Consider the following 111,771-nt stretch of genomic DNA (forward strand, 5'->3'; position numbering starts at 1 on the left):
GCCCAGGTGCGAGCAAATGCCCACCACCACCAGCGTTTCGGGCTTGATGGAGCGGTTTTCGTTGCGGGCGTATTCGGGGGTCAGTTCGTCGGGCTTGCGCTCGGATTTGGGGTCGGCCAGGAGGGCATCGACCTTGGGCAGCTCGGCGAGCTGCTCGGGCGTGCGTTTGATGATCCAGACGGGCTTGCCGCGCCATTCCACCGTGATCTTTTCGCCGGGTTTCACGCCGGAGATATCGACCTCGACGGCCGCACCGGCAGCCTTGGCTTTTTCGGAGGGCTGGAAAGTGCTGACAAAGGGGATTGCGGTGGCTGCAACGCCTGCGCCGCCTACAGCGCAGGTGGCCACGAGCCAGTTTCTTTTATCTTTATCGACGGGGGCGCCGTGGGGCACACCGTTCGCGCTTGCTTCGCTTGCTTGGGTCATGAGAGTCCTTCAAGAACTGGCTTGAAATAGGCTTGGTGGGAGGCTTAGTGGGGTCAACCCGCAATTGTAGCGGAGCGCGATGTCGTTTTTCAAGGCGGAGGGCCCGGCCCGGGCGGCGGCAGCCCGCATGGCTGGGCCGGAAGTGCCCGTTTTTAAGGCAGCCGGCCGCCTTCGCATACTTTGTTGCAAGCCGCGCCTTTCGCACCGCCCGAAAACACGGCCAGCCTTCATAATCATTTTTTGCAGAACGCCGGTACGGCCGGCAACCGCTACCAATAACAGGAGAGACTCATGGGAATGATGCAGGAATTCAAGGAATTTGCCGTCAAGGGCAATGTGATCGATCTGGCCGTAGGCGTGATCATTGGCGCCGCTTTCGGCAAGATCGTCGACGCCGTGGTGAGCGACCTGATCATGCCGCTGGTGGGCCTGGTCTTCGGCAAGCTGGACTTTTCCAGCATGTACGTATTGCTGGGCACTGTGCCGCCGGGCACCGACATGTCGCTTGAAGCCCTCAAAAAGGCTGGGGTCCCGGTCTTTGCCTATGGCCACTTCCTGACGGTGAGCGTCAACTTCGTCATCCTGGCTTTCATCATTTTCCTGATGGTCAAGCAGATCAACCGGCTCAAGCGTCACCACGAAGCCGCACCACCGCCCGCCGCGCCACCTGAAGACATCGTGCTGCTGCGCGAAATCCGCGACAGTCTAAAAAAGTAACCCCCCTGTTGCCCGCTCACTTCGTGTAGCGGGCCTCTCCCCTACAGGGGACGGCGCCTTGCGGCTGGCAAAGCCAGACCGCGGCCCCCGCTTGCGAAGGCATGGCTATGCTATTGATTTAATAGCTGCTTGCGCAGGCTCCTATTGGGCCAGGGCCCGATTTCGCTTGAATTTTCAGCCGGCAACAAGCTGGCGCGCCATGCGAACAGCCGCCAGCAAGCTGGATGCGTCCGCGCGCCCCGTGCCGGCGATGTCAAACGCCGTGCCGTGGTCGGGGCTCGTGCGCACCAGCGGCAGCCCCAGCGTCACGTTAACGCCCTGCTCCACGCCCAGGTATTTGACCGGGATCAACCCCTGGTCGTGGTACATCGCCACCACCACGTCAAACTCGCCGGGTTTGCCGACAGCATGGCGTGCACGCATGAACACCGTGTCGGGTGCGAAGGGACCGCTCACATCCAGCCCTTGCGCGCGGGCGGCAGCGATGGCCGGCGCGATGATGGCCTGCTCTTCGCTGCCGAACAGTCCGCCTTCACCGGCGTGCGGATTCAGCCCCGCCACCGCGATGCGCGGTGCCCGGCCCAGGCTGGCAGCCACCGCGCTGTGCGTGATGCGCAAGGTCTGCAACACGTTGTCAAAGGTGACGGCCTCAATGGCGCGCCGCAGTGACATGTGAATGCTTACCAACACGGTCTTGAGTTCATCGTTGGCCAGCATCATGCGCACCGGCACGTCCGCCGCCGATTTACCCAGAAAAGCGGCCGCCTCGGCCTGAAGCATTTCGGTGTGGCCCGGAAAAGCGGCCACCCAGCCACCGGCCGCCGCCAGTGCCTCCTTGTGGATGGGCGCCGTCACCATGGCGCATGCCTCGCCACCCAGCACGCTGCGCGCCGCCCAGACGATGCAGTCAGCCGCAGCCTGGCCCGCCCGCGCATTGACCTGGCCGTAAGGCACGGTCTCCAACTCGCATTTTTGCAACACCCCGATGCAATGGGGCGGCACCCCCGCCGCATCGGCCAGGGCGTCCAGCCGGGCCACCGGCAGCGCCAGCGGGGACGCTGTCAGCGCGGCAGCGCGGCGCATCGTGGCGACATCGCCTACCACGGCGCAGCCCGCCATTTCAACGGGCGCGTCGCGAAAAGCCCTGGCGATGATCTCCGGGCCGATGCCGGCGGCGTCACCCATGGTGATGAGCAGCGGCTTGTTCACAAGCCGGGCGCCGCCGCGGTGAATTGCGGCCACAGGGTGCATTTGGTTACAGGAAACCCCATAATCACAAAGAAACAGGTCAACACACCGGCTGCACAGCGCAGCGCCGGATCAATGAATTCAGGGGGGTCGGTCAGATGCATGCTGGGGGTATTTTGGCGCAAACCACATCGCAGCGGCAGCTCGCCGGCGCACAGGACATCAGCCTGCCATGAATGCTGCCATGCCCGTCCTGATGTCCGACGGTGAAATGATGCTGTGGAGTGCTGCGGCCGGCGCACTTGGCCTGGTGCTGCTGCTGGCCCTGGCCGATGCCCTTTACAGCCGCACCCGCGCTGCCTGGCAGACCCTGGCTTACCTCGCGCTTTGCTGGCTGGTGGTGATGCTGCTGAGCGGCCTGCCCATGGAGCTCTGGCCGGACGGCAAGGAGTCGCTGGGCATTGCGCAACTGCTTGTCGGGCCGGCTTGCGCGTCGATGGGCAGCTTCGGCGCCAGCAAATGGCTGTCGGCCCACCAGCGCGACCACCTGATGAAGGTCAGCCTGCTAACCATCACGCTGGTCTGCATCGCCGGCGGGCCGCTCTGCCTGCTGCTGGAGCCGCAGTGGGCCCTGCCCGCCTCGGCAACACTCGCCGTCGTCAATCTTTCCGTAGTGCTGTGGCTGTCGGTTCGCGCCACGCAACTCGGTGACCGGCTGGCCTGGGGCCTGGCGCTGGGCTGCCTGCTGACGCTGCCCGCGCAGATCGGTCTGTACGGCCTGGCGCTGAGCCCCACCCGGTTTTCACTGCCGCTGCAGGCCGGCGTGGCTATGGCAGCCTTGCTCAGTGTGGTCATCACGGCCGCCATGCTGTGGCTGCGCAACCGGCAGACCCGGCAGTTGAAGCACGGCGAAGCGTCGGGGCATGACCCGATCACCCAGCTCTATGACGGCGTGGCGATGGTGCAGAAAATCATCCGTGCGCAGCGCCGGCGTCTGCGCACGCGGCGCGACGGCGCGCTGATGGCCGTGCTGCTGTTCGAGCCCGAAGGCCTGCTGCCCCAGATTGGCCAGGCCGGCCTGAACGAAATCTACATCCAGATGGCGCGCCGCATTCAGCGCCACACCGGCGCCGTCAACCCGGCCGGCCGCTACTATGACCGCTGCTTTGTCGTGCTGCTGGAAACCATGCATTCGCCGCGCTGGATACGCACACTGGGCCTGCGCGTGGCCTCCGACCTGCGCCGGCCGATGGACGTGACGGCCCTGGGCGGGGGGCGCGCCCGGATCAAGCCGGACATTGCCGTCGGCATCGTTCATCTGTCGGTCGCCGGCAAGGACGTCGCCCAGCTGCTGCACGAAGCGCAGTCTGTGGCGCAGGCTGCCCGCGCCATGCGCTCCCGCGCCGCCCTGCTGGACCCGGAAACCCGCACCGCCGTGCCGGTGGAGCATGCCGAGCTGGGCTCCAGCTGGCATGCGCTGCGAAACGCCGCGCCGCAAACCCCGCTGCGGGCCAAACCCGCCGGCCCTAACGCCAGCCCCAACGCCAGCCGAACCGGGCGGCAGCGCCACAAGCCGGCCTGATCCCCGCAAGAAACGCTTCAGGCCGGGTTGTCGATGTCGATGAACTGGTGGGCCAGGCCGAGCTGCGTGGCAACCTGCGCCGCCACGGCCGGCGCGCCGTAGCGCTCGGAGGCGTGGTGCCCGCAGGCAATAAAGACCACGCCCATCTCGCGCGCGTAGTGCGCCTGGGGTTCGGAAATCTCGCCGGTGATGAAGGCGTCGGCGCCTGCGGCAATCGCCGCCTCAAAATACCCCTGCGCGCCGCCTGTGCACCATGCTATGTTTTTGATAGCTGCTTGCGCTGGTCCTGCTTTGGTTACAGCCCGATCAAGCACTTTTTCCACATGTGTTGCCAGTGCGCCGGCATCTGAAAACTGCCCTCCGTCGACACGCCCACCGATAAAACCCAGGTCCTGTTCGCCGAATCGCCCCGTCGCCGTGAGGCCCAGTTGCAAGCCCAGCTGGGCGTTGTTGCCGAGCTCGGGATGCGCGTCCAGTGGCAGGTGGTAGGCATAGAGGTTGATGTCGTGCGCCAGCAACATGGCCAGGCGCTGCTTCATCCAGCCCGTGACGCGGCCGTCCTGGCCGCGCCAGAACAGGCCGTGGTGCACAAAGACGGCGTCAGCCTGCGCCGCAATCGCCGCTTCGATCAGCGCCAGGCTGGCGGTAACGCCGGAGACGATCTTGCCGACCAAGGGTTTGCCTTCGACCTGCAGGCCGTTGGGGCCGTAGTCCTTGAAACGCGCGGGCTGCAAAAGCGTGTCAAAGGCCTGCAGCAAGTCCTGTCGTGTGGTGCTCATGGCCCCATTGTCTCAGGGCGCTGCCTCAGGACGATCAGCTTTTCTCGAGGCCCAGCAAGGCGTCCTTGAGCATGAAGTCGGCCGGAACGGACCCCAGCCAGATGCCCAGCACCATGCGAAAGAACTCCGCATCACCGACCGCTGCGCCCTGCGGCTGCTCGGCGATGAAAAAGCTGGTGCCCTTGCCCGGCATGAACTCCATCGCGAACGAATCGCCGGGCATCAGCTTGCTGCGGCCCGAGAAGATATCGATCAAACGGTTGCTCGACACCGAGTGGCGGCTGACAGCGTCGCGGCTTGAATTGTCGGCCATGCCTCGCAGGAAGAGCCGGCCCAGGTCGGTGCCGGAGACTTCGCGCAGCGCCACAAAAGCCAGGCGGATGGGCGTGCCCAGCTTCATCGCCTCGTCGGCCGACGAGACCTTGCGGCTCGTGTACAGGGCCATGTCATAGACCTTGAAAATGGCCTTGAAGCGGGTGCCGGCGCCATTGAGCTGCAGTGTGGTGCCCTGCGCCACCACACTGGCCGGAAATTTCGTCGCCGTGGGTGCGGCCAGAACCGGCAATGCCAGTCCCGCCGAACCCGCTGTCAATGCGGCCGCGCCACGCGCGAGCCAGGTCCGCCTTGAACACTGATGCATGTTGTCACCTCCGTTATGGTTGTTGACCGCGGGCAGCGGTTCAGGCTGCCCGCGGCTGCGGCCTTGCGGCAGCCGGGAACATGGTACCGGAGCCAGCCGGCGTGCTTCCTTACAGCGAGCGGGAACCCGAAGCGATAAACTCCATCAGTTGGCGCCGCGCCCCTTCCGGCCCTGTGCCGCCCCGGATTCCCGCCCCATTTCGTCTTCCGCACCTTCGTACCGGCACGCCGACCTTCACGCCTCATGAAACGCACCTGGCTTCTTTTTTCCCAAACCGTCACCGTCCTGCTGGCGGCCTACTTCGTGGTGGCCACGCTCAAGCCGCAGTGGCTGGACCGCGGCAATATGCCGGGCGTGTCCGTCATCGAGGCCCCGGCCGGCAGCGCGCCGCGCAGCGGCGGCGCCGGAAGCGGCTTCGCGTCGGCGGCCAAAATTGCCTCGGCGGCTGTGGTCAGCATCAACACCAGCAAGGCCGCTGCCAAAAACCCGCATGCCGAAGACCCGTGGTTCAAGTTTTTCTTCGGCGACCAGAGCCCCAATGAACCGCAGGGCGGACTGGGCAGCGGCGTCATCATCAGCGCCAGCGGCTACATCCTGACCAACAACCACGTGGTGGAAGGCGCCGACGAGATCGAAGTCATCCTCAACGACACGCGCAAGGCAAAAGCACAGGTCATAGGCACCGACCCGGACACCGACCTGGCCATCCTCAAGATCGACCTGGACAAGCTGCCCGTCATCGTGCTGGGCAACTCCGACGCCTTGCAGGTGGGCGACGCCGTGCTGGCCATCGGCAACCCGTTTGGCGTGGGCCAGACGGTCACCGGCGGTATCGTGAGCGCACTGGGGCGCAACCAGCTGGGCATCAACACCTTTGAAAATTTCATCCAGACCGACGCCGCCATCAACCCCGGCAACTCGGGCGGCGCGCTGGTCGACGTGAACGGCAACCTGATGGGCATCAACACCGCGATTTATTCGCGCTCGGGCGGCTCCATGGGCATTGGTTTTGCCATCCCGGTGTCGACCGCCAAGCTGGTGCTCGACGGCATCGTGAAGGACGGCCAGGTCACACGGGGCTGGATCGGTGTGGAGCCGCAGGACCTCAACCCCGAACTCGCTGAAACATTCGGCCTTCCGGCGGCTGCGGCCAAAGAGGGTGGTGTCATCATCACCGGCGTGCTGCAGAACGGCCCGGCCGCGCAGGCCGGCCTTCTGCCCGGCGACGTGATCACCGCCGTGAACGGCAAGGGCGTGCGCAACGTGAGCCAGTTGTTGACCGCTGTGGCAGCCCTCAAGCCCGGTACGCCGGCGCCGTTGACGGTGCTGCGCAAGGACAAGCAGACCGAGATCCCGGTGACGCCCGGCAAGCGCCAGCGGCCCAAGGTTCAGCAGCGCTGACCGGCCGGGGCGGCGGGGAGCCCGCAGCCATCAATGCGAAGGTGCTATTGAGTTAATAGCTGCTTGCGCCCGGCCATATTGGGCTGCAGCCATTTTTATCCAAGGTTTTTTGAACAGCCCCGGCGGAAAATCAGGGCTTGGCCGCTTCGGTGTCACTGTCGGTCTCTGGCACCTTGGTGTGCTTGACGAACAACAGGGCCGCCAGGATGCCGACCTCATACAGCCCGCCCACCACCATCAGCAGCATGATCATGGAACCGGCGTCGGGCGGCGTGACCAGGGCGGTGCCGATGGCGGCAATCACCCAGAAATAGCCGCGGTATTGGCGCAGCTGGGCCACGGTGAGTATGCCCATGCGCACCAGCAAAATGACCGCAATCGGCACTTCAAAGGCCAGCCCGAACGCCAGGAACATGCCCAGCACGAAGCTCAGGTATTCCTCGATGTCCGGCGTAGCCGTGATGGACTTGGGCGCAAAGCTCTGGATGAAGGCAAACACCTGGCCAAACACGAAGTAATAACAAAACGCCACGCCGATGAAAAACAGCAGGGTGCTGGAAACCACCAGCGGCATGACCAGTTTTTTCTCATGCGAATACAGGCCCGGCGCGACGAAGGCCCACACCTGGTACAGCACCACCGGCAGTGCGATCATGAAGGCGGCCATGAAGAGTATCTTGATGGGTACCACGAACGGCGTGATCACGCTGATGGCGATCAGCGTGGCGCCCTTGGGAAGCGTAGCCACCAGCGGTGCGGCCATCAGGTCATAGAGGGCGCTGGCGCCGGGGTACACCGCCAGCACGGCGGCCGCAATGCCGATGGCAATCACCGCCTTGATCATCCGGTCGCGCAGCTCCACGAGGTGCTGCACAAAAGGCTGTTCGGTGCCCGCGAGTTCGTCGGGCTTGTCGGTGTGGGGATCGCTCATGAGGGGAATTTGCGCTGGTGGGGCTGCGCGGGGAGGCACGCAAACAGGAAGGAATCAGCAGAAAAGCAGCTCAAGGCATGCGGCCCGGCTGCGGACGGAAGCGCGCCACGCGGGCCGCGCCGGACTGGGCCTTGGTACGCACGCCCGAACGGGCCTTGTACCACTGCGGTGTCGCGCCCTGCTTGAGCCGCCACTTCTTTTTCGGGTGCCTGTACTCGGGGAAGATTTCCATGCCCGGCAAAGCGCCGGAGGACGACTCTCCCGTGGCCTCGGCCCAGGATTTTTCGAAATCGCTGGCGTTGGTCTGGATGGAGTTCTCGACGTCGCGGGCGGCTCCCTCGACGGTTTCTTTCATTTTCTTGAGCTCGTCCAGCTCCATGGAGCGGTTGACCTCGTTTTTGACGTCGGCCACATAACGCTGCGCCTTACCAAGCAACGTACCCACGGTGCGCGCCACGCGCGGCAGTTTCTCCGGGCCGATAACGATCAGCGCCACGGCGCCGATGAGCGCCATTTTGGAGATGCCTAGATCAATCACTGCAGAAGGTGTCGCTGGAAGGTTGCGTCAGATGATTGCGCTCAAGACTTCTGCTTGGCTTCGACGTCGATTGTCGTTTTGTCAGCGGCCTGAGCGTTGGTCACGCTGGCGGGCGGCACGGGCACGTCGGCGGGCGTCTGGCTGCCGTCCTTCATGCCGTCTTTAAAACCCTTGACGGCGCCGCCGAGATCGCTGCCCATGTTTTTCAGCTTTTTGGTGCCGAAAACCATCACCACGATCAACAGCACGATCAGCCAGTGCCAGATGGAAAATGAACCCATGATTTGCTCCTAATCTGTAAATACAGGTGTAAATGCAACATTGCCGGTTTGGGGCGGTTTGCACGTAATTGCGTTGATTCTAAAGGCCCTGTCTGCCGGAAAACCGATTACACACATTGGCCTACCGGTTTAGTGTGGTTGTGGGCACCGGGGTTCCCTTTGGCTTGTAACCCTTCTAGCCCTTCAGCCATGGACGAGGGCCGCCGATCACGTGAAAGTGCAGGTGATGCACTTCTTGTCCGCCTTCGGCGCCGGTATTGGTCACGATCCGGTAGCCGCCCTCCGGATAAGGGTTACAGCCCTGCTCTATCGCCAGCTTGGGGGCCAGCACCATCATGCGCCCCAGCAGGGCGGCGTGTTCGGGGCCAACCTGGGCCATGGACGGAATGTGGTCCTTGGGAATGATCAGGAAATGCACGGGCGCCCACGGGTTGATGTCGTGAAAAGCGTACAGCTCGTCATCTTCGTACACCTTCCGGCTTGGAATGGTGCCCGCAGCGATCTTGCAGAAAATGCAGGTGTCGGAATGGTTCATGGCTGGGTCGTGACTCAAGGAAATTACGCAGGACGGTGGCTGCTAAAACGCATCCAGCCACGCACGCAGCGGTACAGGTACCAGAGGCAGACAATGCCATAGGCCACCCACCCCGGCACAATCAACAGCCACAGCGGCGACAGCAGCACCAGCCACGCAAGCGTCCACCAGAAGGTGCGAATCATGTAGTTGTGGTGGTCGATGTAGAGCGCATCGGTTTCATCCGCGCGGCGAATGTAGTTGATGATGACGGCGATCACCGCAAACACACCGCCGCTGAACCAGGCCAGCGTGTGCAGGCCGTACAGCACATGCATGATGGTGCGGTCGGCGGGATTCTTGCCTTCGAATTCGGCCAGGTCGGTTTCCATGCGTTCAGGTTCCAGTCAAAGCGATATCAGGGAGAAGAAAAATCAGCCACGGTGATGGGGGCCATGAAACGCCCGTCTCAGGGCTTTTCGGCCGCATCACGGTGCTGGGCCTTGCGCAAGGCTTTTTCCTCGATGCCGCTGGTGCCTTCGCGGCGCTCCAGCTCGGCGATCACGTCCAGTGGGCTGAGGCCATAGTGCGCCAGCGCGATGAGGCTGTGAAACCACAGGTCGGCCACTTCGCCGACCAGCTTGCCCTTCAGCTCCGCCGTGGGGCCCCCGCGGTCGATGTCCTTGGCGGCCATCACGGTTTCGGTGGCTTCTTCACCGATTTTTTTCAGGAAGGCGTCGGGGCCTTTGTGCAGCAGGCGAGCCACATAGCTGGTGTCCGGGTCACCGCCGTTGGCCGCCTTGCGGCTTTCAATGATCTGCGCCAGGCGCTGGAGGGAGTCATTCGTGGTCATGTTTGCCGGAGTCTGTTGATGCTTTTTTATACATGGTTGTCGGGTCTTTCAGGACCGGCTCGGTCACCACCCACTGGCCGTCTTTATACACACTGAAAAAGCAGCTGTGGCGGCCCGTGTGGCAGGCGATGCCCGGCGTGTGGCCCAGCTGCGTCACCTTGAGCAGGATCACGTCGTTGTCGCAATCCAGGCGAATTTCATGCACTGTTTGCTGGTTGCCGGATTCTTCACCCTTGTGCCAGAGGCGCCCGCGTGAGCGGCTGTAGTACACCGCCTGGCCCAGCTCGGCGGTTTTTTGCAGCGCCTCGCGGTTCATCCAGGCGAACATGAGCACATCGCCGCTGGAAGCTTCCTGCGCAATGACAGGGATCAGGCCTTTGTCATCCCAGCTGACTTCATCTAACCAGTTCATAAAAGTATTATCGCCCCCACGGTCGCTCACTGCGTTTAGCTCCCTGCCCCCCGAGGGGGCCGCCCGCCTGCGGTCTGGCAAAGCCAGTCCCGCGGCTCATGCTGGTTTGGGGGAGCAGGGGCGGCTTGCAAGTAGTCACTATCAAATCGATAGCTGCTTGCGCATGCGGGGTAAGGGCTGGATGCCGAAACTCTAAAAACTACAACCTCACAGGAATACCGCGCGCTGCCATGTGCTGCTTGGCCTGCTGAACGGTGTATTCGCCGTAATGAAAGATGCTGGCAGCCAGCACCGCGTCGGCGCCGCCGTTTTGTATGCCGTCGGCCAGGTGCTCCAGGTTGCCGACGCCGCCCGAGGCGATCACCGGCACGCTGATGGCGTCGCTCACCGCGCGGGTCAGCGCCAGGTCAAAGCCCGACTTGGTGCCGTCGCGGTCCATGCTGGTCAGCAAAATCTCGCCGGCGCCGCGGCGCGCCATCTCGGTGGCCCAAGCCACGGCGTCCAGGCCGGTGTTCTTGCGCCCGCCGTGGCTGTAGACATCCCAGCCCGGGCCGACCGGTTCGCCGGTGGGTGTGAGGCGCTTTTCGTCTTCCGCGCCGCGGCGCTTGGCGTCGATCGCCACCACGATGCACTGCGAGCCGTATTTGGCGGAAGCGTCGGCGATCACCTGCGGGTTGGCGATGGCGGCCGAGTTGAAGCTGGTCTTGTCGGCGCCGGAGTTGAGCAGGCGGCGCACGTCCTCAACGGTGCGAACACCGCCGCCCACGGTAAGAGGGATAAAGACCTGGGATGCAACCGCCTCGATGATCGGCAGGATCAGGTCACGCCCATCGCTGGTGGCCGTGATGTCGAGGAAGGTGAGCTCATCCGCGCCCTGCTCGTTGTAGCGCGCGGCGATTTCCACCGGGTCGCCTGCGTCACGCAGCTGGGTGAAGTTGACGCCCTTCACGACGCGGCCGCCGGTGACGTCGAGGCAGGGAATGATTCGTTTAGCGAGCATGGAAATCTATGAAGAAGGCGTTGGAACGCCACAGAAGGTGAATGAGAAGTGTGGCCGGCTACAAGGCGGAATCCAGAACAAGGTAAATCACGGCAGGAAGAGTCAGTACGGTGAAAACAGCATATCTGTAAGCCTCGTTCTTTTGCCAGTAGTCGTCAATGTGCTGATGAATATGCCAGTAAACAAAAATCGAGACTGCCAACGCGGCTAATGCGCACAATCCCACAAGACAAGACGCGGTATCAAGCCCGAACCAGATGACGAAACCGGCCACAAACATGAGAGGAGCGGCAGCCAATAGTGAGACTCCCCAAATAGCCCAAAACCAGTTGGGAGTAACAGGCTTCTCCAATGAAGAAAGTCCTGTCTCAGCCGTTCAGTTCATCGGCCCTGGCCTGGGCTTTCTCAAAATCGAGATCACCGCTGTAGATAGAGCGGCCGCAAATCACGCCCTCCACGCCCTCTTCCTCGACTTCGCAGAGTTTTTCGATGTCAGCCATGTTCGAAAGGCCGCCCGAAGCGATCACGGGAATCGTCAGCGCCTGGGCGAGCTTGACGGTGGCGTCGATGTTGATGCCGGTCAGCATGCCGTCGCGGCCGATATCGGTGTAGATGATGGATTCGACGCCGTAGTCCTGGAATTTCTTGCCGAGATCGATGACCTCGTGGCCGGTCATCTTGCTCCAGCCGTCGGTGGCTACTTTGCCGTCCTTGGCGTCGAGGCCAACGATGATGTGGCCGCCGAACGCGGTGCAGGCGTCCTGCAGGAAGCCGGGGTTCTTTACAGCGGCCGTGCCGATGATGACGTAGCGCAGGCCAGCATCGAGGTAGCGCTCGATGGTGTCCAGGTCACGGATGCCGCCACCCAGCTGCACATCGATCTCGCTGCCGACTTCCGCCAGGATCTGCTTGATGGCTGCCTCGTTGCGGGGCTTGCCTGCGAACGCACCATTCAGGTCCACCAGGTGCAGGCGCCGCGCGCCCTTGTCGACCCAGCTGCGCGCCATGGCGGCCGGGTCTTCGCTGAAGATGGTGGATTGATCCATGTCGCCCTGTTTGAGGCGGACGCAGTGACCGTCTTTCAGGTCAATCGCGGGGATAAGTAGCATGTGCGGTTAAAGACGGTAAAACGGTAAAGTACAAAACGGACGCTCAGGGTAACAAAAAGCCGGACGCCCCGGTACCGGGTCTGACCCAAGGTATTCAGGGATTCCAGTGCAGGAAATTGCGGTACAGGGCCAGCCCATGGTCGGCACTCTTTTCGGGGTGGAACTGGGTGGCAAAAATATTATCGCGTGCAATCGCCGCCGTAAAGCGCGCGCCGTAGTCGGCCTCCCCCGCGATGTGGTGTGCATCCGACGGCCGGGCATAAAAGCTGTGTACAAAATAAAAGTACGCGCCGTCGGGCACGCCAGCCCAGACCGGGTGGGCCCTGGCCGTGCCCGCACCATTTTGGTAAACCTGGTTCCAGCCCATCTGCGGCACCTTGTAACGGCTGCCGTCGGGCTGGATTTTGCCGGCCAGCTCGAATTTGGTGACCTCCCCAGGGATTAATCCGAGGCCGGTGGTACCCACGCCGCCGTCGCCGGGCTGGCCTTCGTCGCTGTGGCTCAGCAGCATCTGCATGCCAACACAAACACCGAACAGCGGCTTGTTGGCCGCAGCGTGCAGCACCGACTCCAGCATGCCGGAATCTGCGAGCTCGCGCATGCAGTCGGCAATGGCGCCCTGGCCAGGCAGCACGATGCGTTCGGCCGACATCACATCTTCGGCCCGGGAGGTGACCAGCACGTCAAAGCCGCTGCCGCCCGCCACATGGCGAACAGCCTGTGACACGGAGTGCAGGTTGCCCATGCCGTAGTCGACCACGGCGACTGTTTTGGGTTTTGCCATTGAAAGTCGAAAGGTAGTTTGCTACGAATTTAATAGCTGCTTGCGCCCGTCACCATTGGTCTGGAGGCAAAAACAGGCATTAAAACAAGGATTGGACGTGTTCCCGGCGTTGAGTGCGAAGGGGTTACAGCGAACCCTTGGTCGATGGAATCACGCCTGCGGCGCGCGGATCGATCTCCAGCGCCATGCGCAGCGCGCGGGCAAATGCCTTGAACACGGTTTCGGCCTGGTGGTGGGCGTTCTCGCCCTTGAGGTTGTCGATGTGCAAGGTCACAAAGGCGTGGTTCACAAAGCCCTGGAAGAATTCGTAGGCGAGCTGGCTGTCGAAGGTGCCGATCATGCCGCTCTTGAAAGGAACATGCATCTCGAGGCCCGGACGGCCCGAAAAATCGACCACCACGCGCGACAGCGCCTCGTCGAGCGGCACATAGGCGTGGCCGTAGCGGCGCAGGCCTTTTTTGTCTCCCACAGCCTTGGCCACGGCCTGGCCCAGCGTAATGCCCACGTCTTCCACCGTGTGGTGGCCGTCAATGTGCAAATCGCCCTTGGCCTGGATGTCGAGGTCGATCAGGCCGTGGCGGGCGATCTGGTCCAGCATGTGGTCGAAAAAGCCTATGCCCGTGGAAAGGCTGGCTTTACCGGTGCCGTCCAGGTTGAGCTTGACGATGATCTGGGTTTCGGCGGTGTTGCGTGAAACCTCGGCAATGCGGGGAGCGTGGGTAGGGGTGGTCATAGGGATTTTTCAAGCGCCGCCAGCATTTGCACGTTCTCGTCCGCGGTGCCGACCGTCAGGCGCAAACAATTGGCCAGCAATGGGTGCATTTTAGAAACGTTTTTGACCAGGACCTTGCGCGATTTCATGCCCTCAAAGGTTTTGGCCGCATCGGGCACCCGCACCAGGATCATGTTGGCGTCGCTTTTCCAGGCTTTGACGCCCTTTGCCTCCATGCCGGCCAGGGCCTCCAGCAACACAGCACGTTGGGCCACCAGCTCCGCGGCCTGCGCGGCGAATTCACCCTGGTGCTCCAGCGCGAACAGCGCGCATTCGTAGTTGAGCACGCTGATGTTGTAGGGCGGGCGCACCTTGTCGATCTCGGCAATCAGCGCTTTCGGGCCCATCATGTAGCCGATGCGCACGCCGGCGAGGCCGAGCTTGCTCAGGGTGCGCATCAGCAGCACATGGCCGTGCCTGGCGATGCGGTCGATGTAGCTTTTGCTGGCAAAGGGCTGGTAGGCCTCGTCCATCACGACCAGGCCACCTTGCTCGCCTACGGCTTCGATGATCTTTTCAATCACCGCGTCGTCCCACAGGTTGGCCGTCGGGTTGTTCGGGTAGGCCAGGTAAATGATCGACGGCTGGTGCTCGGCAATGGCGGCCAGCATGGCGGCTTCGTCGAGCTCGAAGTCGGCCGTCAGCGGCACGTCGATGAATTTGAGGCCCTGCAGCTGCGCGCTCATGGCGTACATCACAAAGCCCGGCAGCGGCGCCAATATGGAGCCCCCTTCCACATCGCAGGCCATGGCCAGCAGCGAGATCAACTCGTCCGAGCCATTGCCCAGCATGATGTCGAAGCCCTCAGGCATCTGCGCATAGTCAGCCAGGGCCTTGCGCAGATCATTCACGCGGCCATCCGGGTAGCGGTTCAACGCCAGCGCGCCCAGTCGCTGGCCCAGATGGGCCTGCAGCGATGCCGGCAGGCGGTGCGGATTTTCCATCGCATCGAGCTTGACCATGCCGGCCGATTCCTGAATCGCATAGGCGTGCATGGACTGCACGTCCTGGCGGATCAGTTTTTTGAGCTTGGGAGCCAGTGAGGCGTCTGACTGTTTCATGATGGGTGAATTGACTCTGTCTGGCGGTATTGTGAGTGCCGGTTCGCTCAGCAGCTGCTTTTCTGCACGAAAGCGGAGCCCGTGGGCATGCTCCTGTTGGCCACGTCTTTGCGGTTCAGCAGCTCCCTGAACATGGGATCTACAAAAAGCTTCACGCATTCGCCGGACCGGAAAGTACCACTCACAGGAAGCGTCAGCGACAAGATGTTTGAAACGGTCACCACGATGGAGCTGACGTCGCGATTGCCCTGCTGCGCACCAATGGCGTTGGCCAGCATGACGCCAGCAGAGCCCCCTGCAAGCGTCGCGCTACTTTGCTGAACCGAACTCAAACCATAGTAGGGCGAGGCAGACACTTCGGAGACCACTCCTGAAAGCTCAATCGCATTGGGAGGTTTCTCTGAGGGTTGCACCACGGACGCGCAGCCCTGCAATCCTGCCAGCGCAATGCAAGCAGCAACGACAAGATTCAGCGATCTGAAAATGCGGGTCATTTACGATTCAATCGGGTTTGGAAAGCCGCATTTCGGCGGCGCGGGCATGCGCCTGCAGGCCCTCGCCATAAGCAAGTTCTGCGGCGATCTTGCCGAGGACCTGCGCACCGGCTTCGCTGACCTCAATAAGGCTGGAGCGTTTCTGGAAGTCGTAGACACCCAGTGGCGAACTGAAGCGCGCCGTGCCGCTGGTGGGCAGCACGTGGTTGGGGCCGGCGCAGTAGTCGCCCAGCGATTCGCTGGTGTAGGCGCCCAGGAAGATGGCGCCGGCGTGCTTGAGCAAGGGCTCCCACTTGTGCGGGTCGCGGCTGGAGACTTCGAGGTGTTCGGGTGCGATGCGGTTGCTGATCTCGCAGGCCTCTTCCATGCTGCGGGTGTGGATCAGTGCACCGCGGCCGGTGAGGGACTTGGCGATGATTTCGGCGCGCGGCATTTCGGACAAAAGGCGGTCGATAGCGGCCTGCACTTCATCGATATACGCGGCGTCGGGGCACAGCAGGATGCTTTGCGCGAGTTCGTCGTGCTCGGCCTGGCTGAACAAGTCCATGGCCACCCAGTCGGCCGACGTGCTGCCGTCAGCCAGCACCAGGATTTCAGACGGGCCGGCAATCATGTCGATGCCCACCGTGCCAAAAACGCGCTTTTTGGCGCTGGCAACATAGGCGTTGCCGGGGCCGGTGATCTTGTCGACCTTGGGCACGGTCTGCGTGCCGTAGGCCAGCGCAGCCACGGCCTGCGCGCCGCCGATGGTGAAGGCGCGGGTGACGCCGGCCACGTAGGCGGCGGCCAGCACGAGCTCATTGCGCTCGCCTTTGCTCGACGCCGCCTGGTCGCCCGAGCCGCCCGTGGCCACGCTGCCGCGCACGGGCGTTGGCACCACCATGATGATCTCTTGCACACCAGCCACGTGGGCGGGGATGGCGTTCATGAGCAAGCTGGAGGGGTAGGCAGCCTTGCCGCCCGGAACGTAAATGCCCACCCGGTCCAGCGGCGTGACCTTCTGGCCCAGCAGCGTGCCGTCTTCGTCGCGATAACTCCAGCTCTCTCCCGATGCCTTCTTCTGTGCCTCGTGGTACTTGCGCACCCGGGCGGCTGCGGCCTGCAGGGCCTCGCGCTGGGCAGCGGGAATGGCATCAAATGCGGCCTTGAAATCCGCCTGCGTCAGTTCCAGCCCAGCCATCGACGCAGCTGACAGGCCATCAAACCGCGCGGTGTATTCCAGCACCGCCGCATCGCCGCGCTGTTGCACATCGGCCAGGATGTCGGCCACGCGCTGCTCGATGGCCGCGTCAGTGTCGGCGGACCAATGCAGCCGCGCCTTGAAATCAGCATCAAAAGTTGCCGAGACCGTTGACAGTCGTGCGGGAGAAGCTATTAATTTCATAGCATCAAGACTCAAGGTGTGGCCGTGGCGGCGGCGAAGGCATCGATCAGCTTGCGGATGGGCTCTTGCTTGAGCTTGAGCGCGGTCTGGTTCACGACGAGGTGCGAGCTGATGTCCATGATGCGTTCGACCTCGACCAGGTGGTTGGCCTTGAGCGTGCTGCCGGTGGAGACCAGATCGACGATCGCGTCGGCCAGGCCTGTAAGCGGTGCGAGCTCCATGCTGCCATAGAGCTTGATCAGGTCGACGTGCACCCCCTTGGTGGCGAAAAAGTCGCGGGCAATCGCCACGTACTTGGTGGCCACTTTCAGGCGCGAGCCCTGGCGCACGGCGGCGGCGTAGTCAAAACCTTCGCGCACCGCCACGCTGATGCGGCATTTGGCGATTTGCAGGTCGAGCGGCTGGTACAGGCCCTGGCTGCCGGATTCGAGCAAAGTGTCTTTGCCGACCACGCCGAGGTCGGCGCCGCCGTACTGCACATAGGTGGGCACGTCGGTGGCACGCACCAGCACCACACGCAGGCCGGGTTGGTTGGTGTCCAGAATCAGCTTGCGGGATTTTTCCGGGTCGTCGAGTACCTCGATGCCGGCGCTTCGCAGCAGCGGCAGGATGTCGTCGAAGATGCGGCCTTTGGATAACGCCAGGGTGATCATGCTTTGACTCGTTCTATGTCGGCACCGATTCCGCGCAGCTTGGCTTCCATCTGGTCATAGCCGCGGTCCAGGTGGTAAATGCGGTCCACCATGGTTTCGCCCTCGGCCACCAGGCCGGCAATTACCAGGCTGGCGGAGGCGCGCAAATCAGTGGCCATCACGGTGGCGCCCGACAGCTTTTCAACACCCTCCATGACCGCGACCTTGCCTTCGATCTGGATCTTGGCGCCCAGGCGCACCATCTCGTTGACGTGCATGAAACGGTTTTCAAAGATTGTCTCCGTCACCGTGCTGCTGCCCTGTGCAATGGCGTTCAGCGCCATGAACTGGGCCTGCATGTCGGTCGGGAAGCCGGGGTATTCAGTCGTGCGGAAGGATTGCGCCTTCATTCGGCCGCTGGCCTGGATGCGGATAAAACCCTCACCCGCAGTCACCACGGCACCGGCTTCACGCAGCTTGTCGATCACGGCATCGAGGTGGTCGGCTCGGCCATGCTTCAAGACAACGTCGCCGCCGGCAGCGGCCACCGCGCACAAAAAGGTCCCGGTTTCAATGCGGTCGGCCACCACCTGGTGGGTGCAGCCATGCAGGCGCTCCACGCCCTGGATACGGATACGGCGCGTGCCGTGACCTTCAATCTTCGCGCCCATCTTGATGAGCATTTCAGCCAGGTCGCCAATCTCGGGCTCCTGTGCGGCGTTCTCCAGGATGGTTTCACCTTCTGCCAGGCTGGCGGCCATCAGGAAGTTTTCAGTGCCGGTCACCGTCACCATGTCGGTGGTGATGCTGGTGCCCTTGAGCCGCTTCTGACCAGCCGGCAGCTTGGCGATCATGTAGCCATGCTCCACGGCGATTTCAGCGCCCATGGCCTGCATGCCCTTGATGTGCTGGTCGACCGGCCGCGAACCAATGGCGCAGCCGCCGGGCAGTGACACAGTCGCTTCGCCAAAGCGCGCCAGCAGCGGGCCGAGGGCCAGCACGGAAGCGCGCATGGTCTTGACGAGCTCATAAGGGGCTTCCGGTGAGCTCAGGCCGCCGGCATTGAGCACCACGGTGCTGGGCACGTCCTGGCTGCGTTCGGCCTGCACGCCCATGTTGCGCACCAGCTTGAGCATGGTGGCCACGTCCTGCAGGCGCGGCACGTTCTGCAGCGTCACCGTGTCGGCCGTCAGCAGGGCTGCACAAAGCTCCGGGAGCGCGGCATTCTTGGCGCCGGAAATTTCGACCGTGCCGGCGAGTGATTTGCCGCCCCTGATGAGTAATTTGTCCATGTTCTTTTATTGCGTGTTGTTGTTGGCCCATTCGGTGGGCGTATACGTTTTCATCGACAGCGCATGCACTTCGTCGGTCTGCATGCGGCCACCCAGCGTGGCGTACACCTTCTGGTGGCGCTGGATCAAGCGCAGGCCCTCAAAGGTGCTGGAGATGATTGTCGCGTACCAATGGCGCCCGTCGCCCGACAGCTCGATATGTTCGCACGGCAGGCCTGCGGTGATGATGGATTGAAGTTCTTCGCTGGTCATATGTTTTGGTTTCAGTCAGTGTCTTATTTTGTAGCCGGTGCGCAGCATGTTCACGGCAACGGAGCTAACGACAAGCAAGGCCGTCAAAACAATCCCCAGGCTCAGCCAGGGCGAAACATCGCTGACGCCAAAGAATCCGTAGCGAAAACCGTCGATCATGTAGAAAAACGGGTTCAGGTGGCTGACCTTTTGCCAAAACGGCGGCAGCGAGTGGATCGAATAAAACACGCCGCTCAGGAAGGTCATGGGCATGATGACGAAATTCTGGAAGGCTGCCATCTGGTCGAACTTTTCAGACCACAGCCCGGCGATGACGCCCAGTGCGCCCAGCATGGCGGCGCCCAGCACCGCAAACAGCACAATCCACAGCGGCGCCACAAAGGCGGGTTGGCCAAAGAACACGGTGACGGCAAATACGCCCGCTCCCACCAGCAGGCCACGTGCGACGGACGAGCCGACGTACGCAAAAAACCAGTGCCAGTGCGACAGCGGCGTGAGCAGCACAAACACCAGGCTGCCCATGATCTTGCTCTGGATCAGCGAGGAAGAGCTGTTGGCGAACGCGTTCTGCAACACGCTCATCATCACGAGGCCCGGCACCAGGAAGGCGGTGTAGCTGACCTGGTCGTAGACCTTCACTTGATCCTGCAGCACGTGACCAAAGATCAGCATGTAGAGCACGGCGGTCAACACCGGGGCTCCGACCGTCTGGAAACCCACTTTCCAGAAGCGCAAGGTTTCTTTATAAAGCAGTGTTTGCCAGCCAGTCATTCAAAAGCCCCCACGCTTGTCGCTTCGCGTACTACGCAGCCCCCCGAGGGGGCTGTGCTTGCTTGGGGCGGCCCGGCGCGGCGCACGGCCCTTCCCCGGATGAACGCGATCATGTTGCCACTCCCATTAAATTCAGTTCGGTGGCTTCTCGGGCCGGCTTTTTGTTCATGACATCCAGGAACACATCTTCCAGGTCGGCCTTGCGGATTTCAACGTCTTCCGCAACCAGCCCCGCTTCGCGGATGGCCGCCAGGTATTGTTCGATTTCATGGGCGTTGTGCGCCGGAAACTGCACGATGCGCCCGGTGATACGGGCCTGCGCGGCCAGGTGCACCGGCAATTCGCTGTCGATCTTGAAGCGCAGCACATTGGAGGACGCCGCCTTGAGCAGCTCGGAAGTCTGGGCCAACGCCACCACCCGCCCCTGCTTGAGCATGGCGATGCGGCTGCACAGGGCCTCAGCTTCTTCGAGGTAGTGCGTGGTGAGCAGCACCGTGCTGCCCTGCTTGTTGAGTTTGGCGATGAACTGCCACAGCGTCTGGCGCAGTTCGACATCAACGCCAGCAGTGGGCTCGTCCAGCACGATGACCTGCGGCTTGTGCACCAGCGCCTGCGCCACCAGCACGCGGCGCTTCATGCCGCCGGAGAGCTGGCGCATGTTGGCATTGGCTTTGTCGGCCAGCCCCAGGCTGACGAGCAGCTCGTCGATCCAGTCGTCGTTGCGTTTGATGCCGAAATAGCCGGACTGGATGCGCAGCGCCTCGCGCACGGAGAAAAAGGGGTCGAACACCAGTTCCTGGGGTACGACGCCGAGCTTTCGCCTTGCATTGGCATAGTCGGTGAGCACGTCGCTGCCATGCACCAGGACCTGGCCGCTGCTGGCGCGCGAAAGGCCGGCGAGTATGCTGATGAGAGAGGTTTTGCCGGCGCCGTTAGGGCCCAGCAAGCCAAAAAATTCACCTTGCCGGATATCAAAACTGACGTCGTCCAGCGCCTTGACAGCAGGCCCCGTCTGATTTCGCGTGGATGAGTAGGTTTTGGAGACGGACTGAAATGAGATCGCTGGCATGAGCCCGCCATTTTAAGGGCGGATGCTGTTTTTATCCGGGTCGGCGGCTGAATGCCCTGCGTCAGGACCCCGATGGGCGAAGAAACCCGAAAGCGGCGTCTCAGGCCGCCGGGGCGGCAGCGGCGGGAATCAGCTCTGCCACGCCATACAGGCCTGCCAACTGACGCAGGCGAGCCGGCAAGCCGGCCACCGAAAACGCCTTGCCGGCAGCCAGCGCTTCACGCCGGCATTCCAGCAGCACCGCCAGCGCGGAGGAGTCAAACTCCTTCAGCGCGCCTGCATCGGCCACCACGCCGGCCGGCTGGGACAGCACGGCCTGCTTGAGGCCGAGAGCAAACCCGGCAGCCTCGGCATGCGTGAGGACAGAAGGAAGCGTCAGCACTGGCGATGCCTGCTCAGGGCTTCTTGGCAACAGCTGCGCCTGCGCCGGTGTTGGACTGGTTGCGCTGAACCAGGGAAGCGATCAGGCCATCGACGCCCTTGGCGCTGATTTCCTGGGCGAACTGGGTACGGTAGGTTTCCACCAGCCAGACGCCCAGCACGTTGAGGTCATAGATCTTCCAGCCCGTAGCGGTTTTTTCCATGCGGTAATCCAGCTGGATTGGATCGCCCCGGCCCAGAACTTCGGTGCGTACGACGACTTCAGTGTCTTCCGGAGCCGCACGCAGCGGTTTGACATTGACGCTCTGGTCGCTGACCTGTGCCAATGCGCCGGAATAGGTGCGGATCAGCAGGGTCTTGAACTCGTCCTGAAGCTTCTTTTGCTGCTCAGGCGTGGCCTGGCGCCAGTTGCGGCCCACGGCAGAGGCCGTCATGCGTGTGAAGTTCACGTTAGGCATGATCTTGCTGTCGACGAGCGCGAGCACCCGGGTGAGGTCACCGGCTTTTACAGCCTTGTCCGTCTTGATGTTGTCCAGCACATCGGCCGAGACGCGCTTGATCAGGGCATCGGGTGCCTCATCGGCTGCGCGAACGAACGGCGCAGACCCCATCAGGGCCAGGCTGAGGGCGGCGGTGAATAAATGGCCAAGTGTTCTGCGTTTCATGATTTTCCTTCTATGACGAAGCATGCGGCTGCGAAAATTGCAGTACCCCTATGGATACGTCGCTGCTGCAACCGATGGTTCGATGGTTATTCTGCGGGATGGTTTCCGGGCTGTGAATGAAGTTTTACGGCAGTCTTGTAAATATTGTTTGCAATCAACAGCCTTTTGACCCCTGTTCAAACCCGGGATGACACTATTTGGCGGCGGAGGCTGGTGCCGCCGGGGCGGCCGATGTGCCTTCCGGCAAATCGTAACGTTCCTCTTTTTCCACCGAAGTCCCGCCTATCAGGCTACGGCGGCGCTGCAGGTAGATTTCGCGGGTGAAGCTGTATTTGTCGAGTGCGGCCTGGTCCAGGACATCACCGGCCCCGAGCACGTTGGCCCTGGCGTTCACCAGGCGCAAAGTCGTCAGGGAATTGCGGGCACGGACATTGTCGATCCGGCTTACCAGGTCGCCCTGGTAATCAACCAGCGAACCTACCGAATCACGCGCGGAAGAAGGGCCCAGCAAAGGCAGCACGAGGTAGGGGCCCGAGCCCACACCCCAAACGCCGAGCGTCTGGCCAAAATCTTCCGAGTGTTTGGGAATCTTCAGATCGCTGGCAACGTCAAAAATGCCACCCACGCCCCAGAGGGTATTGGTCGTGACACGGAAAAAACTTTCGATAGAAGCCTGGCCTTTACCCTGGAGCAGGTTGTTGACGGTGGACCACACGTCGGAAATGTTGCCGAAGAAATTGGTGACACCGGTGCGCACAGGCGCAGGCGTGATATCCCGGTACGCGGTTGCCACGGGTTTGACGACGGCGCGGTCCACGCCGTCATTGAAACTGAACATGGTCCGGTTGAACGGCTCCAGCGGATCGGATGGGCTCGCATTGGGACCGGTAGCACACCCCTGGAGAAGTGCCAGTGCAAGCACTGCCGCAGCCCAGCCGGCCGGTTTTTTCATCGTGATTTCTGCTGTCATTTTTTTTCTGGCGTCCCTGATGGCGGCGCAGACCCTGATCCGGAACTGCTGTCTGCCGCCTTGCTGTATAAAAACTGGCTGATCAGATTCTCAAGCACCACGGCGGACTGCGTGTTTTTGACCACGTCCCCTGCGGCAAGATTTTTCTCGTCCCCACCGGCCTCCACGCCGATGTACTGCTCGCCCAGCAATCCGCTGGTCAAAATCTTCAGCGAGCTGTCTTTCGGGAACACGTAACGGCTTTCCATCGCCAGATTGACGCTGGCCTGGTAGGACTTGTCGTCGAAAGTGATATTTTCAACCCTGCCCACTACCACGCCAGCGCTTTTGACAGCGGCTCGCGGCTTGAGGCCACCAATGTTGTCGAATTTCGCCGTCACCTTGTAGGAGGTATCGAAATTCAGGCTGAGCAAATTCGCGGACTTGAGCGCCAGAAACAGGATGGCGGCGCCGCCAATCAACACGAACAAACCCACCCACAAATCATTTTTGGAACGTTGCATCGTTTTCTTTCAGTGGCCTGGTCCGGCGTTTTCGCCATTCCGGGCTGTTTTGTCCTTGCGGGGTTCACCCAAGGCAAACACTGGGAAGCAGGATTTTCTCATGGGCGAATTAAAAATGTATGAAGACGGTTTTAAAGGCTGAACATCGAGGCGGTCAGCAGGAAATCCAGCCCCAGCACGGCCAGCGACGCAACCACCACGGTCCGCGTGGTCGCGCGCGACACGCCCTCAGGCGTCGGCTGGGCCTCGAAACCCTGGTGCAAGGCCACAAAAGTGACCGTGACGCCAAACACAAAACTCTTGATGATGCCGTTGCCTACGTCGCGCCAGACATCGACACCGGACTGCATCTGGCTCCAGAAGGAGCCCGCATCAATACCGATCATGACCACACCCACCAGCCAGCCACCCATGATGCCCACAGCGCTGAACACGGCAGCCAGCAGGGGCATGGCGATGATGCCGCCCCAGAAGCGGGGCGCCAGGATGCGCCGCACCGGGTCTACCGCCATCATTTCCATGGCTGAGAGCTGTTCGCCGGCTTTCATCAGGCCGATTTCGGCCGTCAACGCCGTGCCGGCGCGGCCGGCAAACAGCAAAGCAGTGACCACCGGCCCGAGTTCGCGCACGAGGCTGAGCGCCACCAGCAAGCCCAGCGCTTCTGCCGAGCCATAGCGCTGCAGCGTGTAGTAGCCCTGCAGGCCCAGCACAAAGCCGACAAACAGACCCGACACGGCAATGATGGCCAGCGAGTAGTTGCCCAAAAAGAAAATCTGGTCGCGCACCAGGCCAAAGCGGGCCAGGGCCGGGCCGGTGAGGGCCACCAGCCGGGACATCAACCGCGCGGCGTAGCCCAGCTCGGCCAGCTGGCTGCGCACGGAAAAACCGAGGCCGGAAATCAGCGCGACAGGGCTATAGCGGCTCATGCGCGCTTCCCTGATTTGGCCGCCGGGTCGCCGAAATCGGCATCCACAGTGGGGCCCGGATAGTGGAATTTCACGGGGCCTTCGCTTTCGGCATTGACGAACTGGTGCACCAGCGGATCGGTGGAGCGACGCACCTCGTCAGGTGTGCCCTGCGCCGCAATGCCACCATTGGCCAGGATGATGACCTTGTCGGCAATGCGGAAGGTTTCTTCCAGATCATGCGACACCACCACGCTGGTAATGCCCAGCGTATCGTTGAGCTGGCGTATGAGCTGCGCGGCGGTACCGAGCGAGATCGGATCGAGCCCGGAGAACGGTTCGTCGTACATGATGAGTTCCGGGTCCAGCACAATGGCCCGCGCCAGCGCAACCCGGCGGGCCATGCCGCCCGAAATCTCGCTGGGCAGCAGGTCCCGCGCGCCGCGCAGGCCCACCGCATTGAGTTTCATCAGCACGATATCGCGGATCAGGGCTTCACCCAATTCGGTGTGCTCGCGCAAGGGAAACGCCACATTGTCGAAAACACTCAGATCGGTGAACAACGCACCGAACTGGAACAGCATGCCCATGCGACGGCGCGCGGCATAGAGTTCCGCCTGGGCCAGCTTGCCGACGTCCTTGCCGTCGAACAGCACAGCGCCGCTGACAGCCTTTTGCTGCCCGCCGATGAGGCGCAGCACGGTGGTTTTGCCGCCTCCCGAAGCGCCCATCAGCGCGGTAACCTTGCCGCGAGGCACGGACAGCGTGACCTTGTCCAGGATGACGCGATCACCGGCGGAGCCGGGGTAGGAAAACGTCACATCCTTGAACTCAACCAATGATGAAGCGGAAATGTCGGGCATTGAAGGAGAAAAGACAGGCCAGCAGGTGTGTTGGCTTGGGTAAGTAATACCGAATGATACGGGGTTTGCCCTTATACAGCCCCTGACCGGAAACCAAAAACCTTGGGCTGAGCGGCCTAAAGCAGCGAGGGTGGCCCAAAAAAGCGGCCGCCTTATCGGGCCGATAGTGGCCGCAAGCCACAACTATCCGGCGCAAGCAGCTATTTTTTTGATAGCACCCGGGGTTTTCGGTGTTATTTGCCAACCAGGCAGGTGTGCGCAAAGCGCAACGGACCGTCACGCCAATTGGGTGATTTCTGGAGGTTTGGCACCATTTCACGCAACCCGGGCACCAGCTTGGGCCTCACAATCGCCCCTTTTTGGCGATTTGAGAAGGCCGGCGCGGCGCTTAGCGAGGCAGGTCGCTAAAGCCCATCAGAAACTCGTCGACCRCGCGCGCGGCCTGGCGGCCTACGCGCACCCCAAGCGCRAGCTTGGGGTTTATTTAACCGCCCCTTGGGGCGATTTGMGAAGGCCGGGCGCGGCGCTTAGCGAGGCAGGTCGCTAAAGCCCATCAGAAACTCGTCGACSGCGCGCGCGGCCTGGCGGCCTTCGCGAATCGCCCATACCACCAGGCTCTGGCCGCGGCGGATGTCGCCGGCGGCAAACACCTTGGGCACGTTGGTGGCGTAGCCACCGGTGAAGTCAGTATGGGCCTTGGCATTGCCACGGTTGTCTTTTTCGATGCCGAACGCGTCCAGAACCGACGCCACCGGTGAAACAAATCCCATGGCCAGCAGCACCAGGTCGGCCTTGAGGGTTTGCTCGGAGCCAGGCACTTCCACCATCTTGCCGTCTTTCCATTCGACACGAACGGTCTTCAGGCCGGTGACCTTGCCTTTTTCGCCAATCAGTTCCTTGGTGGAGATGGCGAACTCGCGCTCGCAGCCTTCTTCGTGGCTGGAAGAGGTGCGCAGCTTGATCGGCCAGTAAGGCCAGGTCATGGGGCGGTTTTCTTCCTCGGGCGGCTGGGGCATCAGTTCAAACTGGGTGACGCTGACCGCGCCGTGGCGGTTGCTGGTGCCCACGCAGTCGGAGCCGGTGTCGCCGCCGCCAATCACGATGACGTGCTTGCCGTCGGCGCGCAGCTGGCCTTTGACCTTGTCACCGGCATTGATCTTGTTTTGCTGGGGCAAAAACTCCATCGCGAAGTGAACGCCGTCCAGGTCGCGGCCGGGGACGGGCAGGTCGCGCGATTGTTCGGCGCCGCCGGTCAGGATGACGGCATCGAAGTCTTTCTGGAGTTGCTCAGGGGTAATGCTTTCTTTCGCCCAGTTGGTGACTTTGGAGTCCTTAGGCAGGCTGCCCACCATCACGCCGGTGCGGAAGTTCACGCCTTCGGCCTTCATTTGCTCGACGCGGCGGTCGATATGGACCTTTTCCATCTTGAAGTCAGGGATGCCGTAGCGCAGCAGGCCGCCGACGCGGTCGTTCTTCTCGAACAGCGTCACCTCATGGCCGGCGCGCGCCAACTGCTGCGCGGCGGCCATGCCGGCGGGACCGGAGCCGACCACGGCAACCTTCTTGCCGGTCTTGTGCTTGGGCATCACAGGCTTGACCCAGCCTTCGGACCAGGCGCGGTCGATGATGGCGTGCTCGATGGACTTGATGCCGACGGCGTCGTCGTTCACGTTCAGCGTGCAGGCGGCTTCGCAGGGTGCCGGGCAGATGCGGCCGGTGAACTCGGGGAAGTTGTTGGTGCTGTGCAGCGTGTCGATCGCGTTTTTCCAGTCGGCGCGAAACACCATGTCGTTGAAGTCAGGAATGATGTTGTTGACCGGGCAGCCGCTGTTGCAAAACGGCGTGCCGCAGTCCATGCAGCGCGCGGCCTGCTTGTTGGCCTGCGCGTCGTCCAGCCCGATGACAAATTCCTTGTAGTTCTTCAGGCGCTCCGGCACGGGCTTGTAGCCCTCTTCGATGCGCTCGTATTCCATGAAGCCGGTGATTTTTCCCATGATGCGTCCTGTGCAATTCTTTTAAGCGTTTTATGCCGCCAGCCCTTTAAGGATGAGCGCAAGCAGCTATAAATTTAATAGCAAACGTAAGGTGGCGTGAGAGCTTCAGCAGCCTTACTTGGCCGCCACCGCTTCCTGGTTGGTGGCGACCTGAGCCCTTGTGGTCTCGGTCGCGGCTTCCAGGCGGCGTTCCTTGCGCTCAATCAGCGCCTTCTTGTATTCGTTCGGGAAGACCTTCACAAACTTCAGGCGTGACTCGCTCCAGTTGTCGAGCAGCTCGCGCGCGCGCTTGCTGCCGGTCCAGCGGTTGTGGTCTTGCAAGAGGCGCTTGAGCAATTCCTCATCGCTTTGTTCGGCATGCCAGTCGGCCTTGTCATGGGTGTGCTGCTCGGCCGTGGTGACGATGCGGTCCATCGACACCATCGACGTGTTGCAGCGCGTGGCAAACAAACCGTCTTCGTCATACACATAAGCCACCCCACCACTCATGCCGGCGGCGAAGTTGCGGCCGGTCTTGCCCAGCACCGCGACGGTGCCGCCCGTCATGTATTCGCAGCCGTGGTCGCCCGTGCCTTCAACGACCGCCGTGGCGCCCGAGAGCCGCACGGCAAAACGTTCGCCGGCCACGCCGCTGAAGAAGGCTTCGCCGGTGGTTGCGCCGTAGAGCACGGTGTTGCCGACGATGGTGTTCTTCACCGCATCACCGCGGAAGTCGATACTCGGGCGCACGACGATACGGCCGCCCGACAGGCCCTTGCCGGTGTAGTCGTTGGCGTCACCGATCAGGTACATGGTGATGCCCTTGGCCAGGAAGGCGCCGAAAGATTGGCCGCCCGTGCCTTCGAGTTGGATGCGCAGCGTGTCGTCGGGCAGGCCTTGCGGGTGGTGGCGTGTCAGCTCGCCCGACAGCATCGCGCCGACGGTGCGGTTGACGTTGCGCGCCACTTCGATGAACTGGACTTTTTCGCCCTTTTCAATTGCGGCTTTCGATTTTTCGATCAGACGCACGTCCAGCGCTTTTTCGAGCGCGTGGTCTTGTTCCATCACGTGCATGCGCGGCACGTCGGCCGGCACATTCGGCTGGTAGAAAAGGCGGGCGAAATCGAGGCCGCTGGCTTTCCAGTGCTCGATGCCTTTTTGCGTGTCGAGCAGGTCGGCGCGGCCGATCAGGTCGTCAAACTTGCGCACGCCGAGCTGCGCCATCAGCTGGCGCGCCTCTTCGGCGACGAAGAAGAAGTAATTGACCACATGCTCGGGCTTGCCGCTGAATTTCTGGCGCAGCACAGGGTCTTGTGTGGCCACACCAACAGGGCAGGTGTTGAGGTGGCACTTGCGCATCATGATGCAGCCCTCAACGACCAGCGGCGCGGTGGCAAAACCGAATTCATCAGCGCCCAACAGCGCGCCGATGATGACGTCTCGGCCGGTTTTCATCTGGCCGTCAGCCTGCACGCGGATGCGGCCGCGCAGGCGGTTGAGCACCAGGGTCTGCTGGGTTTCGGCCAGGCCAATTTCCCAGGGCGAGCCGGCATGCTTGATGGACGACCAGGGCGAAGCACCCGTGCCGCCGTCGTGGCCGGCAATTACCACGTGGTCGGACTTGGCCTTGGCCACGCCCGCTGCAATGGTGCCAACGCCGACTTCACTCACCAGCTTGACGCTGATGCTGGCGCGCGGGTTCACGTTCTTCAGATCGTGGATCAGCTGGGCCAGATCTTCGATGGAGTAGATGTCGTGGTGCGGCGGCGGCGAGATCAAACCGACGCCGGGCACCGAGTAGCGCAGGTGGCCGATGTATTCGCTGACTTTTCCGCCGGGCAGCTGGCCGCCCTCGCCGGGCTTGGCGCCCTGGGCCATCTTGATCTGGATCTGGTCCGCCGACACCAGGTATTCGGCCGTGACACCAAAACGCCCCGACGCGACCTGCTTGATGCGCGAGCGCAGCGAATCGCCGTCCTGCAGCGGCAAATCAACCTCGACCTGTTTAGGGCCGATCACGCTTTTCAGCGTCTCGCCCTTCTTGATGGGGATGCCCTTGAGTTCTTGCCGGTAGCGGTTCGGGTCTTCACCGCCCTCGCCCGTGTTGCTCTTGCCGCCGATGCGGTTCATGGCCACAGCCAGCGTGGCGTGGGCTTCGGTGCTGATGGAGCCCAGCGACATGGCGCCGGTAGCAAAACGCTTGACAATCTCTTTGGCCGGCTCGACTTCATCGATCGGGATGGCTTTGGACGGGTCGATCTTGAACTCGAACAGGCCGCGCAGCGTCATGTGGCGGCGGTTCTGGTCGTTGATCAGCTGGGCGTATTCCTTGTAGGTGTTCCAGTTGTTGGAGCGCGTGGAATGCTGCAGCTTGGCGATTGCATCGGGCGTCCACATGTGGTCTTCGCCGCGCACGCGCCAGGCGTATTCGCCGCCGGCGTCCAGCATGTTGGCCAGCACCGGGTCGTCGCTGAAGGCGGCGCGGTGCATGCGCAGCGCTTCTTCAGCGATCTCAAACACACCCATGCCTTCAACCTGGCTGGCGGTGCCAGTGAAGAACTTGGCCACGGTGTCACGGCTCAGGCCGATGGCTTCGAACAGTTGCGCGCCGCAGTAGCTCATGTAGGTCGACACGCCCATCTTGGACATGATCTTGGACAGGCCCTTGCCGATGGCCTTGGTGTAGTTGTAGACCGCCTTGTCGGTGCTGAGGTCACCCGGCAGGCCCTTGGACAGCTCAGCCAGCGTTTCCATCGCGAGGTAGGGGTGAACGGCTTCAGCGCCGTAGCCGGCCAGCACGGCAAAGTGATGCACTTCGCGGGCAGAGCCGGTTTCAACCACCAGGCCGGCGGTCGTGCGCAAGCCTTCTTTCACCAGGTGCTGGTGAATCGCCGACAGCGCCAGCAGGGCCGGGATGGCCACCTGCGTGGCGGTGATGCCGCGGTCGCTGATGATCAGGATGTTTTTGCCGTCCTTGATCGCGTCGACCGCTTCAGCGCACAGCGAAGCCAGCTTGGCCTCGACGCCTTCGTGGCCCCAGGCCAGCGGGTAGGTGATGTCCAGGGTATAGCTCTTGAACTTGCCCTGTGTGTGCGCTTCGATGTCGCGCAGCTTTTGCATGTCGGCCACGTTGAGCACGGGCTGGCTCACTTCAAGCCGCATCGGCGGGTTGACCTGGTTGATGTCCAGCAGGTTGGGCTTGGGGCCGATGAAGGACACCAGCGACATCACGATGGCTTCGCGGATCGGGTCGATGGGTGGGTTGGTCACCTGCGCGAACAACTGCTTGAAGTAGTTGTAGAGCGGCTTGTTCTTGTTGGACAGCACAGCCAGCGGGCTGTCGTTGCCCATGGAGCCGGTGGCTTCTTCGCCGTTGGCGGCCATGGGGGACATCAGGAACTTGATGTCTTCCTGTGTGTAGCCAAAGGCCTGCTGGCGATCAAGCAATGCAATGCCCGATACAGCGGGGGTGGTGACCGGAGCCGCCTTTGCCGCCTTGCCGGCCACGTCGTCCAGCTTGATGCGCAGGTTTTCAATCCATTGCTTGTAAGGCTTGCTGTGGGCCAGCGTGGCCTTGATTTCTTCGTCGTCGACCATGCGGCCTTGTTCGAGGTCGATCAGGAACATCTTGCCGGGCTGCAGGCGCCATTTGCGCACGATCTTGTGCTCAGGAATCGGCAGCACGCCGGATTCGGAGGCCATGATGACCAGGTCGTCATCGGTCACGCAGTAGCGCGAGGGGCGCAGGCCGTTGCGGTCCAGCGTGGCGCCGATCTGGCGGCCGTCGGTGAACACGATGGAGGCCGGGCCGTCCCAGGGCTCAAGCATGGCGGCGTGGTACTCATAGAAGGCCTTGCGGCGCTCGTCCATGGTGGTGTGCTGTTCCCAAGGCTCGGGGATCATCATCATCACGGCCTGGCTGATGGGGTAGCCGGCCATGGTCAGCAACTCGAGGCAGTTGTCGAAGGTCGCGGTGTCGGACTGGCTGGCAAAGCTGATCGGGTAGAGCTTTTGCAGGTCGGCACCCAGCACCGGCGAAGACATCACGCCTTCACGTGCCTTCATCCAGTTGTAGTTGCCTTTGACGGTGTTGATTTCGCCGTTGTGCGCCACATAGCGGTACGGGTGGGCCAGCGGCCACTCCGGGAAGGTGTTGGTCGAGAAGCGCTGATGCACCAATCCGAGTGCCGAGACGCAGCGCGGGTCGGTCAAGTCACGGTAGTAGGTGCCCACCTGGTCGGCCAGCAGCAGGCCTTTGTAGACCACCGTGCGGCTGGACATGCTGGGCACGTAATATTCTTTGCTGTGCGTCAGGCGCAGGTTCTGGATGGCGGCGCTGGCGGTTTTGCGAATGACATACAGCTTGCGCTCCAGCGCGTCCTGCACGATGACGTCGTTGCCGCGACCGATGAAGATCTGGCGCAGGATGGGTTCTTTTTCGCGCACGGTGGGCGACATGGGCATGTCGCGGTTGACCGGCACGTCGCGCCAGCCCAGCAGCACCTGGCCTTCGGCCTTGACGGCGCGCTCGAGCGCCTGTTCGCAGGCCAGGCGGGAAGCGTGCTCTTTCGGCAGGAAGACCATGCCGACGCCGTATTCTCCGGGTGGCGGCAGCTGCACGCCCTGGCCGGCCATTTCTTCACGGTACAGCGCATCGGGCAGCTGGATCAGGATACCGGCGCCGTCGCCCATGAGCTTGTCAGCGCCCACTGCGCCCCGGTGGTCGAGGTTCTCGAGGATCTTCAGGCCTTGCTGGACGATGGCGTGGCTTTTGTGCCCCTTGATGTGCGCCACGAAACCGACGCCGCAGGCGTCATGTTCGTTTGCACCGGAGTACAAACCGTTTTCTTCAAAATGCTTGATTTCAGCAGCCGTGGTCATGGCAATTCCTCGTCAGTTGGGGATGACGGCGATGCCCGAACGACCGTTAAAGGCCCTGGCAACGCTTCCATCCGCAAGGTTCATAATTTTTCGCAGGGAATGGGAGCATATTGCATTGCAACAACAATGCCAAGCGCTTTAAATGGGGTCAGATTCTAATTAAATGTCGATCAATTTAATCAACAATCAATTGGGGACATATTAAACTCAAGCGCGCCAAGCCTTGATAAATATGAAGTTATTCATCATCCGGGCCCTCAGCTACGCGTAGGGGTGGGCGCCCCGCCTGGTTCCTGGTGACACGGCGCTCCGTGCGCTTTTGCAACTCCGCCAAAAAGCCATCTCCACCCAGGGCCCAGCCACTCAGGGCGGATCGGGTCAGCTGGTCTTGCTGCTCCAGCGTGATGCCGGCGCGCACCAGTTCGGCGTAGGCCACTTCACGGGCGAAGGGCGTGTTGCCCAGCGCCCAGACCAGCGGGTGCGGCGTGAGCAGGCCGTCGACCCGCAGGCCTGCGTAGTGGCCGTAGCTGGACCACGGATAGTCTTTGACCTCGGCCACCAGTCCCGCGCGGACCGGATTGAGGTCCATATAGGCCATGCAGGCCAGCAGGTAGCGCTCGGCCTCGATCACGGTGGCCCGGTAACGCCCTTCCCACAAGGTGCCGGAGCGGCCCTGGTTGTCGTTGAAGTAACGCACATAGCGCCGCCCGGCAGCCTGCATCATCTGCGGCAGGCTGTCCGCTGTGGAAGGCGTCGCCAGTAAGTGGAAATGGTTGTCCATCAGCACGTAAGCATGCAGGGCAACGCCGAACTTGCGGGCGCTTTCTTCAAGCAACGCCAAAAACACCTGGTGGTCGGCGGCCGAAGAAAAGACAGTTTGCCGGTTATTCCCCCGCTGGATGATGTGGTGCGGGTAACCGGGGAGCGTCAGCCGGGGAAGACGGGCCATGGGATGCAATGCCTGAAGTTTGCATCATGATATTTGATCTGACCCTGATTTCCTGCTCCGCACTGAGTCCATTGGGCGCCGTTGAAACGACGGGAAAGAAGACGCTTAACGGACAACTTTGCCGTCAGGCGTGATGGTGACCAGGTCAATCGCACGCACCGATTCGTATTTCTTGGGGCGCAGGTTCACACGAAAGCCGCCCACGTCGTAGTCCGTCATGGTTTCAAACGCCTTTTGCAGACCTGCCCTGTCGGGTTTGCCGCTGCCGGCCGCACTGCGGCGTACGCCTTCGGCAAAAGTACGGGCAGCAATATAACCCTCCACACTCTCGTAACTCGGCGTCTGGTCCGTCTGGTTCAGTACATCCAGGTATTCCTTGATGATGGGCGTACCCGTGCTGCGTGGCGACGGCACCACCTGCGAGATCACCACACCGCCTATCTCCTTGCCCAAGGCACTGAACAGCGGATCGATACCCACGACGGAGAAATTGAGGAACTGCCCGCCGAAGCCGGCCTGGCGCATCTTGCGGATGAACGCTGCCGATGAATTGAACAGGCTGACCTGGATCACGGCCTGAGGTTGCGCCTTCATCAGCTGCGCCACTGCGGCATCGACCTTGTCGCTGTTGACCGGCGACAGGGCGCTGCCAACGATGGCCGGGCGCTTCAGGTCGATCAGGGCCTGGTTCACCGCTGCAAGGCCGCCCCGCCCCATGGCGTCATCTTCGGCAAATACACCGATACGGTCCTGGTTGAGGGTGGCACAGTGGCGCGCAATTTTGTAGGCCTCATCGGCCAGCGCCGGACGCACATGAAATATGTTTGCCAGCGCAGGATCATGCAATGCGTCCGACGCCGCAAAAGGTGCGAAAAAGAGCGCCCCGGATGCCTTGGAAGCGGCAAACGCGGCATCACAGCTGGCTGTACCGGCAAAGCCGAACAGCGCATCGACGCCTTCGTCGATCAACTGCTTGGCATTGGCGGCAGCCTTGGCCGGGTTGTAGCCGTCGTCGAGTGTCTTGACTTCTATCTTGTGGCCGCCGGCACCGCCCTTTGCATTGATGGCATCGAAATAAATCTTTGCTCCATTCAGATACGCCAGACCGATCTGGTCGGCTGCACCTGTCAGGGGAACCGATTGGCCAAGAAGAATCTTGCGGCTGGTTTTGCTTTGAGCCCAGAGCGCAGGGCTTGCTACCGCAGCGCCCGCGGAAACCCCACGCAGAATTAGTTGACGTCGATTGAAACCCATGAGAACACCTTTTGAGAGACGAAATAGCCAAAGCAGGTTTGATGCCCGTACCTCAGCATGCGCTCAATATTCCGAAGAAATGTCACAAATTGTGCGCAGACCCTCAGCGTAATCGGTGCAACCCTCAAAAACCACCGTGGAAATGCCAACACGTCATAAGCCTATGCGCATGGGGCGCCAACATACGCCCGTTCAAGTGCGTTGGCGGGCAGATCCAGGCAGACGATCAAGCAAGATCGCCAACACGAGGGCGATGGCGCAGCCGGCCGTCGCAAGCCAACCCGTCCATTGCCATCCTCCCGCAGTGCTGGCCACCCAGGCAACCAGCGGAGGACCGGCAAATTGCCCCAGCGCCGACCACTGCTGGACCCAGCCAACGGTGGTCGACACGGCATCACGGCGGGGCGCAAGCTGGATGGCCAGGCTAAACAGCGTTGCGGGGATCAGGCCACCCACCATCGAGAAGACCAGTATGGCCACGTACTGTATTTCCGGGCGCAGTTGCACGGCAAATGCGAGCTGTGCGCCTCCAGCCATCGACAGGAAGCCTGCCCCAAGCAGAACCACCGGTCGTACACCACGCTCCAGCAGCCTGCCTGCCGCGACGTTGCCGATGATATTGACGGCAGCAGCAAGCGCCGTAAGCCATGCCACCCACACACCGCTCACGCCAGCCTGGGTGTAGATGGACGGCAGGAAACCGACCACAGCAAGCCACTGTCCCGAGTACATCGCAAAAGCAACAGCCATGTACCAGGCTGCGCGCGACCGCAGCGTCGCGCGGACAATATCTCCGCCACGGAAATGAGGAGCCGGCGATTGCCGGGGGGAGATGCCATCATGCAGATGCCCCTGTGCAGGAACTTGCCACGCGACCAGCAAAGCCAGCACTGCGGCCAGCGCGGCCAGAAGCCACCACAAGATTCGCCAACCCCAGTCAGGTGCGGCCAGGCCGATGATCATGGGGCCTCCCAGCAAGGCCAGAGAGGCGCCCAGCGGCATGTAGGCGCCCCATACTCCCAGCATGCCATTGAGCCGCTCTTGTGGCACCAGCTGGCGGATCAGGGCTGGGGCCGGTAACACCACCCAGAGGAATCCCAGCCCTTCGAATACACGTGCGGCGAGCAGCCAATGCACATCGGGAGACACGCCGCCCAACAGACCGGCACCGGACAACACCAGCAACCCGGCCACCATGCTGCGCTTGAGGCCGGCACGCTGCACAACAAGCCCGATGAGCAGCCCGAGCACCATACCCGCCAGCTGCACCAGCGACAGCAGAAATCCGGCCTGCAGCAATGTCACGCCCAATACCTTTCCCAGTACAGGCAGCGCAGGCGGTAGTTTTCCCACGTAAAGGGCGGCCACCACACCGGCAGCCATCACGTACCAGGCCGCGTTCGGGCTCGGGGTTGTTGTTGGCCGGGGCTCCGTCACGCTTGCTGCCTATGGGCCGCTACAACTCCACCTAAACCGGAAAAGCTGCGCGCCCCTTAAGGCGCTCATGCTCTTTGGCGGCGAAGCGGTCTGTCATGCCGGCAATGTAGTCGGCGACCACCCTCTCGGGTTTTGCGCCCGCCGCATGGGGGGCATCAATGCCGTCAAACCGGTCGATGTGAGCCTGCGGCATCTGGGCCGGGTCGGCCATATAGGCTTCGAACAGGTCACGGACTACCTGCTTGGCAGCCTGCGTGGTTTCCACCACTTTCGGGTGGCGGTACAGGTTTCGCAGCAAAAAACGTTTGAGGGATGCAGACTGCATCGCCATTTCTTCGGTAAAACACACCAGCGCCGGATGCCTGCGAACTTCGTCCACGCTGGCAGGTGCAACCTTGTGAATCGCAAGCGATGTCGCATCCATCACGTTATAGACCTGGGCACTGAGCATGCGCCGTATGGTCTCAAACAGCAGCCGCCGGCCTTTCAACGCCCGGTGCGCCAGTTGCGTTTCCCGGCAGTGTTGCGCGAACAGCTCGACACCCTCCAGTTGCTCCAGGGTTAACAGGCCGGAGCGCACGCCGTCGTCAATATCGTGCGCGTTGTAGGCTATTTCGTCCGCAAGATTGGCCAGTTGTGCCTCCAGACCGGGTTGCTGCCAGCGCGGCCCGTCAGCGGGCTCCACGAACCGGCGGGCAACACCGTCCGGCTCGCGGGCTTCAATATGGCGTGCATTGCGCCTGGAACAATGCTTCAGGATTCCTTCTCGCGTCTCAAAGGTCAGGTTCAGCCCGTTGTAGGCCGGATAGCGCTCCTCAAGGGAATCCACCACGCGCAGGCTTTGCAGGTTGTGCTCAAAGCCTGCGCTGTCTGGGTTACAGGCTTTCAGACACGCGTTCAAGGCATCCTGACCGGCATGACCGAACGGCGTATGGCCCAGGTCATGCGCCAGCGCAATGGCTTCCACGAGGTCTTCGTTGAGCTGAAGCGTGCGGGCGATGGACCTTCCCAGCTGGGCGACCTCCAGCGAATGAGTCAGACGGGTGCGAAACAAATCACCTTCGTGATTCAGAAACACCTGGGTTTTGTACACCAGGCGCCGAAAAGCGGTGGAGTGCACGATACGGTCGCGGTCGCGCTGAAACTCGGACCGGGTTGGCGCAGCAGGCTCGGCAAAGCGGCGGCCGCGCGAACGCGACGGGTCACAGGCGTAGGGCTGGAGATTCATGGATTAAGCATAAAAATGACCGAAATCCCATACCGTATAAGCGCAAACAGCTCCTGAATTGATAGCAATTTCAGGTACTTCTTCCATATTTTCCGCCGCTTATTCACAGCACATATCTATGACAGTGCGCACCATGGCATCCGGTGCACTGCGAACGGCTGCCTTCCCGGGGCCGTCGATCACAACAAACCTTATCTCACCCGCTTCGGATTTTTTGTCGATGCGCATCAGTTCGAGATAGCGGCCGGCATTGTCGGTGGTTGACAGCACAGGTCCTCGCACCGGCAGGCCGCATCGTCGGACAAGATTGGTCAGGCGTTCCGTAAAAGGCTTGTCAACCAGGCCCAGACGCTCTGACAGATGCGCGGCCATCACCATGCCGCAGCCCACACCTTCGCCATGCAGCCATTCCCCATAGCCCAGGCCGGATTCAATCGCGTGGCCGAAGGTGTGACCGAAATTCAGGATGGCCCGCAAGCCCGACTCCCGCTCGTCCTGGCTTACAACCCACGCCTTGATCTCACAACTGCGCCGGATGGCGTGGGCCAAGGCCACGGGCTCCCTGGCGAGCAGGTCCTGCAAGTTGGTCTCGATCCATTCAAGGAATGCCATGTCGGCAATGGGGCCGTATTTAATGATCTCGGCCAGGCCCGCACTCAGTTCGCGAAAAGGCAGCGTCGCCAGGACATCCAGGTCGCACACCACCTGCAAGGGCTGGTAGAACGCACCGATCATGTTTTTGCCCAGCGGGTGGTTGATCGCCGTCTTGCCGCCTACCGAGGAATCCACCTGGGCCAGCAATGTCGTGGGCACCTGCACAAATGGTACGCCGCGCATGTAGCTGGCCGCGGCAAAGCCGGTCATGTCGCCGACCACGCCACCGCCCAAGGCAAACAGCACCGTCTTTCGGTCGCAGCCGTTTTCCAGCAGCGCATCAAAAATCAATTGCAGGGTTGGCCAGTCCTTGTGGACTTCACCATCCGGCAAGGTGACCAGCAGCACCTTGTCATAGCGTTGCTGCAAGGCCCGGGTGAGTTGCACGGCATACAGCGGGGCCACGGTGGTGTTTGACACCACCAGCGCCGTCGCCGCTTTGGGCACGTCCTGATAGGTATTGCTGCTTCCCAGAAGCCCGCTGCCAATGACGATCGGATAGCTGCGTTCGGCCAGATCAATCCGGATTGTCGCAACGGCGGAAGAGGAATTTTCTTGCATGGAAGAAGTGTAGAGGCTTCCACCCTTTCCAAGGCTTGCCAATGGTTATGGCCGGTCGGGAGGCGGAGCCATCACGCCTGCCAGCTCCAGCTGCATCAGGATCATGTTGACCAGCGTAGAGACTGAAGGGCGGCCTGTTTCAATGACATAGTGTGCCGTTTCCCGATAGAGGGCGTCACGGGCGGCGTAAAGATCCCTGAGCCGCGCCAGCGGATCGGCCACCTGAAGCAAAGGGCGGTTCTGGTCATGCCGCAAACGGCGAAAAACCTCTTCGGGGATGGAATGCAGGTAAACCACCTGCGCCCGCTCCCTAAGATGTTGCCGGTTGGCGGGGCGCAGCACAGCCCCGCCGCCGCTGGAGAGTACGCAAACCTCACCCTGAGTCAACTCATCGATGACCAGCTGCTCGATGTCGCGAAATGCGTCTTCACCTTCGCGCTCAAAAAACTCACGGATAGAGCAACCGATACGTTGTTCTATCACCTGATCCGAGTCAATGAACCGCAACCCCATTCTTCGGGCAAGATGCCTGCCGACGGTGGATTTCCCCGACCCAGGCAAGCCCACGCAGGCGATTCTCAACGGATGTGCATTCAATTGATATGGAGGAAAGGTTGCCCAGAAGCATGCCAAGCAACTACACAGAGGACTGGCAGTCCCACGCGCAGTCCTTCAGCACGACGCCTTCTTTACCTACCGCCCTCGAACTCGCCCAAGGCGATCAGACGGGTGGTCGGAATTAACGCAGGGCAGATCCGTTAGTCAGCATTTTGGGTGTGATGAACACCAGCAATTCAGACTTCGTGGCAGATCGCGTTCTTTGTTTGAACAAATTGCCAACACCGGGGATGTCGCCCAAAAGCGGGACTTTGGTTTCATTGTCACGATCATTTTGCTCAAAAATGCCGCCAATGACCACGGTTCCACCATTTTCCACCAGTACCTGCGTTTGAATATGCTTGGTATCAATCGCGAATCCGTTCGCTGTTTCACGTCCCACGCTATCCTTGTTCACGTCCACTTGAAGGATGATGTTCCCCTCCGGCGTTATTTGCGGAGTGACTTCGAGCTTCAAGTTTGCCTTTCGAAAGGCAATAGCGGTGGCACCACTGGAAGTCGCCTGTTGATAGGGAAGCTCTGTACCCTGTTCAATCAGAGCCTTCACCTGATCAGCAGTCACGACACGTGGACTGGAAACAATTTTCGTCTTGCCATCTGCTTCAGATGCAGAAATCTCAAGATTAAGGAATCGTGTCTTTGCGGCATTGAACAAAGAAATGGCAAACGTACTTGCGTTGAATCCGTTTTGGCCTACACCAGGCAAGCTCACGAATTCACCTGCAGTAGTTCCTGCAACCGTCGCGTTATACGACCCGCCAAAAGCGGTGTTATTACCCTGGGTGAAGGGTCGACCCCCTAACCGCACGCCCAGAGATTTACCGAAGGAATCCGATGCTTCAACGATACGAGCTTCAATCAACACTTGACGGACTGCGACGTCTAATTTCGCTATCAGCGCCTGCACCTGTTCAAGTCGCGATGGTATGTCGGTAACGAACAATTGATTGGTGCGCGCCTCCGATATCACACTACCTCGCGCAGACAGTATCTTTGTAGCGCCAGCGCCGGAGCCCAACAGCCCTGCCGCAATGTCTGCAGCCTTTGCATAGTTAAGCTTGAAATCCTGGGTCCGGAGCGTTTCCAGACTTTGAATCGCATTCTTTGACTCCAGTTCCAGCTTGTCTTTGGCTGCAAGTTCGTCTTTGGGTGCGATCAACAAGACGTTGCCTGTTTTGCGCATGCCCAGTCCCTTGGCCTGAAGAATAATGTCCAGTGCCTGATCCCAGGGAACATCTTTCAGACGCAACGTTACCGCACCGGTAACCGAGTCCGACGTCACGATATTGAAGTTCGTAAAGTCTGCAATCACCTGCAGAAGGGAGCGAATTTCAATGTTCTGAAAATTCAGGGATAGCTTCTCACCGTTATAACCAGGTCCTTGCGTCAGCTTGCTTGGGTCAATTTTTTGCTGGCGCACTTCCAGAACAAACTGGTTATCACTTTGATACGCACTGTGTTCCCAGGCGCCCTTGGGCTCAACCACCATACGGACCTTATCCCCCGTTTGAAATGTGGTGACGGTTTGCACTGGTGTTCCGAAATCGCCCACATCCAGACGACGGCGAAGTCCTTCTGGCAATGCGGTTTTCAGGAACTCAACCACCAAAGTCTGGCCTTGCTGGCGTATATCCACGCCAACCTGGTTATTGGGCAGATCCACAACGATACGGCCAGAACCCTCAACGCCACGACGGAAATCGATGTCCTTCAAAGGCAATGTGTCGGTGTTGCGATTTTCGGCAAACACTGGTGGTGTAGTGGCGGAGGGCGTAGCCGCCGCCACTGAATCGAGGGTAATCAACAACGATTTCCCTTGAATCTCAGCTTTATACGCCGTTGGCACCTTTAGATTCAGTACTACACGGGTTCTTTCACCCGCCTGCACGACATTCGCCGAGCGCAGATTTCCCAAGTTGAGGTCCACTGCAGATCGTCCCATGGAGTTACCAACCCCGGGAAAATCAAGTGCTATACGCGCCGGCGTCTGGATACTAAAACCCGTCGGTACCGCAGCCAAAGGTTCCGCCAAATCGATTCGAATGACCTCTGCACCGCCCTGAACTGATCCGGAAACAGCCTGGATGGCATTCTGTGCCTGCGCCAGCAAGGGAGCGGCAGTTACAGAAAATGCCAGACTGAGCGAAGCACAACGCAACACACGCCCAAACAAAAGCTGCAGGCGGCCCTTTTTTTCCTGCGTCTCTAGTGCCGGTGTCTGCTTGTTCATTTTGATCCCTCTAATAACTGTAAAGTCGCGGTCCGCTCTATCCATTCACCCGCGGCGTCTTGCACTATCTCGCGCAAGGCGAGATCTGTTTCAGTGACCTTGGTGATCCGGCCGTAGTTTTGCCCCAGGTAATTCCCTACCCGGGCTTGATAAATCAGGTTGTCAACTCGTACCAGCGCGACTGGCTGGCCAACCTTGATCAGGCTACCCACCATGGCAATAGCGTCCAGGGGATATGCCTCCAGTGGTTCTTTTCGTCGGCTCAGTTCAGGTGCGATCAAGGCGGCGTTGGCCGTCGACTGATTGGATTCGCGTTTCAGCGCCTGTGTCAGTTTTTGAATGCTGAAAGGCTCTATTGAACCTTCCTGGCCATACAACTGAGGTGAAAATTTAGTAGGCTCTGGCAACGGCTCTACTTTCGGCTTGGTTGCGTTCCGTTGCTGGGTCATCCATTCCTGCAACTCCTCCTGTTCAGAGGAACCACAGCCGGACAGGCCCAATAAAATCCCTGCCAAACCGCAAAAAATTACCGCATATTTTCCTGCACTCATTTTTTGGCTCCAGGAGCGCTCTTGCGCTGCAAGGCTACTTCATCATTGTCCAGATAGCGGAACGTTTTGGCTGTGGTATCCATAACCAAGGTACTATCTTTGCCTGGCGTTATGCTCAGATTATTCAGAGTGACAATGCGGGAAAGATTGGCAATATCAGCTGCAAAAGCACCGATATCGTGATATCTGCCAGTGACTCGAACAGCGATCGGCAATTCCGCGTAATACTCCCTCACGCTCACCTGACCTGGACGAAACAATTCGAACTGCAGACTACGCCCCAAACCCGCCTGATTAATATCAGAAAGCAGTGCGTCCATTTCGGCCTTGCTCGGTAGTTGCTTTTCAAGCTGGGTTACATATTGTTGAACCTGTTCGCGCTGCTTCTTCAGCGCATCCAGATTGACAGCCTGTGCAAGCTTCTTTGTGTAATCTTCCTTGAGCTTGACTTCCTTGGCTTTCTCCGCCGTCAACTCTTCATCGGACGCGCTGAGCCATACAAACCAGAGAGCCACGACAACAAAAATCGTTACGGCCAAACAAAGGAGGTAACGTGGAAGTGCTGGCCATGAAGGTGGATCATTGGGATCCAGTCCCGTAAACTGGGACTTCAGACTGCTTTGAATTGCTGCAAAGTCGATGGAATTTTTAGAGATTTTTGCCATGGTCAAACTCGTTCATTCCGCCTCATACCTTGGCCGGCGCCGAGGCGGCAGAAGCTGGCTTGGCAGCCGCCCCCGACACCACCGGTACTGTCCCTGAGCTTGCTGGTGTGGCGCCAACAGTTTTCGGATCGCTGGCCCGCTTCAAACCGATCTTCATTGAAAAATTGGATACCCTGCGCTGGTCACGCGCACTGAGTGACACCGTGCCGGCGGTGATTTCTACAAGTTCCGGCCGGGTTAACCACGCACTGTTGTTAGCCAGGTTGCGCAACAATTCCGAAACACGTTCGTTTGACTGTGCGACGCCGGTGATCATCACGGCCTGGTTGTCTTGTTTCATGCTGGTGATATACACCCCATCGGGCAACTGCTTGACCAGTTCGCTCAGCAAATACACCGGCAGATTGCGGTTTCCCTGCAGATCTTCCACGGCATTCTGACGAGCCCTGAGAGCGGAAATCTCCGCCTGCAGCGTGGCGATATCCTTGATCTGCCCTTCCAACCGGGTAATTTCCGTTTTCAGAAAATTGTTCTTTCCCCGCTGGCCCTCAATCTGGGCCAGGTACCAGGAATAAACAGCACCGCAAATAAGACCGCCGACCAAGGCCGCGATACCCAGCGTGGCAAAAAATACTTCGCGCCTGCGCTTGCGCGCAGCTTCGCGGTGGGGAAGCAGATTGACGAGAATCACTGCAGAAACCTCCGCAAAGCCAGACCGCAAGAGGTCAGGTAGGACGCCGCTTCGCGCCGCATTTTCTTTTCACGTACCCCATCACCGAGTTCCATTCCTTCGAAAGGATTGGCAAGCACGCAGGCAAACGAAGTCTGCTGGGTGACGGAATCTGTCAGACCTGGCAGGGCGGACGAGCCGCCGGCCAACATCACATAGTCAACCTTGTTGTGCGGAGTGCTGGTGAAGAAGAACTGCAAGGCCCTTCCGATTTCCTGCGCCATGCTCTCGACAAAAGGCTTCAGCACGCCGGATTCATAGTCTTCCGGTAAATCGCCACTGCGCTTTTTGCTTTCTGCTTCTTCAGGGGAAAAACCGTACTGCCGAATGATGAGCTGCGTCAGCTGGGCTCCACCAAAGGCCTGATCACGCTCATAAAGTACTTCGTCGTTTTTGATGACCTGCATGCTGGTCGTCAATGCACCCACTTCAAACAGGGCCACCATGGTGTCCACGCCCTTGTTGGGAAGGCTCTCAATGAGGCGGGCGGTGGCCAGGCGGGAGGCATACGACTCCACATCTATAACAATGGGCTTGAGCCCGGCGGCTTCCGCAAGACCCTGCCTGTCCTGCACTTTTTCCTTGCGCGAAGCGGCAATCAGCACTTCGACGTCGCCACTGGAGGTAGCACTCGGGCCTACCACGCAGAAATCGAGACTGACTTCATCCAGCGAGAACGGAATGTATTGATTGGCTTCGGATTCGACCTGAATTTCCAGCTCTGCGTCGCTGAGGCCGCCCGGGAGAATGATTTTTTTGGTAATGACCGCCGAAGCCGGCAGGGCCATCGCCACATTCTTGGTGCGGGTTCCGCTTTTTTTGACGAGCCGGCGCACGGCATCGGCCACTTCGTCAAACTTTTCGACGTTACCATCGGTAATCCAGCCTCGTTCCAGCGGTTCGATCGCACAGCGATCCAACACCAGATTACCGGCCTTGTCACGGCTCAACTCCACCAGCTTGACACTGGATGAGCTGATATCTAAACCCAGCAAAGCGGGTTGTTGGCGGTTGAATAACGATCCCAGAGAGATCAAGGCGGTCCCCAAATGACGGCTAATATGTAGCCCTGCATACTTAAGAAATCACTTGAATAGTAGCAGTAAGCTCTTTGTGCAGTAAGGATTTTTCCTGTTTTGGACGTCTGGAACGTTGTCAAAAGCAGACGGTCGTATCGGACCAGGAGTTTGCAATGTTCCCTAAAACGTTGTCTGCAAACGTAAAAGTATGGCCCTTGCCCTGACACCCCGCACAACCCGCTTCCCGGGATTTTTATAATGGTGACGCGACTTTACGATTGTCTACATGCCCTCCACACCCACGTCTTCTGATTCAAACTCTGCCCCGGTCAAGCAAGGTCGCGCAAAGTCCCTTGTCCCCCGCTGGCTGGTCATGTTCTTTTTGTGGAGTGGTGGCCTGTTGCTGGCTGGTGTTGCCGCCGTCTTGCTGTTTGTGGCTGTGGCGCTGTCGGTTGCCTACCCCAACCTGCCGGATATCTCTGACTTGTCCGACTACCGGCCAAAGTTGCCATTGCGGGTTTACTCCGCCGATGGGGTGGTTATTGGAGAGTTCGGGGAAGAACGCCGCAGCCTCACCCCGATCAAGGACATCCCGCAGGTCATGAAGGACGCGGTGCTGGCCATTGAAGACGCCCGCTTTTTCTCACATGGCGGCGTGGATTACCTGGGCGTGATCCGGGCCGGCTTTGCCAATGTGGGCCGGGCCAAGAGCCAGGGCGCCTCCACCATCACCATGCAGGTGGCCCGCAATGTCTATCTGTCAGCCGAGAAAAGCTATACCCGCAAGATCTATGAAATCCTGCTGACCTTCAAGCTGGAGCACCTGCTGACCAAGGACCAGATCCTTGAGATCTATATGAACCAGATTTTTCTGGGAAACCGGGCTTATGGCTTTGCCGCGGCCTCAGAGGCCTATTTCGGCAAGCCCCTGAAGAACATCTCCATCTCCGAGGCGGCCATGCTGGCGGGCCTGCCCAAGGCACCTTCGGCCTACAACCCCATCATCAATCCCAAGCGAGCCCGGGCCCGGCAGCTCTACATCATCGAGCGCATGGAAGAAAACGGCTTCATTACCGCCGAACAGGCCAAGGCCGCAAAAGAAGAAGAACTCAAGGTCAGGACCGGGCCCGATGCAGGCCGGGTACACGCGGAATACGTCGCTGAAACCGTGCGCCAGCTGGTTTACAACCAGTACGGGGACGAAACCTACACCCGCGGGCTGAATGTCTATACCACCCTGCGTGCCACCGACCAGACCGTCGCCTACAAAGCCTTGCGCAAGGGCATCATGGATTATGAGCGCCGGCAAATTTACCGGGGCCCCGAGAAGTTCATCGATCTGCCGGCCAATGCACAGGAAACGGAAGATGCGATTGACGACGCACTGACCGACAACCCCGACAACGGAGATGTGATGTCGGCCATCGTGCTGGAAGCCAATCCCAAACGAATTCTGGCCATGCGCCAGAACAGCGAAACGGTTGAAATTACCGGCGACGGCCTGAAACCCGCCCAATCCGGGCTGACTGACAAGGCCGGGCCCAACATCAAGATTCGCCGCGGCGCCTTAATCCGCGTGGCGAAAACACCGAAAAACACCTGGGAAATTACCCAGCTGCCTGAGGTGGAAGGCGCTTTTGTGGCCCTTGATCCGCGCGACGGTTCCATCCGGGCACTGGTGGGCGGGTTCGATTTCGAAAAAAACAAGTTCAACCATGTGACCCAGGCATGGCGCCAGCCGGGTTCCAGCTTCAAGCCCTTTATTTACTCCGCCGCCCTCGAGAAGGGCTTTACCCCAGCGACCGTGGTGAATGACGCCCCGCTGTTTTTCGACGCGGGCGTCACTGGCGGCCAGCCTTGGGAGCCCAAAAACTACGACGGCACTTTCGACGGTCCCATGAGTCTGCGGACCGGCCTGAAGAAATCCAAGAACATGATTTCCATCCGCATACTGCAGGCTATCGGCGCCCCGTATGCGCAGGACTGGATCACCCACTTTGGCTTTGAGGCCGAAAAACATCCCGCCTACCTGACAATGGCGCTGGGCGCCGGATCGGTCACCCCGATACAAATGGCCACCGCTTATTCGGTATTTGCCAACGGCGGTTTCCGCGTCAATCCCTACCTGGTCACCAAAATCACCGACCAGCGCGGCAAAGTCCTGCTGGAAAGCAAGCCCCCCGTGCTGGACGAATCAGCCCGGGCCATCGATGCGCGCAATGCGTTCATCATGGACAGCCTGCTGCAGGAAGTCGCACGCTCAGGTACGGCGGCCAAAGCGCAAGCCACGCTCAAACGCCCCGACCTTTTCGGCAAGACCGGTACCACCAATGACTCGATCGACACCTGGTTCGTGGGGTTCCAGCCTACGCTGACAGCGGCGGTCTGGATGGGTTACGACACGCCGAAAAAACTCGGCGACCGTGAAACCGGTGGCGGCCTGAGCCTGCCCATCTGGATCAACTTCATGGAATACGCACTCAAGGGCGTGCCGGTCACCGAATACCCACCGCCCGAAGGTGTCGTCAACGTTGGCGGGGAGTGGTATTACAGCGAATATGCCAAAGGTTCCGGAGTCAGCACAGTCGGTATACAACAGGACCCGGCAGCCGCCGGCACCCCGGCTACGCCAGGGGCGATCCAGGTGCTGCCGCCTTCAGACGAGAAAAAGCGCATCCTGGATCTGTTCAAGAACTGAGATGAAACGCATCAAAAAAGGGCTCCACGGAGCCCTTTTTTGTTTCAACGCCCATCACCGCACACCTGCAAGCTTCGGCTGCTACGCTTTATTTGCTTCCACGGGGGCCGCGAACACCAACGTCTGGCCGGCCTGCTCACTGGCATAGCGAGACAAATTGGCAAAAAACTCGCTCGAGTCCTTGGTATCAGCCCATTGCCCGCCACTGAATTTATAGTGGAACCCGCCGGCCTTGGCCGCCATCCATATTTCCTGCAAAGGCTTCTGGAGGTTGATGATGATCTGGCTGCGGTTGGAGAAAGTCAGCGTGACCATGCCGCCGGTGCGCTGGTTATCAATGTCCGCGTCGGTCTCATCATTGATACGGTCACAGGCGGTTTCAACGGCCCTGAGTGCACTCTCGGCCAGATCCTGGTATTCAAGGTCCGTCATTACAATCCCATCATGGTTTCTTCAGCTCAAATTTTAGGCCGCATCCGCCCTTCGGCCTCCCGCTATGGCCTTGCTGCAATTGTGGTCGGCGCGGCCTTGCTGGGCGGTTGCGGACAAAAAGGCGCACTTTACCTGCCAGTTCCCCCGAAGGTGCCGGCCACGGCCACCACAGCGCCGCCGGCTGCCGCGCCTGCAACGCCGGCGTCAGCCGCTCGCTGACCAGCAACCTGGCCGATTCATTGAAGATTCAGGCCATCCGGTGGCTGGGCCTTCAATCTAAAGGCGCCCGGCCGTTCATGCCGTCAATCGATCATGGCGCGCAAGCCCTGCGCTCCTTAAGATAGTTGCCAATAACTCCAACCGCTTCAAAGCCCATTCTTCATGACCCGCCAACCTCTCCCCGGCCACCCCCATTTTGCTTACCGCGATACCGAGCTGTTTGTTGAAAATGTCCGGCTTGGCGATCTGGCCGCGGCACACGGCACGCCGCTGTTTGTGTATTCCAAGGCAGCCATGCTTTCGGCGCTGGCGGCTTACCAGCGTGGCTTTTCAGGGCGCAACGCGCAAATTTGCTATGCCATGAAGGCCAATTCGTCACTCGGCATCCTGCAGGCATTTGCCCGGGCGGGTTGCGGCTTTGACATCGTTTCGGGCGGAGAACTCACCCGCGTACTGGCCGCTGGTGGCGAGGCCCGGAAGATCATTTTTTCAGGCGTAGGCAAAACCTGCAGCGAAATGCGCCAGGCCCTGAGCGCCGGCATCGGCTGCTTCAATGTCGAAAGCGAAGCCGAGCTGGATGTGCTGTCCGGGGTAGCTCTCGCCATGGACATGCGTGCGCCCGTCAGCATTCGCGTCAATCCCGATGTCGACCCCAAGACGCACCCCTACATTTCCACGGGCCTGAAAGACAACAAGTTCGGCGTGGCACACCAAGACGCGCTGCGCATCTACCGGCACGCGGCTTCGCTGAAAGGCTTGCAGGTCGTCGGCATCGACTGCCACATCGGCTCGCAAATCACCGACACCACACCGTACCTTGACGCCATGGACCGGGTGCTCGACCTGGTGGCAGCCATTGAAGCCGCGGGCATCCCGCTGGAACATATCGATTTCGGCGGTGGCCTGGGCATCAACTACAACAACGACACCCCGCCCGAAGCCGACGCACTCTGGCAGCAGTTGCTCGCGAAGATCGACGCGCGCGGCTACGGCAGTAAAAAATTGATGATCGAGCCGGGCCGCTCACTGGTCGGCAACGCAGGGGTTTGCCTGACGGAAGTGCTCTACGTCAAGCCGGGCGAGCACAAGAACTTCTGCATCGTCGATGCGGCGATGAACGACCTGCCACGTCCTGCGATGTACCAGGCTTTCCACGCCATCGTCCCCGTATTGGCCGAAGGCAAGACCGCCGAAGCGACGTATGACGTCGTGGGCCCGGTCTGCGAGAGCGGCGACTGGATAGGCCGCGACCGCGTGTTGTCTGTCGCGGCGGGTGACCAGTTGGCTGTGATGTCGGCAGGTGCGTATTGCATGAGCATGGCCAGCAACTACAACACACGTGGCCGGGCCGCTGAACTGCTGGTTGACGGTGTCGAAGTGCACCTCATACGCCGGCGGGAAACCGCTGAAGACCAGATGCGGCAGGAACAGCTGGTAGCGGGCTAATCCGGAACCACGCCCGGGGCAAGCGCGCGCCTCATCGGATCAGTGTCGATCAGCGCACATCGCTATCATTATGATAGCTGGTTGCGCACGTCGTATATGGGTTTCAGCCTCTTTTTCCTCAAGAACTGCTGCACACGCCAGCCGAGCAGTACGGCGATGATCGCAGCGTAAACGAACACTTCGGCAAAATTGTTCTTGCCGGCGCGCATCCAGAAAAAATGCAGCAGCCCCAGCCCGGCGATCATGTAGACCAGCTTGTGCAGCCACTGCCAGCGTTTGGCACCCATGGCTTTGATGGCCGCATTGAAGGACGTTGCCGCCAGGGGCGTCAGTAACACAAAGGCCGAAAACCCCACGAGGATGAAAGGCCGCTTGGCAATGTCTTTGGCAATATCGGCAAAGTCAAAGCCCATGTCGAACCAGCTGTAGCTCAGCAGGTGGACGACGACATAAAAATACGCGAACAGCCCCAGCATGCGCCGAAAGCGCGCCAGTGCAGGCGTGCTGGTGATGACCCGAAGCGGCGTGACCGTCAGGACGATGCAGATAAAGCGTAACGTCCAGTCGCCGGTGGCGCGTATCAACGCCTCGGCCGGGTTGGCGCCCAGCTGGTTGGTGAAGGCGCCGTAGAACAGCCAGACAAAGGGCAGCAGACAGACGAGGAACAGCACCGGTTTGGCGGCAGGGTGCAGCAACCATTTTTGCGCTGTCGACATCACAGCAATCCACCGCCGGGTCGACCTACATCGAAACACAGCGCAGCGTGCGTCCCAACCCAGCAGGGGCCGCGGAACCGGCTTTGCCGGGCCGCAGGCGCAGCGGCCCCCTCGGGGGGCAGCGCAGTACGCGAAGCGACAAGCGTGGGGGCCATATCTTTTAGAAGTTCTTCTTGAGGTCCATGCCCGCGTAGAGCTGGCCCACTTGCGCTTCATAGCCATTGAACATCAGCGTTTTGCGCTTCTTGGCAAAGAGGCCGTCTTCACCGATACGCCGTTCGGTGGCCTGGCTCCAGCGAGGGTGGTCGACGTCCGGGTTCACATTGGAATAAAAGCCGTATTCCTGCGCCGCGGCCTTGTTCCAGGCGGTGCGCGGCTCCTTGTCGGTAAAGCGGATCTTGACGATGCTCTTGCCGCTCTTGAAGCCGTACTTCCAGGGCAGCACCATGCGCACCGGTGCGCCGTTCTGGTTGGGGAGCACTTCACCATACATGCCGAAAGCCAGCAGCGCCAGCGGGTGCATGGCTTCGTCCATGCGCAGGGCTTCCACATAAGGCCAGTCGAGCACGCGGGAGCCCACAAACGGCATGGTCTTGGGATCGGCCAGGGTGATGAATTCAACGTATTTCGCGCTGCCCAGCGGCTCGACCTTCTTGATGAGCTCCGACAGCGAATACCCCACCCACGGGATCACCATGGACCAGCCCTCGACACAACGCAGGCGGTAAATACGCTCTTCCTGCGGCGCCAGCTTGATCAGGTCTTCGAGCGTGAAGGTCTTGGGTTGCTTGACCAGGCCTTCGACGGCCACCGACCAGGGCTTGGTCACCAGCGTGTGGGCGTTCTTGGCCGGGTCGGCCTTGTCGGTGCCGAACTCGTAGTAATTGTTGTAGGTAGAGGCGTCTTTGTAGTCGGTGATCTTTTCCATGGTCACCGCACCGGCCACCGCCGATTTGCCGCCGGCCAGCGCCGCCAGCTTGCCGGGTTTTTGTACCGTCTGCGCCATCGCCTGGCGGCCCGCCCAGCTGGCCATGGCCACGCCCGCGGCACCTGTGGCCATCAGTTTGATCAGGTCGCGACGACCATGGTAGATGCCGCGCGGCGTAATCTCGCTGGGAACGAGGTGGTCGAAACCATCGGCATGGGTCTTGATGAGCATATGAGTCCTTGAAATCCGTTGAGGGTTAGTCTGAATACGCAGCAACTTCTTACAGGGATTCAGCCAGGGCTTCTAAAAGACTCGCAGGCAGTTACAAGGTTCCGTAACTGTGCAGCCCCGACAGGAACATGTTGACGCCCAGGAAAGCAAACGAGGTAACTGCCAGCCCGACCAGCGCCCACCAGGCGGCGACGGTGCCGCGCAGGCCCTTCATGAGCCGCATATGCAGCCAGGCCGCGTAGTTGAGCCAGACAATCAGCGCCCAGGTTTCCTTGGGGTCCCAGCTCCAGTAGCCGCCCCAGGCCTCGGCCGCCCACAAGGCGCCGAGTACGGTGGCAATGGTGAAAAAGGCAAAGCCGACGGCAATCGCCTTGTACATCACGTCGTCCAGCACTTCAAAGCTGGGCAGGCGCGCGGCAATGCGCTTGCGGCCCAGCAGGATGCCGGCGGCGATCAGCCCCGACACGGCCAGGTAACCTACCCAGTAGTAGCTGCCGCCCACTTCGGCCGGCGACTTGCTGCGAAACACGACAGGGACAAAACACAGCACCACGCCCAGCAGCCACAGCGGCGTGAGCCGGTGCCAGCGCGTCTCGTTGGCCTGCTGCTTGATGAGATAGGACAGCGACACCATGGCAGCCAGCGAGAACATGCCGTAGCCGATGAAATTGGCCGGCACATGCAGCTTCATCCACCAGCTTTTGAGGGCAGGCACCAGCGGCTGGATTTCATGGGCTTCGCGTATCACGGTGTACCAGAGCAAAAAACCGACCGCGGCACTGACCACCAGCATCACGAAAGCGCCGAGCGCGCGGGTGTTGTACTGCGATTCAAAGTAGAGGTAGAAGGCCGCCGTCATCCAGCAGAACAGCACGAACACCTCGTACAGGTTGCTGACCGGGATGTGCCCGACGTCTGCGCCAATCAGGTAGCTTTCGTACCAGCGCACCAGCGTGCCGATCAGCGCCATGCCGATCGCCACCCACGCAATTTTGGAGCCCAGCGACTCCAACGTGCTGCTCTGGCCTTTGGCAAACATGCCCAGCCAGTAAAAAATCGTGCTCATGAAGAACAGCACGCTCATCCACAAAATGGCCGACTGGCTGGAGAGAAAGTATTTGAGCCAGAACACCTGCTCGGCGCGCGCCAGGTCACCCTGGTACGACGCAATGCCCAGCAGCGCGAAGGCGCTGACCACCATCATCAGTACCCGCAGCGGCCGCCAGAACCAGCCCATGGCGATAGCCGCCGGAATGGCCGCGAACAGGATGCCTTTTTCATAGACATCCATGAAATCACTGTAGCGGGCGAAGGCATACAGAAAGCCGCCGGCGACCAGCGCAGCAAACACCCAATCCAGCACATTACGCCGGGCGAAATAGCCCTCGTTCAGGCTCAGCGTGCTGTCGCCGCCCGCCTTCAGCGTGGTGGTGTTCACCGCGGTGTTGTTGATCGTGGAGGTATTCATAAAGGCGCCTGCAACAGTTTCGTTTTCAACATCTCAAACTCCTTGTCGCCGTCCATGGTCTTGCGGTTGGTCGACAAGGCCATGGTGGCCTGACTGTGGCCTTCGGCCGATTCTGGCATTGAACCCACAACATTGCCATCTTCTGCCTGACCGCCCCCTGCGCCGCGCGGCGCCAGCCAGACCCAGACGCGGCGTTCGCGCACGTAAAGCATGGCGAACACCCCCAGGATCAGGAAGGCGCAACCCAGGTAGACGATGGTCTTGCCCGGTGCACGCGCCACCTGGAACACACTGGCCTGGACCTGGGTGAAGTCTTTCAGCTCAAACGCCATGGGCGCGGGGTAAAAATTGGCGTCCGACAGGCTCAGCACCATTTGCGACATGAAAGCCCGCGTCTTTTCATCCTGACCCAACGGCTTGAGCCCGGCCTGCTCACGCGTCATCTGCGTCAGCTCAAACAAGGCACCGTTGAGGATGCGGATCAGCACCTCGCCGGCACGGTTGCGCTCGGCTTCGGGCACATTGGCTTCCATAAAGTCAGAGATGGCCTGCAGGCCTGCAGCGGTTTTGGGCTTGCCCGTCGAACCTTGCGCGGCGCCCGCTGCGTCTGCAACGTCACCGGCAAAAAGAGCCAGCGCCCGCGATGTCGACGCGGCGAGCTGTTGCATCAGCTCCGGCCGTTCCCGGCCAATGGCCTGGCTTGCGTAGCGCCTGACCGCCAGCTCACGCTGCGCCGGATTGGCGAGCGCGGCACGCAGCCGCAAAAAGGTTTCCATGCCGCCTTCGGCGTCCACCGGAATCCGGAGGTACTGGAAGGGTGCAGACGGTGTCTCGCGAACACCCATCAGGTAGACCGCAGGGCTGTCTTCCGCCGGGTCCGTCTTGACCGGCAACATGTAGTTGTGAAATTCACGGGCCTGTCCGGACGCATCGCGCAACTTGTAGCTCACGCTGGGGCCCACGTTGCGCAGCTCTTTTTGCGTCACGGTCTTGTTCGCCGCGCCGAGCCGTGTGTCAATCGCCTGGTGCAGGTCGACCTTGCGCACATCGGCGCCGGAACCCATGCTTCCGCCCGACGCAAAATTTTCCACGTTGATGACCCGCAGCGCGGTGTATTCCAGCGTCAGCTTTTCGGCGCCATCGCCCTGCCCGTTGGTCAGGCCGCTGGAGCCGCCGATCGTGCCCTGAATTTCAAACGGCTTGCTGGCCGCGGCCATCGGAATGGCCTTGAGCGTCACGCTGGAGCCGCCGTCGTCGAAGCTCGACTGGTAAATCTCGATACCGCGGTGATTGGCCGGGTGATTGACCTCCACCCGCACCGGAATCTTTTCGCCAGTTTCCTTGTCGTGGATGATGATGTCGCTGGCAAAGAGCTTGGGCATGCCGGTCGAGTAATACTCAACGATGAATTTTTTGAGCTCAATGGAAAACGGCAGTTCCTGCAGCAATACGCCGCCCGGCTGGTTCAGGATGGCGGTGCTGGACTGCGTGCCTTCAGCCACCAGCAGGTTGGCGCGAAACGTCGGGTTTTTGTCGCTGAGCCGGTGCTGGGCCGGCACGTCGGCAATCAGTCCGCCGCCGGCATAAATCGACTTGCCGTTCAGCCACATCTGCGCGCGTACGATCATGTCGCCGTCGAGCAGGCCGCCCACGCAGACCAGCACGATGGCGCTGTGCGCTGCGATGTAGCCCAGTTTGTTGGCCGCGCCTTTTTTGGCCGCCACCATCCAGCCGTTGCCGGCGCGCTGCTGCAGCTTCACTTTCCAGCCGCTTTGCACCAGCGTCTGGCCAATGCGGCGCGCAGCCGTTTCGGGTGACTCGGCCAATGCGGCCTCGGCACGGTGGCCAAAGGCCTTGAGGCTTTGCTCCCGGACGTTTTCCTTGAGCTGGTTCAGGTCCGCGAAGATCTTGGGGGCGTTGCGCGCAATGCACAAAGAAGTAGAGACCACCAGAAAAGCCAGGATCAGCAGGAACCACCAGGCGCTGTACACGGTGTTGAGGCTGAGCAGGCTGAACACCTGCGCCCAGAACGGACCGAACTGGTTCACGTAGTTGCCCAGCGGCTCTGCCTGCTTGAGCACCGTGCCGATGATCGACGCGATGCAGATCACCGTCAGCAGCGAAATGGAAAACCGCATGGACGACAGCAGTTCCACCGCCGCCCGCCAGCTGCGGGAGCCCCAATTGACCTTCATACCCTCGGTGGAAACTGTCATGCTTGAAATGGAACCTGCGGTTGGCTCAGGAAAGCCTGCGAACCAGAAAAAGAAGGGAAAAAGAAAAAAGGCGGGCTTTCATCAGAAAGACCCGCCTTGGTGTGATTGGTTTTGGAGGCTTGGGTTCAATACTGCAGGCAGCCTGCGGGTACTTTCAGCAAAAAAACGCTCGCCTGCCAGTCCTTTGCTGTACTTTGCTTAACGCAGGCCGGCAATGTAGTCGGCCAGCGCACGGATTTCACGGTCGTTCAGCTTGGCAGCCACCTGGCTCATGGGCAGGCTGTTGCCGCGGCCGCCGTCACGGAAAGCCGTCAACTGCGTCACCGTGTACTCAGAATGCTGGCCGCTCAGGCGGGGATATTGGGAAGGAATGCCGGCGCCCGTGGGGCTGTGGCAGCCTGCGCAGGCTGCGATCTGGCGGTCCTGCACGCCGCCGCGGTAGATACGCTCGCCGAGTGCAACCAGTTCCTTGTCTTTGGCAAAGCCGGTTTTGGCTTTCTTGGACGTCGCCCAGTAAGCGATGTTTTTCATGTCGTCTTCAGACAGCGCGGACGCAAAGCCTTGCATGATGGGGTTCTTGCGCTTGCCGGCCTTGAACTCCTGCAGCTGCTTGACCAGGTATTCGGGGTGCTGCTGCGCCAGCTTGGGGTTGGCGGGGGTGCCGGAATTTCCGTCGGCGCCGTGGCAGCTGGCGCAAACTGCGGTGAAGCTGGCCTCGCCCTTGACCAGATCAGGCTTGGCAATCTTGGCCGGGGCTGCTGCTGCTGCGGGAGCCGAAGCGGCGCCATGTGCAGGTGCGGCTTCGCCGGCAGCATAAGACGACACGGCAGGCACGGCCAGCAAGGCGGCCAGGAGAGAAGTAACGAACAGCTTCATATCGGGGGTTTTAATTGGTTGGCGCACAAAACTTATAACTTTCTGATTTTACAATGGCTTCAGGGCACCCCCGATTATTCGGGTCTTGCCGCGGCAACGGGCCAGCAGCTCCGCACCGCCTCAGCGCTTCCCGGGTTCCGTCCCCGAAGCCATTGCTCCCTCCAACGCATGCCGGTAGCGTGCAACCGATCTCCAGGGACCGCCCGATCATGACCTCACCCTCTCCGTCCAAACCACCCTTAGCCGCAACTGGCGCGCCCGATCCCAAAATCGCGATGGGCTGGCTGCACACCGCCAAATTCCTGACCACAGCGCCTGAGCTCAAGCACCTGCCCCGTGTCGACGTGCCTGAAATCGCCTTTGTCGGCCGTTCCAACGCCGGCAAATCCACCTGTATCAACACGCTGACGCAGCAACACCGGCTGGCATTTGCCTCCAAGACGCCGGGCCGCACGCAGAGCATCAACCTGTTCAGCCTGGGCAAGCAGGGCGTGACGGACGCCGTACTGGCCGACCTGCCGGGCTACGGCTATGCGGCCGTGCCCAAGGAAGCCAAGTACCGCTGGCAGCAGGTGATGGGCAACTATTTGCAGACGCGCGACAACCTCAAGGCCGTGGTGCTGCTGTGCGACCCGCGCCTGGGCCTGACCGAGCTCGACGAGATCCTGCTGGACGTGATCCGGCCGCGGGTGGAAGACGGCCTCAAGTTCCTGGTGCTGCTGACCAAGTCCGACAAGCTCAACAAGACCGAAGCGGCCAAGGCGCTGTCCATTGTGCGACTGCAGGCCGGCGGCGGAGACGTCAAACTCTTTTCTTCGCTGAAGCGCCGCGGTGTCGAGGAAGTAGCCCAGCATTTGTGGGACTGGGCCCATCCGGCCGAAAAACCGGCAAAGCCTGCCAAAGCGGCGCCTGAAGAGCTGCCCGAGATCAATGACTGAGGCAGCTCTCCAGCGCTGAAATTTCAGGCAAATACCGGCTCCAACCCAACTGGGACAAGCGCAAACAGCTATAAAAAGTGTAGCAACATGATCGCCACCCGCTTGTATGCATTGCCCCACGGCATCACCCTGTCCTGCCGGATTGCGGGCGAAACGGGCCGCCCTGTCCTGATGTTCCTGCACGGCTTTCCGGAAGCCGCTTTTGTCTGGGACGGCTTGCTGGAACACTTCGCGCGGCCTGAAAACGGCGGCTTTCGCTGTGTGGCGCCCAACCTGCGCGGCTTTGAACATTCCAGCGCGCCGCTGGAGGCAACCGCCTACCGGCCCAAACACCTGGTGCAGGACATTGCAGCGCTGATTGCGCTGGAAGGTGGCCAACTGGAATGCCTTGTGGCCCATGACTGGGGCGGCGCGGTGGCCTGGAACCTGGCTGCGGGCCATCCCGCGTTGATGAAAAAGCTGGCCATCATCAACTCGCCGCACCCCGGCACTTTTCTGCGCGAACTGCAGCATTCGCCGGCGCAGCAAGCCGCCAGCGCCTACATGAACTTCCTGATTCGCCCCGACGCCGAAGCCTTGCTGGCCGAAGATGACTTTCGGCGGCTCTGGGATTTTTTTGCCAACATGGGCGCGGTCGATGGGCCGCACGCGTGGCTGACCGACGCCATCAAGGACCAATACCGCGAAATCTGGCGCAAGGGCCTGACAGGCCCCTGCAATTACTACCGGGCTTCGCCCTTGCGCCCGCCCCGGCCCGGGCCGCCGCACAACGACCCGGCCGCCGCGGCAGTGAGCATTCCACGGGACATGCTGGAAGTTCACCTGCCGACGCTGGTGCTCTGGGCACTGGACGATACGGCCTTGCCGCCCGCACTGCTGGAAGGCTTGGGCGACTACGTGCCGCAGATGGATTTACGCCGCATCGAAGGCGCAACCCACTGGATCGTGCACGAGCAGCCCGCATTGGTGGCGGCACACCTGCAGGATTTTCTGCGCTAGATTGCTATTGATTTAATAGCCGCTTGCGCTCATTCCGCCTGGCCCGGAGGACTATTCCCCTAAAATTTCGGCCCAACCCGCCCGCCGTCAATACAGGGACGGCTCGCCTTCTGGTCGGGTTTTAAAGCGCTTGTGCACCCAGTAGTACTGGGCGGGCATGGTGTTGATGTAGTCCTGCAGCTGCGCGTTCATGCGTGCGGTGTCGGCCACCGGGTCGTCGCTGGGGAAATCCGCCCAGGCCGGCAACACCTCCACCTCATAGCCCGTCGGAGTGATTCGGGGCAACAGGGGCAGCACCTTGGCGCGGCCCAGGCGTGCAAATCGAGAGAGAGACGGGACCGTTGCGGTGGGTATGCCGTAAAAAGGCACGAACACTGAATCGTCAGGGCCGAAGTCCATGTCGGGCAACAGGTAAAGCGGCTGCCCTTCCCGAAGCGCGGCCACAATGGGCTTGACGCCATCACCCCGCCCAAAAAGCCGCAGGTTGCCAAACCGCCGCCGGCCCCGCAGTATCCAGCGGTCGACCAGTTTGTTCGACTGGTCGGTGTAAATGGTGGTCGAAGGCCGCGGCATCTGCAGCGCCACACCGGCCCATGCCGCATCCAGGCCGACGAAATGCGGCAGGAATATCACCGTGGGCTCATTGCCCTCCAGTTCCTGCACAGCCCCCGTCACCTGAACGCGCCGCTGCACCCAGGCCTGGGGCGCGTGCCACAGCCAGGCGCGGTCCAGCCAGGCCTGGGCAAAAAATACAAATGTCAGCACCGTGAGGCGGCGCCGCTCTGCGGTCGGGTAACCGGGAAAGCACAACGCGAAATTGGTGGCCACCACGCGCCGGCGCGAGCCTACCATCGCATACAACATCCAGCCGAGCAGCACGCCCAGGCCACGCGTCCAGGAAAGCGGCAGCAGCGCCAGCACCCGCATAAAGAAAATGCCGCCGCGGGTCACGATTCGGCTGGCCAACTGGCGGGGAGTCTTCAAAGGGGAGTTTCCTTGCGAGGTGTCTTGTAGCGTGCATAGCCCCACAAATACTGGCCAGGCTGGCTCAGCACAATGGCTTCGATCGCCCGGTTGATCTGTGTCACCCCATGCAGCAGGTCGGCGCGCGCGCCGGAATCTGAGGCGTCCATCCCCTGCACCGGAGGCCATATCTTGAGGAAATACCCTTTGCCGCGGGCCAGGCGCTCGCAACTGACGGGCAGCAGCACCGCACCGCTTTGCAACGCCAGCCGCGCAGCCAGTGTCATCGTGTAGGCCGGCTTGCCAAAAAAAGGCGCCCACACGCCCAGGCCTTCGGGCGGCACCTGGTCCGTCAGCAAAGCCACGGCCTGATTGGCTTTGAGGGTTTTATGCATGAGGCGGATGCCGCTTAAGGAAGCGGGCACGACGGTGAGATTGGCCCGGTCACGCGCCAGGCGTTCCAGCCGGGCCAGCCAGGCCTTGCGCGCGGGCCGGTAAATCGCGGTAATGGGCCCATACAGCTCGGCCAGCGCTTGCGGGCCCAGCTCGAAGCTGCCGCAATGGGGACCAAAAAAAATCACCCCGCGGCCTTCGGCGAAGGCCTGCTCCGCATGCACCTGGCCTTCGATGCGGACATTACCCAGGCAGGACTCCGAAGCCGGCCGCATCCACAGCTTGGGTAGTTCGGCAATAAAGCGCCCAGCCTCGGCAATCGCCGGGCGGGCGACCGCGAACGGCAGTCCGGCCTGCGCCACATGTGCCCTGAACTGGGCGCGGTAGCGCGGACTCAAGCCCCACACCAGCCAGCCCAGCATGCCGCCCAGCGCATGCAGGGCGGCCAGCGGCCAGAGGGAAAAGAAGCGAAACAACCAGGGCATGAATCAGGTGAAAGGGGTATCGAAAGGTTACGCCGGCCAAAAACCAGCCGTCATATAATGCAGTCTGTCGCCGAGTTACTGAACTACTTGCAGGGCGACATTAAACCAAACTGCTAAAGCGTTCGCCGAGGCATTCCAGCCGGCAACGCGCCGACAAACTTCATGGAGTGTACGCAATGGCGAACGATTTTCTCTTTACATCCGAATCCGTCTCTGAAGGCCATCCCGACAAGGTCGCCGACCAGATTTCCGACGCGATCCTCGACGCAATTTTCAAGCAGGACCCACGCAGCCGCGTCGCCGCCGAAACCCTGACCAACACCGGCCTCGTCGTGCTGGCCGGCGAGATCACCACCAACGCGCATGTCGACTACATCCAGGTCGCGCGCGACACCATCAAGCGCATCGGCTACGACAACACCGAGTACGGCATCGACTACAAGGGTTGCGCCGTCATGGTTTGCTATGACAAGCAGTCCAACGACATCGCCCAGGGCGTAGACCATGCCAGTGACGACCACCTGAACATCGGCGCCGGCGACCAGGGCCTCATGTTCGGCTACGCCTGCGACGAAACGCCCGATCTGATGCCCGCGCCGATTTACTACGCACACCGCCTCGTCGAGCGCCAGGCCCAGCTGCGCAAGGACGGCCGCCTGCCTTTCCTGCGCCCCGACGCCAAGAGCCAGGTCACCATGCGCTATGTGGACGGCAAGCCGCACAGCATCGACACCGTGGTGCTGTCGACCCAGCACAGCCCCGACCAGAGCGAAACTGCCCACAAGATGAAGGCCTCGTTCACCGAAGCCATCATTGAAGAGATCATCAAGCCCGTGCTGCCCAAAGAGTGGCTCAAGGACACCAAGTACCTGATCAACCCGACCGGCCGCTTCGTCATCGGCGGCCCGCAGGGCGACTGCGGCCTGACCGGCCGCAAGATCATCGTCGACACCTACGGCGGCGCCTGCCCGCACGGCGGCGGCGCGTTCAGCGGCAAAGACCCCAGCAAGGTGGACCGCTCAGCTGCCTACGCAGCCCGTTATGTGGCCAAAAATATTGTGGCCGCGGGCCTGGCACGCCAATGCCAGATCCAGGTGGCTTATGCCATCGGCGTAGCCCGCCCCATGAACGTCACGGTCTATACCGAAGGCACCGGCGTGATCTCCGACGAGAAACTCTCGGCTCTCGTCAATGAACACTTTGACTTGCGCCCCAAGGGCATCATCCAGATGCTGGACCTGCTGCGCCCCATCTACGAAAAGACGGCAGCCTATGGCCACTTCGGCCGCGACGAGCCGGAATTTACCTGGGAACGTACCGATAAAGCTGCTGCGCTGCGCGCTGCAGCCGGCCTGTAAGGCCGCCGGGCGGACAGCCCGGTATCAGTTCTTCAGCGCAGGCTCACTTCGCGCAGCGAAGTTAAGGGCCCAAGAGGTCCCTCCCCTCGCTAATCCAGAAGATCAACCCCGCGATTCAACCGCGCGTGTAGGGGCTTTTCCCGACATGCGGGGTATTGCCCAATTCTTCGGACGGCGCATTGTCGGCTTTGGGCTGCGCGATGGTCTTGTTGGTGCCCTCTCTGCCGTATTCCTCGGCAGATATGGCGTCAGGCTGTGCGGCTGACCCGTTCTTGCGGTCACGATCACTCTTTGGATCAATACGTTTTTTCAGGCCCATCTCGTGTCCTTCGTGTCGCTGAACGTCACGTAACAAAGCTGCCGGGATCCGCGGCGGGAAATGCGGATGCCGACATTGAGGGCATTCCCCCCCGGGAATCACGGGCAGCATGCGTTACACCAAAACCGTTGCCGGTGACGATGAACGGCCAGGCACTGCGGGATTTCCCCGCTTCCATGGCGACTTCGCGCACAGGCCGGGTTGCCCGGATTTCTGGTTCATGCAGGGGAAAGCTGTCTAGAAACATGGCGGCGCCAATGAAGGCTTTGAGTGGCTGGGCTTTGACTGTAGGTTCACGCCTGGCCACGATGCGTCAGCGGGATAGGAAATGCGTGTAGGACAAGCTCGAATCAGGCACCACTTCCCTGGTTGGAGCTTTAATTCCCGGAATTCCGGCCGCTGCTTTTTACCCACATCAGGCAACGAGGCAGGACATCAGGCTTTCGTAATCCACCGGTTTGACCAGGTGATGGTTAAACCCGGCCAGACTGGCAAGGGCTTTGTCTGTTGTCTGCCCCCAGCCAGTGAGCGCAATAAGGACCATATTTTCAGTGGCCGGCTGCTGGCGGATCAAGCGTGCTGCGTCGTACCCGTTCATGCCGGGCATTCCGATGTCCATGACGATAACGTCCGGCCTGTGAGCCTTGGCGGCGGCAACGGCGGCCAGACCGTCATACGCCGTTGTCACTGCAAAACCATCCATGCCAAGCAAAGCTCCCAAGGTATTGGCCGCGTCCACGTTGTCGTCCACCACCAGGATTTTTTTGGCGTTTCCGGACCAGGCGGGGCCCGCCACTTGCACAGGCGATATAGGATGCCCGCCCTCCAGAACCACCGGCAGCGCCAGGACGAACTCACTGCCATGACCAAGGCCTTCACTGCTGGCATGCAGAGTGCCGCCGTGCATCTCGGCAAACTGTCTGGCCAGGCTCAGACCGATTCCCAGACCGGTCGGCGCTTCGCCAGGCACGGGCGTCTGGGCAAACAGGTCAAAGATCTTTGCCAGAGAAGATGCCTCAAGCCCGATCCCGTTGTCGGCGACACGGAAAGTCACCACAGGCCCCTCGACTTCCGCGCGCAGCACGATATGCCCGCCTGGATGCGTGAACTTGGCGGCGTTGACAAGAAGGTTGGCGACGCTTTGCACCAGGCGCGCGTGATCGGCATCCAGCAGATACGGTGTGTCCGGCTCCTGCACGTCCAACCGGTGCTGCTTGCTTTCCATGGCGGAGCCGGAAATCTCCACCGCATGGTTGATCACTGATTGCAGTGTGATCTGCCCCCTTTTCAGGGTGACCTTGCCGCTGGTGATGCGGGCTACGTCCAACAGGTCATCCACCAATCGCGTCAGGTGAGCCACCTGGCGGTCCACGACATTGCGCAGCTGCGTGATCTGGTCCGAATCCGGGTAAAGATGCCTGAGGATTCCCATGGACGTACGGATCGGCGCCAGCGGATTGCGCAGTTCATGCGCAAGCGTAGCCAGGAACTCGTCCTTGCGCTTGTCGGCATCGCGCACCTGGTATTGCCTTTCGCGGGCCCGCACGGCCGAACGGGTGGCGGTAATCAGGGCAATGGTGCGCACGGGCCGCTCCACCAGCGTGACGTTACCCAGATGCTCGACCGCCCGCTGCACATCCAGCGAATCGGCGCCGCTGCGTGTCAAAAGCAGGATGGGGATGTCCGACCAGGTGGGCTGTGAGGCCACGTATTCGGCCAGTGGCCGCATGGCGGCACCACTGACAACCTCTTCCACCAGCAAGAGGGCGCCGGCACCCAGCGGGAGTTGCGTCATAAGCTCATCGCTGTTTGCACACACAATGCTGTGGATACCCACGGACCGGAGCACTTTGGCAGTCAGCGCCGCGTCCCGCCCTGTAGGTGCACAAATGACGATTCGCCGCTCCACCTATCTCGCTCCGCGGGCAGCACCCACTTCAGGATCATTGCCGATGTAGACAGGCACCCCCGTCAGAATGCCGCGGAAGCCGCGCAGGGGTGCGCCCACATGGATGCCCTTGCGGGACATGGAAAATTCGCGGATGGTGCGTTCGTGCAGGCTGCCTCGCTTTTTAAACACCGACACGGCCTGCTTGACCTCGCCGTCATGCTCGAAGTAGCGCAGCATGAGCACGTTGTCGGCCAGATAGCTGGCGTCCACCGTGGTGGACATCTGGCCGCCCAGCATGCCCTGCTGAACGCCCACCAGGATGGTTACCACACCGCGCTGGCCCAGGTACGTCAGCAGTTCGTGCAAATGCGTGGTAAGGAAGCGCTCATCCGGCATGGCGTTGAGATAGCCGTTGATGCTGTCGATGACGACGACTTTGCAGCCGCGGTCGGCAGCCTGGCACACCACCGACGCGAACTCCCCGGGGGACAGTTCGGCCGGGTCGATCTGCTGAATGCTCAGCACACCCACTTCGTAGGGTTCGCGGATTTTCATCCCCAGGCCGTCCGCCCGGTTCAACAGGTTGTTGGCCGCCTCTTCAAACAGGAACATCGCGCTGGTCTGCCCGCGCTGCGCCGCGGCAGTGACAAACTGGGCCGCCAGCGACGACTTGCCGGTGCCGGGAGGCCCGGCGATGAGGGTGCTCGTGCCCTCTTCCAGGCCGCCGCCAAGGAGGGTATCGAGCTCGGTAAGGCCGCTTTTGAGCTGCTCGCGCTTGCCCATCACCCGCGACTCGGCCGCCACCAGGCGCGGGTACACGCACAGGCCCCCGTACTGGATGTCGTAGTCATGCAGGCCGCCGCGAAAGGCAATGCCGCGGTACTTCACCACGCGCACGCGGCGCCGCTCGGCCCCATAGTCCTTCACGGACTGATCCAGCGTAATCACGCCATGGGCAATGGAGCGCACCTGAAGGTCTATGCCGGCGGCCGTGCGATCGTCGAGCAGCATCACGGTGCAGGACCGGCTGGCAAAGAATTGCTTGAGCGCCAGCACCTGGCGGCGATAGCGCAGCGGCGTATCGGCCAGCAATTGCAATTCGGAGAGGGAATCAATCACCACCCGGGTCGGTTTTCGCTCTTCAATCACGGACAGAATCATCTGTGTGGTGGTACCCATCTCCACCTCCGAAGGGTGGAACATGGTGTATTCGGCCTCCGGCATCAGCAGGTTTTCAGACGGCAGGACTTCATGAATGTGAATACCCTTCATGTTCCAGCCATGGGATTCGGCCACGCCGGTCAGCTCCGCGGCTGTTTCGGCCAGTGTGATGTACACAACGGACTCACACTGCCGGGCGCCTTCCACCAGAAATTGCAGGCCGGTGGTGGTCTTGCCGGTGCCAGGCTCACCTTCGATCAGGTAAATGCGGTCCTTGATGAGGCCGCCTCCAAGGATGTTGTCCAGGCCTGGGATGCCGGTTGAAAGGAACTGAAGCTCGGTTGAGGTCTTTGTGGTCATGGTTACAGGGATGCGGTTGTGAGCCAACATGGCACGGAAAGAACAATCCGCAACACCCCGTTAAAGAACGAAGCGGCTTGTAACACCTGGATAAATAGTAGCCAGCAGCCTCCAAAATCCCCGGTTTGCGGAGCCTGAGTTGAGCGTAGGACGACACGCCGTCCCTTCGTCTCCCGTCAGCGTTTCTCCACTCGCTCCCCCTCCGGGATGCCGCCGGACGGCCAGGGTGGGAACCCGAGAATCGATCCGGGTCACAGCTAAAGCACCAAAACAGCAGTTTTCAGCGGCGCCACCTTGAAAACAGGCCTGATTGCCTCTATGATTAGCACTCGATGGTATTGAGTGCTAACAAAGCCCAGTCAATCCACCAAGTTAACAGGCACTCACTTTTACGCGGGTGCTTTTTGATTCCCAAAACCATTGTTCTCAAACAAGGAGCTCTCATGAAACTTCGTCCTTTGCACGACCGCGTGATCGTCAAACGCGTGGAAAACGAAACCAAAACCGCTTCCGGCATCGTCATTCCTGACAGCGCCGCTGAAAAGCCTGATCAGGGCGAAGTGCTGGCCGTTGGCCCAGGCAAGAAGAACGACAAGGGCGAATTGAGCCCCGTGGGCGTGAAAGTTGGCGACCGCGTGCTGTTCGGCAAATACAGCGGCCAGACCGTCAAGGTCGACGGCGACGAACTGCTCGTCATGAAAGAAGAAGACCTGTTTGCAGTGGTCGAGAAGTAACCTCTCTTCTGCTATTTATTTGATAGCTGCTGGCGCATCTCCTACTTGGGCTAGCAGGCGATTTCATCCATAAACTTTAAGGAATCTGCATCATGGCAGCAAAAGACGTAATTTTCGGCGGCGAAGCCCGCGCACGCATGGTCGAGGGTGTGAACATCCTGGCCAACGCCGTCAAGGTAACCCTGGGCCCCAAAGGTCGTAACGTGGTTCTGGAGCGCTCGTTCGGCGCCCCCACGGTGACCAAGGACGGTGTGTCCGTCGCCAAGGAAATCGAACTGAAGGACAAGCTGCAGAACATGGGCGCGCAGATGGTCAAGGAAGTCGCTTCCAAGACCTCCGACAACGCCGGCGACGGCACCACCACCGCTACCGTTCTGGCCCAAGCCATCGTCCGCGAAGGCATGAAATACGTGGCCGCCGGCATGAACCCGATGGACCTCAAGCGCGGTATCGACAAGGCCGTGCTGGCCCTGACCGAAGAGCTCAAGAAGGCTTCCAAGCCCACCACGACTTCGAAAGAAATCGCCCAGGTCGGCTCCATCTCCGCCAACTCCGACGAATCCATCGGCAAGATCATTGCCGACGCAATGGACAAGGTTGGTAAAGAAGGCGTGATCACCGTAGAAGACGGCAAGTCCCTGCAAAATGAACTCGACGTCGTCGAAGGCATGCAGTTCGACCGCGGCTACCTCTCCCCTTACTTCATCAACAACCCTGAAAAGCAGTCCGCACTGCTGGACAACCCGTTTGTTCTGCTCTACGACAAGAAGATCAGCAACATCCGTGACCTGCTGCCCACCCTGGAGCAAGTCGCCAAGGCCGGTCGTCCGCTGCTGATCATTGCCGAAGAAGTCGAGGGCGAAGCCCTGGCAACTCTGGTGGTGAACACCCTGCGCGGCATCCTGAAGGTTGTGGCTGTGAAGGCCCCTGGCTTCGGCGACCGCCGCAAAGCCATGCTGGAAGACATCGCCTGCCTGACCGGCGGCAAGGTCATCGCTGAAGAAGTCGGCATGTCGCTCGAAAAAGTGACGCTGGCTGACCTCGGCCAAGCCAAGCGCATCGAAGTGGGCAAAGAAAACACCATCATCATCGACGGCTCCGGCGCCGCTGCCGACATCGAAGCACGCGTCAAGCAAGTGCGCGTCCAGATCGAAGAAGCGACCAGCGACTACGACCGTGAAAAACTGCAAGAGCGCGTGGCCAAGCTGGCCGGCGGTGTTGCCGTGATCAAGGTTGGCGCTGCCACCGAAGTCGAAATGAAGGAAAAGAAGGCCCGCGTGGAAGACGCGCTGCACGCTACCCGCGCTGCCGTGGAAGAAGGCATTGTGGCCGGCGGTGGCGTCGCCCTGCTGCGCGCCAAGCAAGCTGCTGGCAAGATCGCCGGCGACAATCCTGACCAGGATGCTGGTATCAAGCTGGTGCTGCGCGCCATCGAAGCCCCCCTGCGCGAAATCGTTTACAACGCAGGCGGCGAAGCCTCTGTGGTGGTCAACGCGGTTCTGGCCGGCAAGGGCAACTACGGCTTCAATGCAGCCAACGACACCTACGGCGACATGATCGAAATGGGTATCCTGGATCCCACGAAGGTCACCCGCACCGCACTGCAGAATGCAGCCTCCGTCGCATCCCTGATGCTGACGACCGAAGCCATGATTGCCGAAGCTCCGAAAGAAGAGTCCGGCGCCGGCGGCGGCATGCCAGGCGGCATGGGTGGAATGGGCGGCATGGGCGACATGGGCATGTAATGCCTGCCTGAGCTTTTCGCTCCATCAAAAAAGGGCCGCTTTCGCGGCCCTTTTTTTATTGCTCGTCCACTTTGTACGAAAAACGTTTTCACACAGCAAGGCCTTTCGTCTGCGGCGCCACAGTCTCTTCACAAAAACGGGGAGGAAGATGCTGCACGTTGGCGCCTGCCGCTACCATGATTTCTCATGAGCCACCGGATGACTTCCCTCGCCCCGTGCGATGGCGCGAATACCGCCGGCACAAACAATGACGCCATAGCAACCCGAACACATCCCGCATTCGCACTTGCCCATGAATCCCTCCCAGAAACTCTTCATAGCGGCCGCCCTGGCGGTTTCTTCCGTATACGGCTTTGCACAACAGGCAGGCACATGGTCCGTGTCGGCCGGCGTCACGCGGATTGCGCCTTCCGTGAACAGCGGCAGCCTTTCGGCGCCGTCCGGAACTGGCGTAATTCAGGGCGCGAAAGTCGACGTCAGCAACAGTTCCAGGTTAACGGCCGCCGTAAACTACATGGTCACCGACCACATCAGCCTGCACCTGCCGCTCGGTTTGGGCTTCAGGCATGACGTCAGCGGCGCAGGTGTGCTCGCTGGCGTTGGCACAGTGGCCGACACCCGGGCCTTGCCCATCACGCTGATCGCGCAATACCGGTTTCTTGATGCCGACGCCCGGTTTCGTCCTAACCTGGGTGCGGGCCTCTCCTACGTGAAGTTCTACAAGGAACGCGGCACAGCCCTGCTGACCGCGTTGACCAACCCAGGCGGTCCCGCCACAAGCGTATCCTTCAAGTCGAAATTTGCCCCCGCGTTGCAACTGGGCGGTATTTTCAACCTCGACAAAAAATGGTTTGTAGAAGCCAGCTATACCAAGACTTTCCTGAAAACCCGCGGCACGCTCAGTACCAACCAGACCATCGATGTGGGCCTTGACCCTGATTGCTTCACCTTGCAACTGGGGTACAAGTTTTAATTTCACGCTACAGGACCATCAGGATAATCGGCCAAAACGGTCGTCTGTCTGCCGCCTGAACTCGGTAGGCGTCATGCCCTTGATCTCCAGGAAACGCCGGTTGAAGTTTGCGACATTGTTGAAACCGACCTGATAGCAGATGTCGGTGACGTTGTGGTCGGTCTGCATCAGCAGGTGGCACGCGCTGTTGATGCGCACACGGTTGACGAAGTCGGTAAAGCTGTTGCCGGTGGAGCGCTGGAAGAAGCGGCTGAAGCGGCTCTCGCTCATGCCGAGCTCGGCCGCCACGACCGACATCGAGATCGGCTCCGCCATGTTGGCGGTAATGCGGTTGACGATGCCGTTGATCTGGTCAACCTGCGCGTCGCCATCAGCGCCCTGTGTGCCCTGCATCTGTACGCTCGACAGCAGCCGGTAGTCCGTCCATTGCGCCAGGTCGGCCATGAATTCAAAAAAGTGGCCGAGACGGCGCACTCCACGCGCGGCCTTGATGTTGTCCCAGTGCGTCTGCGCCTGCTGCGACATGCCGAAGAACTCGATGCCATGGCGTGCCCGTTCGAGCAGCTGCATCACTTCGCGCAATTCAGGAATTCCGGTTGCCGCGCGCTCGATGGGCTCGTGATGGAACTGGATCACCCGGTCGCGTCCCGCGGCACCGCCTTCGGGCACGTCAAGCGAAATCCAGTTGTGCGGCAGGCGCGGGCCGCACAACACCAGATGACCGGGCTGGAACGGTCCGATCCAGTCGCCGACAAACGCCTTGCCCGAGGTCTCGGTGATCAGGTGCAGTTCATACTCTTCATGAAAATGCCAGCGTACCAGCGGGCTCGGGAAGCCGTGTGCAAGACAGCGCACCAGACCGGTTTCAGGTGCCTCGTAACCGAGCGATGGGGAGCGCGCAATATCGCGCTCCAGCTCGGGTTGGCGCTGACGGGGGATCGAGCGTTTGGATGTGGACGTTGTCATGGCAGTCTGGGTCAGGACCGTGAAGCAACCGTCTCATTGTCCTCCCGCACGAGCGCAGCGTGAACGGCCTCCAGCGTAGGCGGATCAGCGCCTTCACGGGTGCAGTTCAGTGCGGCGGCCGTGGCGGCGAAGCGCATCACTGCGCGCCAGGCGTCGCCGCTCAGCTCGCCAAGCTGGGCCGGGTGTTCGACGCCATGCGCAAGCAGCGAGACTGAAAGCCCGGCCGTAAAAGTGTCACCCGCGCCGATGGTGTCGACCACCTTCACACGCGGTGCCGCCACAGTCAACGGCTCGTGCCCCGTGCGCCAGAGCGTGGCACCGCCGGCGCCGCGCGTGACGATGACCGCTCGCGCACCGGCGTGCAGGCAACCCGCTGCCAACGCATCGACAGGCCTGCCGGGCGCCAGCAGTCCGGCATCTTCGTCGCTGAGCTTGACCAGATCGGCCATCGCAAACCAGCTCATGACGCGCGCGCGGTAGGCTGCCATATCGGAAATCAGGCTGGGCCGCACGTTGGGATCGAACACGATCACACGGCGCCCGGCGTTGGCAGTCATCAGCCCGGTGATGCGCGTGGCCGCAGGTTCCTGCAGGAGCGCGATCGAACCGAAATGAAGAAAGCGGCATTCAGCCGGCAACTGCGGCAGCGGCTCGGGTGCCCAGGTCGCATCGGCGCTGCCGTGCGTGTAGAAGGCATAGCGGTTGGTCTGCGGTGTGCGCTCAACGAAGGCCAGGGTCGACGGCGCATGGCTGCGCAGGATAAAACGGGTGTCCACGCCGTTGCGTTCGAGAAAACGCATCAAGCGTTCGCCGAACAGGTCGGTCGACAGCTGCGTGAGGAAGCCAGTGGGCTGTCCGAGGCGCGCGCAGGCGACAGCCGTGTTGAGCGGCGAGCCGCCCTCGTGGCCCAGGAACGCCAGCGTGCCCGCCTCGTCGGCGGTGAAATCGATCAGGGCTTCGCCCGTGAGTGCAATGCGCATGGTTTCCGGATTGTCCTCTGTCAGGGCAAGGCGCGGGCGTCGGCCAGGAACCCGCGCTCGGCAGCCAGCGTGGCGGGATGATCGAGCAATTCTGCAAAGAGGCGCGGCGCAATTGTGATGGCGCCCACACCTAATCGGAGCAAGGAAAGACAGGCCTCGCGGGAGCGGATGCTCGCCACCAGAAGTCGGGTGCCGGACGAAGGCCGCTGCGCTACCAGCGCCTGCATTTGCGCGATCAGCGCCAGCCCGTCCACACCAGCGTCCTCAAGCCGTCCCAGGTAGGGTGCCGCATAAGCCGCGCCCAGTTGGGCGGCAAAGTGCGCCTGCTCAGGCGCGTAGACAGCCGTCCACGTGACCGGCACACCTTGCGCGACAAGCCGGGCGCCGGCATCGAAGCCCTGGCGCGTGGCGGGGATTTTCACGACCAGCTGACCCCGCTCGAAGTGCGGCAAAAGATCCTGCGCGTCTTCAAGCATGCCATCGACTTCGCTGGAATACACCTGCGCCTGCACCTGCCGCGCACCCAGTTCGATACAGCGCGCCAGGAGGCCGGGCACCGCGGCGCGCCCGACACCCGCTCGCCGCAGCAGCGTGGGGTTGGTGGTCACGCCGTGCACCACCGGATGCGGCAGGCACGCCTGCAGCTCAGCCAGGTCGGCACTGTCGAGGTACAGATGGAAGTCTTCATTCATCGCGCTCCACCCCTAAAAATCAGCTCATGACGTTGCCGCCATCGACATTCAGGGTCTGCGCCGTGATGTAACGCGCCTCATCGCTGGCCAGAAATACGGCCGCTCCCGCGATGTCGGCCGGTACACCCATGCGGCCGAGCGGCACTTCCAGGCCCACACGCCGCTTCTTTTCTCCCGGGGGCAACCCCTCTGCCCTGGCGAAGAGGCTGTCGACGTGGTCCCACATCGGTGTATCGACCACACCGGGTGCGATGCCGTTGACGCGAATGCCATGCGGCGCCATGGCCAATGCGGCACTCTGGGTGTAGCTGATGACCGCGGCCTTGGTGGCGCAGTAGTGCGACACCAGCGCTTCGCCACGCCGCCCGGCCTGCGAGGCCATGTTGATGACTGACGCGCCCTGCGTGCCGGCTTCGACCATGTGGCGAAGCACGGCCTGCATGACAAAGAACATGCCTTTCACATTGACGGCAAAAAGCCTGTCGAAAGAAGCCTCATCACTGTCAAGCAGGGGCGCGAGATCGAACACGGCCGCGTTGTTGAACAGAGTATGAATGGGGCCAAAAGCGGCCTGTGCCTGCGCCAGCAGGTGCGCAATCGCCCGGGCGTCCGTCACGTCCGCCGCGATGTAGACCAGGCGGCCGGGATGGCGTTTTTGCAGTGCCTGCACGACTTCAGGCGTCACCACGGCCCGGTCGACCACGCTGCAGTGCGCGCCCTCGGCGATGCAGGCTTCAGCCACCGCCAGACCGATGCCGCCACCGGCACCCGTCAGAAGCACATGACGGTCCTTCAGACGTTCGCTCATGTTCTTTTTACCCCTGAATTGACAAAGCCGGCTACCCGCCCGATCGCGCCGCGCACGGCATCCGTCAGCCGTGTATCGCCTGCGGCACTGCCCCATAGCCCCGCGTCGGAGCACAGCGCGCGCACAGGATCGACAGCGTCACAGATCGCGCGGGCCACGGCCTCGTCCATACCCTGGTCCTGGTAGACATAGGGCAGCGCTCCCCGGTGCCAGCGCCGCAGGAAAACAAGGAACAGCGCAGGCAGCATTGCGACGCTGTCGATTGGCTGTCCCGCGGCGAGCCGCTCCCGTACCGTGGGCGCGATAAACCCTGGAATCTTTGAGAAACCGTCCGCCGCCACGCGTTGGTTGGTGTCGCGGATCGCAGGATTTCCAAAGCGCTCGAGCACCACATCGCGGTACGCTGTGAGGTCGATCGGCCCGGGAGAGTCGGGAGAACTCAGGCAGGGAATCACGTCGTCGGTCACATAGTCGTAGGCCATCTTCCGGATTGCCGCGTGGTGTGTTCCTTCGTGGATGAAATCGAGCCCGACCAATGTGCCGGCCCAGGCAATGCAGCTGTGCGTGGCATTGAGGATGCGGATCTTGGCCTCCTCGTAGGGCTGCACCGACTCGACCAGTTCCACGCCCACACGGCCCCAGTCGGGGCGCCCGGCCGCGAAGTTGTCTTCGATCACCCATTGAATGAAACTCTCGCCAGTGATCGCAGCCGCATCATCCCGCCCCGTGGCGGCCTTGACGCGAGCGCGCAGCTCGGGTGGCGGACGCGGCGTGATACGGTCGACCATCGTGTTGGGGCAGCGGGTGTTCCCCGCGACCCACGAAAGCAGCCCGGTGTCGCCTGTGAGTTCAATGAATTCGCGCAGCCCGTCACGAAAGCGGTCGCCGTTGTGGCGCAGGTTGTCGCAGTTGAGCAGGGTCACGGGGCCGGCCTGCGCCGCCTTGCGCGCACGCAGGATCGCGCAGACGGCGCCGTAGATGGTCACGCCCTCCCCGCCCGCCTCGCCGCGGCGTGCGCGCTCAAGGTCTGCCGCGAGATCATTGAAAGACAAGTCCAGCTTGCCTTTCGTGTCGAGGTAGTAGCCTGCCTCGGTCACGGTGAATGAAACGATGCGCGTGGACGGCGCCGCGCCGCGAGAGATCACCGCAGCCAGCGAGTCTTCCCAGGGAAGCACTTCGCGGATGGCCTCAATCTGTTCATAGCGGTATTCGCCGGCCGGCGATACGGTTTCCAGCGTGTAACGCCCGCCCTGTGCCTGCAAGGCCGCGACGACCTCGGCCATGTCGGGCCGGATGTTGGCGCCCACGATGGACCAACGGGTGTCGCCCGCGTCGATCAACCGCTGAAGATAAACGGCCTGGTGGGCTCGATGAAATGAACCCAGTCCAAGGTGAAGCACCGTGAATTCCGAAGGCGCCAATGGCGTTTTCGCAGGAAGCGCTGTTGCGAGAGTCAAGGGGAATGTCCGAAGAAAAAAGAAAAATCAGGCCGGAACCGCACGGCCTTCACGGTTAAACAGATGAAGCACCGAGGAGTCGAGCTCGACCGCTACATCGTCACCGGCATGCAGCGGTGTCCGTTCGTTCTGGCGCGCTATCAGCGGCACGCCGCCGACGTCGACGTGAATCAGGGTGTCGGCACCGAGTGCCTCGATCAGCTCCACGCGGCCTTGCACACCCAAAGCAACGGCCTGCCTCGGATGCACGCGCAAGCCTTCCGGCCGCACACCCAGGAAACCATCGCTCGGCAGGCGCCCGCCAGTGGCCGCCGAGAAGCTCGGAATCGCGCTTGCCGCCACCATGTTCATCGACGGCATGCCGATGAACTGCGCGACAAACCGGTTCGCCGGGTGGTCGTAGAGCTCGAGCGGCGTGCCGACCTGCTCGATCAGCCCGTCCCTGAGAACCACCACGCGGTCGGCCAGCGTCATGGCCTCGACCTGGTCGTGCGTGACGTAAATGGTCGTCGCGCCGAGCGCGCGGTGCAGCTTGTGGATTTCGACGCGCGTGTTGCCGCGCAGCGCGGCATCCAGGTTGGACAAGGGCTCGTCGAACAGGAACACCTTGGGTGCACGCACGATGGCGCGGCCAATCGCCACCCGCTGCCGCTGTCCACCCGACAGGTCTTTCGGTGTGCGGCCCAGGTACTGGGTGAGGTTGAGCGTTTTGGCCGCGTACTCGACCTTGGCCTGGATCTCGTCCTTCGGCACGCCCGCAAGCTTGAGCGCAAAGGACATGTTGTCGTACACACTCATGTGCGGGTAGAGCGCGTAGCTCTGGAACACCATCGCCAGGTCACGCTTGCCCGAAGGCGTCCAGGTGATGTCCTTGCCGTCCAGCAGCAAGTTGCCTTGGGTGATGGGCTCCAGCCCCGCGATGAGGCGCAGCAGTGTCGATTTACCGCAACCCGAAGGTCCGACGAAGACGATGAACTCGCCCTTGTTGATTTCAAGATCAACACCGCGGATGATTTGGGTTTCCCCGAAACTTTTCTCGATGTTCTTGAGTTCCAGATAAGCCATGGGTCAATTCCTTTCACTTCACCGCACCGAATGTCAGGCCTTGCACCAGCTGTTTCTGGCTGAACCAGCCGAACACGACGATCGGTGCGATCGCCATCAGCGAGGCGGCTGACAATTTGGCCCAGAACAGCCCTTCGGGGCTGGAGTACGAGGCGATCAATGTCGCCAGCGTGCCGGCCTTGGCCGAACTGAGGTTGAGCGCCCAGAAGGCCTCGTTCCAGCTCAGCACCAGGCACAGCAGGCCGGTCGAAGCGAGACCGCCCACCGACAGCGGCAGCACAACATGGCGAAATTCGGTCCAGAGGCTCGCACCGTCCATGCGTGCGGCTTCCAGGATCTCGTTCGGAATGTCCTTGTAGGCGCTGTAGAGCATCCACACCATGATCGGCAGGTTCGCCAGCGTGAACACAATGGTCAGCGCGGTGAGCGAATCCAGCAGGCCCGCGGTCTGCGCGAGAACGTAGATCGGCACCAGCGCACCCACCGCCGGCATCATCTTGGTGGAAAGCATCCACATCAGGATGTCGCGCGTCCTCTTCGTACGGAAGAAGGCCATCGAGTACGCGGCAGGTGCCGCGATCAACAGGCCGATGAGGGTTGAGCCAAGGCTGGTAATGAGCGAGTTGCGCGCGTACAGCAAGTAGTCGCTGCGGCGCTGCACTTCACTGAAGTTGTCTAGCGTGGGCTCGAAAATAAAGAGCGGCGGCACATGAATCGCCTGCAGTTCAGTCTTGAAGGCCGTGAGAAACAGCCAGCCGAGCGGAAAGAACAGCAGCAGCGCCACTGCCCACGCACCCACGGTGCGCAGCAGTTGCGGAAGAAAATTGCTGGGTTGCACAGTCGTTCCCTTAGTCGAGGTTCTTGCCGACGATACGGATGAGGAACACCGCCACGATGTTGGCCACCACCACTGCAAACAAAGCACCTGCCGATGCCACACCCACGTCAAAGTTCATGAGCGACTGCTTGAAGATCATGTAAGTGAGATTGGTGCTCTCGTTGCCCGGGCCGCCATTGGTGGTGATGGCGATCTCGGCGAACACGCTGAGCAGAAAGATCATTTCGATCATGATCACCACCGCCATCGGCCGGCCAAGATGCGGAATGATGAGATAGAAGAAGCGCTGGAACGAACTTGCACCGTCCATGCGTGCCGCTTCCATCTGCTCGCGGTCGAGCGACTGCAGCGAGGTAATGAAGATCAGGCAGGCAAAGGGCAGCCATTGCCAGGCCACCATGATGATCACCGACAACAGCGGCACATCGGTGAGCCAGTCGACCGGTTGCGCACCGAAAAAACGCCAGAGATCGGCAAGCACGCCGTAGATCGGGTTCATCATCATGTGCTTCCACAGCAATGCGTTCACTGCGGGCATGACAAAAAAAGGCGAGATAAGCAGCACGCGGACGATGCCTCGCCCCGGAAAGGGCTCGTTCACCAGCAGCGCGAGCAGCACGCCGAACACCACCGTGATGACGATCACGCTGCCGATGAGCAGCAGCGTGTTCCAGGTCGCGGGCCAGAAGTCCGGATCGGTGATGAAGTACTGGAAGTTCTCGATGCCGACGAACGGATGGTCGCCGGGCTGCATGAGGTTGTAGCTCACGAACGAGAAGTACAGGGTCATCACGAGCGGCACGATCATCCAGAGGAAGAGCGTGAGCACTGCGGGCGCCATGAGCGCGCGAGGCAGGAGGCGGTTCATGTTGTGGGTCCCGGGCGTCGGGGCAGAACTGCCGCGGATCCGGCTTCACCGGTCCGCGGGCAGGGCATGCTGCCTGTGGGTTTACTTGTAATACCCGGCCTTTTTCATCTCGCGCTCGGCGGCTGTCTGTGATGTCTTCAGGGCCTGGTCCACTGTGACCTTGCCCGACAGCGCTGCGCTCATCTGCTGCCCCACCGCCACGCCGATGGCCTGGAACTCGGGAATGGCCGCGTACTGCACGCCGACGTAAGGCGACTTGGGCAGCGTGCTGTCGCTGAGGTTGGCGCTGTCGATGGCTTTCTTCTCGGCGGCAGCAAACTTCGCAACCTTCTGGAACTCTGGGTTTGCGTAGGTCGACTTGCGCGTGCCGGTGGGTACCGTCCCCCAGCCATGTTCTTTGGCGACCAGATTGATGTACTCCCTGGAGGTAGCCCACTTCACGAAGGTCTGGGCAGCCGCGCCCTTGGTCGAGCTGGCCGGAATGGCCAGGTTCCACGTCCACAGCCAGTTGGCGCCCTTGGGCGTGACGGCAACAGGGGCCTGGGCAAAGGCCACCTTGTCGGCCACCTTCGACTGCTTCGGATCACTGATAAACGAGGCGGCGATGGTTGCGTCCACCCACATGCCGCACTTTCCTTCGTTGAAGAGTGCGAGGTTCTCGTTGAAGCTGTTGGCCGAGGCGCCGGGCGGGCCGTAGGCTTTCATCAGGTCCACGTAGAAGCCGATCGCGTCCTTCCACGGCTTGGTGTCGATCTGCGGTTTCCACTGCATGTCGAACCACTGGCCGCCGTTGGTATTGACCAGCGTGGTCAGGAAGGCCATGTTGTCGCCCCAGCCCGGCTTGCCGCGCAGGCACATGCCATACACACCGGCCTTCGGATCATGGATCTTGCCGGCCAGTTCCTTCACCTGTGTCCAGGTGGGCTGCTCGGGCATCTTGAAGCCGACCTTGTCGGCGAGGTCCTTGCGGTACATGAGCATCGAGCTCTCGCCATAGAACGGCGCGGCGTAGAGCTTGCCTTCGTACGACAGGCCGGCGCGGATGGCCGGCAACAGGTCGTCGACGTCATAGGCGGCATCGGTGGCAATGGGCTGCAGCCAGCCCTTCTTCGACCAGATCGGCGCTTCGTACAGGCCGATGGTCATCACGTCGAACTGCCCGCCCTTGGTGGCGATGTCGGTGGTGACGCGCTGACGCAACGTACCTTCTTCGAGCGTGACCCACTTGAGCTTGATGTCGGGATGGGCCTTCTCGAAAACCGGCGTGAGCTTCTGCATTTCGATCATGTGGCCGTTATTCACCGTCGCCACCACCAGTTCGGTCACAGCATGGGCCATGCCGGCGCCCGAGAGTGCAAGCACCAGGCCTGCCTGGATAAAACGCTTCATAAGGTGTCTCCTTCGTTATGTCAGTCAAAACGGCCGCTTTGCCGTTCACTGCATTTTGAAGAAAGGTCCTTGCGGGTTTGATACCAGATAAGAGAACTTCAATACTTTGTTGCATTGAAGGAGTGGTAATTTCCCTAAACTTTGCATTATTAGATGCAACAAATTGTCAAGGCCAACGTGACGCGCTCTGCCAATACAGGCCGCTAGCCGGCGTTGCTTGCTCAAGAGGCAGAAAAATGAAATCTGTCGGCGTAGGCACGCCGACCGGTCGCGGCGCTATTTGCGCGCGACAGCCGAAGCCGGCACCAGCTTGAGTGGCCCGTAGAAGGCCTGCAGCTGGCCCTCGTTTTTTTCGCCTTCGGTGAAGACAGCGAAGCTCAGCAAAGCGCCCGGATCTTCGCCAAAGGCCTTGCGGTAGTCGGCGCGGATGTCACGCTCGTAGCTGCGCCATTCGTTGTAGCCGTGGTCGCCCGAGTCGACAATGATCTTGCGGATACGGTCGGTGCGGTCGTTGACGACCACTTCGCCTGGCCGGTTGACACGCGACCACGAATAAACCAGTGTCGCGAACGGCATTTCTTCGCCGGTCAGCAGCCGGCTCAACTCGGACAACAGGGAGTTCTTCATCGACAGCCGCGAGCGGTCGCCTTCGAACGCGAGCACTACCCGCACCGGCACATCCTCGAGTTGCGGCAGTGCAAGGTTGGTGCCCGCACCGGCGTACGGCACGTTCCAGGAAAAGCGCACGAGCCCAAGCTGGTCGGGCTCGATGCGGTGGCGATGGCGCAGGATGCTGCCGGACGCCTCGACCTTTGCGAGCACCGCGTCGCGGCCCTCATGACGCACATAGCTGTAGCTGGCCGGCTGCTTGCCCGGCACGCGGAAGATTTCCCACCTGAGGTCGTCTGGCTTGAGCTCACCGGCCTTGGGCGGCGCCGACATCTCGGCCCAGGCGGTGCCAGTCACCCCCTCCGCCGGCCCCAGCGTGCCGCCGCGGCTGACCGGCTCATCGACATCGGTGTCCTCGTCGGGCGCCGGGCGTGTCGCGCAGCCGGAGACCAGAGCCAGCGTGAGAAACGCTGCAGCGAACATCGAAAAACGGGGGAAAAGGCGGCGAAGCGGAAGGGAAAAAGACATGATGCGAAGCCATCGAAAAATCGGCGAAGTGGCAAGTTGACCACGGAAGCGCGCGCTCCCGCAATGGAAAAACGCACACTTTTGCGGTATTCAGCCGGCAATCTTGCGTAGCAGGCCGGCGGTCGAGCCATCAAGGCCAAAGACGTCCCCGCTGTGCAGGCGTGGCTCGATGTCTTTGGCCAGCACCTTCCCGAGCTCGACGCCCCACTGGTCAAAACTGTTGATGCCCCAGATCGCACCGCTGACAAACACACGATGCTCCTGCAGGGCAATCAGCGCGCCCAGGCTGGCTGGGGTGAGCCGCTCAAGCAACAGGAAAGTACTGGGACGATTGCCGGGAAAATGCCTGTGGCCTCCGACCTCTTCTTTGCCGGTCATCAAGGCTTGCGCCTGGGCCAGAACGTTGGCCAACAATTTGGCGTGATGCCCCGGCAGGTCGTGCGGTACGTGCGCGGCTGTTTTCACCGCCACAAACTCGACCGGCACCACCGACGTCCCCTGGTGCAGCATTTGAAAGTAGGCGTGCTGGCCGTTGGTGCCGGGTTCGCCCCACAGCACCGGGGACGTTTCAAACGGCAAAGCCTTGCCGTCCGCATCCACGCGTTTGCCGTTGCTCTCCATCTCCAGCTGCTGCAGGTAGGCCGGCAGGCGGCGCAGCGCGCTGCTGTAGGGCGCGATGCTGCGGCTGGTAAAGCCATGAAAGTTGCGGTACCAGACGTCGAGCAGACCCAGGCGCACCGGCAGGTTGCGCTCCAGGGGTGCGGTGCGAAAGTGCTCATCCATGGCGTGCGCGCCGGCCAGCAGCTCGCGAAAGCCGGCTGCGCCAATGGCGATGGCTACCGGCAAGCCGATGGCCGACCACAGCGAATAACGCCCGCCCACCCAGTCCCAGAAACCAAAGGTGGTGCTGATGCCGAATTCGTTGGCTGCCGCGACGTTGGTCGTCAGTGCGGCGAAATGCCGGCTGATGTCGCGTCCGCCTTGCGCCTCAAACCAGCGCCGGGCCGAATGCGCGTTGGTCATGGTCTCGGTGGTGGTGAAGGTTTTGGACGCGATCAGGAACAGCGTGCTTTGCGGCTTGAGCCCCTTGAGCACGGTAGCCAGCTCGTCCCCATCCACATTGGAGACAAAGTGAACGCGCTTGCCGGTGGCGGCGAATTCGCCGAGCGCCAACACCGCCATTTGGGGTCCCAGGTCGGAGCCGCCTATGCCGATATTGACAACGTCGGTGATGGCGGCATCCGCGCGCACCTGTTCGGCATACGCCAGCATCGCGTCCAGCGTGGTGTGAACCTGGGCCAACTCGGTTGCTATATTTTTAATAGCTGCTGGCGCACGTTCATATTGGGCTACGGCCGGATTTCGCAGTAAAAAATGCATCACGGCGCGCTTTTCGGTGCCGTTGATCAGTTCCCCGGCAAACATCGCGTCGCGGTGCTGCTCCAGCCCGCACGCGCGCGCAAGGTCAAATAGCAAGGCCTGGCTGGCGGCATCGATCAGGTTTTTGGAAAGATCCGCAAAAACGTGGGGAGCGTCCTGGCTGAAGCTGGCGAAGCGATCCGGATCGGCAGCAAATGCAGCCTTCAGGTCGAAATCTTTGCCGGAAGCGGCATACAGCGCCTGCAGCGCAGGCCATGCGGAAGTCTGGTCGCAACGCGGTCGGTTCATGACGTGTCCTGTGCGGGAGGTTATGCGGCCAGCATCAGCTGCTCAAGTTTCACGGCATCGGCCGCGAAAGCGCGAATGCCTTCGGCCAGCTTCTCGGTGGCCATGGCGTCTTCGTTGAGCGCGTAACGGAATCCGGCTTCGTCAAAGTTCACTGGGGGCAAATCCAGCGCCGCTGCGGCTTTGGCATCGAGTGCGCGCGGCAACGCGACATCGCTGGCGGCAAGCTGGGCCAGCAGTTCCGGGCTGATGGTCAGGAGGTCGCAGCCGGCCAGTGCAGTGATCTGGCCCACGTTGCGAAAGCTCGCGCCCATCACCTCGGTGGCAATGCCGAAGTGCTTGTAATGGTTGTAGATCTCGCGCACCGACTTCACGCCGGGATCGTTGGCGCCGGACATGGCGGCTTCGTCCCAGGCGGCGCCGGCAGATTTTTTGTACCAGTCATAGATACGGCCCACAAAAGGTGAGATCAGCTGGACCTTGGCCTGGCCGCAGGCGATGGCCTGGCAGAACGAAAACAGCAGCGTGAGGTTGGTGTGGATGCCGCGCTGCTCCAGCTTTTCAGCCGCCTGTATGCCTTCCCAGGTGGCGGCGACCTTGATCAGCACGCGGTCAATGTGAATGCCTTCGGCCTGGTAGAGCTCGATGATGCGTTCGCCGCGTGTATACGTGGCGTTGGCGTCAAAGCTCAGGCGGGCATCAACCTCCGTCGAGACCCGACCCGGAATGATGGAAAGGATTTCGCAGCCAAAACGCACCAGCAGACGGTCCATGACTTCGTCAAGCGCCCGGCCCTTGAAGCGGCTCACGGTGTCTTTCAGCAGGGGCTGGTAGTCGGCCTTCTGCACCGCCTTGAGGATGAGGGAAGGATTGGTGGTGGCGTCCTGCGGCTTGAACTGCCCCAGTTGCTTGAAGTCACCGGTGTCAGCGACTACGGTGGTGAACTGTTTCAGGGCGTCAAGTTGGGTCATGGCTAGGTGGCTGGTCAAAACGCGGAGTGGTCCGGATGAAACACCGTGCTGTGCCTGGATGCAGGCATTTCACGGGTTCGATGTCGAGTTACCATTATGCCCATAGAATATGAAACTTTATTACCAAGACAATTTTTTACCATGAGTTTTGACCTCATCCTGTTTGGCGGCACCGGCGACCTGGTGTGGCGCAAGATCATGCCGGCCCTGTTCCAGGCCTTCCGCCACGGCTCGTTGCCGGAGGGCGGGCGCATTGTGGGCGTGGCACGCGACGATTTGTCGGACGACCAGTACCGCGCGCTGATCAAGTCCCGGTTTGACAATGTCGAGCTGGCCAAGCGGCCGAGCGAAGAGGAGTTCTCGCGCTTCGCGGCGATGTTGGGCTACCTGCGCATGGACCTTTCCAACCCGGCCGACTATGCCGCGCTGGCTGCGAAACTGCAGCAGCGGCCCGCCGACGTGGTGGTGATGTACGTGGCCACCGCGCCCAGCCTCTTCACCACGGTCTGCGAGCAGATCGCCGCCGCGGGCCTCAATGGCCCGCAGACGCGCGTGGTGCTGGAAAAGCCGCTGGGCCACGACTTGGCGTCCAACCGCGCCATCAACAAGACGGTACGCAGTGTTTTGAGCGAGCAGCAGATCTTTCGCATCGACCACTACCTGGGCAAGCCGTCGGTGCAGAACCTGTTTGCGCTGCGCTTTGGCAATTCGCTCTTTGAACCGCTGTGGCGCCGCGAGACGATTGCCAACATCCAGATCACCATCGCCGAAGACCTGGGCGTGGAAAAGCGCGGTGCGTTTTACGACAGCACCGGCGCGCTGCGCGACATGGTGCAAAACCATGCGCTGCAGCTGCTGTGCGCCATCGGCATGGAACCACCCATCAACTCGCACGCCGATGCCATCCGTGACGAAAAGCTCAAGGTATTGCGATCGCTGAAGGCCTGGACGCCTGAAACGCTGAGCCAGCATGTGGTGCGCGGCCAGTACGCGGCCGGCAACATCGACGGCGAAGCCGTGCCCGGCTACCGCGACGAAAAAGGCGTGCCCCCTGACAGCAGGACCGAAACCTTTGTGGCCCTGCGCACCGAGATCGCCAACTGGCGCTGGGCCGGTGTACCGTTTTACATCCGCACCGGCAAGCGCCTGGCCGGCCGCGATGCGCACATCGAGGTGAACTTTCGCCCCGCGCCGCACGCGATTTTCAAGTCGGCGCTGGCCGGCTCCAATGTGGCCAACCGGCTGGTGATCAACCTGCAACCCAAGGACGGCCTGGAGCTGCACCTGCTTGCGCAGGGTGCCGACCAGCGCACGGGAGGCCGCGGCACGCCTTCGCTGGCGCCGGTGCAACTGGACCTGGATTTTGACAAACGCTTTGGCTCCGAGCGCGTGGGCGCTTATGAACGGCTGCTGCTGGATGTGATCGACGGGCGCTTGAATCTTTTCGTGCGCAGCGACGAGCAGGAAGAAGCCTGGCGCTGGGTCGAGCCCATCATGGACAGCTGGAGCAGCCAGGCGAGTGCGCCACGGCCTTATGCCGCCGGCACCTGGGGGCCCAGCGCTGCGAGCGCGATGATTGCCAGAGACGGCTATTGCTGGTCCGAAGAATGTTAGCCCCCACGCTCCCCACTGCGTGTGGTTCGCTGCCCCCCGAGGGGGCGCCCCGCCCGCGGCCCGGCAAAGCCGGTTCCGCGGCTCGGACTGGTATTTGGCAGACCTGTGAGATCTTGCAGCGTAGGGAGGACAGTTCCCGTGCTTGATCGAATAAAGGCTTCATTGCCGTCACTGGCGCCAGCGGAGCAACGCGTGGGCCGGTTGGTGCTGGCCGATCCGCGGGCATTTGCCAATTTGCCGATCACGGAGCTGGCGAGCCGCTCGCATGTGAGCAAGCCGACTGTGGTGCGGTTTTGCCGCAGCATGGGTTATGACGGGCTGTCGGACTTCAAGCTCAAGCTGGCGGGCAGCGTGAGTGAGGGCGTACCTTTCATCCACCGCAGCGTGGACGCGGACGACAAGACCGGCGACGTGATGGTCAAAGTGATCGACAACACGGTGGCGGCGTTTTTGAAATACCGCAACGACGCGAGTTCCGTAGCCGTTGAACGGGCCGCCGACGCGTTGCTGGCCACTTACAACACAGGCAAGCGGATTGAGTTCTTCGGCGTGGGCAATTCGGGCATCGTGGCGCAGGATGCGCAGCACAAGTTCTTTCGCCTGGGCATCACCAGCATCGCCTACAGCGACGGCCACATGCAGGTGATGAGCGCCTCGCTGCTGGGGCCGGGCGACTGCGTGGTGGTGATCTCCAACTCTGGCCGCACGCGCGATTTGATGGACGCCTGCGACATCGCCCGCAAGAACGGCGCGACCACGATCGTCATCACGGTCACCGGTTCGCCGTTGGCCGCGGCCGGCAACATCCACCTGGCAGCCGACCACCCCGAGGGCTACGACCGCTACAGCCCCATGGTGTCACGCCTGATGCACCTGATGATCATCGACATCCTGGCAACCTGTGTGGCACTGCGCATCGGCAGCAAGCTACAGCCGCTGCTCAAGGAAATGAAAAACAACCTGCGCAATAAGCGTTATGCCTGAGACGGGCACAGACAGGTGAGGCGCAGACGTAGCTTGCGTCGCCCCGCCTGTGATGGCGGCCCCCTGGAGTATCAAGAAGAATTCACCCGCAGCCCATAAGGGGTGTGCGCGAGCAGCTATTAAATTAATAGCAAATCAGCGCAACGGCAGCGAACGTTCGACAATTCCTGCAAACAGCGCGGAGCCCAGCGGCAGAACGCTGTCATTGAAGTCATAGCAGCTGTTATGCAAAAAGCGGCTGCCCACGCCGCCCATGGTTCCGCCTTTGCCATCGGGCAACTGTTCGCCCTGGCCCAGGCGCAAGTAGGCACCCGGCTTGACCCTGAGCATGAAGGAAAAGTCTTCCGAGCCCATGCTGGGCTCAAGGTTGCGCACAACGTTCTCTGCACCCACGAGTTGTTCGGCGACGCTGGTGGCCAGCTCGTATTCGACCGGTGAGTTGATGGTGGCCGGGTAGATCCGCTCGTACTTGACGGTGGCCGTGGCGCCAAAGCCCTGCGCCACTGCGGCGCACAACTCCTTGAGGCGCCGCTCGACCAGGTCCTGCACTTCCGGTTTGAAGGTACGTACCGTGCCGACCAGTGTGGCATTGCCAGGCACCACACTCATCGCGCCCAGGTCGCCTGCCTGGATGGCACAAATGCTGATCACGGCGTTGTCCATGGCCTTGACGTTGCGCGAGACGATGCCTTGCACCGCGGTGATGATGTGAGCGGCCACCAGCACCGGATCGACCGTGAGATAGGCGTGTGCCCCGTGACCGCCCTTGCCGGTAATCTCGATGGTGATGCGGTCGGCTGCGGCCATCATGGGGCCGGGATTGATCCCGATGGTGCCAGGCTGCATCGCGGGCCAGTTGTGCATGGCGTAAATGGCTTGCACGGGAAAACGCTCGAACAAGCCGTCCTTGATCATCGCATCAGCACCGCCACGGCCTTCTTCCGCGGGCTGGAAAACCAGCACGGCATCGCCGGAAAAATTGCGCGTCTCTGCGAGGTAACGGGCAGCACCCACCAACATGGTGGTGTGCCCGTCATGTCCACATCCATGCATCAACCCGGCCTTGGCGGACTTCCAGCCAAATTCGTTGTGCTCTGTCATGGGAAGCGCATCCATGTCAGCGCGCAATCCGATCATGGGCTTAAAACCGGGTTGACCGGAAGCCTTGGCTGGCTGTTGACCCTTGATGACGGCCACAACACCTGTTTTACCGACACCGGTGTGCACCTCGTCTACGCCACATAACTTGAGCGCGTGCACTACCCGGCTGGAGGTGTAAACCTCTTCAAACCCGAGTTCCGGGTGGGCATGCAGGTCGCGCCGGAAGGCGGTCAGTTCGGGGTGGTACTGCGCTATTTGCGCAAAGGCCCGGCCGGAGGCGCGAAGCGGAGAGGGGCGGTCGGGGTTTGCAATATCTCCCGCTGCAGCAGGCTGAATGGATGAAGCACTTGGAAGATTGGCCGGAGCGCGCATGTCAGTGGGGTCCCGAGTTCAGCAGGTTAAATACTAGTCCTGAAGGGATAGCGGTGCAAATCCAGGGGTTTGTGAAACCTGCAGCAATTCCGGCGCCATTGCGGGCCTGGCCACCATGCTTGCAGTTTTGCTTTTGAAGCTGACGGGGCCGTACCATGCCTTGGTGATTTGGCGCGTGTTGTCGCTGTCAGTCATGATGGCGACACCGACCAAAGCGCCGGGCGGCTCGCCGAAGGCCTTTTGGTAGTCGGCACGAATGTCACGCTGGTAATCGAGCCAGCGATCAAGGCGGCCGGGACCGGATTCGATCACCACTTTGCGGATCCGGTCGGTCCGTGTATTGATGATCACGCTTTCTGGCGCGCTGTGAGAGCCCCAGACATACATGAGAGTCGCATAAGGCAGCGGCTCGCCTGTCAGTGCCAATGCAAGCTCTGAAAGCATGGCGTTCTTGGCGGAAAACTTCGACCTGTCACCTTCAAAGGCCAGGACCACACGCACGGGTGAATCATCGCTGTCGCGTTGCGTCATGTCCGCACCCGTAATCATCTTCGGCACCTTCCAGGAAAAGCCCAGGGTTCCAAGTTCTGCGGGCTCTATACGCAGGTTTTGCCGCAGCATGCTGGCGGCGCTGTCGGATTCACCGAGGATGGCATTGCGCCCGTCCATGCGCACAGCACGGTAGCGTGTCGACTTCTTGCCCGGAAATGTGCAGTGCTGCCACTTGATGGCATCTGCGGTAGTGCTTGTGGACGACGCCGAAGTCCAGTCGACGTTCGTGCCTGCTGCAGGTGCGGAAGGTGCGAATCCCGCACAACCCGCGATAAGGAGCACGCAACCGGCAGCCAGCAAACGCAACGTGCACAGGAAAAAGTGGCGATGTAGCAATGGCATTGAGAGATTGGGGCTGACGACGATGAACCGTAGTATCTATTGCGAGTTGACTCAAATAGCAGAACCTGCGCATTTAACGCGGCAGATGCGGAAAAGTTTCACCAATTTCAACGACTCACGGCATCAAACGTGTACATGTGTCTTTCTTCACGAAAAAAGCCGCCCCGGGTTACCCCGAGACGGCTTTCAGATTCTCATCAAAAACTGGCTTAAGCCAGCTTCAGATTAGAACGTGTGGCGAACACCAGCAGCGAACAAGGTTTTCTTGTCGGTACGGGTCAGGTCCGTTGCGGACTCGCCCTTGACATTGGTGTAACCGGTGTACAGCGTGGTGCGCTTGGACAGGTCATAGGTACCCAGCAGGCTGTAGCCGGTGCCTTTGCGGCTGATACCGGCGAACTCGCTCTTGGTACGGGTATAACCAGCAGCAATGGAAGCGGCGCCAAACGGAACGCTCACGCCCACTTGGTATTCCTTGTCCTTGGCATCCACACCAGCGGCGATCAGGCCCTTGGCGGTGTTGTAGCTACCGACGAGCTTGGCAACGCCGAAGTCATACGTAGCGCCCAGCAAGTTGTACTTGCGGGTAGTCACGAGCGGAGATGGGGTACCTGCGTTGCTGGCAGCGGAAGCGATGCTGTTGGCGCCAAGGCCGTTCGCGCCGGAGAACATCGTGCTGATGCCGTTGGACTTTTCAGCCTGGTAGCCGTAACCGACCAGCAGAGGGCCATTGGCGTACTTGATGTGGGCGCTGGCGCTGCTGGAAGCAGAAACCGTTGCCGACTTGTCTTCACCAAATGCGTACATCACCGAACCGCTGAAGCCAGAGAAAACTGGGGAGTCATAACGGATGGAATTGTTGGCACGGTTGCTGTAGTCTTGCAGACCAACGCCCCACACGGTGCCGRTGGTGGCGAACGTGTTGGAGTCATACGTGTTGTTGGTAGCGCCGCGCAGCGAGTCGTAAGCGGTGTACTGGCGACCGAGGCGAACTTCACCGAAGCTGCCTTTCAGGCCCACGGAAGCGGTACGGCCAAACAGGACGCTGGCCGAAGCGGTTGCGCTGCTGCCGCCGGCATTGGCCAACGCACCGCTGTCAATGCCGAAGCCGCCTTCGAGGGTGAACACAGCAGCCATGCCGCCGCCGAGGTCTTCGCTACCGCGCATGCCCCAACGCGAGCTGCTCAAGCCGCTACCGTCGACCTTGCTGTTGCTGATGCTGGTGTTGGTGGTAGCCGATTGAACTTTAACGTTCTCTTGACCAACGAATGCATCGGCAACGCCGTACAGGGTCACAGAGGATTGGGCATGTGCGACGCCAGCGGTTGCAGCGAGTGCAGCCAGGGCGATAAGAGTCTTTTTCATTGAGAGTTTCTCCAAGGTTAAACATAGGGCTCCGGCACGGGGACCATTTCAGACTTTCGCCTTTATGGCACCACCAGAGACCCGGGCCAACCCCCGTTTCGGGAAGTTGGGTCTATTGCACCAGACTGGGCTTCAATTCGCAAAGGAATGCCCGAAAAAACAGTCAAGCCGTTGTGCTCAAGCCACAAATAGGCGGGGACCCGTGGAAAAGAAACAACGCCAGCGAAAACCCAGGATTTCTGCTTGCCAGAATCGGCTTTTTAGCCAGATTTCAATCGACCCAAAGAAAAAAGCCGTTTCACTGAAACGGCTTTTGAGAGAACCCAGGCAAGCCCGGGTTTAGATCCAACCTGGATTAGAACGTGTGGCGAACGCCAACACCGTAGGTGCTGGTCTTGCGATCGGTCACACCGGCACCGGTTTCCTTGCCGCTCTGAACACCAGCGTACAGGTTCGTACGCTTGGAGAGCGCATACAGACCAGCCAGGCTATAGCCGGTACGCTTCAGCTCGGAAGCACCAGCTGGGCGGGTGCTCTTGGAGCGGGCATAACCGCCGGACAGGGTGAACGTGCTGTTGACTGGGAAGTCAAGGCCAATTTGATACTCTGTCGCTTTGTCCTGTGCCAAACCGGTCACGGGGGTGGTGCCGTTCTTCACAGTACCGTAAGCGCCGAGCAGCTTGACCACGCCGAAGTCATACGAACCGTTCAACTGCGTGTACTTGATGGCAGTGCTGGCACCAGTGGCTTTTTCGGTCTGATAGGCCAAAGAAGCGCCGATGGGGCCGTTTGCATAAGCAACGTTAAAGCTGGCGATCTTGCCGGCGCTGACAGTAGCGGTTTTGTTTTCGCCGAAGCTGTACATCGCAGCAGCAGAGAAACCAGCCAGATCGGGGGTCTGGTAGTACACGGAATTGCCTGGACGATCCTGGTAGCTGTTGCTGGCCCACACGCTGGTGGAAGGCGCGAACAGGAGCGAGTCAAAGCCAGCGGCACCGGAGCCCTTGACCATGTCGTACGGGGTCCACATTTTGCCGAGCTTCAGCTCACCGAAGCCACCAGACAGACCAACCCAGGACTGACGGCCAAAGATTGCATTGGAAGTCGCGGCGGTATAGGGGTTGGTGTAGTTGTTTGCAGCACCGGTGCTGGGATCAAAGCCGGCTTCCAGCAGGAAGTTGGCTTTCAGGCCGCCGCCGAGGTCCTCAGAACCCTTCAGGCCGAAACGGCTGGTCTGCAGACCACCACCGCTACCGGAAAAAGGATGGGCAACGTTCACGCCGGACTGGCTGATGTTGTTGTCCTTGACGGTACCAACCCAAGCGTCCACGAGGCCATAAACGGTCACGGTGGACTGGGCAGAAGCCATGCCGGAAACTGCCAGCACAGCCAAAGCAACTAGGCTTTTCTTCATCATTAGAAAATCTCCAAAAAGGTGGAAAACAAAACACTGCTACGAAACAAACATTTATAAGGGCTCAGTGACTACCCTTAGACCGATTTAACCAAAGAGTCACAAATCACACCAAGCCTTATCTCTACTATTAGCAACGTTCATACCCGAGTTGTTGGTCCCTAACAACGCATCGCATTTTGCGCACGCTGGAGGTGCGCGCACGAATGCGCCGGCCGGGCGATGCCGTACGAGGGAAGCTTCCAGGCAGCCGAGGCAGGCCGCCCCAAAGCAGGGCACCCGCCCCCAGATGCCCTGCCTTGGTGAAAAACACAAACCCAAGTCGTTTTTTGTCTCCGGGAAGCGTTATGGCTCAAAAAAACAGGCAGGAAAGGGGACAGGCTGGCGCAATGTGGCATGAACCGTTGTAAACGCGAGTCACTCTGCTGCCGCCAACCCGCCAGACGCCCCGGATTAGAGGTCAAACCCTAGCCACCGGTTGCGCATGACTGCGTCGTTCTCCAGCCTCGCTTAAAACGATCTTCAGCATCAGAATTTGAGAGGGGAAACACAATTTCCTGGCAGCCTCCCAAGGTTTGCCGCCAACATCAACCGGGGCAGGAAAACATCGGGTTTTCCCCTGTCGCAAAAGTGATACCCCCCGTATTGCCTCTCTTTACGGGCCGCCGCATCCCCACTAATCTTTGCTCCATCGAGTCAAGCCGGTGTGTGCATTTACGGCAATGACTGCGAAGGTTTTCCCTCAATTAAAACTCTCTGGAGACTCCATGAAAAAACTGACCCTCGTTGCAACTGCGATCATGGGACTTTTGTCCACTTCCGCCGCCATGGCACAAAGCACTGTGACCGTGTATGGCATTGTTGATGGCGGCGTCAACCATGTCACCGGCCTGCGAAGCGGGGCGATCACCCACATTGCCAGTGGCATCATGGAAGGTTCACGCTTCGGCCTGCGCGGGACCGAAGACATCGGCGGCGGCTACAAGGCCATTTTTACGCTTGAGAACCGTTTTGAAGTCGACACGGGAGCCATGTCGAATTCAGCAGCCTCTGGTACTCAAATGCCGGATCGCATGTCTACCGCCGCAGGACTTGGCTTGACCACGCTTCCCATTCCGGCAGCTTCTACGGCCGCGCTGATCACTGCTGTAAATTCATCGATCGGAAGCACGATTGGCGTGAACCTGCCTGGTACCACAGGCAGCCGGCTGTTCGACCGTCAGTCATTCGTGGGCCTGATCACGCCGGTCGGCGCGTTCACACTCGGCCGCCAGTACACGCCTGGCTACCTGGTTGGCGCCACCTTTGACGCGTCCCAGACCCAGTCCAGCCTGGCAGCCGGCCAGATTGCCAGCTTCCCGCCGGCTTTCGACATTCGCCTGAGCAATACGCTGCAATACGGCATTCAGACAGGCGGCGTCACCGCAGCGTTGATGTATGGCGCTGGAGAGGCATCTACCGCGACGGTCGGCAACTCCGCCAGCCGTTTCTTCGGCGGCATGGTCATCTACAAAGGCAATGGATTCTCCCTCGGTTTTGGCCGCAACCAGCGCAACAATGAGCTCGGTCAGAAGTCACTGGAAAACAATGTACTGGGCGGAACGGTTGACGTAGGCCCCGGTACCCTGTACGGCCAGTACGCCACGATCAAGGATGACAACCCAAGCGGCCTCTCCACCATCGGCGCAACCGTTACCACCGCTAGCGGTAGCGCAGCTGTAGGCGCAGCCTTTCAAGCCGCCTACAACAATGCCTTCCGGCAGGACGCCAACCTGGCGCACATCGGTTACCGCATGACCAGCGGCCCACACACGTGGGTTGTGGCGTACAACCGCCTTGATGACAAGCGTCCAGCAGATGCCGACACAAGCTCATACGGCGTGACCTACACCTATGCGCTGTCCAAGCGCACCAACCTGAATGCCGTGCTGACCCGCTTCGACAACAAGGGCTCAGGCCAGGCAGCCCCTGGTGGCAATGGCTTCCTCGGCGGCGTGACGTCTGCTGCAGGCGTTGGCTCCACCAACATCGCCTTGGGTATTCGCCACACGTTCTAAAGATCAAGGTTGCGTCCGGATCCCGATCCGGCCTTCCTTTCATAAAAGCCCCCGCATGGGGGCTTTTTTGTGGCCGTTTCCATTCCACCGGACGAGGGATAACATGGAACCATTCCGTCCCTAAGAACCGAAGCACCATGACCACCGCACTCGATACCGCACTCAATGCCGCCGACGGCGCCCTTCGCACGCTTTTTGCCGCCCCGCGCGCCAGCCGTACCTGCCCAACCGTACCCGGTGAGAAAACCGAGCTTGCCGCGCAGGACAAGGTGCGTTCAGGCGCACTGATGCGCGTCAACCACGTGGGTGAAGTCTGTGCGCAGGCCCTTTACGCCGCGCAGGCCCTGGGTACCCGCGACCCGGCCCTGCGAGAGCACTTCCTGCAGGCCAGCCGTGAAGAGGGTGACCACCTCGCCTGGACAAAAACCCGGCTCGACGAACTCGGCGCCCGGCCTTCCCTGCTCAATCCGCTCTGGTATGCCGGCGCCTTCGGCCTGGGCCTGGTCGCGAGCCGGCTCGGTGATCGCCTGAGCCTGGGTTTTGTCGTGGAGACAGAGCGCCAGGTTGAAGCGCACCTGGCAAGCCACCTGGAGCGCCTGCCGGCAGGCGACCATGAGTCGCGCGCCATCGTGGCGCAAATGAAAGACGATGAAGCGCTGCATGCACGCGATGCCGAGCAGGCCGGCGCGCTGCAGTTACCCGAGCCGGTCAAGGCCCTGATGCGCTCTGCGGCGCGTGTCATGACAACAACGGCGCACTACATCTGAGGTTTCTGTCGCTGCAGCGCAAGCCGGCACAACCACTTGCTATAAATTTAATAGCTGCTTGCGCTTATCTACAAAGGGACAGAGGCCAAAATAATCTCAAGCTTCGATGACCTCGAAGCTGGTCGTGATCTCTGCTGTTTTCGCCAGCATGATGGTGGCCGAGCAGTATTTGTCGTGACTCATGGCGACCGCGCGTTCCACTGCGCTGGTGGCCAAGCCACGGCCTGTCACGACAAAATGCATGTGGATTTTGGTAAACACCTTGGGGTCGACAGGCGCCCTTTCGGCACTCAATTTGACCGAGCAACCCCGAACATCCTGGCGGCCACGCTTGAGGATCAGCACCACGTCGTAGGCCGTACAGCCACCGGTCCCGGCCAGCAAGGTTTCCATGGGCCGGGGTGCCAGGTTGACGCCGCCGTTTTCCGGTTTGTCGGCATCGGGCGCGCCGTCCATCACCAGGGTGTGGCCGCTGCCGGTCTCAGCCAGAAAACTCATTCCGGAGCGCGATCCTGTGACCGCCGTCGGGCCCGTCCAACTCACCGTGCATTCCATGAATCTCTCTCCTCATGCATAAAATTTATGATTAAACCGTGAAAAATGTCGAATTTACGCCACAAGATATTGTGCAGCGCAACATCGGCCCGCTATACTGAAATCATCGCATCAAGATCAGTTGTCCGGCAACTCAGGGTCTTTTTGCACCGGTTGTCTCCTCCACCTCCTCTAAGGGTGGATTTACAGGCCCAGACTGCAAAGTCTGGGCCTTTTTTCTTGCCCACTATGATGTCAGGCTGCGAGAAAAACATGCCAACCCACACCAAACAAGCCATCCGCCCTGTTCCCAAAGTCATCAAGGCAGTCAAAGCTCCGGGGAAACCTTCCGGCAAAACGTCGAAGCCCGCGCTGAAACCAGCCGACTACCTGAAAAAGATCCTGACAGCCCGGGTTTATGACGTGGCAGTGGAGTCCGCGCTGGAGCCCGCCAAAAACCTGAGCCTGCGCCTGAAAAACACCGTGCTGCTCAAACGCGAAGACCAGCAGGCGGTGTTCAGCTTCAAGCTGCGGGGCGCCTACAACAAGATGGCTCACCTGAGCCCCGAACAGCTCAAAAAAGGCGTGATTTGCGCCTCGGCCGGCAACCATGCCCAAGGCGTCGCACTCAGCGCGCAAAAGCTCGGCACACGCGCCGTCATCGTCATGCCCACCACCACACCGCAGCTCAAGGTCGACGCCGTCAGGGCCTGGGGCGGCAATGTCGTGCTGCACGGAGAAAGCTACTCCGACGCCTACGCCCACGCCGTGGTGCTCGAGAAAAAGCAGGGCCTGACTTTCGTGCATCCGTTTGACGACCCGGACGTCATCGCCGGTCAGGGCACGATCGCGATGGAAATCCTCATGCAGCTGCAAAGCCTCGGCTCCAGCCGGCTCGACGCCGTGTTTGTTGCCATCGGCGGCGGCGGGCTCATCTCCGGCGTGGCCAACTACATCAAGGCGGTGCGGCCCGAGATCAAAGTCATCGGCGTGCAGATGAACGACTCCGACGCGATGCTGCAGTCAGTCAACGCCAAAAAGCGCGTGACCCTGAGCGACGTCGGCCTCTTCGCCGACGGCACGGCCGTCAAGCTGGTGGGTGAAGAAACCTTCCGTATCAGCCGCGAACTGGTCGATGAATTCATCACCGTCGACACCGACGCCGTCTGCGCCGCTATCAAGGACGTGTTCGTCGACACCCGCAGCATCGTCGAGCCGTCCGGCGCAATGGCCGTGGCAGCTGTCAAGCAGTATGTGGCCACCCACAAGACCAAGGGTGAAACCTACGCGGCCATCTTGTGCGGTGCCAACATGAATTTCGACCGCCTGCGTTTCGTCGCCGAGCGCGCCGAAGTCGGCGAGGAGCGCGAAGCGCTGTTCGCCGTGACGATTCCCGAAGAGCGCGGCAGCTTCCGGCGCTTTTGCGAAGTGATTGGCGAGCTGCCCGGCGGGCCGCGCAGCGTAACGGAATTCAACTATCGCATCAACGACGACGCGAAAGCCCATGTCTTTGTGGGCTTGACCACGTCGGCCAAGGGCGAGAGCAGCAAGATCGCCGCCAATTTCTCGCGCCACGGCTTCAAGACGCTGGACCTCACCCACGACGAGCTCGCCAAGGAACACATCCGCCACATGGTGGGCGGGCACAGTGCGCTGTCCAAAGACGAGCGCCTGCTGCGCTTCGTCTTCCCCGAGCGGCCGGGCGCGCTGATGAAGTTCCTCTCCAGCATGCGGCCGGGCTGGAACATCAGCCTCTTTCACTACCGCAACCAGGGCGCCGACTACGGCCGCATCCTGGTCGGCCTGCAGGTGCCCAAGGCCGACAACAAGGCCTTCAAGGATTTCCTGGACACGCTGGGCTACCCTCACGTCGAGGAAACCGCCAACCCTGTTTACCGGCTGTTCTTGCAGAGCTGACCGCAAAACTGACCGTAGAGCCGACAAGCCCATCCGCCATGAGCCCACAGGCCGCACCCCCGCCAACACCCGCCGCAGCGCAGGCCGACACCTCGGTGTGCCCCCGCTGCGGCGCCGGCCTGCGCTGCGGCATGGCGGCAGGAGATGCTGAATGCTGGTGCGTGCAACTGCCGCACATCATGCCCGTACCCTCCGAACGAACTCCGCAACCGGAAGGCAGCGCATTGTCGTGCTTCTGCCCCGCCTGCCTTAAACAAATCACCGATGAACGCACCCGACTTTCCACCCCTCCTCCTGCCCGCGATTGAGCCGACTGCCGACCTCCCGCTGGAGGCCAGGCTGCGGCACAAGATCGACCACAAGACCAAGCCGCAGGGCGCGCTCGGCCTGCTCGAAAGTGTGGCGCTACAGCTGGGCCTGATCCAGCAGAGCGAGAACGTCACGCTGCAAGCTCCCCAAATGGTGGTTTTCGCGGCCGACCACGGCATCGCCGCCGAAGGCGTTTCGGCCTTTCCGCAGGATGTCACGGTGCAGATGGTCGGCAACATGCTGGCCGGCGGCGCCGCCATCAACGTCTTCGCGCGCCAGCACGGCTTTGCCCTGCACGTAGTGGATGCCGGCGTGGCGGCGGACTTGCCCGCGCACCCGCAGCTGCTGCAGTGCAAGATCGCCCACGGCACCCAAAACATCTGCAGCGGGCCCGCGATGTCGCAACTGCAAACCCACACCGCACTCACCGCGGGCATGGACATCCTGCAATCGCTGCCCGGCAACGTGGTGGCGTTTGGCGAAATGGGCATTGCCAACACCTCGCCTGCCGCCCTGCTGCTGGCACGCCTTGCCGGCATCAGCATCGACGAAGCCACCGGTCGCGGCACCGGCCTGGACGACCAGCAACTGCAACGCAAGCGCGCCGTGCTGGCGCGCGCGCTGGCAGGCCACGCCGGCGCAACGCAGCCTCTGGATGCATTGGCCGCCCTGGGCGGTTTTGAAATCGCCATGATGGCCGGCGCCATGTTGCAGGCCGCCAGCGAGCGCCGCGTGGTGCTGGTCGACGGCTTTATCGCCGGGGCGGCAGCACTGGTGGCCCGCTCGCTCGCTCCCGCGGTGCAGAACTACATGGTGTTTTGCCACCGTTCCGACGAGCACGGCCATCGCCTGCTGTTGGCGCACCTGAAAGCCCAACCGCTATTGGAGCTGGGCCTTCGCCTCGGCGAAGGTACGGGCGCGCTGTTGGCCTGGCCCCTGGTGCAATCTGCAGCCGGCTTTCTCAATGAAATGGCGAGCTTTGACTCCGCCGGCGTGAGCGGGCGGGAAGACGCATAAACCATCATGGGCCTCGCATGACATCCATCACCCTGTTTGTCCGCGAGTTCCTGCTCGCCGTCCAGTTCTTCACGCGCATCCCCATCACGGGGCGTCTGGCGGCCTGGGTGGGCTACAGCCCCGAGTTGCTGCGCGCCAGCGCCGGCCACTTCCCCGGCGTCGGCATTCTGGTGGGCCTGTTTGCCGCTGCCGTGTACGCGCTGTTTCAGGCAGTTCTGCCCGACACCACGTTCTCGCCGCTGGTGGCCGCGGCGTTTTCCACCGCCGCCACCGTGCTGCTGACGGGCGGCTTCCACGAAGACGGCCTTGCCGATGTAGCCGACGGCCTGGGCGGCAGCCACGACAAGGGCCGCGCACTCGAAATCATGAAGGATTCGCGCGTGGGTGCCTTTGGCGCCATGGCGCTGGTGCTCGCCTTGCTGTGCAAGGTCTCGCTGTTGGCCATCCTCGGCTCGGTCGAAGGCGCGCCCGCCGGCTGGGGTGACTGGGAAGAGGCGCCCTTTGGCAGCTGGTATGCCTGTGCCGCGCTATGCACAGGCCACATCATGTCGCGCGGCCTGCCGCTGCTGCTGATTTACCTGCTGCCACACGTGGGCGACACCGCCCTGTCCAAATCCAAGCCTCTGGCCGACCAGATCTCCCCCGGCAGCCTGCTGGTGGGGTTTTCCTGGTGCCTCGCCGCGCTGGCCCTGGCTACCTTCGTGCTTGACGTCATGAACCTCATCGTGGCCTGCAGCTTCGCCGTGCTGGCGTTGCTGTGGATGGGCCGCTTCTTCAAGCGCAGGCTGCAAGGATTCACCGGCGATTGCCTGGGTGCCACCCAGCAGGTTTGCGAAATCGCTTTTTACCTGGGCCTGGCCATCAGTCTATGACCATGGCTGCCGCTGTTGCCACAGCACGTCCAGGACATGCTGCGTCGCCTGCTCCACCGGGCCCATCCGGTGCGCAACCCCCAGCGACCGCCACAGCGCGGGGCGCAACGGAAGCATGCGGATGCGCGGGTCAAGCGGCGTGGTGGATGATGCCTCGTGCGGCAGCAGCGTGGCGCCGTAACCGGCGGCCACCAGACTCTTGATGGCGTCGTTGTAGTTGAGCTGGATGCGCGCCTTGGGGTGCTCCCCCGCCAGCGCGAACCACTCAGCGGTCAACCGCGACAGGCTGGTGCCCAAATCGTTAAGAATCAAGGGCTGAGCCGCCAACCACTTCGGCGTAACACGCTGGGGTACAGCCCAGGGCGACGGCACGAAGGCCATCATCGGATCCCGACGCCAGGGCTGCACCTTCACCCCTTGCACCGTCGCCTGCGGCAGCGCCACCAGGCCCACGTCGAGCGATCCATTCGCCAGGCGCGTCATGGTGTCCTGCGAAGTGAGCACTGCCACCTGCACGTCGATGCCGGGATGATTCCGGCCCAGCACCTCCAGGGCCTGCGGCAGCAAGTGGGCAATCGCGCCCGTGGAGGCGCCCAGCCGCACACGGCCCGCCAACCCCTGCACCTGCCGCTGAACTACATCCATTGCCTCGTCCGCATCGGCCAACAGGCGCCGCGCCCGTTCAATCAGTGCCTCGCCCACGCCCGAGGGACGCACTTCACCGCGCTTGCGCACCAGCAGGGGGGCGCCACACAGCGCTTCCAGGTCGGCTACGTGCAGGCTCACCGTGGGCGCCGCCAGATGCAGCACGCGCGCGGCTTCGGCGAACGAGCCCAGGTGTGCGATGGTGACCAGCGTGCGCAGCCGGTCCAGGTTGAGTTCGCGCATGACGTTCAGTAAATCTGATGCTGATGTTTATGAAATTCAACTTTTCAAATTCTAAGGTGTCGCTGAAGATTCGTCATTCTTCTTTCTTTGGCTCGAGCCATTCATCCCACCAGGAGCACCGCATGAGCGCACCCCTTGTCTTCATCGATGGCGATCAGGGCACCACCGGCCTGCAGATCCACGAACGCCTGCAGGGCCGCAACGACCTGACCCTCCTCACGCTGCCCGAGCAGGACCGTAAGGACCCGGCGCGCCGTGCAGAAGCCATTAATGCCTGCAATATCGCGCTGCTGTGCCTGCCCGACGGGCCTGCACGCGAAGCAGCGGCCTCCATCGTGAACCCGGCCGTGCGCGTGATCGATGCCAGCTCCGCGCACCGCACGGATCCGCAGTGGGTCTACGGACTCCCGGAAATGGGCTCGGAACAGTCCCGGCGCATCGCCAACGCGCGGCGCGTCACCAACCCCGGCTGCTATCCCACGGGCGCCATCGCCCTGCTGCTGCCACTCGTGAAGGCCGGCCTCGTGCCCGCCGACCACCCGCTGGCGATCCATGCGGTGTCGGGCTACTCCGGCGGCGGCCGCGCGCGGGTGGATGCGCATGAAGGTGCGGGTGCATCGCATGCGCCCATGTTCCAGGTGTACGGTCTGGGGCTGGCCCACAAGCACATCCCCGAGATCCAGAAACACGCAGGCCTGATACAGCGGCCCTTCTTCCTGCCGGCTTACGGCTCGTTCCGCCAGGGCATCGTGCTCACGATCCCGTTGCTGTTGCGGCGGTTGCCAGCGGGCGTCACTCCCGGTCGCTTGCAAGCCTGTCTACAGCAGCACTACGAAGGCGCCGTGCACGTGGAGGTGATGGCGCAAAAGGACGTTCAGGCCACGCAGCACCTGGACCCGCAGGCGCTCAACGGCACCAACCTGCTGCGGCTGGCCGTGTTCGCCAACCCGCAGCATGGGCAGGTGCTTCTGGCCGCCGTGTTCGACAACCTGGGCAAAGGCGCCTCGGGTGCGGCGGTGCAGAACCTTGACCTGATGCTGCAGCACGCCGCTTAGCGGCTTGACGGCACAGCAAGTTCGGCGAGGGGTGTCACAGATAGCCGGTTCTTGCAAGCAGTTCCAGAGATGGCCCCACGGTGGCGCAGAGGCTCGCCGCGCCGGCGCCTGTGCCGCTCTAGAATAGACCATGGGGCATGGCGGACCCTTCCTTATCGCACGGATCGCACAGCGTGCACTCCGCCATTCTCCAGCCACCGCAGCAGCCCCTCTCCATGATCACCGCATCACTTCCGTCCACCGCCACCACGGTCCCCGTGCAGGAGCAGCAGATCACCTGCACCGACCTGCAGGCGCTGCCCGACCAAGGCAGTCAGTAAGCCATGAAGCTCTGGCTGGCCCGCCACGCAACACCGCTGGTTGAAGCCGGCATTTGCTACGGCCGGCAGGACGTAGCGGCCGATGCGGCGGCCACCGCCGAATGCGCGCAAGCGCTAGCCACGCTGCTTCCCGCCGGCACACGGGTCGCCCACTCCCCTTTGCAGCGATGCGTGCAGCTGGCGCAAGCATTGCGCGAACTGCGCCCCGACCTGGCTTGCACCAGCGACCCGCGGTTGCAGGAGATGGACTTTGGTGCCTGGGAAGGCCGCGCCTGGCAGGACATCACGCCCGCCGAACTGCAGGCCTGGACGGACGGCTTTGCCCAATATGCCGTGGGCGGCAGCGGCGAAAGCACCCACCAGGTCATGGCACGCGTCGCTTCGGCCTTTGACGAGTTGCAAGGCCAGGCCGACACACTGTGGATTACCCATGCGGGCGTCATACGCGCCGTGGAACTGATTGGCCTTGGCGTGCGTCAGATCATGCACGCCAGCGACTGGCCTCTAAAAGCTCCGGCCTACGGCCAATGGTGCACACTCGAACTGCAAACCCACTCCTAAAAACCGGATAAGGTACAAAAAATGGCAGCAACTCTGGATGGTCAGCTCGTGGTGGCGATCTCGTCACGCGCGCTGTTTGACTTTGAAGAAGAAAACCAGGTTTTTGAAACCGGCATGACGGCCGAGCCCGTGCCAGGCGCCAAAAAGGATGCCGCCTATATGAAGCTGCAGCTCGAGCGGCTGGACGTGCCGGCCAAGCCTGGCGTGGCGTTTTCGCTGGTCAAAAAGCTGTTGGCCTTCAACGAGGTACCCGAAAGCGCCGGGGAAGCGGCCAGCCCGACAGCACCCACCCAGCGCGTTGAAGTCGTGATCCTCTCGCGCAATGACCCCGTCTCCGGCATGCGGGTTTTTCGCTCAGCCCAGCACTACGGCCTCAAGATAGAACGAGGCACTTTCAACCGTGGCGAGGCGCCCTGGCGTTACCTCAAGCCCCTGCACGCCAATCTTTTCCTGTCCGCCCATCTGAGCGACGTACGCGACGCCCTGCTGGCCGGCGTGCCCGCTGCGCAGGTCTATCCGCATTCAGTGCGTGCCAGCGACGCGCACCCCAACGAAGTGCGCATCGCCTTCGACGGTGACGCGGTGCTGTTTTCGGACGAAGCCGAGCGCGTCTTCCAGGCGCAGGGCCTGTCCGCCTTCCAGCAGCACGAACGCGACAAGGCCACACAGCCGCTGCTGGCCGGCCCGTTCAAACCCCTGCTTGAAGCGCTGCACCGCCTGCAGCAGGTCGGCACCTCGCACATGCGCATACGCACCGCCCTGGTCACCGCCCGCAGCGCGCCCGCGCATGAACGCGCCATCCGCACGCTGATGGACTGGAACATCGAGGTCGATGAAGCCATGTTCCTGGGGGGTCTCGCCAAAGGCGAGTTCCTGCGCGAATTCGAGCCCGACTTTTTCTTCGACGACCAGACCGGTCACGTGCACTCCGCCTCGCAACATGTGCCCTCGGGCCACGTGGCCAGCGGTGTTTCCAACCAGCTTTCCTGAGCCGCGAAAGGGCTTTCATGAATCCGTCCAGTCTTTTCGCAAAATTTACCGCATTCAGTCTTTTTGCCAGGCGGATAGCCGCACTGGCCGCCCCTTACTTCCGGTCCGAAGAAAAATGGAAGGCTCGCCTGCTGCTGGTGGCCATCGTGCTGCTCAACCTCGGCACGGTTTACATGGCAGTGCAGTTCAACGACTGGTACCGCGTGTTTTATGACGCACTTGAAAAACGCGACCAGGTCGTCTTCTGGCAGCAGATGGGCCGGTTCAGCTATCTGGCCTTTGGCGCGATCATCATCGCCGTCTACAAGTTCTACCTGACCCAGTTGCTGCAAATGCGCTGGCGCGCCTGGATGACACGCGACTACCTGCGCCGCTGGCTGTCGCACCACGCCTTCTACAAGATGGAGCTCGCGCGTTATTCGGCGACAACCGACATCAACGCCAGCCCGGACAACCCGGACCAGCGGATTCAGGAAGACGTGCAGTCTTTCACCACCTCCACGATCAAACTGAGCATGGGCCTGCTCAATGCGGTCGTGACGCTGGTCAGTTTTGTCGGCCTTCTCTGGGTTCAGTCGGGTCCGCTGGACTTCACCCTGGGCGGAAGCAGCTATTTCATACCGGGTTACATGGTCTGGGCCGCGGTGGCCTATTGCCTGGTCGGCAGCGTGCTGGCGCATTACATCGGTCGGCCACTGATCAAACTCAACTTCTTGCAGCAGCGCTACGAAGCCAATTTTCGCCACCACATGGTACGGGCGCGTGAATACAGCGAATCCATTGCGCTGGACCATGGCGAGGCGGTGGAGCGCAGCCAGCTCGATGGTCGTTTCACGACGGTGCTGGCGAACTACCTGAACCTGATACGCGCCAACAAAAAACTCATCTGGTTCCAGAGCTTCTTCGGCCAGGCTGCCTTGATTTTTCCGTTCCTTGTTGCGGCACCTCGCTTCTTCGGCGGAGCAATCCAGCTTGGCCAGCTGATTCAGATTTCCTCGACCTTCGGCAAGGTTCAGGACTCACTCAGCTGGTTTGTGGATAACTACGACAATCTCGCCAGCTGGCGCGCGACAACAGATCGCCTGACAAGCTTCGAAGACAGCATGATTGCGCAGGCAAAAGACAACGTCGGCCTGGTCACCAGTGCGTCCACATCGCTCACGTCGAGCGACCTCAATCTGGCCCTGCCGACCGGAACCGTTCTCCTGACAGGCGTCGAACTGCATGCCGACGCCGGCGACCACATTCTGCTCAGGGGTCCTTCCGGCAGCGGAAAGTCCACCCTTTTTCGCGCTTTGGCGGGTATCTGGCCGTTTGCCACCGGCCGTATCGCCCGACCTGAAAACGCCATGTTCATCCCGCAGCGCCCGTATTTCCCGAACGGCTCCCTGCGCGATGCACTGGCTTACCCCGAACTGGCGGCAAGCTACACCGACGATGCGCTGAAGCAAGCCCTGAACGAAGCCCTGCTGCCCGAACTCGCCGCGCGGCTGGACGAAGAAGACGCCTGGAGCCAAAAGCTTTCGGGAGGGGAGCAGCAGCGCCTTTCCATCGCTCGGGTATTGCTGAAGAAACCCAAATGGATTTTTGCGGACGAAGCCACCAGCGCGCTCGATGAGGCGGCTGAAAAAACGCTGTATGAACGTTTGCTGGCGCTCGTCAAAACATCGGGAGGCGCGATCATCTCGATCGCCCATCGGCCCAACGTGGCGGCCTTTCACAACAAGACCTGGGCTTTCGAAAAGCTGCCCGAAGGCTCACCCGCGCTGTTCACGCTGAACCAGCGTGCCGCACAGGAAGCGCCCTGAATGCCCGAGGAAGCCGCAAGAACCCCCGAGCCGGTAACGGCTGAATCCCTCTCCGCCTGGGCGCCCATCAAGCGCCCCGTGTTCCGCATGCTGTGGAGCACCTGGCTGGTCGCCAACATCTGCATGTGGATGAACGATGTGGCGGCCGCCTGGATGATGACCTCGATGACCACCTCGCCCCTCTGGGTGGCGCTGGTGCAGTCGGCCTCCACGCTGCCGGTGTTTTTGCTGGGGCTGCCCAGCGGCGCACTGGCCGACATCCTGGACAGGCGCCGCTACTTCATCATGACGCAGTTCTGGGTGGCGGTGGTGGCCACGCTGCTGTGCATCGCCGTGATCTCGGATGTCATGACGCCGCCCCTGCTGCTGGCGCTGACCTTTGCCAACGGCGTGGGCCTGGCCATGCGCTGGCCGGTGTTTGCCGCCATCGTGCCGGAGCTGGTTCCCCGCGTGCAGTTGCCCGCCGCGCTGGCGCTCAACGGTGTTTCGATGAACGCCTCGCGCATCGTCGGCCCGCTGGTCGCCGGCGCTTTGATTGCCGGGGCCGGCACCGAATACGTGTTTGTGCTCAACGCCGTGCTGTCGGTCATTTCGGGCTTTGTCATCATGCGCTGGCGGCGCGACCACGCGCCCAGCCCGCTGGGGCGCGAGCGCCTGGTCAGCGCCATGCGCGTCGGCCTGCAGTTTGTGAGCCAGTCGGCGCGCCTGCGTGCGGTGCTGCTGCGCGTAGCGATTTTCTTTTTTCACTCCACCGCCCTGCTGGCTTTGCTGCCGCTGGTGGCGCGCGGCCTGCACGGCGGCGACGCCGGCACCTTCACGCTGCTGCTGGCGTCCATGGGAACGGGCGCCATCATCGCGGCGCTGAACCTGGCGCGGCTGCGCCAGATGATGCCGCGCGATGTGCTGGTGATGCGCTCCACACTGCTGCAGACGGCGTCCACCGCCGCCATGGCCTTCGCGCCCAATGTGTATGTGGCCGTGCCCGCCATGCTGCTCAACGGCATGGCCTGGATCACCTGTGCCAATTCGCTCAGCGTGTCGGCCCAGCTGTCATTGCCCGACTGGGTGCGCGCGCGCGGCATGTCGATGTACCAGATGGCCATCATGGGCGCCAGCGCAGCGGGTGCGGCGCTCTGGGGCCATGTGGCGGGCCTCACCAGCGTGTCCACCGGCCTGCTGATGGCCGCCGCCAGCGGCTCGATCGTGATGATGGTGGCGCAGTACCTCGTGTCGGACCTCAGCATTGAAGAAGACCTGACCCCGTCGCGCCAGTTCAAGGCGCCGGTGGCCGAAGAGCCACCCGGTGCAGGCCGCGTGGTGGTGAGGATTCACTACCAGATAGACATGGCGCGCGCCGACGATTTTCGCGCGCTGATGCAGGAAAGCCGCCGCAGCCGCCTGCGCCAGGGTGCACTTGAGTGGGAACTGCTGCGCGACGTCAACAAGCCCGGCCATTACATCGAGCAGATCATTGACGAGTCATGGACCGAGCACCTGCGCCGCTTTGACCGCGTGACGGCCAGCGACGTGGCGCTGCGCGAACGCAAACTCGGATTTCACCTGGGTGAAGAACCCCCGCTTGTCACCCGCAGCATCGTCGAGCCACCCGGCAGAAGCTAGCGGCATTTTTTAGCCACCAACCACGGAGTATTTTTGTGATTGCAGCCACACCCCCAGCCCCTTACTACGCCGTGATCTTCACGTCATTACGAACCGAAGGCGACAAGGGCTACGGCGACATGGCCGACCGCATGGTGGCGCTGGCCACGCAGCAACCGGGCTTTCTGGGCGTCGAATCAGCCCGCGAAGGCCTGGGCATCACGGTGAGCTATTGGCAAGACCTGGCGTCCATCAAGACCTGGAAAATGAATGCCGAGCACCTGGTGGCGCAGCAAACGGGTCGCAGCGACTGGTACACGCATTACAAGACCCGAATCGCAAAGGTAGAACGCGACTACGGTTTCGAAAGCCCGTCCACATAGCCTGCGAAACCTCTGGCCCGCAATTCGCAGGCCGGGCAGGTGCCGCAGCCATAGCCCCAGGCATGCCGGTGCACACGATCACCGAGGTAGCATGTGTGCGTGTGTTCCACGATCAGGTTCACCAGCGCTTCACCGCCGTTGGGCTCGCCTGATTTTTCACCGATGTCATGCGCCAGCCGCCAGGTGTCGGCCTTGTCGATCCACATCAACGGCGTCTCGATCAGAAAGCGTTTGTCCATGCCCAGCGACAGCGCCAGCTGCATGGCCTTGATGGTGTCGTCGCGGCAATCGGGGTAGCCTGAAAAATCGGTTTCGCAAACGCCGGTGACCAGCACCTGCAAATCTCGCCGGTAAGCCAGCGCCGCTGCGAGCGTGAGGAACAGCAGGTTGCGCCCCGGCACAAAAGTGTTGGGCAGGCCCGAGCTTTCCATCTTGAAGGCCACGTCGCGCGTCAATGAGGTGTCGCTGACCTGCCCGAGCACCGCCAGGTCCAGCAGGTGGTCTTCACCGATCTTGTGGGCCCACTGTGGGAACTGCTGTTTGATTTCGCGCAGCACATTGAGCCGCGCTTCCAGCTCTACCTTGTGGCGCTGGCCGTAGTCAAAAGCCACCGTCTCGACACGTTCGTATTTCGACAACGCCTGCGCCAGGCAGGTGGTCGAATCCTGGCCGCCGGAAAACAGCACCAATGCAGAGGTATGCATCCGCCCTCTCCTTTTTTACGGCAGCTTGCGCTTGGCCAGGCTTTTCATCAGCGCCGAAATGCCGAAGGTCCACGGCGCAGCCTTGTCGGAAGTCGTGACCCGGTTCACCAGGCTGCCCAGCTGCGGCGTGGCCACCGTCACCACATCACCCACCACGTGGGTAAAGCCCTGGCCCGGGCCGTGCCGGTCTTGCGTGGGGGCAAACATGGTGCCCAGGAAGAGCATGAAACCGTCGGGGTACTGGTGGTTGGCGCCAATGGCTTGCGCCACCAGGTCCAGCGGGTCGCGGCTGATCTTCTTCAACGAGCTGCCGCCCTTCATCACAAAGCCTTCAGGCCCCGTCACGGTGATGCTCAGGTCGCTGCTGCGCACATGGTCGATGGTGAAGCGCTCGTCGAGCAGGCGGATGAAAGGGCCGATCGCGCACGATGCGTTGTTGTCTTTGGCTTTGCCCAGCAGCAGTGCGCTGCGGCCTTCAAAGTCGCGCAGGTTCACGTCGTTGCCCAACGCGGCGCCAACCGTCTCGCCGCGCGAGTTCACGGCCAGCACGACTTCAGGTTCGGGGTTGTTCCAGTCGCTGCCAGGGTGTATGCCCACTTCGGCGCCCGTGCCCACCGCGCTCATCGGCTGGCTCTTGGTAAAGATTTCCGCGTCGGGGCCGATGCCCACTTCCAGGTACTGCGACCACATGCCCTGGGCGATCAGCACATCTTTGAGCTGGGCCGCTTCGGGCGAACCGGGCTTGATGCTGCCCAGGTTCTCGCCGATCACGGCGATCACCGCCTTGCGCGCTCCATCGGCCTTGCTGGCGTCGCCGCCCGCCTGTTCTTCAATCACGCGCTCCAGCATCGATTCGACAAACGTCACACCCGAGGCTTTCAGCGCCTGCAGGTCGCATGGCGCCAACAGCCAGGGCAGCCTGGTGTCATGCGCATCCTCCGCGGAATTAGCCAGCACTTCGGCCGTGCCCGCCAGCCGCGGCAGCTTCGCCGCAGCGGCCCGCACAACCTTGGCGACACCCGGCAATTCCAGCAGTTGGCTGGCGGTCGGCGCGACGCTGGAAAGGTCGTACACGCCGTCGGGTGTGACCAAGGCCAGCACCGGGCCAGTGCCTTCTATCCAGACACGCCCCACCAGCAAGGCATCAGCGGCGTCAACAGGCAGGGTGGAAGCAGGGCTCAGGGAGTTTTTCATGATGTTGGAAGGGAAGAACGGGAAGGGCAGCACACAAAAGCGTATGAAGCTGTCAATAGTACAAGGAAGTACGAGGCGCCCAATCACCCCGCTGAGGGTTGAGGAAAAGCGCACGCACACGTCTCGGCCCCAGGCAAGCGCCGCTACACTGAAACGCACCCGCTTGCGGGACACTGCCTTCATGCCACCCGGGAGGCAGCCAAACCTTCACACCCCTGATTTTTAAGCGAAATATGCCTCTAGCCCCCGAAAAACTTGCGCAAGCAGCTATCGAATTAATAGCAAGGCGAACCACGGGAAAGGCGGGCCCACGCTTGCCCGGCAGCAGCCGCCCTGTCGACCTGGAAGACGGCTGGCTGATACAGCAGGAAGTCACCCGCCGGCTGGGCCAGCCGGTGGCTGGCTGGAAGGCCTCACCGCCCAGCCCCGGCAAGCTGGTGGCCGCGCCCATTTACCAGCCCGCCCTTTGCCGCGCAGCGATCTGCTCTGTCCCCTTTCCCCTGGGTGCCACCGCCGTGGTGGTTGAACCAGAGCTGGCTTTTGTGATGGCCAAAGACCTGCCTTCGCGCGGGCAGGCCTACACCGAGACCGAGGTGGATGCGGCGATTGGCTCGGTCCATGCCGCGCTGGAAATCTGCGCAAGCCGCTACACCGACCACAGCAGCCTGCCTTTTCCCGAACTGCTGGCTGACGGCGTGGTCAACAACGGCCTGTGGCTGGGGCCTGAATTGGGCGGGCCCGATGTCTCGGCATTTGAATTGACCTGGCAAGTCGCCGGGGAACCGGCGCAAACCGCCGAAGCCACGCACCCGAACGGCGACCCGCGCACACCGCTGTACTGGCTGGCCAATTTCCTGAGCGAACGCGGCATCGGCCTGCTGGCCGGCCAAGCGGTGATCACCGGCTCCTATGCCGGTGTACTGACGTTGCCCCTCGGAAAGCGCACGCAGTTTGACTACGCGGGCCTGGCCCGTTTTGAGGTGGAATTTCGCAACCCGTAACCTGAAGTAAATAGGGCAGGAAAGGTCCGGAAACGGCCAACCGCTTCAGCCCGGCTTGCTAAGCTGTGCGCCTCGATTCTCCAATCACACCAACAACGACGGAGCCGCCATGCAAGTCCTTCACCACCAACATTTCGCCCAACTTCACCAGGCGCCCCACGGCGTTTTGCTGCTGCCCAATGCCTGGGACGCTGCCAGCGCCAAAATCTTTGAGGGTTCCGGCGCCAAAGCCGTGGCCACCAGCAGCGCATCGCTCGCCTGGGCCTGCGGCTATGCCGACGGCGGCGCCTTGCCGCCCGACGAGTTGCTCGATGCCGTCGCCCGCATCACCCGCGTCTTGAGCCTGCCGCTGACCGTCGACATGGAAGACGGCTACAGCGAAAGCCCCGCCGAGGTGGGCCGCCTGGCCGCCGAGCTGGTCGCCGTAGGTGCGGCGGGCATCAACCTCGAAGACAGCAGCGGTGCGCCCGAGCTACTGGCGGAAAAAATCCGCGCCATCCGTGCAGCGCTCAAAGGCGCATCACTGTTTATCAACGCCCGCACCGATGTCTACCTGCGCAAGCTGAAAGTCGAAGGCACACCGGCCCAGGCCAGCATCACCCGCCTCAAGCTGTACCAGCAAGCCGGGGCAGACGGCTCCTTTGTGCCCGGCCTCACGGCCTTGCCTGACGTGCGGGAAATCTGCGAAGCCGTCAGCCTGCCGCTGAACCTGATGGCCATGCCCGGGCTGCCGGCCATTGCCGACTTGCAGGCCGCCGGTGTGCGGCGCGTCAGCGTAGGGCCGGCGCCTTTCCAGGTGGCTTATGAACACGCCCGAACCAGCGTTGAAGCCTTGCTGAAACAGGACCTGTCGCCGTTGCTCGGCCCCAAGCTGGACTATTCGGCGATGAACACCTTGTTGAACACGCCACGCTAGAGCGCACAGGCGTTTGCCCGCTATCGCCTGTATTCCTTTGGGGATCAGGCGATTTTTCATTTATTTCATCTTTTTTGTCTTTTTTGTCTTTTTTGGAAGAGGCGCGTCACAAACGGCAAAGCTCAATCGTCAATACGGTGTGACACCCAACTTTTAAACTCTTTTTTAAAGGAAACACCATGACTGCCCCTACCGCTAACACCGCCGCCAACACCGCCCCCGTCCGTATTGACCTCGCGATTCCCGACGTTTACCCCGCCTTGCTCAAGGTCAGTGAAACCATTGGCGCCCAGGGCCTGGACAAAAAACTGCACCACCTGATTCACCTGCGCGCCTCGCAGATCAACGGCTGCGCCTTCTGCGTGAAGATGCACCTGCGCGAAGCCCGTGAAGACGGTGAAACCCAGGACAGACTGGACCGCCTCGTCGTCTGGGCCCACGTCAACGACTTCAGCGAAGCCGAGAAAGCGGCACTGGCCTGGACGGAAGCACTGACCACGCTAGACCACAAGACCGACTACGCCAGCCTGCGCGGTCGCCTGCGCCAATCGTTCAGCGACAAGGAAATCGGCGCGCTGACCGCTACCATCGGCATGATCAACCTCTGGAACCGCATCCAGGTCTCGGCACACTGAGCAAAGCAAGGCAAGGCGCGCGCAATGCAAAACATCGACCCCACCGCCGTGTTTGAAGAAAGGCGCAGGCATTTGTTTGGCCTGGCCTACCGCATCCTCGGTTCACGGGCTGATGCCGAAGACGCCGTGCAGGACGTCTTCATCAAATGGCTGGCGGCCGACTACGCGAGCATCGCCACGCCGGCTGCCTGGCTCACCGCCATCTGCACGCGCCACTGCATCGACATGCTGCGCGACGCCCAGCGCAGCCGGGTCGACTATGTCGGCACCTGGCTGCCCGAACCCATCCACACGCAAACCGAAGACACGCCCGAAACACATGCCCTGCTGGCCTCATCGCTGAGCATGGCCTTTTTGCTGCTGCTCGAACGCCTCACGCCCAAAGAGCGCGCTGCCTACCTGCTGCATGAGATTTTTGAGACACCTTACGCCGAAGTGGCCGAGATGCTGGACATGGAAGAAGCTGCCTGCCGCAAGCTGGTCTCGCGCGCCAGCACCAGCATCGCCCAGGGAAAAGTCCGGCACGTAACACCGCCCAAGGTGCAGGACGACCTGCTCACCGCTTTTCGCGAAGCCATCACCGCCGGCAGCACCGAATCGCTCGCCAGCCTGCTCTCGGACGACATCGCACTGAGCACCGACAGCGGCGGCAAGGTCAGCTCGGTTGAAGGCATCTTCCAGGGCAAGGGCAGCGTGCTCACCCTGCTGACGACGCAACTGGCCCGCTACTGGGCCCACTACGAATGGGTGCCCTGCGAGATCAACGGCGGCCGCGCCATCCAGCTGCGGTCGAGCACCGGCGAGATCGCCGCCGCCATCACCTTCGCCTACAACGACGACGGCAAGGCCAACAACATCTTCATCATGCGCAACCCGGACAAGCTCGACGGGCTGGCCTTCGGGCCCGAGGCGCTGGAATGAACAGCACCTCAAGCAACACATCAGGCACCGCTCCCACAGGCTGGATGGCTCTGCTGACCGGCGTCAACGCCATCCGCACGCTGGCGCTGGTCGGCGGCGTCGCGCTGCATGCCATCAACCTCTACATCGGCACCACCATCCTGCCGTCCGTCGTGCGCGACATTGGCGGGCTGGAGTTCTACGCCTGGAACACCGCCCTCTTTGTAGTGGCCTCCATCATCAGCGCCGCCATGGCGACGCAGGTGCTGGGCAAGCTCGGGCCGCGCTTTGCCTATGTGCTCGGCGCTGCGATCTTTGCTGTGGGCTCGCTCGCCTGCTCGCTGGCGCCTTCCATGCCCGTCATGCTGGCCGGTCGTGTGGTGCAAGGCTTTGGCGGCGGGCTGTTGCTGGCCCTGCCCTACGCGATGATCCGCCTGCTGTACGACGAAGCCTTGTGGTCCAGGGCCATCGGCCTGTTGTCGGGCATGTGGGGCGTGGCCACCCTGGTCGGGCCGGCCATAGGGGGCGTGTTTGCCCAGATGGATGCCTGGCGATGGGCGTTTGGCGCGCTTATTCCCGCAGCGGCACTGTTCACCGTGCTCGCCGTCTGCGTGATTCCCCGGCACAACACGGCCAGCAGCCCGCCGACATCCGTGCCGTGGATGCAGTTGTTCCTGCTGGCCGGTGCGGTCTTCGCCGTTTCAGCTGGCAGCGTCAGCACACAAGTCATGTGGAATGCGGCCGGTGTGGGTGCAGCGGTTGCGCTCAGCGCCTTGCTGGTCATCGTCGACAAGCGCGCCGCCAACCGCCTGCTGCCGCAGGATGCGTTTCGCCCCGGAGTGCTGGGCGCCCTTTACCTCGCCATGGGGCTGCTGGGCATGACGGTCACCAGCACGGAGATTTTTTCACCCTTGTTTTTTCAGGTCCTGCATGCCCAGACACCGCTTGTCTCAGGCTACCTCGCCGCCATCATGTCGGCAGGCTGGACGCTGGGCTCACTCATCAGCTCAAGCGCCACCGGCACCCGGGCCAGCCTGGCCATCCGCGTTGCACCAGTGCTGGCACTGGCGGGCCTGGTGGGCATGGCAGTGCTGATGCCCGCACCCAGTAATGGCGGCTGGCCCGTGCTGGCGCCAATCTGCGCCGCCATGGTGGCTGTGGGTTTTGCCGTCGGTATCGCCTGGCCGCACCTGAGCACGCGTGTGCTGCAGATTGCGCCATCTGGCGAAGAAGACCTGGCTGCCTCTTCCATCATGACGGTAGAGCTGTTTGCCACCGCCATGGGCGCCGCCCTGGCCGGCATGGTCGCCAACCTCGGGGGCCTGACCAACCCCGGTGGTGTACCCGGAACGGCGGGCGCGGCTCAGTGGCTTTTCGCCGTGTTCGCCCTGGCACCCGCGCTGTGCCTGCTGACTTCACGGAAAACGGCGAAGCCAGACCCGCCTGCCCTCAGGCAGACAGCCAACAGCGCCGCATAAGGTGTGAGGCGTGAAAAAGCCGGCGCACCCGCAAAGGATGCACCGGCTTTACACCGAGGTTGGCGTCTTGCTTACTTCCGCGAACGCAGCGCGTCAACGCTCCATGCACCACCGCCGGCAGCGGCAAAGAACAAAAACACAAAGCAGAACAACACGGCCGACTCGCCGCCATTCAGCATCGGCGCCGCCACAAAGCCTTTAGACGCATGGCCAATGAAATAGGCAAATGCCAGCAAGCCCGACAACACAAACGCCACAGGCCGCGTGAACAGCCCAATCAACAGCAACGCACCGCCAAAGAGCTCCAGAATGCCGGCAAAGCCGATCAGCGACAACACCTGCAGCCCGTCGAAATAGGCCACGTGGGGAAAGCCCAGCAGCTTGGCTGTGCCATGCTGAATAAGCAAATAAGCAGAAACAATGCGAAGCACCGAGAGTGCGCGTGAAGTCAGTTGGTCGTTTTGGGCAAAGGCCATGAGATTCCCTCCGTTAAAAGGGTGTCTGACAGGCCTGTAGCAAAAAAGTTCAGTGCCGCTGCGCAAGTTTCTGCCGGGACTTGGGGCCACCCGATGCGGGGCTTGCGATGCTCGCCGAACTTTTCTCGGTCAGCAGTTGAACCAGGTGCTGCCGGATCACCGAGGTGATGTGCTCGCGCTTGCCCTGCTCCAGCATGCCGATCAGCCGTGTCGGTGGCCGGCCCGGCAGCGGCAGCACACGCAGAAGCGCATCGTTGGCCCAGTCGGCGTTCTTGACATGCGGCACGATGGTGACGCCGACGTTCTGGCGCACCAGGTCGATGATGGCCGAGAGCGAGCTGAGCTCCAGAAAGTCCTGCGGCACCAGGCCCAGCTTGCGCAAGGTCTGCTCTATGCGGATGCCGCTGGGCGTGCGCCGGTCAAAGCGCAGGAAGGGTTGCTCACGCAGCAGTTTTTTGAAGTCGGTGCCCGGCGGCGCTGCCTGGGAGCTCGCGACCACTGTCAGCGGCTCGGTGTACAGCGGCGTCCAGCGCATGCCCTTTCGCTCCTGCGGCGAGTCGTCGACGAAGACCGCCGCGTCGAGTTCACCGCTCTTGACACTGCGCGCCAGGCCGCTGGACTCCTGCATGACCAGCCGCACATTAAGACGCGGGTAGAGCGGCTTCATCCTGACGACGGTGTTTGAGAGCAGCCCCATCGCCGTGACGATGGAGCCCACCGTCACGGTGCCGGCGATCTCTCCCTCGCCGTCCAGGCCTTCGCGCATCTCGTCGTAGTACCCGACGATTTTTTCCGCATGCGCCACCAGCGCGCGGCCCCCGTCCGAAAGCACCACACCGCGCCCCGAACGCTCGAAAAGCACGGTCTTGAGCTCGGTCTCCAGCGCGCGCATCTGCAGCCCCACCGCGGCCTGTGTCAGCGCGACGCGATCGGACGCTGCGGCGAACGAGCCGCCCTGTGCGACAACCAGAAAGGTCTTCAAAAACCGGATCGTGCTCATGCGCGCACCGCCCCAATACAAAAGAATAACTTTAGCATCTCAAAACATAATATAGATATATTTTTCAAACCGGATGGAGAACAATCCGCCTTAACAGGGTTGTGTGACGGACACATGTCTCCCGCCGCAACGGCGCATCTCCCTCGAAACGCGCGGCTTTTCCGGGCTTCTGCAGCAGCAGCCCGGCCGCTTGGATGGCTTGTTTTTTGGGGCGATGATTTATGTCTGATGCACTCCTGGCGAATACCGGCACGGCTTCACCACTCTCATTTGGGGAGAAACGGGCGGCAGCCATTTACGACCTGGGCCACAGCACGATATTTGCATCGCGCACCGACCCGC

General features: G+C 61.5%; 111 protein-coding genes (2 of these 111 running past the window's edge). 34 read left to right on the top strand and 77 right to left on the bottom strand.

The window, feature by feature from the left end:
- Positions 1–426: the 5' portion of a ubiquinol-cytochrome c reductase iron-sulfur subunit gene (gene petA / locus AC1DZE_RS10660; protein ID WP_457279695.1), read on the bottom strand. 210 nt of this gene lie to the left of the window's left edge; 426 of the gene's 636 nt are visible here — the first part of the coding sequence; its start codon is at positions 424–426; its stop codon lies off the left edge, out of view.
- Between the two features lie 291 nt (positions 427–717).
- On the opposite strand from petA, the gene mscL reads away from it, so the two are divergent.
- Entirely contained in the window at positions 718–1,143 is a 426-nt protein-coding gene (mscL, locus tag AC1DZE_RS10665) for a large conductance mechanosensitive channel protein MscL (RefSeq protein ID WP_457279696.1), read from the top strand.
- 174 nt (positions 1,144–1,317) lie between these two features.
- Here mscL and pdxA read toward each other — a convergent pair whose 3' ends face one another.
- Together pdxA and AC1DZE_RS10675 are read right to left on the bottom strand one after the other, a co-directional pair.
- Positions 1,318–2,328 (bottom strand): 4-hydroxythreonine-4-phosphate dehydrogenase PdxA, encoded by a 1,011-nt coding sequence (gene pdxA, locus AC1DZE_RS10670; protein WP_477672781.1) that lies wholly within the window; start codon positions 2,326–2,328, stop codon positions 1,318–1,320.
- 20 nt (positions 2,329–2,348) lie between these two features.
- Complete coding sequence (locus AC1DZE_RS10675) at positions 2,349–2,495, bottom strand: hypothetical protein (RefSeq protein WP_477700017.1); 147 nt, start codon at positions 2,493–2,495, stop codon at positions 2,349–2,351.
- Positions 2,496–2,563: 68 nt separating this feature from the next.
- Here AC1DZE_RS10675 and AC1DZE_RS10680 point away from each other — a divergent pair, with 68 nt between their 5' ends.
- Positions 2,564–3,913, top strand: coding sequence for a hypothetical protein (locus AC1DZE_RS10680; protein WP_477672780.1), 1,350 nt, complete (start codon positions 2,564–2,566; stop codon positions 3,911–3,913).
- A 17-nt stretch (positions 3,914–3,930) separates the two neighbouring features.
- Here AC1DZE_RS10680 and AC1DZE_RS10685 read toward each other — a convergent pair whose 3' ends face one another.
- Positions 3,931–4,692 carry a Nif3-like dinuclear metal center hexameric protein gene (locus tag AC1DZE_RS10685; RefSeq protein ID WP_477672779.1) on the bottom strand — a complete coding sequence of 254 codons (762 nt, stop codon included), beginning with the start codon at positions 4,690–4,692 and terminating at the stop codon, positions 3,931–3,933.
- 34 nt (positions 4,693–4,726) lie between these two features.
- Positions 4,727–5,332, bottom strand: coding sequence for a chalcone isomerase family protein (locus AC1DZE_RS10690; RefSeq protein WP_477669855.1), 606 nt, complete (start codon positions 5,330–5,332; stop codon positions 4,727–4,729).
- Between the two features lie 243 nt (positions 5,333–5,575).
- On the opposite strand from AC1DZE_RS10690, the gene AC1DZE_RS10695 reads away from it, so the two are divergent.
- A complete protein-coding gene (locus tag AC1DZE_RS10695; RefSeq protein ID WP_477669856.1) occupies positions 5,576–6,733 on the top strand; it encodes a S1C family serine protease in 1,158 nt (385 codons plus the stop codon).
- 130 nt (positions 6,734–6,863) lie between these two features.
- Here AC1DZE_RS10695 and tatC read toward each other — a convergent pair whose 3' ends face one another.
- The 39 genes from tatC to AC1DZE_RS10890 all read right to left on the bottom strand — a co-directional run bounded on the left by tatC (position 6,864) and on the right by AC1DZE_RS10890 (position 43,937).
- The gene (gene tatC, locus AC1DZE_RS10700) at positions 6,864–7,664 is read right to left on the bottom strand and encodes a twin-arginine translocase subunit TatC (RefSeq protein ID WP_477672777.1); all 801 of its coding nucleotides are present in this window, start codon (positions 7,662–7,664) and stop codon (positions 6,864–6,866) included.
- 70 nt (positions 7,665–7,734) lie between these two features.
- Positions 7,735–8,202 carry a Sec-independent protein translocase protein TatB gene (gene tatB / locus AC1DZE_RS10705; RefSeq protein ID WP_457279703.1) on the bottom strand — a complete coding sequence of 156 codons (468 nt, stop codon included), beginning with the start codon at positions 8,200–8,202 and terminating at the stop codon, positions 7,735–7,737.
- Positions 8,203–8,243: 41 nt separating this feature from the next.
- Positions 8,244–8,483, bottom strand: coding sequence for a Sec-independent protein translocase subunit TatA (tatA, locus tag AC1DZE_RS10710; protein WP_122955331.1), 240 nt, complete (start codon positions 8,481–8,483; stop codon positions 8,244–8,246).
- A gap of 175 nt (positions 8,484–8,658) precedes the next feature.
- Positions 8,659–9,018: a histidine triad nucleotide-binding protein gene (locus AC1DZE_RS10715; protein WP_477669859.1), complete on the bottom strand. Its 360-nt coding sequence runs from the start codon at positions 9,016–9,018 to the stop codon at positions 8,659–8,661.
- 23 nt (positions 9,019–9,041) lie between these two features.
- Positions 9,042–9,389, bottom strand: a complete 348-nt coding sequence (locus AC1DZE_RS10720; protein ID WP_477669860.1) for a DUF4870 family protein — start codon at positions 9,387–9,389, stop codon at positions 9,042–9,044.
- Positions 9,390–9,466: 77 nt separating this feature from the next.
- Complete coding sequence (locus AC1DZE_RS10725) at positions 9,467–9,850, bottom strand: phosphoribosyl-ATP diphosphatase (protein ID WP_457279706.1); 384 nt, start codon at positions 9,848–9,850, stop codon at positions 9,467–9,469.
- On the bottom strand, positions 9,837–10,262 hold the full coding sequence (gene hisI, locus AC1DZE_RS10730) for a phosphoribosyl-AMP cyclohydrolase (RefSeq protein ID WP_477669861.1): 426 nt from the start codon (positions 10,260–10,262) through the stop codon (positions 9,837–9,839). Before hisI ends, AC1DZE_RS10725 begins: the two co-directional genes overlap by 14 nt.
- Positions 10,263–10,461: 199 nt before the next feature.
- Entirely contained in the window at positions 10,462–11,262 is an 801-nt protein-coding gene (hisF, locus tag AC1DZE_RS10735) for an imidazole glycerol phosphate synthase subunit HisF (RefSeq protein ID WP_477669862.1), read from the bottom strand.
- 58 nt (positions 11,263–11,320) lie between these two features.
- The gene (locus tag AC1DZE_RS10740) at positions 11,321–11,614 is read right to left on the bottom strand and encodes a hypothetical protein (RefSeq protein ID WP_477700018.1); all 294 of its coding nucleotides are present in this window, start codon (positions 11,612–11,614) and stop codon (positions 11,321–11,323) included.
- Between the two features lie 16 nt (positions 11,615–11,630).
- The gene (gene hisA, locus AC1DZE_RS10745) at positions 11,631–12,371 is read right to left on the bottom strand and encodes a 1-(5-phosphoribosyl)-5-[(5-phosphoribosylamino)methylideneamino]imidazole-4-carboxamide isomerase (RefSeq protein ID WP_477658834.1); all 741 of its coding nucleotides are present in this window, start codon (positions 12,369–12,371) and stop codon (positions 11,631–11,633) included.
- Positions 12,372–12,465: 94 nt separating this feature from the next.
- Complete coding sequence (gene hisH, locus AC1DZE_RS10750) at positions 12,466–13,155, bottom strand: imidazole glycerol phosphate synthase subunit HisH (RefSeq protein WP_477669864.1); 690 nt, start codon at positions 13,153–13,155, stop codon at positions 12,466–12,468.
- A gap of 124 nt (positions 13,156–13,279) precedes the next feature.
- Entirely contained in the window at positions 13,280–13,888 is a 609-nt protein-coding gene (gene hisB / locus AC1DZE_RS10755) for an imidazoleglycerol-phosphate dehydratase HisB (RefSeq protein WP_457279710.1), read from the bottom strand.
- Positions 13,885–14,988: a histidinol-phosphate transaminase gene (hisC, locus tag AC1DZE_RS10760; protein ID WP_477700019.1), complete on the bottom strand. Its 1,104-nt coding sequence runs from the start codon at positions 14,986–14,988 to the stop codon at positions 13,885–13,887. Before hisC ends, hisB begins: the two co-directional genes overlap by 4 nt.
- Positions 14,989–15,035: 47 nt before the next feature.
- Positions 15,036–15,482: a hypothetical protein gene (locus tag AC1DZE_RS10765; protein ID WP_477669866.1), complete on the bottom strand. Its 447-nt coding sequence runs from the start codon at positions 15,480–15,482 to the stop codon at positions 15,036–15,038.
- A 7-nt stretch (positions 15,483–15,489) separates the two neighbouring features.
- Positions 15,490–16,866, bottom strand: a complete 1,377-nt coding sequence (gene hisD / locus AC1DZE_RS10770; protein ID WP_477669867.1) for a histidinol dehydrogenase — start codon at positions 16,864–16,866, stop codon at positions 15,490–15,492.
- Positions 16,867–16,877: 11 nt separating this feature from the next.
- Positions 16,878–17,519 (bottom strand): ATP phosphoribosyltransferase, encoded by a 642-nt coding sequence (gene hisG, locus AC1DZE_RS10775; RefSeq protein ID WP_477669868.1) that lies wholly within the window; start codon positions 17,517–17,519, stop codon positions 16,878–16,880.
- A complete protein-coding gene (gene murA / locus AC1DZE_RS10780; RefSeq protein ID WP_457279714.1) occupies positions 17,516–18,790 on the bottom strand; it encodes a UDP-N-acetylglucosamine 1-carboxyvinyltransferase in 1,275 nt (424 codons plus the stop codon). The genes hisG and murA overlap by 4 nt, the downstream gene beginning before the upstream one ends.
- A gap of 6 nt (positions 18,791–18,796) precedes the next feature.
- Positions 18,797–19,042: a BolA family protein gene (locus tag AC1DZE_RS10785; RefSeq protein WP_477669869.1), complete on the bottom strand. Its 246-nt coding sequence runs from the start codon at positions 19,040–19,042 to the stop codon at positions 18,797–18,799.
- A gap of 15 nt (positions 19,043–19,057) precedes the next feature.
- Entirely contained in the window at positions 19,058–19,813 is a 756-nt protein-coding gene (locus AC1DZE_RS10790) for an ABC transporter permease (RefSeq protein ID WP_477674666.1), read from the bottom strand.
- Positions 19,814–19,922: 109 nt separating this feature from the next.
- The gene (locus AC1DZE_RS10795; RefSeq protein ID WP_477669871.1) at positions 19,923–20,882 is read right to left on the bottom strand and encodes an ABC transporter ATP-binding protein; all 960 of its coding nucleotides are present in this window, start codon (positions 20,880–20,882) and stop codon (positions 19,923–19,925) included.
- Positions 20,883–20,982: 100 nt separating this feature from the next.
- The gene (locus AC1DZE_RS10800; RefSeq protein ID WP_477669872.1) at positions 20,983–21,264 is read right to left on the bottom strand and encodes an STAS domain-containing protein; all 282 of its coding nucleotides are present in this window, start codon (positions 21,262–21,264) and stop codon (positions 20,983–20,985) included.
- A gap of 13 nt (positions 21,265–21,277) precedes the next feature.
- Positions 21,278–21,928 (bottom strand): MlaC/ttg2D family ABC transporter substrate-binding protein, encoded by a 651-nt coding sequence (locus tag AC1DZE_RS10805; RefSeq protein WP_477669873.1) that lies wholly within the window; start codon positions 21,926–21,928, stop codon positions 21,278–21,280.
- A gap of 193 nt (positions 21,929–22,121) precedes the next feature.
- Positions 22,122–22,898 (bottom strand): MlaA family lipoprotein, encoded by a 777-nt coding sequence (locus AC1DZE_RS10810; protein WP_477669874.1) that lies wholly within the window; start codon positions 22,896–22,898, stop codon positions 22,122–22,124.
- Complete coding sequence (gene mlaD / locus AC1DZE_RS10815) at positions 22,895–23,401, bottom strand: outer membrane lipid asymmetry maintenance protein MlaD (protein WP_457279721.1); 507 nt, start codon at positions 23,399–23,401, stop codon at positions 22,895–22,897. The genes AC1DZE_RS10810 and mlaD overlap by 4 nt, the downstream gene beginning before the upstream one ends.
- A 131-nt stretch (positions 23,402–23,532) precedes the next feature.
- Entirely contained in the window at positions 23,533–24,327 is a 795-nt protein-coding gene (gene mlaE / locus AC1DZE_RS10820; protein ID WP_457279722.1) for a lipid asymmetry maintenance ABC transporter permease subunit MlaE, read from the bottom strand.
- On the bottom strand, positions 24,324–25,169 hold the full coding sequence (locus tag AC1DZE_RS10825; RefSeq protein WP_477669875.1) for an ABC transporter ATP-binding protein: 846 nt from the start codon (positions 25,167–25,169) through the stop codon (positions 24,324–24,326). Before AC1DZE_RS10825 ends, mlaE begins: the two co-directional genes overlap by 4 nt.
- A gap of 527 nt (positions 25,170–25,696) precedes the next feature.
- Positions 25,697–27,163, bottom strand: coding sequence for a glutamate synthase subunit beta (locus AC1DZE_RS10830; RefSeq protein ID WP_477672593.1), 1,467 nt, complete (start codon positions 27,161–27,163; stop codon positions 25,697–25,699).
- 114 nt (positions 27,164–27,277) lie between these two features.
- Positions 27,278–32,023, bottom strand: a complete 4,746-nt coding sequence (locus tag AC1DZE_RS10835; RefSeq protein WP_477700020.1) for a glutamate synthase-related protein — start codon at positions 32,021–32,023, stop codon at positions 27,278–27,280.
- Between the two features lie 238 nt (positions 32,024–32,261).
- A complete protein-coding gene (locus AC1DZE_RS10840; protein ID WP_477700021.1) occupies positions 32,262–32,972 on the bottom strand; it encodes a transposase in 711 nt (236 codons plus the stop codon).
- 105 nt (positions 32,973–33,077) lie between these two features.
- The gene (locus AC1DZE_RS10845; protein WP_477686090.1) at positions 33,078–34,226 is read right to left on the bottom strand and encodes an ABC transporter substrate-binding protein; all 1,149 of its coding nucleotides are present in this window, start codon (positions 34,224–34,226) and stop codon (positions 33,078–33,080) included.
- Between the two features lie 192 nt (positions 34,227–34,418).
- A complete protein-coding gene (locus AC1DZE_RS10850; RefSeq protein ID WP_477670209.1) occupies positions 34,419–35,609 on the bottom strand; it encodes an MFS transporter in 1,191 nt (396 codons plus the stop codon).
- Between the two features lie 85 nt (positions 35,610–35,694).
- Entirely contained in the window at positions 35,695–36,891 is a 1,197-nt protein-coding gene (locus AC1DZE_RS10855) for a deoxyguanosinetriphosphate triphosphohydrolase (protein ID WP_477669880.1), read from the bottom strand.
- Between the two features lie 99 nt (positions 36,892–36,990).
- Positions 36,991–38,106 (bottom strand): 3-dehydroquinate synthase, encoded by a 1,116-nt coding sequence (gene aroB / locus AC1DZE_RS10860; protein WP_477700022.1) that lies wholly within the window; start codon positions 38,104–38,106, stop codon positions 36,991–36,993.
- Between the two features lie 45 nt (positions 38,107–38,151).
- The gene (locus tag AC1DZE_RS10865) at positions 38,152–38,688 is read right to left on the bottom strand and encodes a shikimate kinase (RefSeq protein ID WP_457279811.1); all 537 of its coding nucleotides are present in this window, start codon (positions 38,686–38,688) and stop codon (positions 38,152–38,154) included.
- Between the two features lie 157 nt (positions 38,689–38,845).
- Positions 38,846–40,954 carry a type IV pilus secretin PilQ gene (locus tag AC1DZE_RS10870; RefSeq protein ID WP_477669882.1) on the bottom strand — a complete coding sequence of 703 codons (2,109 nt, stop codon included), beginning with the start codon at positions 40,952–40,954 and terminating at the stop codon, positions 38,846–38,848.
- The gene (locus AC1DZE_RS10875; protein WP_477669883.1) at positions 40,951–41,505 is read right to left on the bottom strand and encodes a pilus assembly protein PilP; all 555 of its coding nucleotides are present in this window, start codon (positions 41,503–41,505) and stop codon (positions 40,951–40,953) included. Before AC1DZE_RS10875 ends, AC1DZE_RS10870 begins: the two co-directional genes overlap by 4 nt.
- Positions 41,502–42,170, bottom strand: coding sequence for a type IV pilus inner membrane component PilO (locus AC1DZE_RS10880; protein WP_477669884.1), 669 nt, complete (start codon positions 42,168–42,170; stop codon positions 41,502–41,504). Before AC1DZE_RS10880 ends, AC1DZE_RS10875 begins: the two co-directional genes overlap by 4 nt.
- Before the next feature lie 22 nt (positions 42,171–42,192).
- Positions 42,193–42,861: a PilN domain-containing protein gene (locus AC1DZE_RS10885; protein WP_477673956.1), complete on the bottom strand. Its 669-nt coding sequence runs from the start codon at positions 42,859–42,861 to the stop codon at positions 42,193–42,195.
- On the bottom strand, positions 42,858–43,937 hold the full coding sequence (locus tag AC1DZE_RS10890) for a pilus assembly protein PilM (protein WP_477686099.1): 1,080 nt from the start codon (positions 43,935–43,937) through the stop codon (positions 42,858–42,860). Before AC1DZE_RS10890 ends, AC1DZE_RS10885 begins: the two co-directional genes overlap by 4 nt.
- Positions 43,938–44,205: 268 nt before the next feature.
- Here AC1DZE_RS10890 and AC1DZE_RS10895 point away from each other — a divergent pair, with 268 nt between their 5' ends.
- Complete coding sequence (locus AC1DZE_RS10895) at positions 44,206–46,617, top strand: penicillin-binding protein 1A (RefSeq protein ID WP_477700023.1); 2,412 nt, start codon at positions 44,206–44,208, stop codon at positions 46,615–46,617.
- Between the two features lie 81 nt (positions 46,618–46,698).
- Here the strand turns inward: AC1DZE_RS10895 and cyaY are convergent, their stop codons facing one another.
- On the bottom strand, positions 46,699–47,049 hold the full coding sequence (gene cyaY / locus AC1DZE_RS10900; protein WP_477673119.1) for an iron donor protein CyaY: 351 nt from the start codon (positions 47,047–47,049) through the stop codon (positions 46,699–46,701).
- A 12-nt stretch (positions 47,050–47,061) separates the two neighbouring features.
- Here cyaY and lptM point away from each other — a divergent pair, with 12 nt between their 5' ends.
- Both lptM and lysA read left to right on the top strand, forming a co-directional pair.
- Positions 47,062–47,268, top strand: coding sequence for an LPS translocon maturation chaperone LptM (gene lptM / locus AC1DZE_RS10905; protein WP_477669889.1), 207 nt, complete (start codon positions 47,062–47,064; stop codon positions 47,266–47,268).
- Between the two features lie 162 nt (positions 47,269–47,430).
- Positions 47,431–48,714: a diaminopimelate decarboxylase gene (gene lysA / locus AC1DZE_RS10910; RefSeq protein WP_477673120.1), complete on the top strand. Its 1,284-nt coding sequence runs from the start codon at positions 47,431–47,433 to the stop codon at positions 48,712–48,714.
- Positions 48,715–48,782: 68 nt separating this feature from the next.
- On the opposite strand, the gene AC1DZE_RS10915 is transcribed toward lysA, so the two are convergent.
- The 4 genes from AC1DZE_RS10915 to AC1DZE_RS10930 all read right to left on the bottom strand — a co-directional run bounded on the left by AC1DZE_RS10915 (position 48,783) and on the right by AC1DZE_RS10930 (position 54,273).
- Positions 48,783–49,430 (bottom strand): protein-methionine-sulfoxide reductase heme-binding subunit MsrQ, encoded by a 648-nt coding sequence (locus tag AC1DZE_RS10915; RefSeq protein WP_477669891.1) that lies wholly within the window; start codon positions 49,428–49,430, stop codon positions 48,783–48,785.
- Positions 49,431–49,590: 160 nt separating this feature from the next.
- A complete protein-coding gene (gene msrP / locus AC1DZE_RS10920) occupies positions 49,591–50,589 on the bottom strand; it encodes a protein-methionine-sulfoxide reductase catalytic subunit MsrP (protein ID WP_477700024.1) in 999 nt (332 codons plus the stop codon).
- 91 nt (positions 50,590–50,680) lie between these two features.
- Positions 50,681–52,057, bottom strand: coding sequence for a c-type cytochrome biogenesis protein CcsB (ccsB, locus tag AC1DZE_RS10925; RefSeq protein WP_477673455.1), 1,377 nt, complete (start codon positions 52,055–52,057; stop codon positions 50,681–50,683).
- The gene (locus AC1DZE_RS10930; protein ID WP_477669894.1) at positions 52,054–54,273 is read right to left on the bottom strand and encodes a cytochrome c biogenesis protein ResB; all 2,220 of its coding nucleotides are present in this window, start codon (positions 54,271–54,273) and stop codon (positions 52,054–52,056) included. Before AC1DZE_RS10930 ends, ccsB begins: the two co-directional genes overlap by 4 nt.
- Here AC1DZE_RS10930 and AC1DZE_RS10935 point away from each other — a divergent pair.
- A complete protein-coding gene (locus AC1DZE_RS10935; RefSeq protein WP_477669895.1) occupies positions 54,272–54,475 on the top strand; it encodes a hypothetical protein in 204 nt (67 codons plus the stop codon). The two genes, AC1DZE_RS10930 and AC1DZE_RS10935, sit on opposite strands and share 2 nt — an antisense overlap.
- Here the strand turns inward: AC1DZE_RS10935 and AC1DZE_RS10940 are convergent.
- Complete coding sequence (locus AC1DZE_RS10940; protein ID WP_477669896.1) at positions 54,472–55,149, bottom strand: c-type cytochrome; 678 nt, start codon at positions 55,147–55,149, stop codon at positions 54,472–54,474. The two genes, AC1DZE_RS10935 and AC1DZE_RS10940, sit on opposite strands and share 4 nt — an antisense overlap.
- A gap of 209 nt (positions 55,150–55,358) precedes the next feature.
- On the opposite strand from AC1DZE_RS10940, the gene yihA reads away from it, so the two are divergent.
- On the top strand, positions 55,359–56,087 hold the full coding sequence (gene yihA / locus AC1DZE_RS10945) for a ribosome biogenesis GTP-binding protein YihA/YsxC (RefSeq protein ID WP_477669897.1): 729 nt from the start codon (positions 55,359–55,361) through the stop codon (positions 56,085–56,087).
- Positions 56,088–56,174: 87 nt separating this feature from the next.
- Positions 56,175–57,086 (top strand): alpha/beta fold hydrolase, encoded by a 912-nt coding sequence (locus AC1DZE_RS10950; RefSeq protein WP_477669898.1) that lies wholly within the window; start codon positions 56,175–56,177, stop codon positions 57,084–57,086.
- Between the two features lie 87 nt (positions 57,087–57,173).
- Here the strand turns inward: AC1DZE_RS10950 and AC1DZE_RS10955 are convergent, their stop codons facing one another.
- Positions 57,174–58,070, bottom strand: coding sequence for a lysophospholipid acyltransferase family protein (locus AC1DZE_RS10955; RefSeq protein ID WP_477669899.1), 897 nt, complete (start codon positions 58,068–58,070; stop codon positions 57,174–57,176).
- Positions 58,067–58,927: a lysophospholipid acyltransferase family protein gene (locus tag AC1DZE_RS10960; protein ID WP_477669900.1), complete on the bottom strand. Its 861-nt coding sequence runs from the start codon at positions 58,925–58,927 to the stop codon at positions 58,067–58,069. Before AC1DZE_RS10960 ends, AC1DZE_RS10955 begins: the two co-directional genes overlap by 4 nt.
- Before the next feature lie 176 nt (positions 58,928–59,103).
- On the opposite strand from AC1DZE_RS10960, the gene metK reads away from it, so the two are divergent.
- Entirely contained in the window at positions 59,104–60,285 is a 1,182-nt protein-coding gene (gene metK / locus AC1DZE_RS10965) for a methionine adenosyltransferase (RefSeq protein ID WP_457279749.1), read from the top strand.
- Positions 60,286–60,400: 115 nt separating this feature from the next.
- Here metK and AC1DZE_RS10970 read toward each other — a convergent pair whose 3' ends face one another.
- Positions 60,401–60,604 carry a hypothetical protein gene (locus AC1DZE_RS10970; protein WP_477673515.1) on the bottom strand — a complete coding sequence of 68 codons (204 nt, stop codon included), beginning with the start codon at positions 60,602–60,604 and terminating at the stop codon, positions 60,401–60,403.
- 109 nt (positions 60,605–60,713) lie between these two features.
- Between AC1DZE_RS10970 and AC1DZE_RS10975 the strand changes: the two genes are divergently transcribed.
- Entirely contained in the window at positions 60,714–60,845 is a 132-nt protein-coding gene (locus AC1DZE_RS10975) for a hypothetical protein (RefSeq protein ID WP_477700025.1), read from the top strand.
- 174 nt (positions 60,846–61,019) lie between these two features.
- On the opposite strand, the gene AC1DZE_RS10980 is transcribed toward AC1DZE_RS10975, so the two are convergent.
- The gene (locus tag AC1DZE_RS10980; protein WP_477673514.1) at positions 61,020–62,399 is read right to left on the bottom strand and encodes a hybrid sensor histidine kinase/response regulator; all 1,380 of its coding nucleotides are present in this window, start codon (positions 62,397–62,399) and stop codon (positions 61,020–61,022) included.
- A gap of 114 nt (positions 62,400–62,513) precedes the next feature.
- The gene (locus tag AC1DZE_RS10985) at positions 62,514–64,016 is read right to left on the bottom strand and encodes an ATPase domain-containing protein (RefSeq protein WP_477700026.1); all 1,503 of its coding nucleotides are present in this window, start codon (positions 64,014–64,016) and stop codon (positions 62,514–62,516) included.
- Positions 64,017–64,459: 443 nt separating this feature from the next.
- Here AC1DZE_RS10985 and AC1DZE_RS10990 point away from each other — a divergent pair, with 443 nt between their 5' ends.
- The 3 genes from AC1DZE_RS10990 (at position 64,460) to AC1DZE_RS11000 (ending at position 67,468) form a co-directional block, all read left to right on the top strand.
- Positions 64,460–64,750 (top strand): co-chaperone GroES, encoded by a 291-nt coding sequence (locus AC1DZE_RS10990; protein ID WP_007872916.1) that lies wholly within the window; start codon positions 64,460–64,462, stop codon positions 64,748–64,750.
- A gap of 92 nt (positions 64,751–64,842) precedes the next feature.
- Complete coding sequence (gene groL, locus AC1DZE_RS10995) at positions 64,843–66,495, top strand: chaperonin GroEL (RefSeq protein WP_411877453.1); 1,653 nt, start codon at positions 64,843–64,845, stop codon at positions 66,493–66,495.
- Between the two features lie 292 nt (positions 66,496–66,787).
- Positions 66,788–67,468, top strand: a complete 681-nt coding sequence (locus AC1DZE_RS11000; RefSeq protein ID WP_477672748.1) for an OmpW/AlkL family protein — start codon at positions 66,788–66,790, stop codon at positions 67,466–67,468.
- A gap of 18 nt (positions 67,469–67,486) precedes the next feature.
- Here AC1DZE_RS11000 and AC1DZE_RS11005 read toward each other — a convergent pair whose 3' ends face one another.
- The 12 genes from AC1DZE_RS11005 to tal all read right to left on the bottom strand — a co-directional run bounded on the left by AC1DZE_RS11005 (position 67,487) and on the right by tal (position 80,304).
- Positions 67,487–68,434 (bottom strand): AraC family transcriptional regulator, encoded by a 948-nt coding sequence (locus tag AC1DZE_RS11005; RefSeq protein WP_477669905.1) that lies wholly within the window; start codon positions 68,432–68,434, stop codon positions 67,487–67,489.
- A gap of 11 nt (positions 68,435–68,445) precedes the next feature.
- The gene (locus tag AC1DZE_RS11010) at positions 68,446–69,414 is read right to left on the bottom strand and encodes a carbohydrate kinase family protein (RefSeq protein ID WP_477672749.1); all 969 of its coding nucleotides are present in this window, start codon (positions 69,412–69,414) and stop codon (positions 68,446–68,448) included.
- Between the two features lie 20 nt (positions 69,415–69,434).
- Positions 69,435–70,106, bottom strand: coding sequence for a transaldolase family protein (locus tag AC1DZE_RS11015; RefSeq protein ID WP_477669907.1), 672 nt, complete (start codon positions 70,104–70,106; stop codon positions 69,435–69,437).
- 19 nt (positions 70,107–70,125) lie between these two features.
- A complete protein-coding gene (locus AC1DZE_RS11020; protein WP_477672751.1) occupies positions 70,126–70,914 on the bottom strand; it encodes an L-iditol 2-dehydrogenase in 789 nt (262 codons plus the stop codon).
- Positions 70,911–72,314 carry a D-arabinitol 4-dehydrogenase gene (gene dalD / locus AC1DZE_RS11025; RefSeq protein ID WP_477672752.1) on the bottom strand — a complete coding sequence of 468 codons (1,404 nt, stop codon included), beginning with the start codon at positions 72,312–72,314 and terminating at the stop codon, positions 70,911–70,913. The genes AC1DZE_RS11020 and dalD overlap by 4 nt, the downstream gene beginning before the upstream one ends.
- A gap of 84 nt (positions 72,315–72,398) precedes the next feature.
- On the bottom strand, positions 72,399–73,436 hold the full coding sequence (locus AC1DZE_RS11030; protein ID WP_477700027.1) for an ABC transporter ATP-binding protein: 1,038 nt from the start codon (positions 73,434–73,436) through the stop codon (positions 72,399–72,401).
- A 13-nt stretch (positions 73,437–73,449) separates the two neighbouring features.
- Positions 73,450–74,274, bottom strand: a complete 825-nt coding sequence (locus AC1DZE_RS11035) for a carbohydrate ABC transporter permease (RefSeq protein ID WP_477673960.1) — start codon at positions 74,272–74,274, stop codon at positions 73,450–73,452.
- Positions 74,275–74,284: 10 nt separating this feature from the next.
- The gene (locus AC1DZE_RS11040; RefSeq protein ID WP_477669911.1) at positions 74,285–75,142 is read right to left on the bottom strand and encodes a carbohydrate ABC transporter permease; all 858 of its coding nucleotides are present in this window, start codon (positions 75,140–75,142) and stop codon (positions 74,285–74,287) included.
- Positions 75,143–75,223: 81 nt separating this feature from the next.
- Positions 75,224–76,531 (bottom strand): ABC transporter substrate-binding protein, encoded by a 1,308-nt coding sequence (locus tag AC1DZE_RS11045; RefSeq protein ID WP_477669912.1) that lies wholly within the window; start codon positions 76,529–76,531, stop codon positions 75,224–75,226.
- Between the two features lie 276 nt (positions 76,532–76,807).
- Positions 76,808–77,668, bottom strand: coding sequence for a DUF3047 domain-containing protein (locus tag AC1DZE_RS11050; RefSeq protein WP_477669913.1), 861 nt, complete (start codon positions 77,666–77,668; stop codon positions 76,808–76,810).
- A gap of 90 nt (positions 77,669–77,758) precedes the next feature.
- Positions 77,759–79,336 carry a glucose-6-phosphate isomerase gene (gene pgi / locus AC1DZE_RS11055; protein WP_477700028.1) on the bottom strand — a complete coding sequence of 526 codons (1,578 nt, stop codon included), beginning with the start codon at positions 79,334–79,336 and terminating at the stop codon, positions 77,759–77,761.
- Between the two features lie 20 nt (positions 79,337–79,356).
- A complete protein-coding gene (tal, locus tag AC1DZE_RS11060) occupies positions 79,357–80,304 on the bottom strand; it encodes a transaldolase (RefSeq protein WP_477700029.1) in 948 nt (315 codons plus the stop codon).
- 141 nt (positions 80,305–80,445) lie between these two features.
- On the opposite strand from tal, the gene zwf reads away from it, so the two are divergent.
- Complete coding sequence (gene zwf / locus AC1DZE_RS11065) at positions 80,446–81,918, top strand: glucose-6-phosphate dehydrogenase (protein ID WP_477669916.1); 1,473 nt, start codon at positions 80,446–80,448, stop codon at positions 81,916–81,918.
- Positions 81,919–82,056: 138 nt separating this feature from the next.
- The gene (locus AC1DZE_RS11070; protein WP_457282600.1) at positions 82,057–82,902 is read left to right on the top strand and encodes a MurR/RpiR family transcriptional regulator; all 846 of its coding nucleotides are present in this window, start codon (positions 82,057–82,059) and stop codon (positions 82,900–82,902) included.
- Positions 82,903–83,037: 135 nt separating this feature from the next.
- Here the strand turns inward: AC1DZE_RS11070 and AC1DZE_RS11075 are convergent, their stop codons facing one another.
- From AC1DZE_RS11075 to AC1DZE_RS11090, 4 genes are all read right to left on the bottom strand, one after another.
- The gene (locus AC1DZE_RS11075) at positions 83,038–84,375 is read right to left on the bottom strand and encodes a M20 aminoacylase family protein (RefSeq protein WP_477672631.1); all 1,338 of its coding nucleotides are present in this window, start codon (positions 84,373–84,375) and stop codon (positions 83,038–83,040) included.
- Between the two features lie 33 nt (positions 84,376–84,408).
- Positions 84,409–85,269: a DUF3047 domain-containing protein gene (locus AC1DZE_RS11080; RefSeq protein WP_477672630.1), complete on the bottom strand. Its 861-nt coding sequence runs from the start codon at positions 85,267–85,269 to the stop codon at positions 84,409–84,411.
- 225 nt (positions 85,270–85,494) lie between these two features.
- Entirely contained in the window at positions 85,495–86,634 is a 1,140-nt protein-coding gene (locus AC1DZE_RS11085; protein WP_477700030.1) for a porin, read from the bottom strand.
- A 355-nt stretch (positions 86,635–86,989) separates the two neighbouring features.
- Positions 86,990–88,051, bottom strand: coding sequence for a porin (locus AC1DZE_RS11090; RefSeq protein WP_477669920.1), 1,062 nt, complete (start codon positions 88,049–88,051; stop codon positions 86,990–86,992).
- A 764-nt stretch (positions 88,052–88,815) separates the two neighbouring features.
- Between AC1DZE_RS11090 and AC1DZE_RS11095 the strand changes: the two genes are divergently transcribed.
- Both AC1DZE_RS11095 and coq7 read left to right on the top strand, forming a co-directional pair.
- The gene (locus AC1DZE_RS11095) at positions 88,816–90,105 is read left to right on the top strand and encodes a porin (protein ID WP_477669921.1); all 1,290 of its coding nucleotides are present in this window, start codon (positions 88,816–88,818) and stop codon (positions 90,103–90,105) included.
- 137 nt (positions 90,106–90,242) lie between these two features.
- Positions 90,243–90,872, top strand: a complete 630-nt coding sequence (gene coq7, locus AC1DZE_RS11100) for a 2-polyprenyl-3-methyl-6-methoxy-1,4-benzoquinone monooxygenase (RefSeq protein ID WP_477669922.1) — start codon at positions 90,243–90,245, stop codon at positions 90,870–90,872.
- 96 nt (positions 90,873–90,968) lie between these two features.
- Here coq7 and AC1DZE_RS11105 read toward each other — a convergent pair whose 3' ends face one another.
- The gene (locus AC1DZE_RS11105) at positions 90,969–91,427 is read right to left on the bottom strand and encodes an OsmC family protein (protein WP_477674318.1); all 459 of its coding nucleotides are present in this window, start codon (positions 91,425–91,427) and stop codon (positions 90,969–90,971) included.
- 252 nt (positions 91,428–91,679) lie between these two features.
- Here AC1DZE_RS11105 and ilvA point away from each other — a divergent pair, with 252 nt between their 5' ends.
- The 4 genes from ilvA (at position 91,680) to AC1DZE_RS11125 (ending at position 95,521) form a co-directional block, all read left to right on the top strand.
- Positions 91,680–93,323 carry a threonine ammonia-lyase, biosynthetic gene (ilvA, locus tag AC1DZE_RS11110; RefSeq protein ID WP_477700031.1) on the top strand — a complete coding sequence of 548 codons (1,644 nt, stop codon included), beginning with the start codon at positions 91,680–91,682 and terminating at the stop codon, positions 93,321–93,323.
- A 131-nt stretch (positions 93,324–93,454) separates the two neighbouring features.
- Positions 93,455–93,631, top strand: coding sequence for a cysteine-rich CWC family protein (locus tag AC1DZE_RS11115; protein ID WP_477670211.1), 177 nt, complete (start codon positions 93,455–93,457; stop codon positions 93,629–93,631).
- The gene (gene cobT / locus AC1DZE_RS11120; protein ID WP_477672293.1) at positions 93,588–94,649 is read left to right on the top strand and encodes a nicotinate-nucleotide--dimethylbenzimidazole phosphoribosyltransferase; all 1,062 of its coding nucleotides are present in this window, start codon (positions 93,588–93,590) and stop codon (positions 94,647–94,649) included. The genes AC1DZE_RS11115 and cobT overlap by 44 nt, the downstream gene beginning before the upstream one ends.
- 17 nt (positions 94,650–94,666) lie before the next feature.
- Positions 94,667–95,521, top strand: coding sequence for an adenosylcobinamide-GDP ribazoletransferase (locus tag AC1DZE_RS11125; protein ID WP_477669925.1), 855 nt, complete (start codon positions 94,667–94,669; stop codon positions 95,519–95,521).
- Here the strand turns inward: AC1DZE_RS11125 and AC1DZE_RS11130 are convergent.
- Complete coding sequence (locus AC1DZE_RS11130) at positions 95,516–96,409, bottom strand: LysR family transcriptional regulator (protein ID WP_477700032.1); 894 nt, start codon at positions 96,407–96,409, stop codon at positions 95,516–95,518. The genes AC1DZE_RS11125 and AC1DZE_RS11130 overlap by 6 nt on opposite strands.
- 122 nt (positions 96,410–96,531) lie before the next feature.
- Here AC1DZE_RS11130 and argC point away from each other — a divergent pair, with 122 nt between their 5' ends.
- The 6 genes from argC (at position 96,532) to AC1DZE_RS11160 (ending at position 103,125) form a co-directional block, all read left to right on the top strand.
- On the top strand, positions 96,532–97,464 hold the full coding sequence (argC, locus tag AC1DZE_RS11135; RefSeq protein WP_477669927.1) for an N-acetyl-gamma-glutamyl-phosphate reductase: 933 nt from the start codon (positions 96,532–96,534) through the stop codon (positions 97,462–97,464).
- Positions 97,465–97,787: 323 nt separating this feature from the next.
- Positions 97,788–98,345, top strand: a complete 558-nt coding sequence (locus tag AC1DZE_RS11140) for a histidine phosphatase family protein (protein ID WP_477669928.1) — start codon at positions 97,788–97,790, stop codon at positions 98,343–98,345.
- A gap of 21 nt (positions 98,346–98,366) precedes the next feature.
- Positions 98,367–99,335 (top strand): 5'-nucleotidase, encoded by a 969-nt coding sequence (locus tag AC1DZE_RS11145; RefSeq protein WP_457282584.1) that lies wholly within the window; start codon positions 98,367–98,369, stop codon positions 99,333–99,335.
- A gap of 17 nt (positions 99,336–99,352) precedes the next feature.
- Positions 99,353–101,143, top strand: a complete 1,791-nt coding sequence (locus tag AC1DZE_RS11150; protein ID WP_477672295.1) for an ABC transporter ATP-binding protein/permease — start codon at positions 99,353–99,355, stop codon at positions 101,141–101,143.
- Positions 101,144–102,763 carry an MFS transporter gene (locus AC1DZE_RS11155; protein ID WP_477672296.1) on the top strand — a complete coding sequence of 540 codons (1,620 nt, stop codon included), beginning with the start codon at positions 101,144–101,146 and terminating at the stop codon, positions 102,761–102,763. It abuts the gene before it with no gap.
- A gap of 35 nt (positions 102,764–102,798) precedes the next feature.
- Positions 102,799–103,125, top strand: coding sequence for an antibiotic biosynthesis monooxygenase family protein (locus AC1DZE_RS11160; protein ID WP_477669931.1), 327 nt, complete (start codon positions 102,799–102,801; stop codon positions 103,123–103,125).
- On the opposite strand, the gene queC is transcribed toward AC1DZE_RS11160, so the two are convergent.
- Both queC and AC1DZE_RS11170 read right to left on the bottom strand, forming a co-directional pair.
- Entirely contained in the window at positions 103,098–103,829 is a 732-nt protein-coding gene (gene queC, locus AC1DZE_RS11165) for a 7-cyano-7-deazaguanine synthase QueC (protein ID WP_477669932.1), read from the bottom strand. The genes AC1DZE_RS11160 and queC overlap by 28 nt on opposite strands.
- 15 nt (positions 103,830–103,844) lie before the next feature.
- Positions 103,845–105,023 carry a fumarylacetoacetate hydrolase family protein gene (locus tag AC1DZE_RS11170; RefSeq protein WP_477672297.1) on the bottom strand — a complete coding sequence of 393 codons (1,179 nt, stop codon included), beginning with the start codon at positions 105,021–105,023 and terminating at the stop codon, positions 103,845–103,847.
- 233 nt (positions 105,024–105,256) lie between these two features.
- On the opposite strand from AC1DZE_RS11170, the gene AC1DZE_RS11175 reads away from it, so the two are divergent.
- From AC1DZE_RS11175 to AC1DZE_RS11195, 5 genes are all read left to right on the top strand, one after another.
- Complete coding sequence (locus tag AC1DZE_RS11175) at positions 105,257–106,024, top strand: 2-keto-4-pentenoate hydratase (RefSeq protein ID WP_477700033.1); 768 nt, start codon at positions 105,257–105,259, stop codon at positions 106,022–106,024.
- Positions 106,025–106,133: 109 nt separating this feature from the next.
- Positions 106,134–106,940: an isocitrate lyase/PEP mutase family protein gene (locus AC1DZE_RS11180; protein ID WP_477674255.1), complete on the top strand. Its 807-nt coding sequence runs from the start codon at positions 106,134–106,136 to the stop codon at positions 106,938–106,940.
- A 179-nt stretch (positions 106,941–107,119) separates the two neighbouring features.
- The gene (locus AC1DZE_RS11185) at positions 107,120–107,575 is read left to right on the top strand and encodes a carboxymuconolactone decarboxylase family protein (protein ID WP_477674256.1); all 456 of its coding nucleotides are present in this window, start codon (positions 107,120–107,122) and stop codon (positions 107,573–107,575) included.
- Between the two features lie 24 nt (positions 107,576–107,599).
- Entirely contained in the window at positions 107,600–108,496 is an 897-nt protein-coding gene (locus AC1DZE_RS11190) for a sigma-70 family RNA polymerase sigma factor (RefSeq protein WP_477669937.1), read from the top strand.
- Positions 108,493–109,953 (top strand): MFS transporter, encoded by a 1,461-nt coding sequence (locus tag AC1DZE_RS11195; protein WP_477669938.1) that lies wholly within the window; start codon positions 108,493–108,495, stop codon positions 109,951–109,953. Before AC1DZE_RS11190 ends, AC1DZE_RS11195 begins: the two co-directional genes overlap by 4 nt.
- 71 nt (positions 109,954–110,024) lie before the next feature.
- Here the strand turns inward: AC1DZE_RS11195 and AC1DZE_RS11200 are convergent, their stop codons facing one another.
- Complete coding sequence (locus AC1DZE_RS11200; RefSeq protein WP_477669939.1) at positions 110,025–110,429, bottom strand: DoxX family protein; 405 nt, start codon at positions 110,427–110,429, stop codon at positions 110,025–110,027.
- Between the two features lie 49 nt (positions 110,430–110,478).
- Complete coding sequence (locus AC1DZE_RS11205) at positions 110,479–111,429, bottom strand: LysR substrate-binding domain-containing protein (RefSeq protein ID WP_477669940.1); 951 nt, start codon at positions 111,427–111,429, stop codon at positions 110,479–110,481.
- A 221-nt stretch (positions 111,430–111,650) separates the two neighbouring features.
- Here AC1DZE_RS11205 and AC1DZE_RS11210 point away from each other — a divergent pair, with 221 nt between their 5' ends.
- Positions 111,651–111,771: the 5' portion of an alpha/beta hydrolase gene (locus AC1DZE_RS11210; RefSeq protein WP_477700034.1), read on the top strand. 779 nt of this gene lie beyond the right edge of the window; the window shows 121 of its 900 coding nt (coding positions 1–121); its start codon is at positions 111,651–111,653; the stop codon falls past the right edge of the window.

It is taken from the genome of Polaromonas sp. P1_F1 (assembly GCF_056405795.1).

What these genes read in the sequence shown, in the direction of transcription:
- AC1DZE_RS11075 (WP_477672631.1), bottom strand. Translation starts at nt 84,375, where the DNA reads ATGCGCGCTCCGGCCAATCTTCCAAGTGCTTCATCCATTCAGCCTGCT.
- AC1DZE_RS11200 (WP_477669939.1), bottom strand. Translation starts at nt 110,429, where the DNA reads ATGGCCTTTGCCCAAAACGACCAACTGACTTCACGCGCACTCTCGGTG.
- msrP (WP_477700024.1), bottom strand. Translation starts at nt 50,589, where the DNA reads ATGCTCATCAAGACCCATGCCGATGGTTTCGACCACCTCGTTCCCAGC.
- AC1DZE_RS10975 (WP_477700025.1), top strand. Translation starts at nt 60,714, where the DNA reads ATGCGTTACACCAAAACCGTTGCCGGTGACGATGAACGGCCAGGCACT.
- AC1DZE_RS11020 (WP_477672751.1), bottom strand. Translation starts at nt 70,914, where the DNA reads ATGAGCGAACGTCTGAAGGACCGTCATGTGCTTCTGACGGGTGCCGGT.
- AC1DZE_RS11190 (WP_477669937.1), top strand. Translation starts at nt 107,600, where the DNA reads ATGCAAAACATCGACCCCACCGCCGTGTTTGAAGAAAGGCGCAGGCAT.
- AC1DZE_RS10855 (WP_477669880.1), bottom strand. Translation starts at nt 36,891, where the DNA reads ATGAATCTCCAGCCCTACGCCTGTGACCCGTCGCGTTCGCGCGGCCGC.
- AC1DZE_RS10835 (WP_477700020.1), bottom strand. Translation starts at nt 32,023, where the DNA reads ATGACCACGGCTGCTGAAATCAAGCATTTTGAAGAAAACGGTTTGTAC.
- tatC (WP_477672777.1), bottom strand. Translation starts at nt 7,664, where the DNA reads ATGAGCGATCCCCACACCGACAAGCCCGACGAACTCGCGGGCACCGAA.
- ccsB (WP_477673455.1), bottom strand. Translation starts at nt 52,057, where the DNA reads ATGAATACCTCCACGATCAACAACACCGCGGTGAACACCACCACGCTG.
- AC1DZE_RS10790 (WP_477674666.1), bottom strand. Translation starts at nt 19,813, where the DNA reads ATGACTGGCTGGCAAACACTGCTTTATAAAGAAACCTTGCGCTTCTGG.
- AC1DZE_RS11115 (WP_477670211.1), top strand. Translation starts at nt 93,455, where the DNA reads ATGGCGGCAGGAGATGCTGAATGCTGGTGCGTGCAACTGCCGCACATC.
- AC1DZE_RS11015 (WP_477669907.1), bottom strand. Translation starts at nt 70,106, where the DNA reads ATGAATGAAGACTTCCATCTGTACCTCGACAGTGCCGACCTGGCTGAG.
- AC1DZE_RS11105 (WP_477674318.1), bottom strand. Translation starts at nt 91,427, where the DNA reads ATGGAATGCACGGTGAGTTGGACGGGCCCGACGGCGGTCACAGGATCG.
- AC1DZE_RS10805 (WP_477669873.1), bottom strand. Translation starts at nt 21,928, where the DNA reads ATGAAACGCAGAACACTTGGCCATTTATTCACCGCCGCCCTCAGCCTG.
- hisG (WP_477669868.1), bottom strand. Translation starts at nt 17,519, where the DNA reads ATGATCACCCTGGCGTTATCCAAAGGCCGCATCTTCGACGACATCCTG.
- AC1DZE_RS10875 (WP_477669883.1), bottom strand. Translation starts at nt 41,505, where the DNA reads ATGAGTGCAGGAAAATATGCGGTAATTTTTTGCGGTTTGGCAGGGATT.
- AC1DZE_RS10680 (WP_477672780.1), top strand. Translation starts at nt 2,564, where the DNA reads ATGAATGCTGCCATGCCCGTCCTGATGTCCGACGGTGAAATGATGCTG.
- hisC (WP_477700019.1), bottom strand. Translation starts at nt 14,988, where the DNA reads ATGAAACAGTCAGACGCCTCACTGGCTCCCAAGCTCAAAAAACTGATC.
- hisD (WP_477669867.1), bottom strand. Translation starts at nt 16,866, where the DNA reads ATGAAATTAATAGCTTCTCCCGCACGACTGTCAACGGTCTCGGCAACT.
- AC1DZE_RS11030 (WP_477700027.1), bottom strand. Translation starts at nt 73,436, where the DNA reads ATGGCTTATCTGGAACTCAAGAACATCGAGAAAAGTTTCGGGGAAACC.
- AC1DZE_RS11040 (WP_477669911.1), bottom strand. Translation starts at nt 75,142, where the DNA reads ATGAACCGCCTCCTGCCTCGCGCGCTCATGGCGCCCGCAGTGCTCACG.
- hisA (WP_477658834.1), bottom strand. Translation starts at nt 12,371, where the DNA reads ATGCTACTTATCCCCGCGATTGACCTGAAAGACGGTCACTGCGTCCGC.
- zwf (WP_477669916.1), top strand. Translation starts at nt 80,446, where the DNA reads ATGAGTTTTGACCTCATCCTGTTTGGCGGCACCGGCGACCTGGTGTGG.
- AC1DZE_RS11155 (WP_477672296.1), top strand. Translation starts at nt 101,144, where the DNA reads ATGCCCGAGGAAGCCGCAAGAACCCCCGAGCCGGTAACGGCTGAATCC.
- AC1DZE_RS10785 (WP_477669869.1), bottom strand. Translation starts at nt 19,042, where the DNA reads ATGACCAGCGAAGAACTTCAATCCATCATCACCGCAGGCCTGCCGTGC.
- hisI (WP_477669861.1), bottom strand. Translation starts at nt 10,262, where the DNA reads ATGAACTGGTTAGATGAAGTCAGCTGGGATGACAAAGGCCTGATCCCT.
- AC1DZE_RS11180 (WP_477674255.1), top strand. Translation starts at nt 106,134, where the DNA reads ATGCAAGTCCTTCACCACCAACATTTCGCCCAACTTCACCAGGCGCCC.
- AC1DZE_RS10675 (WP_477700017.1), bottom strand. Translation starts at nt 2,495, where the DNA reads ATGCATCTGACCGACCCCCCTGAATTCATTGATCCGGCGCTGCGCTGT.
- AC1DZE_RS10950 (WP_477669898.1), top strand. Translation starts at nt 56,175, where the DNA reads ATGATCGCCACCCGCTTGTATGCATTGCCCCACGGCATCACCCTGTCC.
- AC1DZE_RS10845 (WP_477686090.1), bottom strand. Translation starts at nt 34,226, where the DNA reads ATGGGTTTCAATCGACGTCAACTAATTCTGCGTGGGGTTTCCGCGGGC.
- AC1DZE_RS11140 (WP_477669928.1), top strand. Translation starts at nt 97,788, where the DNA reads ATGAAGCTCTGGCTGGCCCGCCACGCAACACCGCTGGTTGAAGCCGGC.
- AC1DZE_RS10840 (WP_477700021.1), bottom strand. Translation starts at nt 32,972, where the DNA reads ATGGCCCGTCTTCCCCGGCTGACGCTCCCCGGTTACCCGCACCACATC.
- tatA (WP_122955331.1), bottom strand. Translation starts at nt 8,483, where the DNA reads ATGGGTTCATTTTCCATCTGGCACTGGCTGATCGTGCTGTTGATCGTG.
- pgi (WP_477700028.1), bottom strand. Translation starts at nt 79,336, where the DNA reads ATGAACCGACCGCGTTGCGACCAGACTTCCGCATGGCCTGCGCTGCAG.
- AC1DZE_RS10980 (WP_477673514.1), bottom strand. Translation starts at nt 62,399, where the DNA reads ATGACGCAACTCCCGCTGGGTGCCGGCGCCCTCTTGCTGGTGGAAGAG.
- AC1DZE_RS10930 (WP_477669894.1), bottom strand. Translation starts at nt 54,273, where the DNA reads ATGACAGTTTCCACCGAGGGTATGAAGGTCAATTGGGGCTCCCGCAGC.
- AC1DZE_RS11045 (WP_477669912.1), bottom strand. Translation starts at nt 76,531, where the DNA reads ATGAAGCGTTTTATCCAGGCAGGCCTGGTGCTTGCACTCTCGGGCGCC.
- AC1DZE_RS10985 (WP_477700026.1), bottom strand. Translation starts at nt 64,016, where the DNA reads ATGACCACAAAGACCTCAACCGAGCTTCAGTTCCTTTCAACCGGCATC.
- AC1DZE_RS11145 (WP_457282584.1), top strand. Translation starts at nt 98,367, where the DNA reads ATGGCAGCAACTCTGGATGGTCAGCTCGTGGTGGCGATCTCGTCACGC.
- hisF (WP_477669862.1), bottom strand. Translation starts at nt 11,262, where the DNA reads ATGCTCGCTAAACGAATCATTCCCTGCCTCGACGTCACCGGCGGCCGC.
- queC (WP_477669932.1), bottom strand. Translation starts at nt 103,829, where the DNA reads ATGCATACCTCTGCATTGGTGCTGTTTTCCGGCGGCCAGGATTCGACC.
- AC1DZE_RS11005 (WP_477669905.1), bottom strand. Translation starts at nt 68,434, where the DNA reads ATGACAACGTCCACATCCAAACGCTCGATCCCCCGTCAGCGCCAACCC.
- hisH (WP_477669864.1), bottom strand. Translation starts at nt 13,155, where the DNA reads ATGGCAAAACCCAAAACAGTCGCCGTGGTCGACTACGGCATGGGCAAC.
- aroB (WP_477700022.1), bottom strand. Translation starts at nt 38,106, where the DNA reads ATGCAAGAAAATTCCTCTTCCGCCGTTGCGACAATCCGGATTGATCTG.
- metK (WP_457279749.1), top strand. Translation starts at nt 59,104, where the DNA reads ATGGCGAACGATTTTCTCTTTACATCCGAATCCGTCTCTGAAGGCCAT.
- AC1DZE_RS10970 (WP_477673515.1), bottom strand. Translation starts at nt 60,604, where the DNA reads ATGGGCCTGAAAAAACGTATTGATCCAAAGAGTGATCGTGACCGCAAG.
- AC1DZE_RS10685 (WP_477672779.1), bottom strand. Translation starts at nt 4,692, where the DNA reads ATGAGCACCACACGACAGGACTTGCTGCAGGCCTTTGACACGCTTTTG.
- AC1DZE_RS10880 (WP_477669884.1), bottom strand. Translation starts at nt 42,170, where the DNA reads ATGGCAAAAATCTCTAAAAATTCCATCGACTTTGCAGCAATTCAAAGC.
- AC1DZE_RS10810 (WP_477669874.1), bottom strand. Translation starts at nt 22,898, where the DNA reads ATGACAGCAGAAATCACGATGAAAAAACCGGCCGGCTGGGCTGCGGCA.
- AC1DZE_RS11090 (WP_477669920.1), bottom strand. Translation starts at nt 88,051, where the DNA reads ATGATGAAGAAAAGCCTAGTTGCTTTGGCTGTGCTGGCAGTTTCCGGC.
- yihA (WP_477669897.1), top strand. Translation starts at nt 55,359, where the DNA reads ATGACCTCACCCTCTCCGTCCAAACCACCCTTAGCCGCAACTGGCGCG.
- pdxA (WP_477672781.1), bottom strand. Translation starts at nt 2,328, where the DNA reads ATGGGTGACGCCGCCGGCATCGGCCCGGAGATCATCGCCAGGGCTTTT.
- AC1DZE_RS11185 (WP_477674256.1), top strand. Translation starts at nt 107,120, where the DNA reads ATGACTGCCCCTACCGCTAACACCGCCGCCAACACCGCCCCCGTCCGT.
- AC1DZE_RS10960 (WP_477669900.1), bottom strand. Translation starts at nt 58,927, where the DNA reads ATGCCCTGGTTGTTTCGCTTCTTTTCCCTCTGGCCGCTGGCCGCCCTG.
- groL (WP_411877453.1), top strand. Translation starts at nt 64,843, where the DNA reads ATGGCAGCAAAAGACGTAATTTTCGGCGGCGAAGCCCGCGCACGCATG.
- AC1DZE_RS11000 (WP_477672748.1), top strand. Translation starts at nt 66,788, where the DNA reads ATGAATCCCTCCCAGAAACTCTTCATAGCGGCCGCCCTGGCGGTTTCT.
- coq7 (WP_477669922.1), top strand. Translation starts at nt 90,243, where the DNA reads ATGACCACCGCACTCGATACCGCACTCAATGCCGCCGACGGCGCCCTT.
- cobT (WP_477672293.1), top strand. Translation starts at nt 93,588, where the DNA reads ATGAACGCACCCGACTTTCCACCCCTCCTCCTGCCCGCGATTGAGCCG.
- AC1DZE_RS10715 (WP_477669859.1), bottom strand. Translation starts at nt 9,018, where the DNA reads ATGAACCATTCCGACACCTGCATTTTCTGCAAGATCGCTGCGGGCACC.
- AC1DZE_RS10870 (WP_477669882.1), bottom strand. Translation starts at nt 40,954, where the DNA reads ATGAACAAGCAGACACCGGCACTAGAGACGCAGGAAAAAAAGGGCCGC.
- AC1DZE_RS10915 (WP_477669891.1), bottom strand. Translation starts at nt 49,430, where the DNA reads ATGTCGACAGCGCAAAAATGGTTGCTGCACCCTGCCGCCAAACCGGTG.
- AC1DZE_RS10935 (WP_477669895.1), top strand. Translation starts at nt 54,272, where the DNA reads ATGCTTGAAATGGAACCTGCGGTTGGCTCAGGAAAGCCTGCGAACCAG.
- AC1DZE_RS11125 (WP_477669925.1), top strand. Translation starts at nt 94,667, where the DNA reads ATGACATCCATCACCCTGTTTGTCCGCGAGTTCCTGCTCGCCGTCCAG.
- murA (WP_457279714.1), bottom strand. Translation starts at nt 18,790, where the DNA reads ATGGACAAATTACTCATCAGGGGCGGCAAATCACTCGCCGGCACGGTC.
- AC1DZE_RS11130 (WP_477700032.1), bottom strand. Translation starts at nt 96,409, where the DNA reads ATGCGCGAACTCAACCTGGACCGGCTGCGCACGCTGGTCACCATCGCA.
- AC1DZE_RS10765 (WP_477669866.1), bottom strand. Translation starts at nt 15,482, where the DNA reads ATGACCCGCATTTTCAGATCGCTGAATCTTGTCGTTGCTGCTTGCATT.
- ilvA (WP_477700031.1), top strand. Translation starts at nt 91,680, where the DNA reads ATGCCAACCCACACCAAACAAGCCATCCGCCCTGTTCCCAAAGTCATC.
- mlaD (WP_457279721.1), bottom strand. Translation starts at nt 23,401, where the DNA reads ATGCAACGTTCCAAAAATGATTTGTGGGTGGGTTTGTTCGTGTTGATT.
- AC1DZE_RS10940 (WP_477669896.1), bottom strand. Translation starts at nt 55,149, where the DNA reads ATGAAGCTGTTCGTTACTTCTCTCCTGGCCGCCTTGCTGGCCGTGCCT.
- AC1DZE_RS11010 (WP_477672749.1), bottom strand. Translation starts at nt 69,414, where the DNA reads ATGCGCATTGCACTCACGGGCGAAGCCCTGATCGATTTCACCGCCGAC.
- argC (WP_477669927.1), top strand. Translation starts at nt 96,532, where the DNA reads ATGAGCGCACCCCTTGTCTTCATCGATGGCGATCAGGGCACCACCGGC.
- AC1DZE_RS11170 (WP_477672297.1), bottom strand. Translation starts at nt 105,023, where the DNA reads ATGAAAAACTCCCTGAGCCCTGCTTCCACCCTGCCTGTTGACGCCGCT.
- AC1DZE_RS11050 (WP_477669913.1), bottom strand. Translation starts at nt 77,668, where the DNA reads ATGTCTTTTTCCCTTCCGCTTCGCCGCCTTTTCCCCCGTTTTTCGATG.
- mscL (WP_457279696.1), top strand. Translation starts at nt 718, where the DNA reads ATGGGAATGATGCAGGAATTCAAGGAATTTGCCGTCAAGGGCAATGTG.
- mlaE (WP_457279722.1), bottom strand. Translation starts at nt 24,327, where the DNA reads ATGAGCCGCTATAGCCCTGTCGCGCTGATTTCCGGCCTCGGTTTTTCC.
- AC1DZE_RS10795 (WP_477669871.1), bottom strand. Translation starts at nt 20,882, where the DNA reads ATGCCAGCGATCTCATTTCAGTCCGTCTCCAAAACCTACTCATCCACG.
- AC1DZE_RS10720 (WP_477669860.1), bottom strand. Translation starts at nt 9,389, where the DNA reads ATGGAAACCGACCTGGCCGAATTCGAAGGCAAGAATCCCGCCGACCGC.
- AC1DZE_RS10725 (WP_457279706.1), bottom strand. Translation starts at nt 9,850, where the DNA reads ATGACCACGAATGACTCCCTCCAGCGCCTGGCGCAGATCATTGAAAGC.
- AC1DZE_RS10850 (WP_477670209.1), bottom strand. Translation starts at nt 35,609, where the DNA reads ATGGCTGCCGGTGTGGTGGCCGCCCTTTACGTGGGAAAACTACCGCCT.
- AC1DZE_RS10990 (WP_007872916.1), top strand. Translation starts at nt 64,460, where the DNA reads ATGAAACTTCGTCCTTTGCACGACCGCGTGATCGTCAAACGCGTGGAA.
- lptM (WP_477669889.1), top strand. Translation starts at nt 47,062, where the DNA reads ATGGTTTCTTCAGCTCAAATTTTAGGCCGCATCCGCCCTTCGGCCTCC.
- lysA (WP_477673120.1), top strand. Translation starts at nt 47,431, where the DNA reads ATGACCCGCCAACCTCTCCCCGGCCACCCCCATTTTGCTTACCGCGAT.
- AC1DZE_RS11150 (WP_477672295.1), top strand. Translation starts at nt 99,353, where the DNA reads ATGAATCCGTCCAGTCTTTTCGCAAAATTTACCGCATTCAGTCTTTTT.
- tal (WP_477700029.1), bottom strand. Translation starts at nt 80,304, where the DNA reads ATGACCCAACTTGACGCCCTGAAACAGTTCACCACCGTAGTCGCTGAC.
- AC1DZE_RS11195 (WP_477669938.1), top strand. Translation starts at nt 108,493, where the DNA reads ATGAACAGCACCTCAAGCAACACATCAGGCACCGCTCCCACAGGCTGG.
- AC1DZE_RS10825 (WP_477669875.1), bottom strand. Translation starts at nt 25,169, where the DNA reads ATGCCCGACATTTCCGCTTCATCATTGGTTGAGTTCAAGGATGTGACG.
- AC1DZE_RS10690 (WP_477669855.1), bottom strand. Translation starts at nt 5,332, where the DNA reads ATGCATCAGTGTTCAAGGCGGACCTGGCTCGCGCGTGGCGCGGCCGCA.
- hisB (WP_457279710.1), bottom strand. Translation starts at nt 13,888, where the DNA reads ATGACCACCCCTACCCACGCTCCCCGCATTGCCGAGGTTTCACGCAAC.
- AC1DZE_RS10695 (WP_477669856.1), top strand. Translation starts at nt 5,576, where the DNA reads ATGAAACGCACCTGGCTTCTTTTTTCCCAAACCGTCACCGTCCTGCTG.
- AC1DZE_RS10895 (WP_477700023.1), top strand. Translation starts at nt 44,206, where the DNA reads ATGCCCTCCACACCCACGTCTTCTGATTCAAACTCTGCCCCGGTCAAG.
- AC1DZE_RS11175 (WP_477700033.1), top strand. Translation starts at nt 105,257, where the DNA reads ATGCCTCTAGCCCCCGAAAAACTTGCGCAAGCAGCTATCGAATTAATA.
- AC1DZE_RS11095 (WP_477669921.1), top strand. Translation starts at nt 88,816, where the DNA reads ATGAAAAAACTGACCCTCGTTGCAACTGCGATCATGGGACTTTTGTCC.
- cyaY (WP_477673119.1), bottom strand. Translation starts at nt 47,049, where the DNA reads ATGACGGACCTTGAATACCAGGATCTGGCCGAGAGTGCACTCAGGGCC.
- AC1DZE_RS11080 (WP_477672630.1), bottom strand. Translation starts at nt 85,269, where the DNA reads ATGCCATTGCTACATCGCCACTTTTTCCTGTGCACGTTGCGTTTGCTG.
- AC1DZE_RS11205 (WP_477669940.1), bottom strand. Translation starts at nt 111,429, where the DNA reads ATGAGCACGATCCGGTTTTTGAAGACCTTTCTGGTTGTCGCACAGGGC.